At 74.5% G+C, this 109,656-nt stretch carries 109 protein-coding genes and 1 tRNA gene (1 of these 110 cut by a window edge); 44 read left to right on the forward strand and 66 right to left on the reverse strand.

What is annotated here, in order from left to right; genetic code table 11:
* Positions 1 to 266: the 3' end of a transglycosylase domain-containing protein gene (locus GCU56_RS17940; protein ID WP_163483112.1), read on the forward strand. The gene continues 1,801 nt to the left of window position 1, outside the view; only the last 266 of its 2,067 coding nucleotides appear in the window; the start codon falls outside the window, past its left edge; the stop codon is at positions 264 to 266.
* 15 nt (positions 267 to 281) lie between these two features.
* On the opposite strand, the gene mftG is transcribed toward GCU56_RS17940, so the two are convergent.
* The 3 genes from mftG to GCU56_RS17955 are packed head-to-tail and all read right to left on the reverse strand — an operon-like array spanning position 282 to position 4,109.
* Positions 282 to 1,901, reverse strand: a complete 1,620-nt coding sequence (gene mftG, locus GCU56_RS17945; protein WP_163483113.1) for a mycofactocin dehydrogenase MftG — start codon at positions 1,899 to 1,901, stop codon at positions 282 to 284.
* Entirely contained in the window at positions 1,894 to 3,243 is a 1,350-nt protein-coding gene (locus GCU56_RS17950) for an AMP-binding protein (protein WP_163483114.1), read from the reverse strand. The genes mftG and GCU56_RS17950 overlap by 8 nt, the downstream gene beginning before the upstream one ends.
* Positions 3,240 to 4,109 (reverse strand): MBL fold metallo-hydrolase, encoded by an 870-nt coding sequence (locus GCU56_RS17955; RefSeq protein WP_163483115.1) that lies wholly within the window; start codon positions 4,107 to 4,109, stop codon positions 3,240 to 3,242. The genes GCU56_RS17950 and GCU56_RS17955 overlap by 4 nt, the downstream gene beginning before the upstream one ends.
* Positions 4,110 to 4,168: 59 nt before the next feature.
* On the opposite strand from GCU56_RS17955, the gene GCU56_RS17960 reads away from it, so the two are divergent.
* Positions 4,169 to 4,693 (forward strand): hypothetical protein, encoded by a 525-nt coding sequence (locus tag GCU56_RS17960; protein ID WP_163483116.1) that lies wholly within the window; start codon positions 4,169 to 4,171, stop codon positions 4,691 to 4,693.
* A gap of 63 nt (positions 4,694 to 4,756) precedes the next feature.
* On the opposite strand, the gene GCU56_RS17965 is transcribed toward GCU56_RS17960, so the two are convergent.
* From GCU56_RS17965 to GCU56_RS17980, 4 genes are all read right to left on the reverse strand, one after another.
* Positions 4,757 to 6,121, reverse strand: coding sequence for a M23 family metallopeptidase (locus GCU56_RS17965; protein ID WP_163483117.1), 1,365 nt, complete (start codon positions 6,119 to 6,121; stop codon positions 4,757 to 4,759).
* A 168-nt stretch (positions 6,122 to 6,289) separates the two neighbouring features.
* Complete coding sequence (locus GCU56_RS17970) at positions 6,290 to 7,105, reverse strand: ATP-binding cassette domain-containing protein (RefSeq protein WP_163483118.1); 816 nt, start codon at positions 7,103 to 7,105, stop codon at positions 6,290 to 6,292.
* On the reverse strand, positions 7,102 to 8,043 hold the full coding sequence (locus GCU56_RS17975; RefSeq protein WP_345771919.1) for an ABC transporter permease: 942 nt from the start codon (positions 8,041 to 8,043) through the stop codon (positions 7,102 to 7,104). The genes GCU56_RS17970 and GCU56_RS17975 overlap by 4 nt, the downstream gene beginning before the upstream one ends.
* A gap of 104 nt (positions 8,044 to 8,147) precedes the next feature.
* Positions 8,148 to 9,131, reverse strand: coding sequence for a sugar ABC transporter substrate-binding protein (locus GCU56_RS17980; protein ID WP_163483119.1), 984 nt, complete (start codon positions 9,129 to 9,131; stop codon positions 8,148 to 8,150).
* A gap of 135 nt (positions 9,132 to 9,266) precedes the next feature.
* On the opposite strand from GCU56_RS17980, the gene GCU56_RS24755 reads away from it, so the two are divergent.
* The 3 genes from GCU56_RS24755 (at position 9,267) to GCU56_RS17995 (ending at position 12,581) form a co-directional block, all read left to right on the forward strand.
* On the forward strand, positions 9,267 to 10,331 hold the full coding sequence (locus GCU56_RS24755; protein WP_163483120.1) for a Glu/Leu/Phe/Val dehydrogenase dimerization domain-containing protein: 1,065 nt from the start codon (positions 9,267 to 9,269) through the stop codon (positions 10,329 to 10,331).
* Positions 10,332 to 10,869: 538 nt separating this feature from the next.
* Positions 10,870 to 11,529, forward strand: coding sequence for a hypothetical protein (locus GCU56_RS17990; RefSeq protein ID WP_163483121.1), 660 nt, complete (start codon positions 10,870 to 10,872; stop codon positions 11,527 to 11,529).
* 830 nt (positions 11,530 to 12,359) lie between these two features.
* Positions 12,360 to 12,581, forward strand: coding sequence for a DUF3073 domain-containing protein (locus GCU56_RS17995; RefSeq protein ID WP_163483122.1), 222 nt, complete (start codon positions 12,360 to 12,362; stop codon positions 12,579 to 12,581).
* A gap of 136 nt (positions 12,582 to 12,717) precedes the next feature.
* Here GCU56_RS17995 and purM read toward each other — a convergent pair whose 3' ends face one another.
* From purM to GCU56_RS18015, 4 genes are read right to left on the reverse strand one after another with little or no spacing between them, the layout of a single operon-like run.
* Entirely contained in the window at positions 12,718 to 13,776 is a 1,059-nt protein-coding gene (gene purM, locus GCU56_RS18000) for a phosphoribosylformylglycinamidine cyclo-ligase (protein WP_163483123.1), read from the reverse strand.
* Positions 13,773 to 15,311, reverse strand: a complete 1,539-nt coding sequence (gene purF, locus GCU56_RS18005) for an amidophosphoribosyltransferase (protein ID WP_163483124.1) — start codon at positions 15,309 to 15,311, stop codon at positions 13,773 to 13,775. Before purF ends, purM begins: the two co-directional genes overlap by 4 nt.
* Positions 15,312 to 15,367: 56 nt before the next feature.
* Complete coding sequence (locus GCU56_RS18010; RefSeq protein ID WP_163483125.1) at positions 15,368 to 15,997, reverse strand: MBL fold metallo-hydrolase; 630 nt, start codon at positions 15,995 to 15,997, stop codon at positions 15,368 to 15,370.
* Positions 15,997 to 17,082 (reverse strand): S-(hydroxymethyl)mycothiol dehydrogenase, encoded by a 1,086-nt coding sequence (locus tag GCU56_RS18015; protein WP_163483126.1) that lies wholly within the window; start codon positions 17,080 to 17,082, stop codon positions 15,997 to 15,999. The genes GCU56_RS18010 and GCU56_RS18015 overlap by 1 nt, the downstream gene beginning before the upstream one ends.
* Before the next feature lie 185 nt (positions 17,083 to 17,267).
* Between GCU56_RS18015 and GCU56_RS18020 the strand changes: the two genes are divergently transcribed.
* Together GCU56_RS18020 and GCU56_RS23515 are read left to right on the forward strand one after the other, a co-directional pair.
* Positions 17,268 to 18,686: an MFS transporter gene (locus GCU56_RS18020; RefSeq protein WP_163483127.1), complete on the forward strand. Its 1,419-nt coding sequence runs from the start codon at positions 17,268 to 17,270 to the stop codon at positions 18,684 to 18,686.
* Entirely contained in the window at positions 18,683 to 18,835 is a 153-nt protein-coding gene (locus GCU56_RS23515) for an MFS transporter small subunit (RefSeq protein WP_204332358.1), read from the forward strand. The genes GCU56_RS18020 and GCU56_RS23515 overlap by 4 nt, the downstream gene beginning before the upstream one ends.
* Before the next feature lie 103 nt (positions 18,836 to 18,938).
* On the opposite strand, the gene GCU56_RS18025 is transcribed toward GCU56_RS23515, so the two are convergent.
* The 7 genes from GCU56_RS18025 to purB form a co-directional block, all read right to left on the reverse strand.
* Positions 18,939 to 19,319 (reverse strand): sterol carrier family protein, encoded by a 381-nt coding sequence (locus tag GCU56_RS18025; protein WP_163483128.1) that lies wholly within the window; start codon positions 19,317 to 19,319, stop codon positions 18,939 to 18,941.
* Positions 19,319 to 21,685, reverse strand: a complete 2,367-nt coding sequence (gene purL / locus GCU56_RS18030; RefSeq protein WP_345771920.1) for a phosphoribosylformylglycinamidine synthase subunit PurL — start codon at positions 21,683 to 21,685, stop codon at positions 19,319 to 19,321. Before purL ends, GCU56_RS18025 begins: the two co-directional genes overlap by 1 nt.
* The gene (purQ, locus tag GCU56_RS18035) at positions 21,682 to 22,353 is read right to left on the reverse strand and encodes a phosphoribosylformylglycinamidine synthase subunit PurQ (RefSeq protein WP_163483129.1); all 672 of its coding nucleotides are present in this window, start codon (positions 22,351 to 22,353) and stop codon (positions 21,682 to 21,684) included. Before purQ ends, purL begins: the two co-directional genes overlap by 4 nt.
* Before the next feature lie 10 nt (positions 22,354 to 22,363).
* Positions 22,364 to 22,603 (reverse strand): phosphoribosylformylglycinamidine synthase subunit PurS, encoded by a 240-nt coding sequence (gene purS / locus GCU56_RS18040; RefSeq protein ID WP_163483130.1) that lies wholly within the window; start codon positions 22,601 to 22,603, stop codon positions 22,364 to 22,366.
* A gap of 141 nt (positions 22,604 to 22,744) precedes the next feature.
* A complete protein-coding gene (locus GCU56_RS18045) occupies positions 22,745 to 23,614 on the reverse strand; it encodes an endonuclease domain-containing protein (protein WP_163483131.1) in 870 nt (289 codons plus the stop codon).
* A gap of 127 nt (positions 23,615 to 23,741) precedes the next feature.
* Complete coding sequence (locus GCU56_RS18050; protein ID WP_239522482.1) at positions 23,742 to 24,599, reverse strand: phosphoribosylaminoimidazolesuccinocarboxamide synthase; 858 nt, start codon at positions 24,597 to 24,599, stop codon at positions 23,742 to 23,744.
* Complete coding sequence (purB, locus tag GCU56_RS18055) at positions 24,599 to 25,906, reverse strand: adenylosuccinate lyase (protein ID WP_163483132.1); 1,308 nt, start codon at positions 25,904 to 25,906, stop codon at positions 24,599 to 24,601. The genes GCU56_RS18050 and purB overlap by 1 nt, the downstream gene beginning before the upstream one ends.
* A 103-nt stretch (positions 25,907 to 26,009) precedes the next feature.
* Between purB and GCU56_RS18060 the strand changes: the two genes are divergently transcribed.
* Entirely contained in the window at positions 26,010 to 27,437 is a 1,428-nt protein-coding gene (locus GCU56_RS18060; RefSeq protein WP_163483133.1) for an AI-2E family transporter, read from the forward strand.
* Positions 27,438 to 27,460: 23 nt separating this feature from the next.
* Here GCU56_RS18060 and GCU56_RS18065 read toward each other — a convergent pair whose 3' ends face one another.
* From GCU56_RS18065 to rsgA, 3 genes are all read right to left on the reverse strand, one after another.
* Positions 27,461 to 28,561 (reverse strand): ABC transporter substrate-binding protein, encoded by a 1,101-nt coding sequence (locus GCU56_RS18065; protein WP_163483134.1) that lies wholly within the window; start codon positions 28,559 to 28,561, stop codon positions 27,461 to 27,463.
* Between the two features lie 78 nt (positions 28,562 to 28,639).
* Positions 28,640 to 29,911: a phosphoribosylamine--glycine ligase gene (gene purD, locus GCU56_RS18070; protein ID WP_163483135.1), complete on the reverse strand. Its 1,272-nt coding sequence runs from the start codon at positions 29,909 to 29,911 to the stop codon at positions 28,640 to 28,642.
* Positions 29,912 to 29,946: 35 nt separating this feature from the next.
* Positions 29,947 to 30,966, reverse strand: coding sequence for a ribosome small subunit-dependent GTPase A (gene rsgA, locus GCU56_RS18075; RefSeq protein WP_163483136.1), 1,020 nt, complete (start codon positions 30,964 to 30,966; stop codon positions 29,947 to 29,949).
* A gap of 104 nt (positions 30,967 to 31,070) precedes the next feature.
* Between rsgA and GCU56_RS18080 the strand changes: the two genes are divergently transcribed.
* Positions 31,071 to 32,117: a glycerophosphodiester phosphodiesterase family protein gene (locus GCU56_RS18080; RefSeq protein WP_163483137.1), complete on the forward strand. Its 1,047-nt coding sequence runs from the start codon at positions 31,071 to 31,073 to the stop codon at positions 32,115 to 32,117.
* 57 nt (positions 32,118 to 32,174) lie between these two features.
* Here GCU56_RS18080 and GCU56_RS18085 read toward each other — a convergent pair whose 3' ends face one another.
* The gene (locus GCU56_RS18085; protein ID WP_163483138.1) at positions 32,175 to 33,464 is read right to left on the reverse strand and encodes an adenylosuccinate synthase; all 1,290 of its coding nucleotides are present in this window, start codon (positions 33,462 to 33,464) and stop codon (positions 32,175 to 32,177) included.
* A gap of 67 nt (positions 33,465 to 33,531) precedes the next feature.
* Here GCU56_RS18085 and GCU56_RS18090 point away from each other — a divergent pair, with 67 nt between their 5' ends.
* A complete protein-coding gene (locus GCU56_RS18090) occupies positions 33,532 to 34,146 on the forward strand; it encodes a hypothetical protein (RefSeq protein WP_163483139.1) in 615 nt (204 codons plus the stop codon).
* On the opposite strand, the gene GCU56_RS18095 is transcribed toward GCU56_RS18090, so the two are convergent.
* Positions 34,091 to 35,356 (reverse strand): MFS transporter, encoded by a 1,266-nt coding sequence (locus tag GCU56_RS18095; protein WP_163483140.1) that lies wholly within the window; start codon positions 35,354 to 35,356, stop codon positions 34,091 to 34,093. The two genes, GCU56_RS18090 and GCU56_RS18095, sit on opposite strands and share 56 nt — an antisense overlap.
* A 96-nt stretch (positions 35,357 to 35,452) precedes the next feature.
* Here GCU56_RS18095 and GCU56_RS18100 point away from each other — a divergent pair, with 96 nt between their 5' ends.
* Positions 35,453 to 36,523 (forward strand): ABC transporter permease subunit, encoded by a 1,071-nt coding sequence (locus GCU56_RS18100; RefSeq protein ID WP_163483141.1) that lies wholly within the window; start codon positions 35,453 to 35,455, stop codon positions 36,521 to 36,523.
* Positions 36,520 to 37,335 carry an ATP-binding cassette domain-containing protein gene (locus GCU56_RS18105; RefSeq protein ID WP_163483142.1) on the forward strand — a complete coding sequence of 272 codons (816 nt, stop codon included), beginning with the start codon at positions 36,520 to 36,522 and terminating at the stop codon, positions 37,333 to 37,335. Before GCU56_RS18100 ends, GCU56_RS18105 begins: the two co-directional genes overlap by 4 nt.
* Before the next feature lie 30 nt (positions 37,336 to 37,365).
* Here the strand turns inward: GCU56_RS18105 and GCU56_RS24760 are convergent, their stop codons facing one another.
* The 11 genes from GCU56_RS24760 to clpB all read right to left on the reverse strand — a co-directional run bounded on the left by GCU56_RS24760 (position 37,366) and on the right by clpB (position 49,409).
* Complete coding sequence (locus GCU56_RS24760; RefSeq protein ID WP_345771921.1) at positions 37,366 to 37,509, reverse strand: GPGG-motif small membrane protein; 144 nt, start codon at positions 37,507 to 37,509, stop codon at positions 37,366 to 37,368.
* Between the two features lie 124 nt (positions 37,510 to 37,633).
* On the reverse strand, positions 37,634 to 38,056 hold the full coding sequence (locus tag GCU56_RS18110; protein WP_163483143.1) for a DUF3151 family protein: 423 nt from the start codon (positions 38,054 to 38,056) through the stop codon (positions 37,634 to 37,636).
* Between the two features lies 1 nt (position 38,057).
* Positions 38,058 to 39,092 carry a class II fructose-bisphosphate aldolase gene (gene fbaA / locus GCU56_RS18115; RefSeq protein ID WP_163483144.1) on the reverse strand — a complete coding sequence of 345 codons (1,035 nt, stop codon included), beginning with the start codon at positions 39,090 to 39,092 and terminating at the stop codon, positions 38,058 to 38,060.
* Positions 39,073 to 39,768, reverse strand: coding sequence for a pentapeptide repeat-containing protein (locus GCU56_RS18120; RefSeq protein WP_163483145.1), 696 nt, complete (start codon positions 39,766 to 39,768; stop codon positions 39,073 to 39,075). Before GCU56_RS18120 ends, fbaA begins: the two co-directional genes overlap by 20 nt.
* Positions 39,769 to 41,121 (reverse strand): FAD-dependent oxidoreductase, encoded by a 1,353-nt coding sequence (locus GCU56_RS18125; protein WP_163483146.1) that lies wholly within the window; start codon positions 41,119 to 41,121, stop codon positions 39,769 to 39,771.
* Between the two features lie 76 nt (positions 41,122 to 41,197).
* Complete coding sequence (locus GCU56_RS18130; protein WP_345771922.1) at positions 41,198 to 42,613, reverse strand: FAD-binding oxidoreductase; 1,416 nt, start codon at positions 42,611 to 42,613, stop codon at positions 41,198 to 41,200.
* A 107-nt stretch (positions 42,614 to 42,720) separates the two neighbouring features.
* Positions 42,721 to 43,335, reverse strand: coding sequence for an orotate phosphoribosyltransferase (gene pyrE, locus GCU56_RS18135; RefSeq protein WP_239522483.1), 615 nt, complete (start codon positions 43,333 to 43,335; stop codon positions 42,721 to 42,723).
* A gap of 70 nt (positions 43,336 to 43,405) precedes the next feature.
* Positions 43,406 to 44,089: a fasciclin domain-containing protein gene (locus tag GCU56_RS18140; RefSeq protein WP_345771923.1), complete on the reverse strand. Its 684-nt coding sequence runs from the start codon at positions 44,087 to 44,089 to the stop codon at positions 43,406 to 43,408.
* Positions 44,090 to 44,217: 128 nt separating this feature from the next.
* A complete protein-coding gene (locus GCU56_RS18145; protein WP_163483148.1) occupies positions 44,218 to 45,870 on the reverse strand; it encodes a molybdopterin-dependent oxidoreductase in 1,653 nt (550 codons plus the stop codon).
* A gap of 62 nt (positions 45,871 to 45,932) precedes the next feature.
* Positions 45,933 to 46,568, reverse strand: coding sequence for a hypothetical protein (locus GCU56_RS18150; RefSeq protein ID WP_163483149.1), 636 nt, complete (start codon positions 46,566 to 46,568; stop codon positions 45,933 to 45,935).
* A gap of 255 nt (positions 46,569 to 46,823) precedes the next feature.
* The gene (gene clpB / locus GCU56_RS18155) at positions 46,824 to 49,409 is read right to left on the reverse strand and encodes an ATP-dependent chaperone ClpB (protein WP_163483150.1); all 2,586 of its coding nucleotides are present in this window, start codon (positions 49,407 to 49,409) and stop codon (positions 46,824 to 46,826) included.
* Between the two features lie 199 nt (positions 49,410 to 49,608).
* Here clpB and GCU56_RS18160 point away from each other — a divergent pair, with 199 nt between their 5' ends.
* Together GCU56_RS18160 and GCU56_RS18165 are read left to right on the forward strand one after the other, a co-directional pair.
* On the forward strand, positions 49,609 to 50,052 hold the full coding sequence (locus tag GCU56_RS18160; RefSeq protein WP_163483151.1) for a MarR family winged helix-turn-helix transcriptional regulator: 444 nt from the start codon (positions 49,609 to 49,611) through the stop codon (positions 50,050 to 50,052).
* A 76-nt stretch (positions 50,053 to 50,128) separates the two neighbouring features.
* Complete coding sequence (locus tag GCU56_RS18165; RefSeq protein WP_163483152.1) at positions 50,129 to 50,563, forward strand: OsmC family protein; 435 nt, start codon at positions 50,129 to 50,131, stop codon at positions 50,561 to 50,563.
* A 75-nt stretch (positions 50,564 to 50,638) separates the two neighbouring features.
* Here GCU56_RS18165 and GCU56_RS18170 read toward each other — a convergent pair whose 3' ends face one another.
* The 7 genes from GCU56_RS18170 to dnaK form a co-directional block, all read right to left on the reverse strand.
* On the reverse strand, positions 50,639 to 52,240 hold the full coding sequence (locus GCU56_RS18170; protein ID WP_163483153.1) for an MDR family MFS transporter: 1,602 nt from the start codon (positions 52,238 to 52,240) through the stop codon (positions 50,639 to 50,641).
* A 47-nt stretch (positions 52,241 to 52,287) separates the two neighbouring features.
* Positions 52,288 to 52,764 carry a MarR family transcriptional regulator gene (locus tag GCU56_RS18175; protein WP_163483154.1) on the reverse strand — a complete coding sequence of 159 codons (477 nt, stop codon included), beginning with the start codon at positions 52,762 to 52,764 and terminating at the stop codon, positions 52,288 to 52,290.
* Positions 52,765 to 52,857: 93 nt separating this feature from the next.
* Positions 52,858 to 53,343 (reverse strand): MarR family transcriptional regulator, encoded by a 486-nt coding sequence (locus tag GCU56_RS18180; RefSeq protein ID WP_163483155.1) that lies wholly within the window; start codon positions 53,341 to 53,343, stop codon positions 52,858 to 52,860.
* The gene (locus GCU56_RS18185; protein WP_163483156.1) at positions 53,340 to 53,795 is read right to left on the reverse strand and encodes a heat shock protein transcriptional repressor HspR; all 456 of its coding nucleotides are present in this window, start codon (positions 53,793 to 53,795) and stop codon (positions 53,340 to 53,342) included. Before GCU56_RS18185 ends, GCU56_RS18180 begins: the two co-directional genes overlap by 4 nt.
* Positions 53,792 to 54,997 (reverse strand): molecular chaperone DnaJ, encoded by a 1,206-nt coding sequence (dnaJ, locus tag GCU56_RS18190; RefSeq protein ID WP_163483157.1) that lies wholly within the window; start codon positions 54,995 to 54,997, stop codon positions 53,792 to 53,794. Before dnaJ ends, GCU56_RS18185 begins: the two co-directional genes overlap by 4 nt.
* A 19-nt stretch (positions 54,998 to 55,016) precedes the next feature.
* Positions 55,017 to 55,706 (reverse strand): nucleotide exchange factor GrpE, encoded by a 690-nt coding sequence (gene grpE, locus GCU56_RS18195; RefSeq protein ID WP_163483158.1) that lies wholly within the window; start codon positions 55,704 to 55,706, stop codon positions 55,017 to 55,019.
* Positions 55,703 to 57,577: a molecular chaperone DnaK gene (gene dnaK, locus GCU56_RS18200; RefSeq protein ID WP_163483159.1), complete on the reverse strand. Its 1,875-nt coding sequence runs from the start codon at positions 57,575 to 57,577 to the stop codon at positions 55,703 to 55,705. Before dnaK ends, grpE begins: the two co-directional genes overlap by 4 nt.
* Positions 57,578 to 57,999: 422 nt before the next feature.
* Here dnaK and GCU56_RS18205 point away from each other — a divergent pair, with 422 nt between their 5' ends.
* From GCU56_RS18205 to GCU56_RS18215, 3 genes are all read left to right on the forward strand, one after another.
* Positions 58,000 to 60,288 carry a (Fe-S)-binding protein gene (locus tag GCU56_RS18205; RefSeq protein ID WP_163483160.1) on the forward strand — a complete coding sequence of 763 codons (2,289 nt, stop codon included), beginning with the start codon at positions 58,000 to 58,002 and terminating at the stop codon, positions 60,286 to 60,288.
* A gap of 134 nt (positions 60,289 to 60,422) precedes the next feature.
* A complete protein-coding gene (locus GCU56_RS18210; protein ID WP_163483161.1) occupies positions 60,423 to 61,730 on the forward strand; it encodes an MFS transporter in 1,308 nt (435 codons plus the stop codon).
* Positions 61,727 to 63,046, forward strand: a complete 1,320-nt coding sequence (locus GCU56_RS18215) for an MFS transporter (protein WP_163483162.1) — start codon at positions 61,727 to 61,729, stop codon at positions 63,044 to 63,046. The genes GCU56_RS18210 and GCU56_RS18215 overlap by 4 nt, the downstream gene beginning before the upstream one ends.
* Here the strand turns inward: GCU56_RS18215 and dcd are convergent.
* Positions 63,015 to 63,602 (reverse strand): dCTP deaminase, encoded by a 588-nt coding sequence (gene dcd / locus GCU56_RS18220; protein ID WP_163483163.1) that lies wholly within the window; start codon positions 63,600 to 63,602, stop codon positions 63,015 to 63,017. The two genes, GCU56_RS18215 and dcd, sit on opposite strands and share 32 nt — an antisense overlap.
* Before the next feature lie 190 nt (positions 63,603 to 63,792).
* Here dcd and GCU56_RS18225 point away from each other — a divergent pair, with 190 nt between their 5' ends.
* On the forward strand, positions 63,793 to 66,471 hold the full coding sequence (locus GCU56_RS18225; RefSeq protein WP_345771924.1) for an ATP-binding protein: 2,679 nt from the start codon (positions 63,793 to 63,795) through the stop codon (positions 66,469 to 66,471).
* Positions 66,472 to 66,503: 32 nt separating this feature from the next.
* On the opposite strand, the gene GCU56_RS18230 is transcribed toward GCU56_RS18225, so the two are convergent.
* The 3 genes from GCU56_RS18230 to GCU56_RS18240 all read right to left on the reverse strand — a co-directional run bounded on the left by GCU56_RS18230 (position 66,504) and on the right by GCU56_RS18240 (position 69,897).
* Positions 66,504 to 68,897 (reverse strand): ATP-binding cassette domain-containing protein, encoded by a 2,394-nt coding sequence (locus GCU56_RS18230; protein WP_163483164.1) that lies wholly within the window; start codon positions 68,895 to 68,897, stop codon positions 66,504 to 66,506.
* Between the two features lie 134 nt (positions 68,898 to 69,031).
* Positions 69,032 to 69,442, reverse strand: coding sequence for a VOC family protein (locus tag GCU56_RS18235; protein WP_163483165.1), 411 nt, complete (start codon positions 69,440 to 69,442; stop codon positions 69,032 to 69,034).
* Positions 69,443 to 69,447: 5 nt separating this feature from the next.
* Positions 69,448 to 69,897 carry a helix-turn-helix domain-containing protein gene (locus tag GCU56_RS18240; RefSeq protein WP_163483166.1) on the reverse strand — a complete coding sequence of 150 codons (450 nt, stop codon included), beginning with the start codon at positions 69,895 to 69,897 and terminating at the stop codon, positions 69,448 to 69,450.
* Positions 69,898 to 69,996: 99 nt separating this feature from the next.
* Between GCU56_RS18240 and GCU56_RS18245 the strand changes: the two genes are divergently transcribed.
* The gene (locus tag GCU56_RS18245) at positions 69,997 to 70,176 is read left to right on the forward strand and encodes a hypothetical protein (protein WP_163483167.1); all 180 of its coding nucleotides are present in this window, start codon (positions 69,997 to 69,999) and stop codon (positions 70,174 to 70,176) included.
* On the opposite strand, the gene GCU56_RS18250 is transcribed toward GCU56_RS18245, so the two are convergent.
* Both GCU56_RS18250 and GCU56_RS18255 read right to left on the reverse strand, forming a co-directional pair.
* A complete protein-coding gene (locus tag GCU56_RS18250; protein ID WP_163483168.1) occupies positions 70,154 to 71,299 on the reverse strand; it encodes a DUF6596 domain-containing protein in 1,146 nt (381 codons plus the stop codon). The genes GCU56_RS18245 and GCU56_RS18250 overlap by 23 nt on opposite strands.
* Before the next feature lie 6 nt (positions 71,300 to 71,305).
* Positions 71,306 to 71,713 carry a YciI family protein gene (locus GCU56_RS18255; protein WP_163483169.1) on the reverse strand — a complete coding sequence of 136 codons (408 nt, stop codon included), beginning with the start codon at positions 71,711 to 71,713 and terminating at the stop codon, positions 71,306 to 71,308.
* A gap of 185 nt (positions 71,714 to 71,898) precedes the next feature.
* On the opposite strand from GCU56_RS18255, the gene GCU56_RS18260 reads away from it, so the two are divergent.
* Positions 71,899 to 71,972: transfer RNA gene (locus GCU56_RS18260), tRNA-Gly, on the forward strand.
* A 26-nt stretch (positions 71,973 to 71,998) separates the two neighbouring features.
* Here the strand turns inward: GCU56_RS18260 and GCU56_RS18265 are convergent.
* Together GCU56_RS18265 and GCU56_RS18270 are read right to left on the reverse strand one after the other, a co-directional pair.
* Positions 71,999 to 72,460 (reverse strand): DUF5313 family protein, encoded by a 462-nt coding sequence (locus GCU56_RS18265; RefSeq protein WP_345771925.1) that lies wholly within the window; start codon positions 72,458 to 72,460, stop codon positions 71,999 to 72,001.
* 61 nt (positions 72,461 to 72,521) lie between these two features.
* On the reverse strand, positions 72,522 to 73,022 hold the full coding sequence (locus tag GCU56_RS18270; protein WP_163483171.1) for a MarR family winged helix-turn-helix transcriptional regulator: 501 nt from the start codon (positions 73,020 to 73,022) through the stop codon (positions 72,522 to 72,524).
* Positions 73,023 to 73,136: 114 nt separating this feature from the next.
* Here GCU56_RS18270 and GCU56_RS18275 point away from each other — a divergent pair, with 114 nt between their 5' ends.
* The 3 genes from GCU56_RS18275 to GCU56_RS18285 all read left to right on the forward strand — a co-directional run bounded on the left by GCU56_RS18275 (position 73,137) and on the right by GCU56_RS18285 (position 76,348).
* Positions 73,137 to 73,934 carry a putative protein N(5)-glutamine methyltransferase gene (locus GCU56_RS18275; protein WP_204332406.1) on the forward strand — a complete coding sequence of 266 codons (798 nt, stop codon included), beginning with the start codon at positions 73,137 to 73,139 and terminating at the stop codon, positions 73,932 to 73,934.
* A gap of 149 nt (positions 73,935 to 74,083) precedes the next feature.
* Positions 74,084 to 74,623, forward strand: a complete 540-nt coding sequence (locus tag GCU56_RS18280) for a universal stress protein (RefSeq protein ID WP_163483173.1) — start codon at positions 74,084 to 74,086, stop codon at positions 74,621 to 74,623.
* Between the two features lie 60 nt (positions 74,624 to 74,683).
* A complete protein-coding gene (locus GCU56_RS18285) occupies positions 74,684 to 76,348 on the forward strand; it encodes a sensor histidine kinase (RefSeq protein ID WP_345771926.1) in 1,665 nt (554 codons plus the stop codon).
* 6 nt (positions 76,349 to 76,354) lie between these two features.
* Here GCU56_RS18285 and GCU56_RS18290 read toward each other — a convergent pair whose 3' ends face one another.
* The 4 genes from GCU56_RS18290 to GCU56_RS18305 form a co-directional block, all read right to left on the reverse strand.
* Entirely contained in the window at positions 76,355 to 77,017 is a 663-nt protein-coding gene (locus GCU56_RS18290) for a response regulator (protein WP_163483174.1), read from the reverse strand.
* 120 nt (positions 77,018 to 77,137) lie between these two features.
* Positions 77,138 to 78,166, reverse strand: coding sequence for a 3-oxoacyl-[acyl-carrier-protein] synthase III C-terminal domain-containing protein (locus GCU56_RS18295; RefSeq protein ID WP_163483175.1), 1,029 nt, complete (start codon positions 78,164 to 78,166; stop codon positions 77,138 to 77,140).
* 60 nt (positions 78,167 to 78,226) lie between these two features.
* Positions 78,227 to 78,934, reverse strand: a complete 708-nt coding sequence (locus tag GCU56_RS18300) for a methyltransferase domain-containing protein (protein WP_163483176.1) — start codon at positions 78,932 to 78,934, stop codon at positions 78,227 to 78,229.
* On the reverse strand, positions 78,934 to 79,272 hold the full coding sequence (locus GCU56_RS18305; RefSeq protein WP_163483177.1) for a DUF3140 domain-containing protein: 339 nt from the start codon (positions 79,270 to 79,272) through the stop codon (positions 78,934 to 78,936). The genes GCU56_RS18300 and GCU56_RS18305 overlap by 1 nt, the downstream gene beginning before the upstream one ends.
* Before the next feature lie 107 nt (positions 79,273 to 79,379).
* Between GCU56_RS18305 and GCU56_RS18310 the strand changes: the two genes are divergently transcribed.
* The 11 genes from GCU56_RS18310 to GCU56_RS18355 all read left to right on the forward strand — a co-directional run bounded on the left by GCU56_RS18310 (position 79,380) and on the right by GCU56_RS18355 (position 86,350).
* Positions 79,380 to 80,303: a PfkB family carbohydrate kinase gene (locus GCU56_RS18310; protein ID WP_163483178.1), complete on the forward strand. Its 924-nt coding sequence runs from the start codon at positions 79,380 to 79,382 to the stop codon at positions 80,301 to 80,303.
* A gap of 62 nt (positions 80,304 to 80,365) precedes the next feature.
* Entirely contained in the window at positions 80,366 to 80,512 is a 147-nt protein-coding gene (locus tag GCU56_RS18315) for a hypothetical protein (protein ID WP_163483179.1), read from the forward strand.
* 44 nt (positions 80,513 to 80,556) lie between these two features.
* Positions 80,557 to 81,546, forward strand: a complete 990-nt coding sequence (locus tag GCU56_RS18320) for a TIGR03617 family F420-dependent LLM class oxidoreductase (protein WP_163483180.1) — start codon at positions 80,557 to 80,559, stop codon at positions 81,544 to 81,546.
* A gap of 104 nt (positions 81,547 to 81,650) precedes the next feature.
* Positions 81,651 to 81,791, forward strand: a complete 141-nt coding sequence (locus tag GCU56_RS18325) for a hypothetical protein (protein WP_163483181.1) — start codon at positions 81,651 to 81,653, stop codon at positions 81,789 to 81,791.
* Positions 81,792 to 82,003: 212 nt separating this feature from the next.
* Positions 82,004 to 82,630 carry a TetR family transcriptional regulator gene (locus GCU56_RS18330; RefSeq protein WP_163483182.1) on the forward strand — a complete coding sequence of 209 codons (627 nt, stop codon included), beginning with the start codon at positions 82,004 to 82,006 and terminating at the stop codon, positions 82,628 to 82,630.
* Positions 82,631 to 82,645: 15 nt separating this feature from the next.
* On the forward strand, positions 82,646 to 83,071 hold the full coding sequence (locus GCU56_RS18335; protein ID WP_163483183.1) for a hypothetical protein: 426 nt from the start codon (positions 82,646 to 82,648) through the stop codon (positions 83,069 to 83,071).
* Between the two features lie 181 nt (positions 83,072 to 83,252).
* Positions 83,253 to 83,423: a hypothetical protein gene (locus tag GCU56_RS23525; RefSeq protein ID WP_204332360.1), complete on the forward strand. Its 171-nt coding sequence runs from the start codon at positions 83,253 to 83,255 to the stop codon at positions 83,421 to 83,423.
* Positions 83,424 to 83,460: 37 nt separating this feature from the next.
* The gene (locus GCU56_RS18340; RefSeq protein WP_163483184.1) at positions 83,461 to 83,823 is read left to right on the forward strand and encodes a lipopolysaccharide assembly protein LapA domain-containing protein; all 363 of its coding nucleotides are present in this window, start codon (positions 83,461 to 83,463) and stop codon (positions 83,821 to 83,823) included.
* 150 nt (positions 83,824 to 83,973) lie between these two features.
* Positions 83,974 to 85,818 carry an acyl-CoA dehydrogenase gene (locus GCU56_RS18345; RefSeq protein WP_163483185.1) on the forward strand — a complete coding sequence of 615 codons (1,845 nt, stop codon included), beginning with the start codon at positions 83,974 to 83,976 and terminating at the stop codon, positions 85,816 to 85,818.
* 101 nt (positions 85,819 to 85,919) lie between these two features.
* Positions 85,920 to 86,168: a hypothetical protein gene (locus GCU56_RS18350; protein WP_163483186.1), complete on the forward strand. Its 249-nt coding sequence runs from the start codon at positions 85,920 to 85,922 to the stop codon at positions 86,166 to 86,168.
* Positions 86,165 to 86,350, forward strand: coding sequence for a hypothetical protein (locus GCU56_RS18355; RefSeq protein WP_163483187.1), 186 nt, complete (start codon positions 86,165 to 86,167; stop codon positions 86,348 to 86,350). Before GCU56_RS18350 ends, GCU56_RS18355 begins: the two co-directional genes overlap by 4 nt.
* A 10-nt stretch (positions 86,351 to 86,360) precedes the next feature.
* On the opposite strand, the gene GCU56_RS18360 is transcribed toward GCU56_RS18355, so the two are convergent.
* The 5 genes from GCU56_RS18360 to GCU56_RS18380 all read right to left on the reverse strand — a co-directional run bounded on the left by GCU56_RS18360 (position 86,361) and on the right by GCU56_RS18380 (position 91,551).
* On the reverse strand, positions 86,361 to 86,966 hold the full coding sequence (locus tag GCU56_RS18360; RefSeq protein WP_163483188.1) for a response regulator: 606 nt from the start codon (positions 86,964 to 86,966) through the stop codon (positions 86,361 to 86,363).
* Entirely contained in the window at positions 86,963 to 88,168 is a 1,206-nt protein-coding gene (locus GCU56_RS25300) for a histidine kinase (protein ID WP_163483189.1), read from the reverse strand. The genes GCU56_RS18360 and GCU56_RS25300 overlap by 4 nt, the downstream gene beginning before the upstream one ends.
* 46 nt (positions 88,169 to 88,214) lie before the next feature.
* A complete protein-coding gene (locus GCU56_RS18370) occupies positions 88,215 to 89,021 on the reverse strand; it encodes an ABC transporter permease (RefSeq protein WP_163483190.1) in 807 nt (268 codons plus the stop codon).
* A gap of 38 nt (positions 89,022 to 89,059) precedes the next feature.
* Positions 89,060 to 90,019 (reverse strand): ATP-binding cassette domain-containing protein, encoded by a 960-nt coding sequence (locus GCU56_RS18375; RefSeq protein ID WP_163483191.1) that lies wholly within the window; start codon positions 90,017 to 90,019, stop codon positions 89,060 to 89,062.
* 170 nt (positions 90,020 to 90,189) lie between these two features.
* Positions 90,190 to 91,551, reverse strand: coding sequence for an MFS transporter (locus tag GCU56_RS18380; protein ID WP_163483192.1), 1,362 nt, complete (start codon positions 91,549 to 91,551; stop codon positions 90,190 to 90,192).
* Positions 91,552 to 91,642: 91 nt separating this feature from the next.
* On the opposite strand from GCU56_RS18380, the gene GCU56_RS18385 reads away from it, so the two are divergent.
* The 3 genes from GCU56_RS18385 (at position 91,643) to GCU56_RS18395 (ending at position 94,203) form a co-directional block, all read left to right on the forward strand.
* Positions 91,643 to 92,398 carry a 3-hydroxybutyrate dehydrogenase gene (locus tag GCU56_RS18385; RefSeq protein ID WP_163483193.1) on the forward strand — a complete coding sequence of 252 codons (756 nt, stop codon included), beginning with the start codon at positions 91,643 to 91,645 and terminating at the stop codon, positions 92,396 to 92,398.
* A gap of 63 nt (positions 92,399 to 92,461) precedes the next feature.
* Positions 92,462 to 93,376: a 3-methyladenine DNA glycosylase gene (locus tag GCU56_RS18390; protein ID WP_163483194.1), complete on the forward strand. Its 915-nt coding sequence runs from the start codon at positions 92,462 to 92,464 to the stop codon at positions 93,374 to 93,376.
* Positions 93,373 to 94,203 carry a tyrosine-protein phosphatase gene (locus tag GCU56_RS18395; protein WP_163483195.1) on the forward strand — a complete coding sequence of 277 codons (831 nt, stop codon included), beginning with the start codon at positions 93,373 to 93,375 and terminating at the stop codon, positions 94,201 to 94,203. Before GCU56_RS18390 ends, GCU56_RS18395 begins: the two co-directional genes overlap by 4 nt.
* Before the next feature lie 20 nt (positions 94,204 to 94,223).
* On the opposite strand, the gene GCU56_RS24170 is transcribed toward GCU56_RS18395, so the two are convergent.
* Entirely contained in the window at positions 94,224 to 95,723 is a 1,500-nt protein-coding gene (locus GCU56_RS24170; RefSeq protein ID WP_345771927.1) for a diguanylate cyclase domain-containing protein, read from the reverse strand.
* A 147-nt stretch (positions 95,724 to 95,870) separates the two neighbouring features.
* Here GCU56_RS24170 and GCU56_RS18405 point away from each other — a divergent pair, with 147 nt between their 5' ends.
* On the forward strand, positions 95,871 to 96,353 hold the full coding sequence (locus GCU56_RS18405; RefSeq protein WP_163483197.1) for a DUF4396 domain-containing protein: 483 nt from the start codon (positions 95,871 to 95,873) through the stop codon (positions 96,351 to 96,353).
* Positions 96,354 to 96,462: 109 nt separating this feature from the next.
* On the opposite strand, the gene GCU56_RS18410 is transcribed toward GCU56_RS18405, so the two are convergent.
* Together GCU56_RS18410 and GCU56_RS18415 are read right to left on the reverse strand one after the other, a co-directional pair.
* Complete coding sequence (locus tag GCU56_RS18410; protein ID WP_163483198.1) at positions 96,463 to 96,612, reverse strand: hypothetical protein; 150 nt, start codon at positions 96,610 to 96,612, stop codon at positions 96,463 to 96,465.
* A gap of 133 nt (positions 96,613 to 96,745) precedes the next feature.
* Entirely contained in the window at positions 96,746 to 98,458 is a 1,713-nt protein-coding gene (locus tag GCU56_RS18415) for a phosphoenolpyruvate--protein phosphotransferase (protein WP_163483199.1), read from the reverse strand.
* Positions 98,459 to 98,616: 158 nt separating this feature from the next.
* Here GCU56_RS18415 and GCU56_RS18420 point away from each other — a divergent pair, with 158 nt between their 5' ends.
* The 4 genes from GCU56_RS18420 to GCU56_RS18435 are packed head-to-tail and all read left to right on the forward strand — an operon-like array spanning position 98,617 to position 102,887.
* Complete coding sequence (locus GCU56_RS18420) at positions 98,617 to 99,384, forward strand: DeoR family transcriptional regulator (RefSeq protein ID WP_163483200.1); 768 nt, start codon at positions 98,617 to 98,619, stop codon at positions 99,382 to 99,384.
* Positions 99,381 to 100,430, forward strand: coding sequence for a hexose kinase (locus GCU56_RS18425; RefSeq protein WP_163483201.1), 1,050 nt, complete (start codon positions 99,381 to 99,383; stop codon positions 100,428 to 100,430). Before GCU56_RS18420 ends, GCU56_RS18425 begins: the two co-directional genes overlap by 4 nt.
* Positions 100,431 to 100,452: 22 nt before the next feature.
* Complete coding sequence (locus GCU56_RS18430; RefSeq protein ID WP_163483202.1) at positions 100,453 to 102,579, forward strand: PTS fructose transporter subunit IIABC; 2,127 nt, start codon at positions 100,453 to 100,455, stop codon at positions 102,577 to 102,579.
* A 47-nt stretch (positions 102,580 to 102,626) separates the two neighbouring features.
* Complete coding sequence (locus GCU56_RS18435; protein WP_163483203.1) at positions 102,627 to 102,887, forward strand: HPr family phosphocarrier protein; 261 nt, start codon at positions 102,627 to 102,629, stop codon at positions 102,885 to 102,887.
* Positions 102,888 to 103,008: 121 nt separating this feature from the next.
* Here GCU56_RS18435 and GCU56_RS18440 read toward each other — a convergent pair whose 3' ends face one another.
* The 5 genes from GCU56_RS18440 to pdhA all read right to left on the reverse strand — a co-directional run bounded on the left by GCU56_RS18440 (position 103,009) and on the right by pdhA (position 108,510).
* Entirely contained in the window at positions 103,009 to 103,476 is a 468-nt protein-coding gene (locus GCU56_RS18440; RefSeq protein WP_163483204.1) for an SRPBCC family protein, read from the reverse strand.
* Between the two features lie 80 nt (positions 103,477 to 103,556).
* The gene (locus GCU56_RS18445; RefSeq protein ID WP_163483205.1) at positions 103,557 to 104,738 is read right to left on the reverse strand and encodes an AGE family epimerase/isomerase; all 1,182 of its coding nucleotides are present in this window, start codon (positions 104,736 to 104,738) and stop codon (positions 103,557 to 103,559) included.
* On the reverse strand, positions 104,738 to 106,228 hold the full coding sequence (locus GCU56_RS18450) for a dihydrolipoamide acetyltransferase family protein (RefSeq protein WP_163483206.1): 1,491 nt from the start codon (positions 106,226 to 106,228) through the stop codon (positions 104,738 to 104,740). The genes GCU56_RS18445 and GCU56_RS18450 overlap by 1 nt, the downstream gene beginning before the upstream one ends.
* A complete protein-coding gene (locus GCU56_RS18455) occupies positions 106,228 to 107,205 on the reverse strand; it encodes an alpha-ketoacid dehydrogenase subunit beta (RefSeq protein ID WP_163483207.1) in 978 nt (325 codons plus the stop codon). The genes GCU56_RS18450 and GCU56_RS18455 overlap by 1 nt, the downstream gene beginning before the upstream one ends.
* A gap of 162 nt (positions 107,206 to 107,367) precedes the next feature.
* Positions 107,368 to 108,510, reverse strand: a complete 1,143-nt coding sequence (pdhA, locus tag GCU56_RS18460; protein WP_345771928.1) for a pyruvate dehydrogenase (acetyl-transferring) E1 component subunit alpha — start codon at positions 108,508 to 108,510, stop codon at positions 107,368 to 107,370.
* 212 nt (positions 108,511 to 108,722) lie between these two features.
* Here pdhA and GCU56_RS18465 point away from each other — a divergent pair, with 212 nt between their 5' ends.
* Both GCU56_RS18465 and GCU56_RS18470 read left to right on the forward strand, forming a co-directional pair.
* The gene (locus tag GCU56_RS18465; protein WP_345771929.1) at positions 108,723 to 109,196 is read left to right on the forward strand and encodes an Lrp/AsnC family transcriptional regulator; all 474 of its coding nucleotides are present in this window, start codon (positions 108,723 to 108,725) and stop codon (positions 109,194 to 109,196) included.
* 115 nt (positions 109,197 to 109,311) lie between these two features.
* On the forward strand, positions 109,312 to 109,656 hold a 345-nt coding region (locus tag GCU56_RS18470), incomplete at its 3' end, for a DUF222 domain-containing protein (RefSeq protein ID WP_345771930.1).

Consider the following 109,656-nt stretch of genomic DNA (forward strand, 5'->3'; position numbering starts at 1 on the left):
CCAAGACCGGGACCGCCCAGGACCGGTTCTCCGTCGCCTTCGTCGGCTACACCCCGCGCTACGCCGGCAGCGTGATGCTGTTCAACCCGACGGCGAACGAGGACATCGGCGGGTTCGGCGGGGGCCTCGCCGCGCCCATCTGGCGGAACGCCATGTTCCCCGTCGTGACCGCGGAGCCGCCCGCGTTCTTCCCGCCGCCGGGGATCCCGCTGCAGCCGCCACCGCCCGGGCCGTCCGGGGGTCTGGGCGCCTCGGGCCCCGGCTGACCGGGCACCGGGGACTCAGCCCGCCGTCATCAGCTCCGCGGCCCGCTCGCCGATCATGACCGCGGTCGCCGCCGGCCCGCGGGAGGTCACCCGCGGCATGACGGAGGTGTCCACCACCCGCAGGCCCTCGACGCCGCGCACCCGCAGGTGCTGGTCGACGACGGCGCCGGGGTCCGAGGCCGGGCCCATCCGCGCGGTCCCGGCGAGGTGCACGGCGGTGGCCAGGTGCCGGCGGATCCAGCGGTCCAGCTCCCGGTCCGCGGCCAGGACGTCGTCGGGCAGGCCGGTGCGTGCGGCCACCAGGCCCGCCAGCGGCGGGGTCCGCAGCAGCTCGGCCGCCAGCCGCACGACCTCCCGCATCCGCCGCCGGTCGGACTCCTCGGTCAGGTAGCGGTACTCGATCCGCGGCTGGACGGCGGGATCGGCCGAGGCCAGGCTGAGCCGGCCGCGGCTGTCCTCCCGCTGCAGGGCCACGCCGAGGAACAGGTCGTCCCGGCGGCGGGCGGTGTCCAGCAGCCGGTGCAGCGAGGCGCCGCGGAGCGCCCGGAGCGTCGCTGCCGGCCGGCCCAGCGCACCGGCCAGCCCGGCGGTGGTGCGGTCCACCATCACCCGGCTGAAGGGCTTGAGCCACGGCAGGACCTCCAGGTCGCCGGCCACCGCCGACCCCTCGGAGGTCAGGTTGAGGGCGGTGTGCAGCGGGAGCAGCCCGGGTGGCATCGGCAGCCGCCGGGCCGGCTGCCAGGTGACGTAGAGGTCCGGGTGGTCGGTGAACTCCGCGCCCACCCCCGGCAGGTCGGCCACCACGTCGATGCCGACCGCGCGCAGATCCGCGGCCGGACCGATGCCCGACAGCAGGAGGAGCTGGGGTGACCCCACGGCCCCGGCGCTGAGCACGACCTCGCCGGCGCGCAGGACGCCGCCATCGGTCGCCACGCCGACGACCCGGCCGCCCTCCACGACCACCCGTCGGACGGCCACGCCCCCGCGCACGGTGAGCCCCGGCCGGTCCCGGCGGGGTGAGAGGTAGGCCATCGCGGTGTTGACGCGCATCCCGCCCGCCACGTTGAACGGGATCGGTCCCACCCCCGGCGGCCCGTCGGCGTTCTTGTCCGGCTCGTCCGGGAAGCCCAGCGCCGTGGCCGCACCGGTGAAGGCCTCGACCAGCGGGTGGCCTCCGGGCCGGCGGGTCACCGGCACCGGCCCCGCGCTGCCGTGCCCGGGGCGGGCGCCGTACTGGGCGTCGGCCTCCAGCCGCACGAACGCCGGCAGCACCGAGTCGTAGCCCCACAGGTCGTTGCCGTCGGCGGCCCAGCCGTCGAGGTCGGCGCGGGTGCCCCGGACGAAGTAGCCGCCGTTGAGCGCGCTCGACCCGCCCGCCACCCGGCCCCGCGGCACCGGGAAGGTGAGTTCCCCGGTGAGCTCCCCGGTGAGGTTCCAGTTGGCCGGGTGACCGGGCACCGCGGCGCCCATCGTCGCGGCGTCGGTGAGCACCGCCGGGAAGTCCGCGATGCCCGGGTGGTCGGCTCCGGCCTCCAGGAGCAGCACCCGCCGGCCGGCGTCGGCCAGCCGGGCGGCCAGCGGCGCGCCGGACGTGCCGGCCCCCACCACGACGACGTCCCAGTGGTCGTCAGGCATGTCCCCCTCCGCCCGACCCCGCGCGTCGAGGATCGGCCAGGCCGAGCACCGCGGGCAGGTCGAGGCGGCGCACCTTGCCGGTCGAGGTGCGCGGCAGCTCCTGCACGGGATGCAGGCTCTTGGGGCGCTTGGCCGGGGCCAGCCGCTCCCGGGCCCAGCCGGCCAGCTCCGCGGGGTCCGCCGTCCCCACGTAGGCGGCGACCACCCGCTGGCCCCACTCCGCGTCGGGCATCCCGACGACGGCGCTCTCCGCGACCCCGGGATGGGCGTCGAGCACCGCCTCCACCTCGGCCGGGTAGACGTTCACCCCGCCGGAGATGACGAGGTCCTCCCGGCGTCCGTCCAGCCAGACCACGCCGTCGTCGTCGACCCGGCCGAGGTCGCCCACGGTGACCCGGTCCTCGCGCCAGGCGGCGGCGGTCTTCTCCGGCGCCCGCCAGTACTCGAACCGCGCCCAGGGCGGCAGCGCACACCACAGCTGGCCGCGGTCGTCGGTCTCCAGGCGCCGGCCCGGGCGGGCGCGGCCGACGCTGCCGGGGTGCGCCAGCCACTCCCCGGGCGGGCAGACGGTGAACTGCGCCTCGGTGGAGCCGTAGAACTCCCAGACGCTGCCGGGCGGGAGCGCGGCGAGGACGGCGCGCTTGAGCGGCTCGGGGCAGGGCGCGCCGGCGTGCACCAGGCGGCGGAAGGAGGACCAGTCGACGTCGGCGCGGGCGACGAGCCGCTGCAGGTGGGTGGGCACGCAGAAGGTCGTGGTCGGGTGCAGCGTGGAGATGGCGGCCGCGGCCCGCGCAGCGTCGAAGGGGCCGGGCAGCAGCACCTCGCCGCCGGCCAGCAGCGTGTGGACGGCGAACCGCAGCGGCGCCGAGTGGTGCAGCTGCGACAGCACCAGGTGGCGGTCGGCCGGCCCGAAGCCCCACAGGTCGATCTCCTCGGCGGCGAGCGCCCGGGCGTCGTCCTCGGCCAGGAGGCCGGACCACACGCCCTTGCGCCGGCCGGTGGTCCCCGACGTGTAGTGCATCGGCCGGGCCAGCGGCACGTCGGCCAGCGCGGCCTCGTCGCGGCCGGCCAGCAGCGAGGCCGGGTCGTCGTGCAGGTCCAGGCCGGGGTCGGCGTCCTCGGCCAGCGCCGCCCGCTCGGCCGCCGGCAACGCGGGGTCGAGCAGCACCGGGACGACGCCGGTGCGCAGCGCGCCGAGGACGACGGCCAGCAGCGCGGGCGAGGACGCCGCCGAGACCAGCACGCGGTCGCCGGGGCGCAGGCCCGCATCCCGCAGCGCGGCCGCCGCCCGCCGCTGGTCGCGCTCGCTGTCGGCCGCCCGGACGACCGCGGTGCCGCTCACGCCAGTCGCACCGCGCCCTCGAGCCGTCCCTCGACGGCGCCCTCGGCGAGCAGCTTGACGAGCGTCGCCCGGGTCGACTGGGCGGCGGCCGGCCAGACCGCCCGGGGCACCTCCGCGTACACGGCCGCGACCAGCTCGTCGACGGTGGCCGGCCCCTCCCGCAGGACGGCGAGCAGCTGCTGCTCGCGGGCCGCGCGGTGCGCCAGGTAGTAGTCGAGGACCGCACCCGGGTCCTCGGTCAGCTCCGGCCCGTGGCCGCAGTAGAGGGCGCTGGGGCCGAGCTCGTGCACCCGGCGCAGTGACTCCAGGTAGGCCAGCACGTCGCCCTCGGGGTGGGTGACGACCGACGTCCCCCGGCCGAGCACGTGGTCGCCGACCAGCACCGCGCCGGACTCGAGGCGGAAGGCCAGGTGGTCGGCGCAGTGCCCCGGCGTGGGGACGACGTCGAGCGCCGTGCCGGCCAGCGTCAGCCGCTCCCCCGGGGTCAGCACCCGTCCGCCGGGCCCGGCGACCCGCGGGTCGGCCGCGGCGACCTGCGCCTCGAACCGCCGTCCCCAGGGCAGGGCCGCCTCGGCGTGGTCGCCGTGGTGGTGGGTGACCAGGACGGCGACGCAGCGGGCTCCCCGCCCGGCCAGCGCCGCCTCGACCGCGGCCAGGTGTGCCGGGTCGTCGGGGCCGGGGTCGACGAGCACCGCCTGCCCGCTGTCCGGGGCGCCGACGACGTAGGTGTTGGTGCCGTCCAGCGTCATCGGCGACGGATTGGGCGCCAGAACCCGGGTCACCAGCTGCTCGAGCTCCGCCGTCCGGGGCATCGTCCCGGGCGCCGGGAGGTCCCACGGGAGGCGGGGGTCGGCGGGGGTCTGCACGTCGGGGACGGTAGCCGCGCCGCTCCGTCCGGGTGCGGGCGGCGGCTACCGTGCCGCACATGCGCTCGCCTGTCCGCCTGTTCCGCTCGGCCGTCGCCGGAGCCGCAGCCGTCGTCGTGCTCACCGCCTGCGGCGGCTCCGGGGACGAGGACCCCGCCGCGTCGTCCAGCGCCTCCTCGTCGGGCTCGTCGAGCGCCTCGTCGTCCGCGCCCAGCTCGACGCCGGCCCCCGACCCCGCCGCGGCCGAGTTCTGCACCCAGGTGAGCGCGGCGTTCCAGGAGCTCTCCACGACGCTGGGCACCGCCACCCCGACGGAGGTCGCCGGCCGGCTGCCCGAGGTCGTGGCCACTCTCGAGTCGGTCCAGGCCCCGGCCGACATCGCGCCGGACTGGAACGCGCTGATCGACGGCCTCCGCCAGCTGGCCACCACCGCCGGGTCCCTGGACCTGACCACCCCGGAGGGCCAGCAGCAGTTCAGCGACGCCGAGGCCCAGCTGACCGCCCAGCTCGGCACGGCCCAGACCAACCTCACCAGCTACGTGGTGGCCAACTGCTCCCTGGCCGTCCCCACGCCCACCGGCTAGACGAAGGACCCCCCTGCCCCCACCGCTCGCGAGCTCGCAGCGGGTCCCTGCAGGGGGCCGCGCTCAGCAGCCGCTGAACGCCACCCCGCGGGCCCGGAGCCACGGGGCCGGGTCGATCTGGCTGCCGTACATGGAGCCGCCGGGGTGGACCTCGAAGTGCAGGTGCGGGCCGGTGGACTGGCCGCGGTTGCCGACCTCGGCGATCTCCTCGCCGGCGACGACCCGCTCGCCGGCCTCGACGTAGTAGCTGTTGACGTGGCCGTAGACGGTGATCGCGCCGTCGTCGCCGCGGATGTAGACGGCGTAGCCGAAGCCGGTCGCCGTGCCGGCGCGCTGGACGACGCCGGAGTGAGCCGCGTAGACGGGGGTGCCGATCGGTGCGGCGATGTCGACGCCGCCGTGCAGGGCGCCCCAGCGCCAGCCGAAGCAGCTCGACGTCCGGCCCGACGTCGGCTTGACGTAGGGCCCCGAGCCACCCGAGCCGCCGGAGCCGGCCGACGAGCCGGAGCTGCGGGACCCGCCCGACGCGGCCGAGCGGGCCGCGGCGGCCGCGGCGGCGGCCTCCTGCGCGGCGCGACGAGCGGCCTCCGCCGCGGCGGCCTCCTCGGCGGCCTTCTGGGCCTGCCACTGCTGGTAGGCGTCGCGGGCACCCTGCAGCTCCAGCAACCGGATCTGCGCGGCCTGGAGCTGCTCGTCGTAGGCGGCCTTCTGCGCCGTCACCTGCTCGTAGGCGCTCCGCTGGGCGGCCAGCTGGCCGTCAGCGGCGGCCTTGGCCTCCGCGGCGGCCGTCTCCGCCGCGGCCATCTGGTCCCGGGCCGCGCGGGCGGCCGAGTCGGCGTTGGCCTGCTGGACGCGGGCGACCTCCAGCTGGCCCAGGACGTCGAGCTGGTTGTCCGAGACGTACTCGAGCATGGCGGCCCGCTGGATCAGCTCGGCCGGACCCTCCGCGTCGAGCAGCACCGCGGCGGTGGACAGCGTGCTGCCGCCCATGTAGCTGTCCCGGGAGAAGCCCGCGATGCGGGCCGTGGCCGCGGCGACGGCGTCGGCGGCCGCCTGCAGCTGACCCGCGGTGCGGTCGGCCTCGGCCTGCGCCTGGGTCAGGGCCTCCTCGGCGGCGAGGTAGGCCGCACCCGCGGCCTCGGCCTGGACACCGAAGCGCTCCAGCTCGCCCTCGGCGGCGGCCACCAGCGCGGCGATCCGGCCGACCTCGGCGGCGACGGCCTCCTGCGTCGTCTGCGCCTCCCCGAGCTGGGAGTCGGTCGGGTTGGGCGGCGGCGCCGGCGCGGCGCCGGCGGGGGCGATGGTGCCCAGGAGCACGGCGCCGGTGACGGCGCCGGCCAGGGTGATCCGCAGCGCCCGCGTCCGCGGACGGCGTCCCGGGCCCCCGGTGGGGTCGGACGCGCGCCGGTGGGGACGGCTGAGCAGCATGACGCTCCCTGGGGAAGAGGGGAGTGGAGTCGGCGCAGCGTCGCATCGTCACGCCAGGTGACAAAGCCAACACGCGGCACAGTGGTCACACTGCGCTCGTCAGCCCGCCCGGTCCACTTCTGTCCCTCTTGTTGTCGTCACCCGTCGGGGTGACCTTGAGGGCTGCCGTCAGCTTTCTGGAGAAGGCGACCGTTCCAGTTCCGTCGTCAGCTCCGCGAGCTCCGCACCGCCGGCCATCAACCGGGTGATCTCCTCGACGCTGACCTCGCCCTTCGCGAAGTCGCCGAGACTGCGCCCCCGGCCGAGCAGGAGGAAACGGTCCCCCACGGGGTGCGCGTGGTGGGGGTTGTGCGTGATGAAGACCACACCCACCCCCCGGTCGCGCGCCTGGCTGATGTAGCGCAGCACGATGCCGGCCTGCTTCACCCCCAGCGCCGACGTCGGCTCGTCCAGGATCAGCACCCGCGCACCGAAGTGGACGGCGCGGGCGATGGCCACCGACTGCCGCTCCCCGCCGGAGAGGGTGCCCACGGGCTGGTCGGGATCGCGGATGTCGATGCCCATGGCCAGCAACTCCCGGCGCGTCGTCTCCTTGGCCGTCGCGGAGTCGAACCGGCGGAACGGGCCGCGGCCGCGCGTGGGCTCGGCGCCCAGGAAGAAGTTCCGCCAGATGGCCATCAGCGGGATCATCGCCAGGTCCTGGTAGACGGTGGCGATCCCGGCGTCGAGGGCGTCCCGGGGAGCACCGAAGGACACCGGCGCCCCGTCGAGCAGCACCTCGCCGCGGTCGGGCGGGTGCACCCCGGCGAGGACCTTGATCAGCGTGGACTTGCCCGCCCCGTTGTCCCCGAGCACGCAGGTCACCTCGCCCGCGCGGACGGTGGTGCTGATGCCGTCGAGGGCGATGACCGAGCCGAAGTCCTTGCCGACGCCCCGGAGCTCCAGGAGCGGTGCCGCGCCGCTCCCCCGCACCGCGTCGGTCACCGCCGGGCCGCCTCGGCGTAGCGCCGGACCAGCCGGTTGGCGAGGACGGCGAGCAGCAGCATGACGCCGAGGAAGAAGTAGAACCAGTCCGCGTCCCACCGCAGGTAGACGATGCCCAGCTGCGTCATCCCGAAGATCAGCGCACCGAGGGACGCCCCGACGGCCGAGCCGAACCCGCCGGTCAGCAGGCAGCCGCCGATGACCGCCGCGACGATGTAGATCAGCTCCTGGCCGATGCCGGTGTTGGCCTGCACGGAGGTCAGCCGGACGGCGAGGGTGACGCCGACGAACCAGGCCGCGGTCGCCGTGGTCATGAACAGGGTGATCGTCGTCCGCCGGGCCGGGACGCCGACGTTGCGGGCGGCCACCTCGTCCCCGCCGGTGGCGAACACCCAGTTGCCGAACCGGGTGCGCAGCAGCACCCAGGTGGCCAGGGCGGTGGCCAGCACCCACCACAGGACAGCCACCCGGAACTCCACGCCGGCGATCTCCAGGCGGGAGGCGAACACCCACTCCGCGCTGCCGTAGCCCGCCGCCCCGGCGATCCCGGCCGCGGTGACCGTGCCGGTGAACAGCTTGGTCAGGCCCAGGTTGAGGCCCTGCAGCATGAGGAAGGTGCCCAGCGTGATGATGAAGCTGGGCAACCCGGTGCGGGTCACCAGCCAGCCGTTGAGGAACCCGATGGCCAGCGCCACCACGAGGGCGACGGCGATCGCCAGCCAGATGTGCTGCTCGAACTCGACGGCGACGATGCCGACCGTCAGCGCCGTCGTGCCGGTCATGACGCCGGCGGACAGGTCGAAGTGGCCGCCGATCATCAGCAGCGCGACCGCGACGGCCATGATGCCCAGCGTCGAGGCGGGGTCCAGCCAGTTCGCCACCCCGGACAGCGACCGGAACACCGACGACTGCAGGGCGAAGAACGCGAAGATCACCACCGCGCCGATGAGGGCGCCGAGTTCCGGCTTGACCAGCAGCCGGCGCAGCGGGCCGACGGCGGCCAGGCGCTCGTCGGCCCGCCGCGGAGCCTCCGTCGTGGCGCTCAGCGGGTGCCGGCCGAGGCCAGGTCGGCGATGGCGTCGACGTTCTGCGCGTCGACGATGCCGGGGCCGGTGAGCACCGGCTGCCCGCCCCCGACGGTGTTCAGGTTCTCCGCGTACAGCTGGAGCATCACGATCGGCAGGTAGCCCTGCTCGTACTGCTGCTGGTCGACGGCGAAGGAGATGTCGCCGCCCTGGATGCCGGTGATGACGTCCTGGTTGAGGTCGAAGGTGGCCACCTGCGCGTCGGAGCCGGCGTCGGAGACGGCGGCGACCGCCACCGCGGCCACCGCGGAGTTCAGGGTGAGCACCCCGTCGATGGTCGGGTCGCTCTGCAGCTGCGAGGTGATCGTCGACTGCGCGGACTGCAGGTCGTTGATGTCCACCTGCAGCGGGGTCAGCTGACGGCCCAGCCCCTCGGCGGCGCCGCCGCAGCGCTGCTCGTGGCCGATGTTGCCGGCCTCGTGGATGACGCAGAGGACGTTCTGCGCGCCGTCGGCGGCGAGCCGCCGGCCGGCGCCCTGACCGGCGATCACCTCGTCCTGGCCGACGTGGCCGATGGCGCCGAACTCCGCCGACCGGTCGCCGCCGGAGTTGATCGTGACCACCGGGATGCCGGCGTCGACGGCCGCCTGGATCGAGTCCTGGAGCGCGTCGGGGTTGGCCATGGAGACGACGATGCCGTCGACGTCCTGGTTCACCGCGGCGTCGATCAGCTGGGACTGGCGCTGCGGGTCGCCGTCGCTCTGGTAGTCCACCGACACCCCGAGGTCCTCCCCCGCCGCCTCGGCGCCGTTCTGCACGACGTCCCAGAAGGCGTCGCCGGCCGAGCCGTGGGTCACCACGGAGAAGGACAGGTCCCCGCCGTCCCCGCCGCCCGAGCCATCCCCGCTGTCGGCGGTGGCACTGCCGCCGTCGGTGGTGCAGGCGGAGAGCAGCAACGGCGCCGCGACCGCGAGAGCCAGCAGTCGCCTGGGTGCAGCCATGGGTCCTCCGTGGGCCAGCGGGGGTGTGCGATCCAGGATCATGCCCGCCCGCCCGGTCGGCCGGACGACGGACCCGCGTCCTGCCCGCCATCGAGCACCCGGTCGGGCGATCCTGGACCGTCCTACGCTCGGACCGTGGACGTTCTCGGCTCGGGTCACGAACAGGTCGTCTTCTGCTCCGACCCCGGCTCCGGCCTCCGGGCGGTCATCGCGATCTACTCGACGGCGCTGGGCCCGGCGCTGGGCGGCACGCGGTTCCACCCCTACCCGACCGAGGAGGCGGCGGTCGCCGACGCCCTCGCGCTGTCGAAGGCGATGGCCTACAAGAACAGCCTGGCCGGCCTCGACCTCGGCGGCGGCAAGGCGGTCATCATCGGCGATCCGCACACCGACAAGACCGAGGCGCTGCTGCGCGCCTACGGCCGGTTCGTCGAGTCCCTGGGTGGCCGGTACCTGACCGCCTGCGACGTCGGCACCCACAACGCCGACCTCGACGTCGTGGCCCGCGAGACCCGGTACGCGCACGGCCGGTCGGAGGCCTACGGCGGCTGCGGGGACTCCTCGGTGCTGACCGCCTACGGCGTCTTCCAGGGCATGCGGGCCGCCGCCGAGCACCGCTGGGGCAAGCCCTCGCTGGCCGGGCGCACCGTCGCGGTGGCCGGCGTCGGCAAGGTGGGCAGCTGGCTGGTCGACCGGTTGGTCGAGGACGGCGCCGACGTGGTGGTCACCGACGTCGACGCGGCCGCGGTGGAGCGGGTCCTCGCCCGCCACCCCGCCGTGGACGCCGTGGACGACACCGCGACGCTGGTGCGGACGCCGTCCGACGTCTACGCCCCCTGCGCCCTGGGCGGCGCACTGGACGACGAGACGGTCGCCGCCCTGGAGGCGGAGATCGTCTGCGGTGGCGCGAACAACCAGCTGGCGCACGAGGGCACCGCGGAGGCGCTGCTGCGGCGCGGCGTCCTCTACGCCCCGGACTACCTGGTCAACGCCGGCGGGGTGATCCAGGTGGAGGACGAGCGGCACGGGTTCTCCTTCGCCCGGGCCGAGGCCCGGGCCGCGGGCATCTTCGACGTGGCGCTGAGGGTCTTCCGCGCGGCCGACGAGCAGGGGACCTCACCGGCCGCCGCCGCCGACCGGCTGGCCGAGGAGCGCATGGCTGCGGTCGGCCGGCTGGCCACCATCCGCCTGCCGCGCTGAACCCCCGGCGCCGGGACGCCCACCGTCTCGTTCCTCCGCGGCGCCGTGGATGCAGGTCGCAGTCAGCGCCATTCCCCACTGCGGGCAGTGCGGAATGACGCCAGCCGCCCGTCCCGGCCCCGGTGGTATCGAGTCCCGGGATCGTGCACACGCAGTGGAGACGCGCCCACCGAGAGTCGAGAAATGGCGTCGCCCGATGCTGTCCGCGAGTAATGAGACCCACCCGCGATCACGCGCAGGAATTCGTCGATCGCGGGGTGCAATTGCCGACGGGGGCCGAGGTCGCGCCGGTCCCACATCGGGCCCGACATGCGGCACCGCCCACCAGTGGGAGCGTCGCGGCGGCCGCGTCCGCCCCGACCACCGTGGTGCTCCGAGGCCGCGCGCCCACTCGGTCGCAGGTCGCCGGTCCGACCATTGTCCGGGTCGAGGGTCGGGTGAGGGAATGTCGGGAAATGTATTCTTCCGTTACTGCACGGTATCGGTGACAGTTGTCGCGCCATGCTCCATCCCCACACAGTCACCCCGAGGAAAGCTCATGCGACGTAGCTTCACGGTCTCGGCCGTAGCCGCCACCATCATCGGGCTCGGCACCACGCCCGCGCTGGCGCACGACGGGAACGGAGACGAGGACAGGCACGGGCGCGGCGGGTTCGTACCGGTCGAGGAGATCGTCCCGGACTACTACGCGCCGGTCACGTTCGACGCATGCGGCGACACGATCACCATGGAGACCGGGGACGTGCGCCAGGTGGTGGCACGTCAGACCGTGTCGGCGGACAGCGTCTTCACGGAGTTCAGGGGCGGTTGGACGGTCGACCTCGTCCGCCACTCCGACCACGCCAGGATCGACGAGCTGGACATCTCGGGCGCGGGCTCGGACGAGACCCGCCCCGACGGGATCTCCATCTACCTGGAGGGGCCGTCCATCCTCTTCCCGATGGACGACCTCCAGCGCCAGGCGATGAGGGACGCCGGGATCGAGACCGACCTCGCTTACTACGAGCGCGGCGTGGTCGAGATCGAGGTCGCGCTGGACGCCGCGGGTGTGCCCGTCTCGGAGGAGTGGACCCGGGTCGACGCCCGTATCCGGGACCTGTGCACGCAGTTCGACAGGGACGACGACCACCGTGACGACCGGCACCACCGCGACCACGCGCGCACGCACCACGAGGGCAAGACGCACCACCGCGGCTGACCCGCTGACGGACCGCAGCGCCGGACCACGCCGGGGGTCCGGCGCTGTGCCGCGTACAGAGGGGGCGCGGGCGTCGGGCCCGGGGGCCCCGCAGCCGAGGAGCGCATGAGGGCGGTCGGCCGGCCGGCCACCATCCACCTGCCGCCGACCCGCGGTGCTGGGACCAAGGACCCCTCCCAACGGGCCCGCGAGGGCGCACTCTCGTACCACCCGAGCAGCGGGGATCCTCTCCTCGGGACGACGGGGTGTCCACATGAACGATCTGATGACCACTGCCCGTTGCCCCCGGTGCGGAGACGTCGCGGCAGTCGGCTGGACCTGGTGGGAGGACCCGCCAGGCGCCCGTGCCGTCGAGTACGTGTGCCCCGGCTCCTGTGACCTGACGGCGGAGGAGCTCGTCGTCAGGTTCCCCGAGATGCACCGCTGGGACTTCTGACCCCTCCCCGCGCCGGACGTCGCCGAGGGGTCGTTCGTCACTGTGACGCACCGACCGGAGCCGACCCTGGGCCCGGACCACCGCAGGCGCGGGCCCGGTCGGGACGCGCCGTCCCGCGGTGGTACCGGTCCACGGCTTCTCCGACGACCGAGGGCGGCAGGAGAGCAGGCGACGAGGGCCCCGGCCCGCTGACCGGCAGCGGTCCGGAGGCCGTGTCCGGAGCCGCACGTGCCCTGGGAGCGACCCCGGTCGGGCGACAGCAGGGGGAGACCCGTGCCCGCCCTCCGTCCGTGTCGTAAGCTCGGTCGAGACACAGTCACTCAGTCGGGGTCGCCAGGCGGGCCGTCCAGCCCGGAGCTGGACTCCCGGACTCCGTAACGAGGGGGTCGAGCCGATGGGGCGCGGCCGAGCGAAGGCCAAGCAGACACGCGTGGCCCGTGAGCTCAAGTACAGCTCACCGAACACCGATCTCTCTGCGCTGCAGAAGGAGCTCGCCGGATCCACGCCGTCCTACACCGCCCCTCCCCGGGCGACGGACGACGACGAGGACGACGACGAGTTCGTCGACCGCTGGGCGGACGACGACACGGACGACGACTGGGCAGCCAGCCGTTGACCACCACCTGAACAGCACGGTCTGACCACGAGGACACCGCGGCCCCCGGGGCCGCGGTGTCCTCGTCATGGCCAGACCCCGTGCGCTCGGCGGTCCAGCGACCGGGCACATCCGCGGATGTGCCCGGCCGGACCCGTCAGCGGTAGTCGCCGACCAGCTCCGCGGCGGCGCCCTCGGCCGGCCGCGGACGCACCGTGCCGGCGACCCAGGCCGGCACACCGCGGGAGCTCAACGTCCCCACGACGGCGTCGGCCACGTCCGGGGCGATCGCGGCGACCATCCCGACGCCGCAGTTGAACGCCCGCTCGGACTCCGCGCGCGGCACCCCGTGCTCCTCGAGCAGGCCGACCGCGGCCGGCAGGGCCCAGGTGCTCCGGTCCAGCACGGCCGCCAGCCCGTCGGGGACGACGCGGGCGGTGTTGCCGGCCAGCCCGCCCCCGGTGATGTGCGCGAACGCGTGCACGGCGTCGACGCCGAACTCAGCCACGAGGGCCAGGCAGTCCAGCGCGTAGATGCGGGTGGGCTCCAGCAGGACGTCGCCCAGGGGGCGGTCCAGCCCGGCCGGGGTGGCGGCGAGGTCCAGGCCCGCGGCGGCCACGACCCGGCGGACCAGGCTGTAGCCGTTGGAGTGGAAGCCGGAGGAGGCCATCGCCACCACGACGTCACCCTCCCGGACCCGCTCGGGGCCGAGCACCGCGTCGGCCTCGACGACCCCGACGGCGGTCGCGGCCAGGTCGTAGTCGTCGGGTGCCATCAGGTCCCCGTGCTCGGCGGTCTCCCCGCCGACGAGCGCCGCGCCGGCCAGCGTGCAGCCGGTCGCGATGCCGGTGACGATCGCGGCGATGCGCTCGGGCACCACCCGACCGCAGGCCACGTAGTCCTGGAGGAACAGGGGCTCGGCGCCGCAGGCCACCAGGTCGTCGACGACCATGGCGACCAGGTCGATCCCGACGGTTTCGTGCCGGTCCAGCTGGCGGGCCAGGGCGATCTTCGTGCCGACGCCGTCGGTGGAGGAGGCGAGCAGCGGCGCCCGGTACTTCGCGGTGTCCAGCGCGAAGAGACCGGCGAACCCGCCGAGCCCACCGACGACCTCCGGCCGGTTCGTCCGCTCCACCGCCGACCGCATGAGGGTGACGGCCCGCTCACCGGCATCGATGTCGACGCCGGACGCGGCGTAGGTGAACGGCTGGCTCACGGCCGGGCGAGGGCGTCGTCCGCACCGCCGGGGACGGCGGCGCTGCCGGCCTGCCGGCCGGTCCACCCGCTCACCGCGCGGCGCTCGATGCCCTCAAGGACGTGCTTGCCCAGGACCTCGGTCTCCCCGAGCGGGATCGGGTAGTGGCCGGTGAAGCAGGCCGTGCACAGCCGGTTGACCGGCTGCTCGGTGGCGGCGATCAACCCCTGCTCGGAGACGTAGGCCAGCGAGTCGGCGTTGATGGAGGCGCGCACGCCGTCGACGTCCAGGCCGTTGGCGATCAGCTCGGCCCGGCTGGCGAAGTCGATGCCGTAGAAGCACGGCCACTTGACCGGCGGCGAGGAGATCCGCACGTGCACCTCGACCGCCCCGGCCTCGCGCAGCATCCGGATCAGTGCCCGCTGCGTGTTGCCGCGCACGATGGAGTCGTCCACGACCACCAACCGCTTGCCGCGGATGACGTCGCGCAGCGGGTTGAGCTTCAGCCGGATGCCCAGCTGCCGGATGGTCTGGCTGGGCTGGATGAAGGTGCGGCCGACGTAGGAGTTCTTGACCAGGCCGAGCCCGTAGGGGATGCCGCTCGCCTCGGCGTACCCGACGGCGGCCGGGGTGCCCGACTCCGGGACCGGGATCACCAGGTCGGCGTCGGCCGGGTGCTCCCTGGCCAGCCGCCGGCCGATCTCCACGCGCGCCGCGTGCACGCCACGGCCGGAGATCGTGGTGTCGGGTCGGGCCAGGTAGACGTACTCGAAGACGCAGCCCTTCGGTTCGGCCGGGGCGAAGTGCTGGCTGCGCAGCCCGTCCTCGTCGATGGCGATGAGCTCGCCGGGCTCGACCTCCCGGACCACCGAGGCGCCGACGATGTCCAGCGCCGCGGTCTCGCTGGCCACCACCCAGCCCCGCTCGAGCCGGCCCAGCACCAGCGGCCGCACGCCCTGCGGGTCCCGGGCGGCGTAGAGGGTGGTCTCGTCCATGAAGGTGAAGCTGAACGCGCCGCGCAGCTTCGGCAGCACCTCCATCGCGGCGGCCTCGACCGGCAGGTCCGGATGGGCGGCGATGAGGGCGGTGACCAGGTCGGAGTCGGTGGTGGCCGTGAACACCCCGGAGACGCCGGCGTCGGCGGCCTGCACGGCCAGCTCCGCGGTGTTGACCAGGTTGCCGTTGTGGCACAGCGCCAGGCCCGTGCCGGCGACGGTGGTGCGGAACGTCGGCTGGGCGTTCTCCCACGTCGACGCGCCGGTGGTCGAGTACCGGGTGTGCCCGACGGCGAGGTGGCCGCGCAGGCTGCCCAGCGTCGGCTCGTCGAAGACCTGGCTGACCAGCCCGAGGTCCTTGTAGACGACGACCGAGGCACCGTCGGAGACGGCGATCCCGGCGGCCTCCTGACCGCGGTGCTGGAGGGCGTACAGACCGAAGTAGGCCAGCTTGGCGACCTCCTCCCCCGGCGCCCAGACCCCGAAGACGCCACAGGCGTCCTGGGGACCGGGAGACTGGGGATCGAGGTCGTGCGTCAGCCGTCCATCACCGCGAGGCACTTCCCGAGCCTACCCGGGTCCGGGCCCCGCCCCGGACCCGGCGAGGGGGATCACGGTCACTCCACGTTGCGCGTCTCGGCGGCGACCGTCGTGTCGTCGCCGTGGCCGGTCCGGACCACGGTGTCGCCGTGAAGGGTGAGCAGCCGCGACCGGATGGACGCGACGATCGTGGGGTGGTCGCTGTAGGAGCGGCCGGTCGCGCCGGGGCCGCCGCAGAACAGCGTGTCGCCGGTGAACACCGTCGTGAGGTCGGGCGCGTGCAGGCAGGTGCTGCCCGGCGAGTGCCCGGGTGTGTGCAGCGCCGTCAGCGTCGTCCCGGCGACGGTGAACCGGGTGCCGTCGACCAGGTCGGCGTCCGGGGCGGCCACCACTCCGGCCCGCCCGCCATCCCCGTACACGACGTCCCAGAGCATCCGGTCCTCGGGGTTGAACCAGATCGGCGCGCCGGTCGCCTCGCGCAGCGCCACCGCGGCGGTGATGTGGTCGTTGTGCCCGTGGGTGAGCACGATCGCGGTCACCGTCCGGCCGCCGATCGCCTCGAGGATCGGTTCCGCGCGGTGCGGAGCGTCGATGACGAGCACCTCGTCGTCGTCCCCGACCAGCCAGACGTTGTTGTCGACGTCGAAGTCCTGCCCGTCGAGGGAGAAGACCCCGGACACGACGGTCTTGTCGATCCGAGCGGCCATCAGAAGACGACCACCGAGCGCAGGACCTCGCCCTCGTGCATCTTCTCGAACGCCGTCTCGACGTCGTCGATGCCGATCGTCTCGGAGACGAAGGCGTCGAGGTCGAAGCGGCCCTGCAGGTACAGGTCGATCAGCATCGGGAAGTCCCGGGAGGGCAGGCAGTCGCCGTACCAGGAGGACTTCACCGCCCCGCCCCGCCCGAAGACCTCGATCAGCGGCAGGGTCAGCTGCATGTCCGGCGTCGGGACGCCGACCAGCACCACCCGGCCGGCCAGGTCGCGGGCGTAGAAGGCCTGCTCGAACACCTTCGGGTGGCCCACGGCGTCGATGGCGACGTCCACCCCGAAGCCGCCGGTGTGGGCCTTGATCGCCTCGACCGGGTCGGTCTCCCTGGAGTTGACCGTGTGGGTGGCGCCCATCCCGCGCGCCCACTCCAGCTTCCGGTCGTCGATGTCCACGGCGATGATCGTCGACGCGCCGGCCAGCTTCGCCCCGGCGATCGCGGCGTCCCCGACCCCGCCGCAGCCGAAGACGGCCACGCTCTCCCCGCGCTGGACCGCGCCGGTGTTCATGGCCGCACCGACGCCGGCCATGACGCCGCAGCCGAGCAGTCCGGCGGCGGTCGCCGGCGCGGCCGGGTCGACCTTGGTGCACTGACCGGAGTGGACCAGCGTCTTCTCCACGAACGCGCCGATGCCCAGCGCCGGGGACAGCTCGGTGCCGTCGGCCAGCGTCATCTTCTGCGTGGCGTTGTGGGTGTTGAAGCAGTACTGCAGCTGACCCTTGCGGCAGGCCCGGCACTCACCGCACACCGCCCGCCAGTTCAGGATCACGAAGTCGCCGACGGCGACGTTCGTGACCCCCTCCCCGACCGCGGCCACGACGCCGGCGGCCTCGTGACCGAGCAGGAACGGGTACTCGTCGTTGATGCCGCCCTCGCGGTAGTGCAGGTCGGTGTGGCACACCCCGCACGCCTGGACGTCGACGACCGCCTCACCCGGACCGGGATCGGGGACGATGATCGTCTCGACGGTGACCGGTGCACCCTTGCTGCGGGCGACGACGCCCTTCACCTCGTAGGCCATGCCGGGAGCCTATGCCGGGCCACGGACGGGTGACCCGGCGCGGCCCGCTGGTTGAGTTCGCAACGATCCGGTCTCGTTCGCCGCGCGGGCCCGGGAGGCCGGACGTACCGTTCGCGCGGGTCTGTGACCGTGCGCACGGCCTGTTCGCCGGGGGAACCCGGCTCCCCTCGACCGGAGGTCCGTCCGTGGCAGTACCGAGCTTCCTGGCCCGCGAGCGCATCGTGGCCCGTCCCGGCTTCAACCGGTGGTTGATCCCCCCGGCCGCCCTGGCGGTCCACCTGTGCATCGGCCAGGCCTACGCGACGAGCGTCTACAAGAGCGCGCTCGTCGAGCACTTCGACTCGAGCCTGACGGCGATCGGCATCATCTTCTCGATCGCGATCGTCATGCTCGGCATCTCCGCGGCGCTGTTCGGCACGTGGGTCGACCGGAACGGTCCCCGGGCAGCCATGTTCACCTCTGCCTGCTTCTGGGTGTCGGGCTTCCTCGTCGGCTCCCTCGGCATCGCGACCGAGCAGCTGTGGTTGCTCTACCTCGGCTACGGCGTCCTGGGCGGCATCGGCCTGGGCATCGGGTACATCTCGCCGGTCTCGACGCTGATCAAGTGGTTCCCCGACCGCCCGGGCCTGGCCACCGGCATGGCGATCATGGGCTTCGGAGGTGGCGCGCTCATCGCCTCGCCGCTCTCCCGCCAGCTGATGGACTTCTACGACCCCGAGTACGACGGCACGGCCGGGACGGTCCCGAGCGGCGGCGCGGTGGCCGCGCTCTTCCTCACCCTGGGCCTGCTCTACCTGCTCTTCATGATGTTCGGGGCGTTCATCGTCCGGGTCCCCGCCGACGACTGGAAGCCCGACGGCTTCGACCCGTCGACGGTCAAGCAGAAGGCCCTGGTCACCACCGAGAGCGTCTCGGCGAGCAACGCGATCAAGACGCCGCAGTTCTGGCTGCTCTGGACCGTGCTCTTCTGCAACGTCACCGCGGGGATCGGCATCCTCGAGCAGGCCAGCCCGATGATCCAGGACTTCTTCCGGGAGGGCGGGACGTCGACGGTCGCCGTCACCGCCGCCGCCGGCTTCGTCGGCTTGCTGTCGCTGTTCAACATGGGCGGCCGGTTCGTCTGGTCCTCGACGTCGGACTACATCGGGCGCAAGCCGATCTACATGGTGTACCTGGGGGTCGGTCTCGTGCTCTACGTGCTGCTGGCCACCGTCGGCAGCAGCGCCACCTGGGTCTTCGTGATCCTCGCCGCGATCATCATCTCGTTCTACGGCGGCGGTTTCGCGACCATCCCGGCCTACCTGCGCGACCTGTTCGGCACCTACCAGGTCGGCGCCATCCACGGCCGGCTCCTGACCGCCTGGGCGGCCGCCGGTGTGGCCGGTCCGCTGATCGTCAACGGCGTCCTGGACACCCAGGGCACGCCGGGCGAGCTGGTGGCGGCCAACTACCGGCCGGCGCTGTTCATCATGGTCGGCCTGCTCGCCGTCGGGTTCATCGCGAACCTGCTGGTCAAGCCGGTCGCCAGCAAGTGGCACGAGCCGAAGTCCGCCACCTCCGGCGCCGCGGGCGCCCCGACCCACGAGCGGAGCGCCGCCCGATGAGCACCACCATGTCGAAGGACCCGGCCGGTCAGCAGCCCACGCACACGCCCACCGGGCTGATCGCGCTGGCCTGGACGCTGGTCGGCGTCCCGCTGGTCTACGGGCTGTACCAGACGGTCAAGACGGCCAGCTCGCTGTTCGGCGGCTGAGCCGCCACTGCCGCACTCCGCCGCGCCCCGGCCGTCCACCCGGACGACCGGGGCGCGGTGCTGTGTCGCGGGGGGCGCTGCCCACGGGCTGCCGCCCCCCGGGTCACTGGCGCAGCGGGGGGAGGGGCAGGTGCGGCGACAGGTCGGCCCGGTTGCCGCTGGCGCTGATGCTCCCGGCCGCGACGGCGTCGTCCCACGTCAGGCGGCCGCTGGCCAGCCGCAGCCAGGTGGCGGCGTCGGTCTCCACGACGTTGGGCGGCGTCCCCCGGGTGTGCCGCGGCCCCGGCACGCACTGGACGGCGACGTGCGGTGGCACCCGCAGCTCGACCGAGCGGCCGGGCACGTGCTGGGCCAGCCAGCGGGCCGACGTCTTGACCGCGGCACCGACCACCGCACGGGGTGGCCGGTCGCCCGCGCCGGTCAGCCACGGCAGGGTGGGGGCGACGGCGGCCCGCAGCTCCTCGGCGGAGATGGGGGCCGCCATCAGCTGGTCGGGACGGTCCCCGCGGGGACGGTGCCGACGGCCGCCTCAGGGCTGCCGAACAGGGCAGGGAGGGTCGCGGTCCAGGCGGCGCGCAGCTCGGCGAGGGGCAGCTCGGGCAGCCCGCCGACCACGAGGGCATCGCCTCCGGTGGTGCCGAGCTCGGTCACCGGCACGCCGGCGAAGTCCGCGGTGTCCTTGACCGCCTTGGGGTCGGACGTCGTGACCAGCGCCCGCGCCGTCGACTCGCTGAAGAGGGCGGTGAACGGGTCGCCGTCCAGGTGCAGGCGCGCGCCGACGCCGTACCGCAGCGCCGACTCGGTGAGCGCCTGCGCCAGGCCGCCGTCGGCGAGGTCGTGCGCCGAGCTGACCAGCCCCTCCCGGCCCAGCGCCGCGAGCAGCTCGCCGAGGGACCGCTCGGCCGCCAGGTCGACCGCGGGCGGCCGCCCGCCGAGGTGGCCGTGGACGACCGACGCCCAGGCCGATCCACCGAACTCCGGCCTGGTCGCACCGAGCAGCAGGACCGTCTCCCCCGCCGTCCGCCAGCCGGTGGGCACCCGCTTCCGGACGTCCTCGTGCACGCCGAGCACGCCGATGACCGGCGTCGGGTTGATCGCGACGTCCCCGGTCTGGTTGTAGAGACTGACGTTCCCACCGGTCACCGGCAGGCCGAGCTCGCGGCAGCCGTCGGCCAGACCGCGCACGGCCTCGGCGAACTGCCACATCACCTCCGGCTCCTCCGGGGAGCCGAAGTTCAGGCAGTTGGTGACCGCCAGCGGGCGGGCGCCGGAGACCGCGACGTTGCGGTAGGCCTCGGCCAGGTTCAGCTGGGTGCCGGTGTAGGGGTCCAGCCGGGCGTGGCGGCCGTTGCCGTCGAGGGACAGCGCGATGCCGCGGTGGCTGTCCTCGTCGATCCGGAGCACGCCGGCGTCGTCGGGCTGGGCGAGCACGGTGTTGCCGCGCACGTAGCGGTCGTACTGCTCGGTGACCCAGGTCTTGTCGGCGCCGTCGGGGCTGCTGACGACGGCGAGCCAGTGGGCCTGCAGCTCGGCGCCGGTCGTGGGGCGCGGGAGCCGGGCGGGGTCGTCGGCCTGGAGCGCGTCGAGGTCGGCCGGGCGCTGCATCGGCCGCTCGTACACCGGGCCCTCGTGCGCGACGGTGCGCGGCGGGACGTCGACGATCCGCTCGCCGTGCCAGTCGACGGTGAGCCGGTCGCCGTCGGTGACCTCACCGATGACGGTGGCCAGCACGTCCCACTTCGCGCAGACGGCGAGGAAGTCGGCCACCTTGGCGGGCTCGACGATCGCGCACATGCGCTCCTGCGACTCGCTCATCAGGATCTCGGCGGGCGTGAGGGTGCTGTCGCGCAGCGGGACGGTGTCGAGGTCGACGTGCATGCCGCCGGTGCCGGCGCTGGCCAGCTCGGACGTGGCGCAGGACAGGCCCGCGCCGCCGAGGTCCTGGATGCCGGTGACGAGGTCCTGCTGGAAGATCTCGAGGCACGCCTCGATGAGCAGCTTCTCGGTGAACGGGTCGCCGACCTGGACGCTGGGGCGCTTGGCCGGGCCCTCGGCGTCGAACGTCTCGCTGGCGAGCACGCTCACGCCGCCGATGCCGTCGCCGCCGGTGCGGGCGCCGAACAGGATCACCTTGTTGCCCACGCCCTCGGCCTTGGCCAGCCGCACGTCCTCGTGCTTCATCACGCCGACGCACAGCGCGTTGACCAGCGGGTTGCCCGCGTAGCAGTCGTCGAAGAGCAGCTCCCCGCCGATGTTGGGCAGGCCCAGGCAGTTGCCGTAGCCGCCCACGCCGGAGACGACGCCGGGCAGCACGCGGGCGGTGTCGGGCGCGTCGGCCCGGCCGAAGCGGAGCGAGTCCATGACGGCGATCGGCCGCGCGCCCATGGTCAGGATGTCGCGCACGATGCCGCCCACACCGGTCGCCGCGCCCTGGTAGGGCTCGACGTAGCTCGGGTGGTTGTGCGACTCGACCTTGAACGTCACCGCGTAGCCGTCGCCGACGTCGACCACCCCCGCGTTCTCACCGATGCCCACCAGCAGGGCGTCGCTGGGCGGCAGGTCCCCGAACTGGCGGAGGTGGACCTTGGAGCTCTTGTACGAACAGTGCTCGCTCCACATGACGCTGTACATCGCCAGCTCGGCGGTGGTGGGGCGGCGGCCGAGGATGTCCTTGATGCGGGCGTACTCGTCGGCCTTCAGACCCAGTTCGGCGAACGGCTGCTCGTCGTCGGGGGTGCTGGCGGCGAGGGCGACCGTGTCGAGCTGGTGCCGCAGCCGGCCCGGGCCGGTGTCGAGGTCGGAGAGCCCCGCGGTCGCGCTGGCCTGCCCCGCCGTCTGGTCCGCGCTCACGCGTCGACGACCGCCTTCAGGATGCTGGTGAAGAACCCCAGGCCGTCCGTGCTCGGGCCGGTGAGGTCCTCGACCGCGTGCTCCGGGTGCGGCATCAGGCCCACGACCCGGCCGTCCTCACTGGTCACCCCGGCGATGTCGCGGCTGGAGCCGTTCGGGTTGCCGTCGACGTAGCGGAACGCCACCCGCCCCTCGCCCTCGAGGCGGTCCAGGTCGTCCGGCGACCCGACGTAGCGCCCCTCGCCGTTCTTGACCGGGATGACGATGCGCTGGCCGGTCGAGTAGGCGGACGTCCAGGCGGTGTCGGCCCGCTCGACGGCCAGCACCTGGTCGCGGTTGCGGAAGTGCAGGTGGCTGTTGCGGGTCAGCGCGCCGGGCAGCAGGCCGGCCTCGCAGAGCACCTGGAAGCCGTTGCAGATGCCGAGCACCGGCATGCCGGCGCGGGCCCGGTCGATGACGTCGCGCATCATCGGCGCCCGCGCGGCGATCGCGCCGGCCCGCAGGTAGTCGCCGTAGGAGAAGCCACCGGGGAGGACGACGGCCTCGACGTCCCGGAGGTCGTGGTCGGCGTGCCACAGCGCGACCGGGTCGGCTCCGGCCAGACGGATCGCGCGCGCGGCGTCGACGTCGTCCAGGGAGCCCGGGAAGGTGATGACACCGATGCGCACGATTGCTCTCTCAGTCGGTGGTGAGGTGCAGCTCGACGTCCTCGATGACGGGGTTGGCCAGCAGCGTCTCGGCGATCTGCTGGAGCTCGGCCTCGTCGGGGGTGCCGTCGACCTCGAGGACGAAGTGCTTGCCCTGCCGGACGCTCGTGATGCCGTCGTGCCCGAGCCGGCCCAGGGCTCCGAGCACCGCCTGACCCTGGGGGTCGGAGATCTCCGGCTTGAGGACGACGTCGACGACCACCCTGGACACGGCTCCCGAGGGTACCCGGGCGCCCGCGCCGCCTTCCCGCCCGCCGACGGTGTGCGCCGATGCGCGCGCCGGACCATGCGACGTCGTGGCCATCAGCTGTGGATCGCCACGAGTGCGCAGGGTTCACCGGGCCTCGGCGGCTCACAGGCCGAGCGCGGCCCGGATGGCCGCCAGCACCTGGTCCGGACGACCCAGCACGTCGGCGGAGGTGAACCGGAGGACCGTCCATCCCGCCAGCACCAGACCGTTCTGCCGGCGGAGGTCGTCCACGAAGACCTTCCGCTCCCGGTGGCCGTCGCCGTCGAACTCCACGAGCACCAAGCGGTCCGGCCACGCGAGGTCCACCCGGCCGACGAACCGCCCGGCGATCCGGATCTCGTGCTGGAGGACGGGCCGGGGCAGGCCGGCGTCGTGGATCGACCAGCGCAGCACGGACTCCATCGGCGAGCCCGCCAGCGCGTCCGCGCACGGCGCCACCCGCCGGGCGGTCGCCACTCCGCGCCGGCCGGCCGCACGGCGCAGGATCGCGGGGAACTCGTCCTCCGGGAACCCCCGGGCCAGCATCTGGTCGCTCACCGCGAGCAGCGCGCCAGCGGGCACGACGGCGGCGAGCTCGATCCACGTGCGGCTCGGTGAACTCACCAGGACGCCGTGCCGACGTCGGGTCTCCGCAGCGGGCACTGCCGAGTAGTGGATGCGGCGGTCACGGCGGTGGCGGAGGCGAGCCTCCGGCCGGACCGTGAGGTGCACCCGCCGGTCGTCCCGCACCAGGGGGACCTCGAAGCCCCAGAGCCGCGCCGCCGTGAGGTGGCTGACCACGGCGTCGTCCGGGGCGCCGAGCAGCACCGCACGCACCCGGTCGAGCTCGTCGGCCAGCCGCGGCAGGTAGGTGTCCCGGGAGAGGCGGACGACGTCACGGTGTCTGAGCTGCCAGTCGGTGATGCCCCTCGCGCGGGCCCCCGACCGGTCGAGCGGTCCGGTGACGCGCGGCGGCACGGGTGGGGTCGGCATGGCCAGGAGCGTGCCGACCCAGGGGCCCACCGCCGGGCGTCGTCCACAGGCCGCCGGCGGACCATGCGGACTCGTGGCCGTCAGCGCGTGATGGCCACGAGTCCGCATGGATCGGCACGCCGGCGCCTCAGGTGAACGGGGTGCCGGTGAGCCGTTCGTAGGCCGTGACGTAGCGCTCGCGGGTCGCCTCGACCACGTCGGCGGGCAGTTCCGGCGGCGGGGAGACGCGGTCCCAGCCGGACGACGTCAGCCAGTCGCGGAGGTACTGCTTGTCGAACGAGGGCTGCGCCGCCCCCGGCGACCACAGGGTCGCCGGCCAGAACCGGGACGAGTCAGGGGTGAGCACCTCGTCGCCCAGCACCAGGTCCGGTCCGTCGAGGCCGAACTCGAACTTGGTGTCGGCCAGCACGATGCCGGCGTCGAGCGCGATCTCCGCGCCGCGGCGGTACAGGGCGAGGGTCAGCTCGCGCAGTTCCTCGGCCCGCGGGGCGCCGACGGCGGCGGCGACCGCCGCGAAGTCGATCGCCTCGTCGTGCTCCCCCACCTCGGCCTTGGTGGACGGCGTGAACACCGGCTCGGGCAGCCGCGACCCCTCGACCAGGCCGGCGGGCAGCGGGACGTCGCGGATGGAGCCGGTGCGCTGGTACTCCACGGTGCCCGACCCGGACAGGTAGCCCCGGGCCACGCACTCGACCGGCAGCATCGTCAGCCGTCGCACGAGCATGGCCCGCCCGGCGACCGACGGCGGCACGTCGGTGGCGCTGACCAGGTGGTGCGACGCCCCGAACGAGGCGAGCACCGGCGTCAGCTGCCCGAACCACCACACCGACAGCGCGGTCAGCACCCGCCCCTTGTCGGGGATCGGCGTGGGCAGCACGGAGTCGTAGGCCGAGATGCGGTCGGAGGCCACCAGGAGCAGCCGGTCGGCGCCCGCGTCGTAGACCTCCCGGACCTTCCCCCGGGCGACCAGCGGCAGGTCGAGCATCAGGACAGCGCCGCCAGCCGGTCGAACAGCGGGCCCAGCCGCTGCACGTACCGCTCGGGCCGGCAGATCTCGTCCAGCCGCGCCTCGTCCAGGGCGACGCCCGAGGCGGCCGCCCGTGCCCGGAGCGTCTCGCGGAACGGCGTCCCGGTGTTCCAGGTCTCCATGGCCGAGGACTGCACCAGCGCGTAGGCGTCCTCGCGGGACAGGCCGCGCTCCACGACCTCGAGCAGCACCGACGAGGTGTAGATCAGCCCGCCGGTGGACTCCAGGTTGTCCCGCATCCGCTGGACGTCGACCACCAGGTTCTCGACCAGTCCCGTGGTCAGGTGCAGCAGGTAGTCGGTGGTGATGGCCGCATCGGGGAGGAAGACCCGCTCGGTGGAGGAGTGCGAGATGTCCCGCTCGTGCCACAGCGGGATGCCCTCCATCACCGGGACGACGGCGGCGCGCACCACCCGGGCGAGGCCCGCGATCCGCTCCGAGCGGATCGGGTTCTTCTTGTGCGGCATCGCGCTCGAGCCCTTCTGGCCCGAGCCGAACGCCTCCGACAGCTCCCGCACCTCCGTGCGCTGACCGTGCCGCACCTCCAGCGCGACCGTCTCGCAGACCGTCGCGATGATCGCCAGCGCGGCGACCCACTCGCTGACGGAGTCCCGGAGCACCACCTGGGTGGAGGCGTCGGCCGGGCGCAGGTCCAGCGCCCGGGCCACGTCGACCTCCACCGAGGGGTCGATCAGCGAGTACGTGCCGACGGCGCCGGAGATGGCCACCACGCCGACCCGCTCGCGGGCCGCCCGCAGCCGGTCGCGGGAGCGGGCCGCCGCGAAGGCGATGTCGGCGACGCGGTGACCCCAGACGTCGGGCTCGGCGTGCACGCCGTGGGTGCGGCCGACCTTGATGGTGTCGCGGTGGGCCAGCGCGTGGTCGCGCAGCACCGCCACGAGCCGGTCCATGCGGGCCAGCAGCAGGTCGGTGGCCTCGGTCAGCTGGACGGCCAGGGCGGTGTCGAGCAGGTCCGAGGACGTCATGCCGTGGTGGACGTAGGCGGCCGCCGAGCGCGGCGACGTGTTGTCGGCCCAGGCGGTGAGGAACGCGATGACGTCGTGCTGGGTCGTCTCCTCGATCTCCGCCACCCGCTCGGGCGTCGGCGGGGGCGCGGCGCGCACCGGCTCGACGACGTCGGCGGGGACCCGCCCGGCGGCCGCGTGCGCCTCCAGGACCAGGGTCTCCACCCGGCACCACAACTCGTACTTGTGCTGGTCGCTCCAGACCCGGCCCATCTCGGGGAGCGTGTAGCGCTCGATCATCGGGGTACCGCCTCGGACTGTTCAGCTCGTCGCAGCACGGGACCATCCTCCCGCAGGGCTAACGTGATCATGGACGGCCCCTACTGCCCGGCGGAGGTGCGCAATGCTGCAGCGGGCCAATCACCTGGCCGCGCGGGCCCGCGAGCGGATCCGCGCCGCCCGGGAGCACGACCCGCACGGCTGGCCGGAGCGCGACGACGATCGCGCGATCCTCGTGCACGACGACGTCCCCGCCGACCTCGCGGCCGACGCAGCGGACTCCGGGGACGACGGCGCCGACCGGCCGCCGCTGGGCAGCCCCGAGCCCGGCGCTCCGGACCTGGACGGCCCGATCGGCCCGGGGGGTGTCAGCGGTCCGCCCTCCGGGGGCCGCCCGCACCGTGGGGGCCAGCACGCCCGCCGGCTCACCGGCGGCGACCGCCGCACCCCCGACGACGTCGCGGTCGTCCCCACCGGGCTGCGGGTCGCGGCGGCCTGGTCGTGGCGGGTCATCGCGGTGATCGCCGGCCTGTACGTGCTGCTCTACGCCGCCGCCTACGTCGCCGTCGTCGTCGTCCCGGTGTTCGTGGCGCTGCTGCTCGCCGCGCTGCTGCAGCCCGGGGCGGCCTCCCTGGTGCGGCACGGCTGGCCGCGGTCCCTGGCCGCCTTCGCCATGCTGGTCGTCGGCCTCGGCGTCGTGGCCGGGATCATCACGCTGGTCATCGAGCGGTTCACCGCCGGCTTCTCCGACCTCGCCGACCAGGTCAGCCAGGGCCTCACCCAGATCCGCGACTTCGCCGTCGACACCTTCCCGATCAGCCAGCGGCAGATCGACGAGGCGGTCACCGCCGCCCAGGACGCGCTGGTCGCCAACCAGGACACCCTGACCTCCGGGGCCATCACCACCGCCGCGACCGTCGGCGAGGTGTTCACCGGCATCGTCCTCGCGCTGTTCACGCTCTTCTTCTTCCTCAAGGACGGCCGCTCCATCTGGCTCTGGCTGGTCGGCCTGTGCCCCGCCGACGCCCGGGCCTACATCGACGAGGCCGCCCGCCGGTCCTGGCGCACGCTCATCTCCTACGTGCGGGCCACGGTCGCGGTGGCCCTGGTCGACGCGGTCGGCATCGGCATCGGGCTGGCGATCCTGCAGGTGCCCCTGGTGATCCCGCTGGCCGCGCTGGTCTTCCTGGGTGCGTTCATCCCGATCATCGGGTCGTTCCTCGCCGGCTCGGTGGCCGTGCTGGTGGCGCTGGTGGCCAAGGGCCCGATCACCGCCCTGATCGCGCTGGCCGTCGTCGTGCTCGTCATGCAACTGGAGGGGCACGTCCTCCAGCCGCTGCTGCTGGGCCGGGCGGTGCGGGTGCACCCGCTGGCCATCGTGCTGGCGATCGCCGCCGGCCTGCTCATCGCCGGCATCTTCGGTGCGCTGATCGCCGTGCCCACGGTCGCCTGCGTCAACGTCGCCGGCACGTACCTCTCCCGCCGGCACGACGGGCCCCGCCCGCCCGAGCCGCGACCGGACCGGGCCCGGCCGGCGGTCACCGCGGAGTAGGAGGAGGCCCGACCGCGCCGCGGTCAGGAGCCGTCGGGGGCGAACTCGTCGGTGATCCAGTCGCTGGGGTCCTCCCCCGCCGCGACGATGCCGGCGTCGACGAGCTCGTCGTAGGTCGCCTGCCAGGTGTCGGGGTTGGTCTCGACCACCCGGTCGAGTCCGTCGGCGGTCCAGGCGTCCACGAAGAAGGTGAGCGCCTCCGCGGCCACCTCCCGGTCGGCGAACGAGGGCACGTCGTAGGCGGAGGAGATGGAGTCGATCGTCTCGGTGAAGCCGTTCGCCTCGTCCTCGACCATGAAGGCGATGGCCTGCTCGATGGCCCGCGTGAAGCGGCGCAGCTGGTCGGCCTTGGCCTCGTCCGCCGCCTGGTCCCGGGAGGTCATGTACAGCTGGTTGCCCGACTCGATGAAGTCGCTCGGCGCGAAGGCGACCGCCTCGGGCTGCTGCTTCTCCAGCGTCAGCGCGGTGTCCAGGGAGACGACGAAGCCGTCGATGCGACCGCTGAGGACGAGCTCGAACACACCCGGCGCGAGCCCGACGGCCTGGCGCTCCACCGAGTCGCGGGGGACGTCGGCGGAGGCGAGGACCAGGTCCAGGGTCTTCTCGCTGGTCCCGCCGATGGACGGCAGGCCCATCGTCGTCCCCTCGAGGTCCTCGGGGGTCTCGATCGGCTGGCGCGAACTGGAGATGAAGCGCAGCAGCCCGCCACCCTTCTCCACCGAGCCGATGTTGAGCAGCGGCGCGTCGCGGGTCACGATCGCGTCGATCGTCTCGATGTCGCCGACCCGGGTGAGCAGCGCGCCCTCGGCGATGACCGTGTTGATCGCGGGCGCCGAGCCCTGCGTCTCCTCGAAGGTGACGTCGAGCCCCTGCTCCTCGAAGAAGCCCATGGTGTCGGCGAGCAGCTCGGCCGAATTGGAGATGCTCCCGACCGGGATCACGTTCAGGAAGGTGATCTCCTGCAGCTCGGCGGCCGCGCCACTGCCGTCGCCCCCACCCTCCTCAGCCGGGTCGTCGCTGCCGCAGGCGGCGACCAGGGCGACGCACAGACCGGCCGAGGCGAGGCGGGCGCGGCGGCGCAGTGCACCGCCCGGTCGGCCGTGCGTGGACGTGGCACCGGACACGGGCACTCCCTCTCCTCGCGTGACGCCGCGCACCGCGCGACACCGGGAGGGTAACGGGGGTCACACCGGCCACTCGGGTCAGTCGACGGCGATCCGGCCCTCGACGGCGGCCAGCGCGATGTCGGTGCGCCACTGGGCGTCGGCGAGCCGGACGCCGGCGACCCGCTCGTAGGCCAGCTGCCGGGCGGCGGGCAGGTCGTCCCCGACCGCGGTCACCGCCAGCACCCGGCCGCCGGCGGACCGGACCGTCCCGTCGGGACCGATCGTCGTGCCCGCGTGCAGCACGCCCTCGCCGTCGGCGCCGGTGACCGGGTCACCGGTGCGCGGCCGCTCGGGGTAGCCGGGGGCGGCCACCACGACGGTGACGGCCGCCCCGTCCCGCCAGCGCAGCGGCGGATGGGCGGCCAGCGTGCCGGTGGCGGCCGCGTGCAGCAGCCGTCCCAGCGGCGTCTCCAGCAGCGGCAGGACGACCTGCGTCTCCGGGTCGCCGAAGCGGGCGTTGAACTCCACCACCCGGACGCCGCGCGAGGTGAGCGCCAGACCGGCGTAGAGCAGCCCGGAGAAGGGCTCGCCGCGACGGGCCAGCTCGTCGACGGTCGGCTGCAGCACGGTGGCCAGCACCTCCTCGACCAGGCCCGGCGGCGCCCACGGCAGCGGCGCGTAGGCGCCCATCCCGCCGGTGTTGGGGCCGGTGTCGCCGTCGTCCCGGCGCTTGGCGTCCTGGGCCGGCAGCAACGGGAGCACCGTCGTCCCGTCGGTGACGGCGAACAGCGACACCTCGGGTCCGTCGAGGAACTCCTCGACCAGGACGGCGCCGCCCGCGTCGAGCACCCGCAGGCCGTGGGCGAGCGCGGCGTCCCGGTCAGGGGTGACGACGACGCCCTTGCCGGCGGCCAGCCCGTCGTCCTTCACCACGTACGGCGCCCCCTGGCCCGCCGCCGACGCCTCGTCCAGCGCCGTCTCCAGCTCGGCCGGCCCGCCCACCGGCCAGGAGCGCGCGGTCGGCACCCCCGCGGCGGCCATCACGTGCTTGGCGAAGGCCTTGCTGCCCTCGAGCTGCGCGGCCTGCGCCGAGGGACCGAAACAGGCGATGCCGGCGTCCCGGACCGCATCGGCGGCTCCGGCCACCAGGGGGACCTCGGGGCCGACGACCACGAGGTCCGCGTGCCAGGAGCCGGCCAGCGCGGAGACGGCGACGGGGTCGGAGACGTCGAGGGGCATGGCCTCGGCCACCGACCGCGTGCCGGCGTTCCCTGGCGCGCAGGCCAGGGCGCTCACCGCCGGGTCGTTCTGCAGAGCGACGCACAGGGCGTGCTCCCGGGCTCCGGAGCCGATCACGAGCACGCGCACGGTCGGCGACCCTACCCATCGGCGGCGGGGGCGACCTACCGCAGCCGATTGGGCTGTGACCGCACGGCCCGGGCGAAGGCGCGGACGCGGGCGTGCTCGGCGGCCCGGGCCCGCGCGTCGGCCCGCAGCTCCTGCCGCCGGGCCTCGGTCTGCAACTTGCGCCAGGCGGTGTAGCGAGCCGGATCCAGCCGGCCGTCGCTGATGGCGGCGGCGACGGCGCAGCCGGGCTCGGTGCGGTGCGCGCAGTCGCGGAACCGGCAGCGCGCGGCGAGCTCGGCCACGTCGGCGTAGGTCGCGTCGATCCCCTCGTCGTCCACCAGGCCGAGCTCCCGCATGCCGGGGGTGTCCACCAGCAGGCCGCCGCCGGGCAGCAGGTGCAGCTCGCGGGCGGTCGTGGTGTGGCGGCCGCGCCGGTCCTCCCGGACCTCGCGGGTCGCCGCGACCGCGGTCCCGGCCAGCGCGTTGGCCAGGCTCGACTTGCCGACCCCCGACGGTCCGACCATCGCCGCCGTCCGGCCCGGGCCCACCACGGCCCGGACCGCCTCGATCCCGGCGCCCGTGACGGCGCTCACGGCGAGCACGTCGACGCCCAGGGCGTCCTCGGCCACCTGGCTCACGGCGGCGGGGACGTCGTCGCACAGGTCGGCCTTGGTGAGGACGACGACGGGCGTGGCACCGCTGCCCCAGGCGACGGCCAGGTAGCGCTCGACCCGCCGCAGCCGGGCCGGGCCGCCGAGCGCCTCGACGACCAGCACGGCGTCGAGGTTGGCGGCCACCACCTGGGCGTCCGAGGTGCGGCCGGCCATCACGCGGGTGAACGCGGTGCGGCGGGGCAGCACCGCGACCGCCAGTTCACCGCGCAGCGCCACCCAGTCGCCCACCGCCGGCCCGGTGCCGGCCAGCAGCGCCGAACCCGGAGCCGCCCGCAGCTCGCCGTCCCCGGTGAGGACGGTCAGCCGCCCGCGGTCGACCCGGGCGACCCGGCCGGGCGCGCAGCCGGCCGGCAGCTCGGCGGCACGCTCGGGCGTCCAGCCCAGGGATGAGAGTTCCGTCACGCCGACATGGTGGCGCGCAGGTCAGCGGCCTGTCCTCCCAATTGTGCCGCACGCGACCCGGCGCGTTCGCGTTCTGTTCAGGTGGCTGCGGTGTCCTCTAGGTCATGCACGCGAGCGAGTCGCTGGCAGTCCGCCCGGCGACCGGCCTTCCCCGTCCCGTCATCGTGGGTCACCGCGGCGCGTCCGCGTACCGGCCCGAGCACACCCGCGCCAGCTTCGAGCTGGCCATCGACCTGGGCGCCGACCTCGTCGAGCCCGACGTCGTGGTCAGCCGCGACGGGGTCCTGGTGGTCCGGCACGAGAACGAGCTGTCCCGGTCCACCGACGTCGCCGGCCGGCCCGAGTTCGCCGACCGGCGGACCACCCGTCTGGTCGGCGACCGGCAGCGGGAGGGGTGGTTCACCGAGGACTTCACCCTGGCCGAGCTGCGCACCCTGCGGGCCGTCGAGCGGATGCCCGGCCTGCGACCGCTGAACACCACCTACGACGGCCGGTTCGGCATCCTGACCCTCGCCGAGGTCGTCGAGGTGGCCCGTCGCCGCTCCACCCCCGAGCGCCCGGTGCGCGTCCTCGCCGAGCTGAAGAAGCCGACCTGGTTCGGCGCGCACGACCTCCCCATGACCGAGCTCGTCGCCGCCGAGCTGCGCCGGCTGGGCGCCGACACCGCCGACGGGTCGGTCGTGCTGCAGTCGTTCGACGCGGCGGCGCTGCGGCAGCTCCGGGCCACCCTGGGACCGGCCGGCCCGACGATGCTGCAGCTGGTCGACGACGGCGCCGGGGACGACGCCCTGATCACCCCGGCCGGCCTGCGCGAGGTCAGCACCTACGCCCAGGGGATCGCGCCGAGCCGCCACCGGATCCTGCTGCGCGACGCGGAGCAGGCGCTGACCGGCGTGTCCGACCTGATCTCCCGGGCGCACCGGGCGGGCCTGCTCGTGACGCCGTGGACGCTGCGCCCGGAGAACGCCTTCCTCCCCGTGCACCTGCGCCGCGGGGAGGACCCGATCGGGCCCGGCGACATGCAGACCGAGGCCCGGCTGCTGCTGGCGCTGGGCGTCGACGGGCTCATCACCGACGCTCCCGACGTGGCCGCCCTGGCCCGCGCGGAGCTCTACGACACCGCGGCCGAGGTCCCCGCCGTCCGGAGCTGAGGTGGGCCGCTGCCGCGGCGCCGCTGTCGGGGCGCCGCTGTCGGGGCAGCGGCGCCCTCAGCCGATGAGGTCGTGGACGACGACGTTCTCCTCGCGCCCAGGACCGACGCCGATCACGCTGACCCGGGCCCCCGAGAGCTCCTCCAGGCGGCGGACGTAGGCCTGCGCGTTGGCCGGCAGCTCGTCGAAGGAGCGGCAGGCCCGGATGTCCTCGAACCAGCCCGGCATCTCCTCGTACACCGGGGTGGCGTGGTGGAACTCGGTCTGCGTCATCGGCATCTCCTCGTGCCGGACGCCGTCCACGTCGTAGGCCACGCAGATCGGCACCGTCTCCAGGCCCGAGAGGACGTCGAGCTTGGTGAGGAAGTAGTCGGTGATGCCGTTGACCCGGCTGGCGTAGCGCGCGACGACGGCGTCGAACCAGCCGCAGCGCCGGTCGCGGCCGGTGGTGACGCCGACCTCCCCGCCCTGCTTGCGCAGGTACTCGCCCCACTGGTCGTGCAGCTCGGTGGGGAAGGGCCCCGAGCCCACCCGGGTCGTGTACGCCTTGAGGATGCCGACGACCCGCTCGATGCGGGTGGGGCCGACCCCGGCGCCGACGGCGGCCCCGCCGGCCGTCGGGTTGGACGACGTCACGAACGGATACGTGCCGTGGTCGACGTCGAGCAGGGTGCCCTGTGAGCCCTCCAGCAGCACCCACTCGCCGGCGTCCAGGGCCCTGCCCAGCAGCAGCCGGGTGTCGGCGATGCGGTGCTTGAGCTGCTCGGCGTAGCCGGCGTACTCCTCGACCACCTCGTCGACGTCGATGGCCTTGCGGTTGTAGACCTTCACCAGGACCTGGTTCTTCTCCTGCAGCGTGCCCTCGAGCTTCTGCCGCAGGATCGAGAGGTCCAGCAGGTCCTGCACCCGGATGCCGGTGCGGGCCACCTTGTCGCCGTAGGCCGGCCCGATCCCCCGCCCGGTGGTGCCGATCTTCCGCTTGCCGAGGAACCGCTCGGTGACGCGGTCCAGCGCCCGGTGGTGCGGCATGATCAGGTGCGCGTCCGAGGAGATCACCAGCCGGGACGTGTCGACGCCGCGCTCCTCCAGGCCGGCGAGTTCGCCGATGAGCACCTCGGGGTCGATGACCACGCCGTTGCCGATCACCGGCGTGCAGCCCGGCGTGAGGATGCCGGACGGGATCAGGTGCAGCGCGTACCGCTCACCGTCGGGGGTGATCACCGTGTGCCCGGCGTTGTTGCCGCCCTGGTAGCGGACCACGTACGGGACGCGGCCACCGAGCAGGTCGGTGGCCTTCCCCTTGCCCTCGTCGCCCCACTGGGCGCCGATCAGCACGACTGCCGGCATCGCTCGCTCAGATCCCCTCGGCCTCGACACCGGCGGATGACCGGCTGGCAGGTGGCAGGGTATCCGCATGCCGCCCGTCGAGTTCGACCTGCGCGGGCTCCCGCCCGGCCAGGCCCCTCCCCGGGACGCCGTCGCGCCCGCCGCCGGCGCCGACGCGGTGCTCGTCCGCGGGCCGGTGCCGGCGCTGTCCGCGGTGCTCGCGGCCCTGCACGCGGCCGGCCGGACGGCCGACGTCCCCGTGTCCTGGGAGCCCGCCGACGACTCCGCCTCGGGCGGGCTGGCGCGGGCGCTGGGCGTCGGCACCGGCACCGAGCGGGAGCTGGGCCTCGTGCGCGACGACCACGGCGGGGTGCTCCTGCACCACGGCCGGGTGGAGGCGGCGGGCGACCGGCCCCGCCCGATCCTGGCCCGCCGGTTCGGCGCCCGGGCCTACCACGACGACCAGAAGGTGGCCGAGGGGCCGATCACCCGGATCGACGTCCGGCCCGACTGGCGGGCGGTGGACACCATCGGCGTCGTGGTGATGACGCTGCCACTGCGGTCCCGGCGGACCACCGGGCGGGCCGTGCAGCTCGCCTGCGACCCCGCCCACGTCGTGCGCGACGGAGTCCCCTACCCGCGGCCGGTCAGCCGCTGGACCTGGTACGCCGACGACCGGGTGCGCTGGCGACTGCGGCCGTAGCCGCCGCGGGGTCCGCCGGGACGGCCGGCGTCCCGGGGCCGTCGGCGCCGACCGCCCGCAGCGCGCGCCGGCCCGGCCCCGCCGCCAGCCCGCCCAGCGCCAGCCCGATCGCGCCCAGGACGAGGATCGGCACGCCCGTCCGCAGCGCGTCCCCGCTGGTGAGGGCCAGCACCGTGGGGACGACGAACCCCGCGTAGACCGGCAGGTAGAACGCCGAGAGCAGGGCGCCCCGCCGGTCGGGCGGGGCCACCCGGTCGCAGACCGAGACGCCGGCGGCCATGGCCAGGCCCTCGGCCACCCCGATGACCAGGCAGGCGGGGAGCACCCACGGCCAGCCCCCGGGCTGCACCGCGAGGAAGCCGAGGACGCAGCCGCCCGCGGCCAGCCCCGCCGACAGCGGACCGGCCCGGCCCGGACCCACGCGGGCCGCCCACGGCGACACGAGTGCCGCGCTGCCCTGCACCAGCAGCGCCGAGACGCCGACCAGCACGAAGACCGCACCGAACCCGGCCTCGGCGACCAGCAGCGGGAAGACGGTGAGCGACAGCACCGCGTACGTGTAGACCAGCAGCCCGACCGGCAGCAGGTAGAGCCAGTACGCCCGCCGGGCCACCGCGGGCACGCCGAGGGCCAGCCGGCCGGGCCGCCGCTCGGTCACCGTCTCGGGCAGCCCGGCCAGCGCCAGCAGGCCCAGCAGCAGCAGGACGACGACCGGCACCAGCGCGGACACCCCCGGCACCGGCGCCCACTGCACGAGCGCCCCGGACACCAGCGGGCCCAGGGCGAACCCGGTCGTCATCGCCGCGCTCGCCCGCCCGGCGGACCGGCGTACCTCCTCGTCGTCCCGGGCGAGCTCCCGGAGCCACACCGTGCCCACGGTGAAGACCGCGCCGGAGGCCAGCCCCTGCGCGATCCGGCCGACGACGAGGGGCAGCACACCCCACCAGTGCGCCGAGACGAGCACGCCCGTGCACAGCAGCGCCGCCGCGACCCCGCCCAGCACGACCGGCCGCCGGCCGTCCCGGTCCGACCACGGCCCGCCGAGCAGCAGGGAGGGCACCAGGCCGAGGGCGTAGGCGGCGAAGAACAACGTGAGCACGAGCGCCCCGAGCCCCAGGTCGTCGGCGTAGCGCAGCAGCAACGGCGACGGCGCCTGGGTGCTGCAGGCCGTCGCGAACAAGGCGAAGGTCAGTCGCCCGCGGCCCCCCACGCCGCGCACCTTAGGGGTCCCCCGCCGGGAGTGCCCGGGTCGTGGACACTGAGCACATCCCCTCCCCGAGGAGGCCCCGCTGCCGACGTCCTGCCCGTGCCCGTGACCGCCGACGGGCTGCCCTCGTTCGGCCCCCAGCCGGCCGCGCTGGCCCCTGCCCGCGGACGGCGGGTGCTCGACCGGGCACTGGCCCGCCCCAGCCTGGCGGCCATCGTCGGCCTGGTCGTCGTCCTGCTGTTCTTCGGCCCCCAGGCGCCCGGGCTGTTCAGCAGCGGCGGGCTGGCCAGCGTGCTGGACTCCGCCGCGCTGCTGGGCATCGGCGGGGTCGCGGTGGCACTGCTGCTGGTCTCCGGGCAGTTCGACCTGTCCATCGGCATGGTGGCCGTGGGCAGCGCACTGCTCACCGGGGTGCTGGTCGTCGAGGCGGGGTGGGGCGCGTGGCCGGCGCTGCTGGCCTCCCTCGTCGCCGCGCTGCTGGTGGGGCTGGTCAACGGCTGGCTCGTGGTCGCCACCGGACTGCCCAGCTTCCTGGTCACCCTGGCGACGTTCCTGGTGCTGCAGGGGGCGGCGCTGGCCGGCGTCCGGTCACTCACCCGGTCGGTCCGCGTGGACGGCGTCGACGCCGCCGCGGGGTGGTCGTCGGTGACCACCGTCTTCGGCTCCACCGTGCAGGTGGGGGACGGACGGTTCCGCATCGCGCTGCTCTGGTGGCTGACGCTGACGCTGTGGGCGACCTGGGTGCTGTGGCGCACCCGCTTCGGCAACGCCGTCTTCGCCGTCGGCGGCGCACCGCGCGCGGCCCGGGAGCTCGGTGTTGCCGACCGGCGGACGACGATCGTCCTCTTCTGCTGCACCGCCGCCGCGGGCTGGCTGATCGGCACCCTGGGGGTGGTCCGGATCGGTGGGGTCCAGGGCACCACGGGCCTCGGGACGGCGATCGAGTTCGTCGTCGTGGCCGTCATCGGCGGGTGCCTGCTCACCGGCGGCTACGGCTCGGCGATCGGCGCCGCCATCGGCGCGCTGGTCTACGCCACCGCCCGTCAGGGGGTCGCGCTGGCCGGCTGGGACCCGCGCTGGTTCGAGGCCTTCCTCGGCGTCCTGCTGCTCGTCGCGCTGCTGACCAACGGCGTGGTGCGCGGGCGGCTGCGGGCGGTGCCACGGTCGTGACCGAGGCGGAGACGCTCCCGGCACCGGTGCTCGAGCTGCGCGGGCTGAGCGTCCACCACGGCAGCGTCGCCGCGCTGGCCCGGGCGAGCGCCGCCTTCCGCGCCGGTCAGATCACCTGCGTCCTCGGGGAGAACGGCTCGGGCAAGTCGACACTGGTCTCGGTCCTCTCCGGCCTGTGCCGGCACGACGAGGGCAGCCTGCTGCTGGACGGCCGGCCGGTCCGCTTCCGGTCGCCCCGCGCCGCCCGCGCAGCCGGGATCGCCACCGTCTGGCAGGACCTCGCGGTGGCCCCGCTGCTGTCGGTGTGGCGCAACTTCTTCCTCGGTGCCGAACCGACGCGCGGGGCGTGGCCGCTGCGCCGGCTGGACGTCGCCCTGGCGCGCGAGACGACGGTGCGGGCCCTGGCCCGGGTCGGCGTCCCCGGGATCGACCCCGACCAGCCGGCGGCCGCACTGCGGGCCGGCGAGCGACAGACCCTGGCCGTCGCCCGTGCGCTGCACTTCGGCGCCCGTGCGCTGCTCATCGACGAGCCGATCGCCCCGATGACCATCGCGCAGCACACCCTCGTCGGGCAGGCCGTGCTGTCGGCCCGGGCGCAGGGGCTGGCGATCGTCGCGGTGACCAACAACCCGCGCTACGCGCACCTCGTCGGGGACCGGTTCCTGCTGCTCGCGCACGGCGCGGTGGCCGGCAACCTGACGCGTGAGGACGTCGATGCCGACGTCCTCACGCGCCTGATGGCAGGGGGCGAGGAGCTGACCGCGCTCACCACCCGGTTGCGGCAACTGCACCCGGAGCTCGACGACCGCTGACAGCGGGCTCCGACTGCGAGGCCGCCTGCGTCAGGTGAAGACGCTGACCCCGCCCGGCCCGACGAGCAGGCCGACCACGATCAGCACGATCCCCCACAACATCTGCTTTCGGACGATCGCCAGGATGCCGGCGATGACCAGGACGACGGCGATGATCCAGAGCACGGTCTCCACGACGGACCTCCGGTGCCAGGCGCCCGGGCCGGGCGCGGGCCACAGAGCGTAGCCGCCATCGGGTAAAACCGCACGTCAGCCGCTCACGGACCGTGAATGCTCGATGCGGGAGGGTGTGCCGGCCTCAGGCCGCGAGCGTCGGGTCGCAGTCGCGCAGCAGCTGGGTGCAGCGTGCCTGCTCGTCGTGCTCGCCGATCGCCTCGGCCGCCCGGGCCAGCGCCGTGACACACCGCAGGAAGCCCCGGTTCGGCTCGTGCGACCACGGCACGGGACCGAAGCCCTTCCAGCCGTTGCGACGCAGCGCGTCCAGGCCGCGGTGGTACCCGGTGCGCGCGTAGGCGTAGGCCGCGATCGTGTCCTCCAGCGCCCGCTCGGGCCGGTCGAGGGCCTGCTCGGCCAGCGCCGCCCAGGCCGCGCTGACCGTCGGGTGGTGGGACGCGACCTCGGCCGGCGGGTTCCCGGCGGCCAGCTCCGCGTCCGCCTCGGGGTTGGGCGGCAGCAACGTGGCCGGTGGCTCGCCCAGCAGGTTGTGGTGTCCGTGCGTCACGTCAGCCGCCCTGGGACTGGCCGGCCGACAGCAGGTCCTCGCAGGCCTGCACGATGCGGGCGGCCATGCCCGTCTCGGCGGCCTTGAGGTAGCTGCGGGGGTCGTAGGCCTTCTTGTTGCCGACCTCGCCGTCGATCTTCAGCACGCCGTCGTAGTTGGCGAACATGTGGCCGGCGATCGGCCGGGTGAAGGCGTACTGGGTGTCGGTGTCGACGTTCATCTTGACCACGCCGTAGGACAGCGCCTCGCGGATCTCCTCCGGCGCCGAGCCCGAGCCGCCGTGGAAGACCAGGTTGAACGGCTTGGCGCCGTCCCCGAGGTTGAACTCCTTGGCCACGATGGCCTGGCCGCGCTCCAGCACGTCGGGCCGCAGCTTGACGTTGCCCGGCTTGTAGACGCCGTGCACGTTGCCGAAGGTCGCCGCGAGCAGGTAGACGCCGCGCTCGCCGAGGCCGAGCTGCTGGGCGGTGCGCAGGAAGTCGCCGTCGGCGGTGTACAGCTTCTCGTTGATCTCGGCGACGACGCCGTCCTCCTCGCCGCCGACGATGCCGATCTCCAGCTCGAGCACGATCTTGGCGGCCGCCGACCTCTCCATCAGCTCCTCGGCGATCTGGAGGTTCTCGGTGAGCTCGATCGCCGAGCCGTCCCACATGTGCGACTGGAACAGCGGGTCCTGGCCGGCGTCCACCCGGTCCCTGGACAGCGCGATCAGCGGGCGGACGTAGCCGTCCAGCTTGTCCTTGGGGCAGTGGTCGGTGTGCAGCGCCACCTGCACCGGGTACCGCTCGGCGACCACGTGCGCGAACTCGGCCAGCGCGACCGCGCCGGTGACCATGTCCTTCACCTTGGTGCCGGACGCGAACTCCGCACCGCCGGTGGAGAACTGGATGATGCCGTCACTGCCCGCGTCGGCGAACCCGCGGAGCGCGGCGTTGACCGTCTCCGAGGAGGTGCAGTTGATCGCCGGGTACGCGAAGCCGCCCTCCTTGGCCCGGCTGATCATGTCGGCGTAGACCTCAGGGGTCGCGATGGGCATCCGGGGCACTCCTGTCGTCGCGGTTCGGCGCGTGCTCGGCGGCCAGTATCCCGCCGGGCCCGCGGACGGCGACACCCGCCGTCCGGTGCCGCTGTCCGACGCGCAGGCCGAGCGCGGTCACCAGCGCGACCGCCTGGGCCACGTCGACCTGCGCGCCGGCCAGCACGACCTCCCGCGGGTCGAGGCCGCCGAGGTCCGAGCCGCGCAGGTCGGCGCCGGACAGGTCGGCGCCGGTCAGGACGGCGGCCGACAGGTCCAGGTCGGTGAGGACGGCCCGGGTGAGGACGGCGTCGGCAAGGTCGACCTCCCGCATCCGGACGCCGGTCAGCGTGGCGCGGTGCAGGTCCGCGGCGGCCAGCGAGACGAACGACCAGTCGCCGCCGTCCACGGTGAGCAGGTCGAACGTGCAGCGGTCGAACCGGCTGCCGACGAGCTTGCACCCGGTGAACGTCGCCTGGGCGAAGGAGCAGCCGGTGAAGGTGCAGGTCACGAAGGCGGCCTCGGTGTGCCGCGAGAGGGTGAAGCGGCAGTCGCGGAACACGCAGTCGGTGAAGACGGCGCCGTCGTCGGTGGTCTCGGACAGGTCGACGCCGCTGAAGAGCGTCCCGCTGTACTCCCGGCCGGAGAGGTCCTCGCCGTACCAGTCCTCTCCGCGGACGTCCGCTGCGGTCGCCACTCAGCCCTGCTCGACGCGGCTGGCCACCCGGGCGGCGACGATCACCGGGTCGTAGGTCGGTGAGAACGGCGGGGCGTAGGACAGGTCCGACCCGGCGAACTCCTCGGCGGTCATCCCGGCCCAGATGGCGGTGGCGAGGACGTCGATCCGCTTGCCGCTGCCCGGCCCTCCGACGATCTGCCCGCCGAGCAGCTGACCCGAACCCACGTCGCTCACCAGCTTCACCGCGATCGGGTCCGCGCCGGGGTAGTAGCCGGCGCGCGTGGTGCCCTCGATCGTCTCGGTCCGGAACTCGTACCCGGCCCGCTCGGCCTCGGCGGTGGACAGGCCGGTGCGGGCGATCTCCAGCTCGCCCACCTTGGTGAGCGCGGTGCCGAGGACGCCGGCGAAGCGAGCCGCCCGCCCCCCGATCACCGAGCCGGCCACGCGGCCCTGCTTGTTGGCGTGCGTGCCGAGCGCGATGTGCGCGGCCTCGCCGGTGAGCCGGTGGTGCGTCTGGGCGCAGTCGCCGGCCGCGAACACCTCCGGGTGCGACCGGCTGCGCTGCGTGCGGTCGACGTCGACGGCCCCGGTCACCCCGAGCTGCAGCCCCGCCGCCTCCGCCAGCGCCACCTCCGGGCCCATGCCCAGCCCGAGGACGACGAGATCGCAGGGGTAGCTGCCGGCGTCGGTGCGGACGGCGCGCACCACGCCGTCGGCGTCGGTCTCGATCTCGCGCACCGGCTGGTCGGTCTGCATCTCGATGCCCATGTCGCCCATGGCCTTGCAGACCCGCTCGCCCATGTCCGGGTCCAGCTGCGTCATCGGCAGCGGATCGGCGAGCACCACGGTGACCTGCAGGCCGCGGGCGTGCAGCACGTCGGCCATCTCCAGCCCGATGTAGCCGCCGCCCAGGACGACCGCGCGGCGGGCGCCCGCAGCCACCGCGGCCCGGATGTCCGCGCCGTCGGCGAGCCGGTGCACCCCGTGCACGCCGCCGGCGTCCAGGCCGGGCACGGGCGGCCGCAGCGGCCGGCCGCCGGTGGCCACCACGAGTGCGTCGTAGCCGAGGACCTCGCCCGCCCCGGTCGTGACCGTGCCGGCGTCGAGGTCGATCGCCTCGGCCCGGGTGCCGGTCCGGACGCCGATGTCCTGCGCGGCGAACTGGCCCGGCGTGCGGGCGATCAACGCGTCGCGGTCGGACACCACGTCGCCGACCCAGTAGGGGATGCCGCACGCGGAGAAGGAGACGTCGGGGCCCTGCTCGAGGACCGTGATGGCCAGGTCACCGGCCGGCCGCAGCCGCCGGGCCTGTGCCGCCGCGGACATGCCCGCCGCGTCGCCGCCGATGACGAGCAGCCGTTCTGCGCTCATGGGTGCAGCGTGTCACCCCCCGCCGACGGGCCGCGTGCCCACGCGCAGCAGGTCCACCGGGCGGGTGGCGGCACGGTCAGGCCCGGTCCGGCGCTCCGTCGCCGGCCCGCCGCAGGACCTTGCCGGGGTTGAGCAGTCCGGCGGGGTCGAGCGCGGTCTTGATCGAGCGGTGCACGTCGAGTGACACGGGGCCGATCTCGCGCTCCAGCCAGCCCACCTTCAGGTTGCCGACCCCGTGCTCGCCGGTGATCGTGCCGCCGAGGGAGAGGCCCAGTTCCAGGATGTCGTCGAAGGCGGCGAAGGCCCGGTCGCGCTGGTCGGCATCGGCCGGGTCGAAGCAGATGGTCGGGTGCATGTTGCCGTCGCCGGCGTGGCCGACGACGCCGATCGTGAGGTCACGCGTGACCGCGATGGCGTCGCAGCCGTCGAGGAAGGCGGCGATCCGCGAGCGCGGTACGGCGACGTCGTCGATCAGCGTGCTGCCCAGCTGCTCCAGCGCCGGGAGGACCATGCGCCGGGCGGCCAGCAGCAGGTCGCCCTCGGCGGGGTCGTCGGTGGTGTGCACCAGGTCGGCGCCGGCCTCCCGGCACAGCTGCGCCAGCGCCTCGATCTCGCGGGCGGCGGCCTCGCCGCCGCTGTCGGACTGGGCGACCAGCAGCGCGTGGGCGCCCCGGTCGAGGTCGGCGCGCAGCAGGTCGTCGACCGCGCAGATGCAGGTGTTGTCCATGACCTCGAGCAGGCTCGGCACCAGGCCCGTCGTCACCACCCGCTCCACGACCTCACCGGTCTGCGCGGTGGTGGCGAAGGTGGCCACGAGGGTCACCGGCCGCTGCGGCGCCGGACGCAGCGCCAGGGTCGCCTCGGTGATCACGCCGAGGGTGCCCTCCGAGCCGACGAACAGCCGGGCGAGGTCGTAGCCCGCGACGCCCTTGACCGTGCGCCGTCCGGTGCGCAGCACCCGCCCGTCGGCGAGCACCACCTCCAGGCCCAGCACGTAGTCGGTGGTGACGCCGTACTTCACGCAGCACAGGCCGCCGGAGTTGGTGGAGAGGTTGCCGCCGATCGTGCACCAGTCGTAGCTGGAGGGGTCGGGCGGGTAGAACAGCCCCGAACCGGCGACGGCGTCCCGCAGGGCCTTGTTCACCACCCCGGGCTGGACCACCGCCAGCCGGTCGGCCGGGGAGACCTCCAGGACGGCGTCCATCCGGGTCATCACCAGCGTGATCGCGCCGTCCACCGCGTTGCTGGAGCCGGCCAGCCCCGACCCGGCGCCGCGCGGCACCACCGGGATGCCGTGCCGGGAGGCGATCTGCATGACCGCGACCACGTCGGCCGTGCGACGGGGCAGGACCACCGCGGCGGGGGTGCCGGCCTCGGCGAGCATGGCCTGGTCACGGGCGTAGGACGCCGTGACGTCGGGGTCGGTCAGGACGCTGTCGTCACCGAGCGCGTCGACCAGCTCGGCCGCCCACGCCGTCGTCACGGTGGTCACCGTCACACCGTACGTCGCCGCCCCCGATGATCAGGTCACCTGATCATCCCGGCCGCGACCTCAGCACTGCCCCGTCCGGAGAGGGGTGGGGAGGACGGGGTCCTTCCTCAGTCGAGGCCGAGGTCGGCGAGGGTGAACGCGGCGCGGTACTCCAGCCCGGCCTGCTCCACCGCGGCCCGCCCGCCCCTGTCGACGATGACCGCGACCGCGACCGGCTCGGCGCCGGCCTCCCGCAGCGCCTCGACCGCGGTCAGGGGGCTGGACCCGGTCGTGGAGACGTCCTCGACCACGAGCACGGCGCGGCCTGCGACGTCCGGGCCCTCGATCCGCCGCTGCAGGCCGTGCGCCTTGCCGGCCTTGCGCACGACACAGGCGTCGAGGAACCCCTCCCCGGACGCCGCGGCGTGCAGCATCGCCGTGGCGACCGGGTCGGCACCGAGGGTGAGCCCGCCGACGACGTCGTAGCGCAGGTCACCGGTCAGCTGCCGCATCACCCGGCCGACCAGCGGGGCGCCCTCGTGGTGGAGGGTCAGCCGGCGCATGTCGATGTACCAGTCGGCCTCGCGCCCCGAGGAGAGCGTCACCCGCCCGTGCACCACGGCCAGCTCGACGATGAGCTCGAGCAACCGGTCGCGGTCGGGCAGCGAAGCCCCGCCCCAGGGCCCCGCCCCGGCCCCCGCCCCGAGGGACGAGGGGTGGGGAGCGAGGGGGTCCTTGTCCATGGGCCGACCCTACTGAGGCCGCCGGCCGCCGTCCGCCCCGTGGTCGGACGGCGGCCCGGGGGCCGGCGGATCAGGAGGCGGCCGGGGCCAGCACCTGGTCGATGATGTAGACCGTCGCGTTCGCCGTCTGGACGTTCCCGCAGATCACCGACGCCGGGGCAGCGCCGACGACGGTCTGGTCGGCGGCCAGGGTGAAGGCCTCACCCGAGCCCTCGACGGTGACCTCGTCGTTGTTCAGCGTGGTGTGCGTGCCGGCCAGCTGGTCCGGGGTGAGCCGGCCCGCGATGACGTGGTGGGTGAGCACCGCGGTCAGCTGCGGGGTGTCGGCCAGCAGGGCGTCGAGCGCGTCGGCGGGTACCGCCTCGAAGGCCGGGTTGGCCGGGGCCAGCACGGTGATGTCCTCGGTCGTGTTGAGGGTGTCGACCAGGTTGGCCGCCTGCACCGCGGTGACCAGCGTGGACAGCACCGGGTTGTTGCTGGCGGCGGTGGCCACCGGGTCGTCGGTCATGCCGGTGAAGCTGCCCTCGCCGTCGGCGGGGACGGCGGAGCAGGCAGCGCCGAACGGCTCGTCGGAGGCCGCCGGGGTGGCGCTGCCGTCCATGCTGCTCTCCGGCGCGGACGACGAGCTGGTCGAACCGCCTTCAGCGGCGGCGACGGTGTCCGAGCCGGTGTCGTCGGATCCACAGGCGCTCAGGCCGAGGGCGAGGGTGGCGGCGGTGGCCAGCAGGACGCCGCGGGTCAGGGTGTTCGTCACGGTGGGTCTCCTTGATCGACGTGCGTGCGACATCGTCCCCGACCCCTGGCTGAGGGGTCGGCGACCACGCCTGCGGCCGGCGGCCGAGACGGGGTTGAGGGGGTGGCCGGATGCGCGTCCGGCCGGATTCAGGTGGCGGTCACCAGGATCGAGTGCAGTCCGGTGGCCCCGGAGGGGAACGGGCTGGCGCGCTCGGCGGTCTGCACCTCGCCGTCGGCCGTGGTGGCCCGGACGGTGAGCTGGTAGGAGCCGGGGGCGAAGTCGTAGGGCAGCATCCACTGTCGCCAGAGGTCGGCGTCCACCTCGGGCGACAACTGCGCGGGCAGCCAGTCGCCGTCCTCCACCCGGACCTCCACGGCGGCGATGCCACGGGTCTGCGCCCAGGCGACCCCCGCGATGGCCCGTCGTCCGGCGGGGAACCGGCGGAGCGGAGCCGGGGTGTCGATGCGTGCGGCCACCCGGATCGGCCCCTCGGCGGCCCAGTCGCGCTGGACCCAGTAGGCGTCGACGGCGTCGAAGGTGGTGGCCTCGATGCCGACCAGCCACTTGCACGCCGACACGTAGCCGTAGAGGCCCGGGACGAGCATCCGCAGCGGGAAGCCGTGCTCGACCGGCAGCGGCTCGCCGTTCATGCCGACGGCCAACATGGCGTCCTCGACCTGCAGGGCCGAGCGGGTCGGCGCGCCGATCGTCATGCCGTCGCTGGACCGGCACAGCAACTGGTCGGACTGCGGCCACACGCCGTGCTCGCGGAGGAACGGGCCGAGCGGGACGCCCAGCCAGCGCGCGGTGCCGGCCAGTCCGCCCCCGACCTCGTTCGACACGCAGGTCAAGGTGATGTCGCGCTCGATCAGGTCGCCGCGACCGAGCAGGTCGTCGAGGGTGAGCGTCCGCGGCGCATCGAACATCCCGGTCAGGGTCAGCCGGTGGTCTGCCGGCCGCAGCTGCGGCACGGTGATCGCGGTGTCGACGCGGTAGAAGTCGCGGTTGGCGGTGAACAGCGGGGTGAGCCCGTCGACGCCGGGGGCGAGGTCCGCGCCGGCCGGCAGCGGCGCGGCGGGCGAGGCGGGGGCCGGGAGCACGAGGTCCGACCGTGCACCGCCGACGTCGAAGCGGCGCAGCAGCAGCCGGCCTCCCCCGCCGGTGACGACGGCGGCGCCGAGCGCGGCCCCGCCGGCGAGGAAGAAGCGGCGCCGGTCCAGCCCCGCGCCCTTGCGGTCGCCGGCGCCCAGGGCGTCGCGCAGCCGCACCAGCAGCGGGACGCCGTCGTCGGCCGGTACGCCACGTCCGGGCGGGAGAGCGGTCAGGGGCTCGAGCAGGAGCAGCAGGGCGACCACCCCGGCGCCCGCCCCGGCCAGCGAGGGCAGCGCGTCCAGCGGTCCGCCGGCCGGTCCGGTGACGGCGGCGAGTGCGCCCAGAACGCCGAAGAGCGCGATGCCGGCGACGCCCACCCAGCGCCGCCGCAGTGCGACGACGCCGAGCACCGCCGCGGCCACCGCGACGAGCACCAGGGTGCCGACGACGAGGGCGACCTTGTCCTTGTCACCGAAGGTGGCGATCGCGAACTGCTTGACCGGCTCGGGGGTCAGGGTGATGACGGTGTCGCCCACCGCCACCACCGGCGAGGACTGCGGGCCGATCAGCGCGGCCACCAGCTCGCCGACGCCCAGCGCCACCGCCGCGGCGAGCAGCCCGGCCAGCGCCGCCAGCGGCCGGCGGCCACCGTTCGGCGGTGTCCGGGGGCCGACGGCGGGCGCCGGAGCCCGCTCCGTGGTGGTCATGACAGGTCTTCGTGCTCAGCGGCCGTTCGGGTTCAGCCGCCGGGTGACGATTCGATGACGGCTCAGCGCACCCCGGCTGCCCGGCGCCACCCCATGGCCTTGTACCACTCGGTGGACGGCCGCCGGGCCAGCAGCACGACACCCGCGATCGCCAGGACCATCTGGAACAGCGAGAGGCCGGTGAGGAAGCCGGTGCTCGGCTGCGCCAGTGCGGACAGACCGCCGACGACGCTCAGGCCGCCCAGCACGAACAGCACGATCCGGGCCCAGTTGCGGCCGTTCCAGGCGAACCAGATGAACAGGGCCTCGAGCGCCACGAAGAGCAGCCCGATCACGGCGCTGGCGACCAGCACGGCCTGGACGGCGTCCTCCGACACCGACACCCCGGACCGCGCGAGCTCGGCGTCGATGATCGCGTCGAAGCTGGCGAAGGTCACCACCGCCCCGATCAGCCCGAGGACCAGGTTGGCGATGAAGGCGCCGACGCCGAAGCGCACGGTGTCCGGCCGCGGCGGGGCCTCCTGGGGAGCGTGTCCCGGAGCCGAGGGGGCGGGACCGTAGCCGTACTGCCCGGGTGGCGGCGGGGCCTGCCAGTTCTGCTGCGGCGGCTGCCAGCCCTGCGGCGGAGGCGGTTGCCACCCCGGCGGCGGGGCCTGCCAGCCCTGCTGTGGGTCGTGCCCGCCCTGCCCTGACGTCATGTCCGCTCCCTGTCCAGCCCGTTCCGTGTCGGCGCGATGGTCACCCAGCACGCGACCCCGGGCCAGCACCTCACCCGGATCGAAACCGGATCGTGCCGTGGGGCCGGCGGCCACCGGCCGGCCCCCGCAGCCCTGCCGGGAGCCTGGCGGCCCCCTGCAGGGCCCCACCGCGAGCGTGCGAGCGGTAGGAGCAGGGAGGCCCCGTCCCGGGTCCCGCCCTGAGCCTGCGAAGGGTGGGGAGGACGGGGTCCTCCGTCAGCCGCGGGAGACGGTCAGCCCCTCCTCGGCCAGGTCGTCGGGGGCGTCCACCAGGACCGGGTCGCCGTCCCGGATGTCCCCGCTCAGCAGCCCCTTGGCCAGCTGGTCACCGATCGCGGACTGCACGAGCCGGCGCAGCGGCCGGGCCCCGTAGACCGGGTCGAACCCGTTGAGCGCCAGCCACTCCCGCGCCGCGTCGGTCACCTGCAGGGTCAGCCGGCGGGCGGCCAGGCGGCGGGCCAGCACGCCGACCTGGATGTCGACGATGCCGGCCAGCTCCTCGCTGCCCAGGGCGCGGAAGACGACGACGTCGTCGAGCCGGTTGAGGAACTCCGGCTTGAAGTGCGTCCGGACGACGTCCATCACCGCCTGCCGGCGGCGCTCCTCGGGCACCGACTGGTCGGCGATGATCTGCGAGCCGAGGTTGGAGGTCAGGATCAGGATGGTGTTCCGGAAGTCGACCGTCCGCCCCTGCCCGTCGGTGAGCCGGCCGTCGTCGAGCACCTGCAGGAGGACGTCGAAGACGTCCGGGTGCGCCTTCTCCACCTCGTCGAGCAGCACGACGGTGTACGGGCGCCGCCGTACCGCCTCGGTGAGCTGGCCGCCGGCCTCGTAGCCGACGTAACCGGGCGGGGCGCCGACCAGGCGGGCCACCGAGTGCTTCTCCGAGTACTCGCTCATGTCGACGCGGACCATCGCCCGCTCGTCGTCGAAGAGGAACTCCGCCAGCGCCTTGGCCAGCTCGGTCTTGCCGACGCCTGTCGGGCCGAGGAACAGGAACGACCCGGTCGGCCGGTCGGGGTCGGCCACCCCCGACCGGGCCCGCCGGACGGCGTCGGCCACCGCCCGGACGGCGTCGGGCTGCCCGACGACCCGGTTGGCGAGCTCCTCCTCCATCCGCAGCAGCTTCTGGGTCTCGCCCTCGAGCAGCCGGCCGGCGGGGATGCCGGTCCAGGCCTGGACGACCTCGGCGATGTCGTCGGGGCCGACCTCCTCCTTGAGCATGGAGTCCCCACCGGCGACCGACGCCTCGGCCTCGGCCAGCGCCTTCTCCAGCTGGGGGAGCCGGCCGTATCGGAGTTCGGCCACCGTGGCGAGCTCGCCGTCCCGCTCGGCCCGCTCGGCGTCGCTCCGCGCCCGCTCCAGTTCCTCCTTGATCTGCTGGATGCGGACGATCGCGCCCTTGTCCTGCTGCCAGCGGGCGGTCAGCTCGTCGAGCTGCTGCCGCTTGTCGGCCAGGTCCGCGCGCAGGGCGTCGAGCCGCTGCGCGGAGGCGGGGTCGCCCTCCTTAGCCAGCGCCATCTCCTCGATCTCCAGCCGGCGGACGGCCCGCTCCACCTCGTCGACCTCGACCGGCCGGCTGTCGATCTCCATCCGCAGCCGGCTGGCCGCCTCGTCGACGAGGTCGATGGCCTTGTCCGGCAGGAAGCGGGCGGTGACGTACCGGTCGGACAGGGTGGCCGCGGCGACGATCGCCGCGTCGGTGATGCGGACGCCGTGGTGCACCTCGTAGCGCTCCTTGAGCCCGCGCAGGATGCCGATCGTGTCCTCGACCGAGGGCTCGCCGACGTAGACCTGCTGGAATCGGCGCTCCAGGGCCGGGTCCTTCTCGATGTGCTCGCGGTACTCGTCGAGGGTGGTCGCGCCGACCATCCGCAGCTCGCCGCGGGCCAGCATGGGCTTGATCATGTTGCCGGCGTCCATCGCCGAGTCCCCGGAGGCCCCGGCGCCGACGATGGTGTGCAGCTCGTCGATGAAGGTGATGACCTCACCCTCGGCCTCGGTGATCTCCTGCAGGACGGCCTTGAGCCGCTCCTCGAACTCGCCGCGGTACTTGGCGCCGGCGACCATCGAGGCGAGGTCGAGCGCCATCAGCCGCTTGCCCTTGAGGCTCTCGGGGACGTCACCGGCGATGATCCGCTGGGCCAGTCCCTCGACGATCGCGGTCTTGCCGACGCCGGGCTCGCCGATCAGCACCGGGTTGTTCTTGGTGCGCCGGGAGAGCACCTGGACGACGCGACGGATCTCGGTGTCCCGCCCGACGACCGGGTCGATCTTGCCCTCGCGGGCCCGCTCGGTGAGGTCGACGGCGTACTTCTGCAGCGCCTGGAAGGTGCTCTCCGGGTCGGCGTTGGTGACCTTGCGGTTGCCGCGCACGGTGCGGAAGGCGGCCAGCAGGGCGTCGCGGGTGGCGCCGGAGCTGGTGAGCACCGCGCCGGCCTCGCCGTCGGCGCCGGCGAGACCCACGAGCAGGTGCTCGGTGGAGATGAACTCGTCGCCCAGCGCGCTGGCCTGCTCGCCCGCCGCGTTGAGCACCCGCAGCAGCTCGCGCGAGGGCGCGGGTGCCGGGACGGTGGCTCCGCTGACGCTGGGCAGCCGCCGCAACGCCGCCTCGGTCTTGGCGCGGATGTCGGCGGTGTCGGCCCCCACGGCCTTGAGCAGGGGACCGGCGATGCCGTCGGTCTGCTCGAGCAGGGCGGCGAGCAGGTGCAGGGGCTCCAGGGACGCCTGGCCCCGGTCGACCGCGAGCCGCTGGCCCGCGGCGATCGCTTCCTGCGAACGGGTGGTGAGCTTGCTCTGCATGGTCGGTCGTGACGCCTCTCCGGGAAGTGGGCCGGGGACCCGGCCGGGGTTGTCGCCAGATCCAACGGGTCCGAGGTTGAGTCTGTTCCACTCAACCTCGGGCGGCACGCTGTGTTCGTGACGCCCGGCGCGTCCCCCGTCCGTGTCACCGGCGCACCACCGGGGCTCTCGGGGTGGCCCGCCGTCCTAGACTCCGAGGATGACCCGACTGCCGGCTCCGAGTGCAGTCCTCGAGGACCAGCTGTGCTTCGCGCTCTACGCCGCCTCGCGGGCGATGACGGCGCGCTACCGGCCCATGCTCGACGCCATCGGGCTCACGTACCCGCAGTACCTCGTGATGATGCTGCTGTGGGAGAAGGACGACCAGACCGTCGGACAGCTCGGCGCGCGGCTCTCGCTCGACAGCGGCACGCTCTCCCCTCTCCTCAAGCGGCTCACCGCCGCGGGCCTGGTGACCCGCCAGCGCCGGCTCGAGGACGAACGCTCCGTGGCCATCTCGCTCACCGACGCCGGCCGGGCCCTGCGCGACCACGCGGAGGCGATCTCCGGCGAGATGATCTGCGCGATCGACCTCGATCGCGAGGAGTTCGCCGACCTCCGGTCCAAGCTGAACCTGGTCACCGATCGGATCAGCCAGGCCTGACCTCCGCCCCGAGAGGTTGCGGACGACCGACCGGGGTAGCCGGACGGGGACCAACCCATCGCCGGAAGGAGCTCGCATGCCCACCCGCACCGCCCGCACCGCCTGGAACGGCACCCTGCAGGAGGGGTCCGGCCAGGTCGAACTCAGCAGCTCCAAGGTCGGCACCTACGAGGTCTCGTTCCCCAAGCGCGCGGCCGACGAGGCCGACGGGACGACCAGCCCCGAGGAGCTGATCGCCGCTGCGCACTCCGCCTGCTACGCGATGGCCCTGTCCGCCGAGATCGGCAAGGCCGGGGGCACCCCTCAGGCGCTCGAGGTGTCCGCCGACGTGACCCTGGGCCAGAAGGACGGCGCCCCGACGATCACCGGGATCACCCTCACCGTCCGCGGTGAGGTCGAGGGCCTCGACGCCGCCGGCTTCGACGAGGCCGCGCAGGCAGCCAAGGTCGGCTGCCCGGTCAGCAAGGCCCTCGCCGGCGTGGACATCACCCTGGACGCCTCGCTCGACTGAGAGAGGACCACCCCCTGCCGCAGGGGGCCGACGGCCCGCCCCTGGGTCAGGGGCGGGCCGTCGTCGTCGGTGGGGTCAGCGGCTGCGGGCCATCCGCTCGTCACCGCTCTCGGTGCGCAGGGCGATCTCCCGGATGAACACGATTGCAGCCACCGCGACCACGCCGAGGACGGCGGAGATCAGGAAGATCCGCCCGGTCGCGTCGCCGTAGGAGACCTGGATCAGGTTGCGGATCGGCGCCGGCGCGTCGGCGAGGTCGGCCAGCCCCAGGTCCCCGGACCCGGCCGCCTGAGCCGCACCCGGCGTCCCGGCCAGGCCCTGGGCGATGAGGTCACCCACCCGGCTGCTGAGCACCGCGCCGAGCACCGAGACGCCGATCGTGCCACCCAGCGAGCGGAAGAACGCGACGGCGGAGCTCGCGGCCCCGAGGTCGCGGGCCGCCACGGTGTTCTGCACCGCCAGGACCAGGTTCTGCATGGTCATGCCGATGCCGACGCCGAGCACGAAGAGGAAGACGCCGAGCAGCACGAGGTTCGTCTCGTGGTCGATCGTGGACAGCAGCCCGAAACCGGCGACGACCAGCAGCGAGCCCGCGACCAGGAACCGCTTCCACCGTCCGGACCGGGTGATCAGGATGCCCGAGACGGTCGAGGAGAGCAGCAGGCCGGCCACCATCGGGATGGTCAGCAGCCCCGCCGCCGTCGGCGAGTAGCCGCGCGAGATCTGCAGGTACTGGCCGAGGAAGACCGACGAGCCGAACATCGCCACGCCGATCGCCATGCTGGCGAGGATGGCCAGCGTCGTCGTCCGGTCGCGGAACAGCCGCAGCGGGACGATCGGCTCGGAAGCCCGCGTCTCGGTGACGAGGAAGGCCACGACGGCCAGCAGGCCGCCACCGACCATCAGGGCCGTCTCCAGCGACCACCAGGGGAAGGTGCCGCCGGCGAGGGTGACCCAGATGAGCAGCGCCGAGACGCCGGCGGTGAGGAACGTGGCGCCGAGGTAGTCGATGTGCACCTCGCGCTTGGTCACCGGCAGGTGCAGCGTGCGCTGCAGCAGGACCAGCGCGACGACGGCGAAGGGCACGCCCACGTAGAACACCGACCGCCAGCCCAGCCAGCTGGTGTCGACCAGGACGCCGCCGATGAGCGGGCCACCGACCGTGGCCACGGCCATGACCGCGCCGATCAGGCCGGAGTACCGGCCGCGCTCGCGGGGGCTGATCATCGCGGCCATCGCGATCTGCACGAGCGCCTGGATGCCGCCCAGTCCCAGGCCCTGGAGCACCCGCCAGGCGATCAGCGTCTCCACCGACTGCGCCAGGCCGGCCAACATCGATCCGACGATGAAGACGACGATCGAGATCTGGATCAGCAGCTTCTTGCTGAACAGGTCGGCGAGCTTGCCCCAGATCGGCGTCGAGGCGGTCGAGGCCAGCAGCGTCGCCGTGACGACCCAGGTGTACTGGCTCTGGCTGCCGCGCAGCTCGGTGATGATCGTCGGCAGCGCGTTCGAGACGACGGTCGAGGACAGGAACGCCACGAACATCGCCAGCAACATCCCGGACAGCGCCGAGAGGATCTGCCGGTGGGTCATCCGGCCCTGCTGCTCGGCGGGCGCGACGTCCGGCGCGGGAGCCGGTGCGGCCGCGGCGCGGGCGTCGATGGTGCTGGTCATGGTGCTCCTGAGCGGTTGAGAGGGTTCAGCGGTGCGCGGACGCGCGGTCACGACGCGACGCGGGAGAGGGCGGGGGCGGGCGCGGCGCGGTCCAGGTCCCCGGCGAGCCGGTCGAGCAGCTCACCGAGCAGCCGGGCGTCGTCCTCGCTCCAGTCGGCCAGGGCCGCGGTGGCCCAGTCCGAGCGGAGCGCCCGGGCGTCGGCGAGGGCGGCGGCGCCCGCGCCGGTGAGGTGCAGCAGGCTGGCCCGCCCGTCGCGGGGGTCGGGACGGCGCTCGATGTGGCCGGAGCGCTCGAGGACGGCCAGCTGACGGCTGGCCACCGACACGTCCACGCCGGCGCGGGCAGCCAGCGCGCTGCACCGCTGCTCGCCGTCCGTCTCGAGGGGGACCAGCAGCGACCAGCCGTACGAGGGCAGGTCGCCGTTGACGGCGTCGGCAGCCCGGACGCTCAGGAGCCGGCCGGTGCGCAGGATGCGCGCCACGCCGGCGGTGAGCCGTTCGCAGGTCTCGCGGGTGATCGGCACGGGTCTTCCTCGCCACAGGGGTACTTGCAGACCGCAACCATACATCCGTTTGGTTGTGGTCTACAACTGTTGTGACGGAGGAGACTCCTGTGGTCAGCGGCGCGCGGCGTCCTGGGGGTCCTGGCGCTCGGCGCCCTCCCGGGCCTCGCCCATCCGGTTGAGCCGGCCCAGCAGCTCACCGAGGACGACGACGTCCTGAGCCGGCCAGTCGGCCAGGTCGGCCTCCCAGCGGGCGCGACGGGCCTCGCGGATCCCGGCCAGGCGGGCGGAGCCCTCCGCGGAGGTGCGCAGCACCTGCGCGCGCCCGTCGGCGGGGTCGGGCTCACGGGTGACCAGGCCGAGGTCGACCAGCGTGGCGACCTGCCGGCTCACCGTGCTCTTGTCCAGCCCGAGTCGACCCACCAGGTCGCTCGCCCGCAGCGGGCCGGCGTCCTGGAGGAGGGCGAGCAGCCCGTAGGCGGCGCCGTCGAGGTCCGGGTGCAGCTCCCGCGACAGGCGCGCCGAGATCGCCCGCGACCGGCGCAGCAGCAGCCCGATCTCCCGCTCGACGCGGACGAAGGCCTCGTGCTCGGCGGTCACCGGTCGTCCCGCGGCCGCCAGACGACCAGCGCGGACGTCGACGGGCGCAGCGGCACCAGGTCGCGGCCGAAACCGGCGCGGACGGCGGACTCGGCGGCCATGGTCCGGGTCTCGGCGAGCTCCAGCGCGGCGAGCAGCTCGTGCACCCGCTGCTGCAGCGCCTCGACCTGCGACTCGAGGTCGATGATCCGCTTGATGCCGGCGAGGTTGACGCCGTCCTCCTGGGACAGCCGCTGCACCTCGCGCAGCAGCTCGACGTCCCGCGGGCTGTACCGGCGGCCGCCGCCCGCCGTCCGGCCCGGGCTGACCAGCCCGAGCCGGTCGTACTGGCGCAGCGTCTGGGCGTGCATGCCGGCCAGTTCCGCGGCGACCGAGATGACGAAGACCGGCGCGTCCTCGGCGACCGACCGCCCGACCTCGCGGCGCGGGCGGTCGGGGTCGGCGGCGGTCACCGCGCGTTCCCCTGGACGGCGGCGGTGATCGCCGGCCGCGGGTCGCCCAGCTCGGCCTCGAGCACCTTGACCGCCTCCTCGGCGGCCGCGGACAGCCGCTTGGGCACGGCCACCTCCACCGTCACCAGCAGGTCGCCGGAGCGACCCTTGCCGGGCACGCCCCGGCCGCGGACCCGCAACGTCTGGCCGCTCGCCGTCCCCGGCGGCACCTTGAGGCTGACGTTGCCGTCCAGCGTCGGCACGGTCAGCGTCGCCCCGAGGGTGGCCTCGGCGAAGGTGATCGGCACGGTGAGGGTCAGGTCGCTGCCCCGGCGGCCGAACAGGTCGTGCCCGGAGACGTGCACGACGACGAACAGGTCGCCGGCCGGTCCTCCGCGGCGGCCCGGCGCACCCTTGCCGGCCAGCCGGATCCGCTGCCCGTCCTTGACGCCGGCCGGGATCCGCACCGTGATGGTGCGGGTCTGCGTGGTGACGCCGTTGCCGGCGCAGGTCGGGCACGGGTCGTCGACCACCTGGCCGGTGCCCCGGCAGTTGCGGCACGGCTCGGAGAAGGCGAACGCGCCCTGGCTGCGGCTGGTGACGCCGGCCCCCTGGCACACCGGGCAGGTGTGCGGGCTGGTCCCGGGCTTGGCTCCGCTGCCGGCACAGGTCGGGCAGGTGCCGGGGCTCTGCATCCGCAGCGGCACGGTCACCCCGAGGACGGCCTCGTCGAAGGAGAGGGTCGCTTCGGTCTCGACGTCCTGACCGCGTGCCGGGCCGGACGCCGCCTGGCTGCGCGCCCGCGCGGAGCCGGCACCGCCGCTCCCGAACAGGCCGCCGAACAGGTCGCCCAGCCCGCCGGCCCCGGCCCGGCCCGCGCCGCCGCCGCCCGCGGCCCCGAACAGGTCGCCGAGGTCGAAGGGCTGCCCGCCGCCTCCGCCGGGGAAGCCCCCGGGGAACCCGGCCCGGGCACCGGCGCCGCCGGCGCCGAAGAGCCGGCGGGCCTCGTCGTACTCGGCCCGCCGCTTGGTGTCCGAGAGCACGTCGTAGGCCTCGGAGACCTCCTTGAACTTGGCCTCGGCGTCGGCGTTGCCCGGGTTCTTGTCCGGGTGCAGGTCCCGGGCCAGCTGCCGGTAGGCCTTCTTGATCGCCGCGGCGTCGGCGTCCTGGGCGACGCCCAGAGCGGCGTAGTAGTCCTTCTCGATGAAGTCCCGGGTGCTCATCGGGCGCCCCCTCCCTGGTTCAGTCGGACGCCGGTGCGGCGTCGCCCGGCTGCGCCGGCGCCGCCTCGGGGGCTCCGCCGTCGCCCGCCGCCGGGGACTCCGGATCGGTGACCGCCACCATCGCCGTCCGCAGCACGCGGTCGCCGCGACGGAAACCCTGCCGCAGCACCGTCGTCGCGGTGGGGACGTCGACGTCGGCCGAGGTGTCGTGCATGACGGCCTCGTGCAGCGCGGGGTCGAACGGGTCACCGGCCACGCCGAAGCCCTCGACGCCCAGCCCGTCGAGCAGGCCCAGGACGCGGTCGGCGACGACCTTGAAGGCGCCGGTCAGGTCGCCGTGGTCGCGGGCCCGCTCGATGTCGTCGACGATCGGGAACAGCTGGGCGGCGAACCGCTCGGCGGCCTGGTCGACCACCAGCGTGCGGTCCCGGTCGATCCGCCGGCGGTAGTTGGCGTACTCGGCCGTGACCCGCTGGAGGTCCTCGGTGCGCTCCGCCAGCTGGCGCGACAGGTCGTCGTCGGCCGCCACCGGCGCCGGGCCGGCTGCGGTCTCGTGCTCGGTCATCTGCTCCCCTGGGAGTTCGGTGCCCGGGCGGGCGCCGGCCGGCTGGTCGCCGGCCGGCACCCGCACGGTGCCGCTGGTCGGATCGATGCGTCGCTTGTCGCGGATCACGACCCGCGGCGTCTCCTCGCCCTGCGGTCCGGTCATCGGCGGTCGGTGCCCTCGTCGTCGACGATCTCGGCGTCGACCACGTCGTCGTCCGCCGCCGTACCCGACGCACCGGCGTCACCGGGCGTTCCCGCGTCGGCACCGGTCGCACCGGGTGCGCCCGCCTCGGCCTGCTGGGCGTAGAGCGCCCCGCCGACCTCCTGGCTCACGCGGGCGACCTTCTCCTGCGCGGCCTTGATCGCGGCGATGTCAGAGCCGCCGAGAGCGCTGCGGAGCTCCGTCAGCGCCTCGCCGAGCTCCTCCTTCTTGTCGGCGGGGATTTTGTCGCCGTTCTCCGCCAGGAACTTCTCGGTCTGGTACTGCAGCGACTCGGCCAGGTTGCGGGTCTCGGCCTCCTCGCGGCGCTTCTTGTCCTCCTCGGCGTGCGCCTCGGCGTCCTTCATCATCCGCTCGATGTCGTCCTTGGGCAGGGCCGAGCCGCCGGTGATCGTCATCGACTGCTCCTTGCCCGTCCCGAGGTCCTTGGCGGTGACGTGCACGATGCCGTTGGCGTCGATGTCGAAGGCGACCTCGATCTGCGGGACGCCGCGCGGCGCCGGGGGCAGTCCGGTCAGCTCGAACATGCCGAGCTTCTTGTTGTAGGCGGCCATCTCGCGCTCGCCCTGGAAGACCTGGATCTGCACGGACGGCTGGTTGTCGTCGGCCGTCGTGAAGATCTCGGAGCGCTTGGTCGGGATCGTGGTGTTGCGCTCGATGAGCTTGGTCATGATCCCGCCCTTGGTCTCGATGCCCAGGGACAGCGGGGTGACGTCGAGCAGCAGGACGTCCTTGACCTCACCGCGGAGGACGCCGGCCTGCAGCGCGGCACCGATGGCCACGACCTCGTCCGGGTTGACGCCCTTGTTGGGCTCCTTGCCGCCGGTCAGCTCCCGGACCAGGTCGCTGACCGCGGGCATCCGGGTGGACCCACCGACGAGGACGACGTGGTCGATCTGGCCGACCGAGATGCCGGCGTCCCGCACGACCTGGTTGAACGGCGCGCGGGCGCGCTCGAGCAGGTCCTGCGTCATCCGCTGGAACTCGGCGCGGGTGATCGTGACGTCCAGGTGCAGCGGCCCCTCGGCGCCGGCGGTGATGTAGGGCAGGTTGACGTTGGTCGACTGCGCGCCCGACAGCTCGATCTTGGCCTTCTCGGCGGCCTCGCGGAGCCGCTGCATGGCCAGCTTGTCCTTGGACAGGTCGATGCCGTTGGAGGCGTTGAAGGTCTTGACCAGGTGGGTCATGACCTTCTCGTCCCAGTCGTCGCCGCCGAGGTGGTTGTCACCGGCGGTGGCCTTGACCTCGATGACGCCCTCGCCGATCTCCAGCAGGGACACGTCGAACGTGCCGCCGCCGAGGTCGAAGACGAGGATCGTCTGCTCGGTCTCGCCCTTGTCCAGGCCGTAGGCCAGCGCGGCCGCGGTGGGCTCGTTGACGATGCGCAGGACGTTGAGGCCCGCGATCTCGCCGGCCTCCTTGGTGGCCTGCCGCTGGGCGTCCTCGAAGTAGGCCGGGACGGTGATGACGGCGTCGGTGACCGGCTCGCCCAGGTAGGTCTCGGCGTCCCGCTTGAGCTTCTGCAGGATGCGGGCCGAGATCTCCTGCGGCGTGTACTTCTTGCCGTCGATCTCGTTGGTCGACCAGTCGGTGCCCATGTGCCGCTTGACGCTGCGGATGGTCCGGTCGACGTTGGTGACCGCCTGGTTCTTCGCCGACTGGCCGACGAGGACTTCGCCGTTCTTGGCGAAGGCGACGACCGACGGCGTGGTGCGCGAGCCCTCGGAGTTCGCGATGACCGTCGGCTCGCCGCCCTCCAGGACGGTGACGACGGAGTTGGTGGTGCCGAGGTCGATACCGACCGCTCGAGCCATGGAGATGGCCTCTCTTCCGTGTGCCGTGGGGTGGTACTGGTCCGTCTCAGGAGCTGAGGGACGTCGCCTTGCGCGTGGTCCGCTCAACTTTCCTGCCCACCCTAACGGCAGCCCCCGGAGAACTGTTCCCGGGGCCGAGACCCCGGCCCTCCTCGCGCGGCTTCCGATGACCAGGGGACCGATCATCGGCGACCGGGCCCGCGGGGTGGGCGGGCCGTGGCGGGGTGGCCGCGCCCTGCCCACATCGTGGTTACCGGCGAGTAGCCTCTCGGTCCGGGCAGCTATCGTGCGAGCGCGGGCACCGGTGTCCGCGGCGGTCCGCCGCCGGCTCCCGGGCCGGTCACGACGACGGCGAGCGCGCTCCCGCCGTCCCGGCGGGTGGGGGATCAACCGACGCCGACAGGCGTCCGGGAGGGAAATCGATGGGCCCCTTGCAGGTCGTCCTGGGGACGGTCAGCGTCCTGTTCCTGGTGGTGGCCTCGGTGATGGCCTACCGGGCGGTGCGCGCGATGGTGCGGATCATCCGGATCGGCCAGCCCGACGACACCCGCTTCGGCCCGGTGCGGTCCCGGCTGAAGACGCTGCTGGTCGAGTCGCTCGGGCACACCCGGATGCTCAAGTGGTCGACCATCGGCGTGGCCCACTGGTTCGTCTTCGTCGGCTTCTACGGCCTGTTCCTCACCCTGGTCGAGGCGTTCGGCGAGGTGTGGGACCCCTCCTTCCACCTGCCGCTGATCGGCGAGTGGTTCCTCTGGAACCTGTTCGCCGACGTCATCGGCACCGGCACGGTGCTCGGGATCGTCTACCTGATCTACCGGCGCCAGCGGGACCACCCCCGCCGTCAGGGCCGCGCGAGCCGCTTCGCCGGCACGAACGAGGGGCGCGGCTACTTCGTCGAGGCCGTCGTCCTCACCGTCGGCGTCTGCATCCTGCTGATCCGGGCGCTCAAGGTCTCCTCCGACCTGACCGACGCGCCGGCCTGGTCGCACCCGATCTCCGGCGCGCTGGCCACCGTGCTGCCCGACAGCCCCGACCTGCTGTCGGTCGTCGCGTTCGTCAAGATCGTCGTCTCGCTGGTCTGGCTGGTCGTCATCAGCCGGATCCTGAACATGGGCGTCGCCTGGCACCGGTTCAGCGCCTTCTTCAACATCTACTTCAAGCGCGAGGACGACGGCAGCGTCGCGCTGGGCCCGCTGCAGCCGATGACCAGCGGCGGCAAGGCGATCGACTTCGAGGACCCCGACGAGGACGCCGTCTTCGGTCGCGGCAAGATCGAGGACTTCACCTGGAAAGGCCTGCTGGACTTCACCACCTGCACCGAGTGCGGGCGGTGCCAGAGCCAGTGCCCGGCGTGGAACACGGGCAAGCCGCTCAGCCCGAAGATGGTGGTGATGGACCTCCGCGACCACCTGTACGCGAAGGCCCCCTACCTGCTGGGCGAGAAGACCGCCTCTGAGACCGCACCGGACTACGACGTCCTCGAGCCCTCCGACGAGCAGGTCTGGGCATCGGGGTACGCCCGCATCGAGGGCACCAACGACGCCCAGGCGCACCGCCCCCTCGTCGGCACCCTCGAGGAGGGCGGGGTCATCGACCCCGACGTCCTCTGGAGCTGCACCAACTGCGGCGCCTGCGTCGAGCAGTGCCCGGTCGACATCGAGCACGTCGACCACATCGAGGACATGCGCCGCTACCAGGTGCTGATCGAGTCCAACTTCCCCTCCGAGGCCGGCGTGATGCTGCGCAACCTGGAGAACCGCGGCAACCCCTGGGGCGTCCAGGCCAGCACCCGCGACGAGTGGATGCGCGACCTGGACTTCGAGGTGCAGGTCGCCGACGGCCCGCTGGACTACGACATCGAGTACCTGTTCTGGGTCGGCTGCGCCGGCGCCATCGACGACCGCGCCAAGAAGGTCACCAAGGCCGTCGCCGAACTGCTGCACACCGCGGGCGTCGAGTTCGCCGTCCTCGGGTCGGGGGAGACCTGCTCCGGTGACCCCGCGCGCCGCCTGGGCAACGAGTTCGTCTTCCAGATGCTGGCCCAGGAGAACGTGGCCACCCTCGACGGCGTCTTCGAGGGCCGGGTGCCGGGGATGCGCAAGATCGTGGCCACCTGCCCGCACTGCTTCAACTCGCTGAGCAAGGAGTACCCGCAGGTGGGCGGCCACTACGAGGTCGTGCACCACACCCAGCTGCTCGGCCAGCTGGTGGCGGAGGGCCGGCTCACGCCGGTCACGCCGGTCGACCGCAAGGTCACCTACCACGACCCGTGCTTCCTCGGCCGGCACAACAAGGTCTACACCCCGCCGCGGGAGATCCTCGACTCCGTCCAGGGCCTCACCACCCAGGAGATGCACCGGTGCAAGGACCGCGGCTTCTGCTGCGGAGCCGGCGGTGCGCGGATGTGGATGGAGGAGAAGATCGGCAAGCGGATCAACGTGGAGCGCACCGAGGAGGCGCTCGAGCTCGATCCCGACGTCATCTCCACCGCGTGCCCGTTCTGCATCACGATGCTCAGCGACGCACTCACCACCAAGAAGCAGAACGGTGAGGCCGGCGAGCACGTCGAGGTGCTCGACGTCAGCCAGATCCTGCTCCGCTCGCTCGCTCCCGTCGGCGCGCCCGGCACCGAGGCGGGGGCCGACGTCGGCAGGCTGGCCGACGACGTGGCGGGCACCGGCTCCGCGGCCACGGAGCACGGCCCGCAGTAGGAGGACCGCGGGGCCGCCGATGGTTGCGCCGCGGCAGAAGGACCTCCTCGCCCCCCACCGCTCGCCAGCTCGCGGCGGGCCCCTGCGAGGAGGCCGACCACGACGGGGCCCGGGTGGCGAGGGACCATCGTCGGGTGTCCTCCGCCGCCGACGCGCCACCGGCCCCGACCGGCAGCCGGGAGCTCGCGCTGATCGGCGCGGCGATCGTGCTGACCGCATTGAACCTGCGGACCGCGGTCACGAGCGTGGGCCCGGTGCTGGAGGAGCTGCAGGACGGTCTCGGGCTCTCCAGCGGCCTGGTCGGTGTCGTGACGACGCTGCCGGTGCTCTGCTTCGCCGGCATCGGCTTCGCCGGCCCACTCCTCACCGCTCGGTTCCGCGACGCGCACGTCCTGGGCGCCGCCCTGGGCGCCATGGCGGCCGGCCTGGTGCTGCGTGCGGTCACCGACTCCTTCGGCGGGTTCGTGGCGGGCACGGTCGTGGCCATGACCGGGGGAGCGCTGGGGAACGTGCTCCTCCCGGGCCTGGTGAAGCGGTACTTCCCCACTCGGACCGGCCTGCTGGTCGGCGCCTACAGCACGGCCATGACGGTGGGCGGCGCCGCCGCCGCGGTGGTGACCCAGCCGATCGCGGATGCGGCGGGCCCGGGTGGGTGGCGCTGGGCCCTGGGCATCTGGTCGGCCCTCGCGCTGGTCGCCGCCCTCTCGTGGCTGGCGGTGCGAGCCCGGCCGGGGGCGCGCGGCCGCGCGGTGCGCGCCGTCCGGATGCGCTCGCTCGCCCGCAGCCGGCTCGCGGTCTGCTTCTCGCTGTTCTTCGGCTCGCTGACGACGCTCGCCTACATCGTCATGGGCTGGTCGGCCCAGTACCTGCGGGACGCCGGGCTGAGCCCCGCGACGGCCGGGCTGATGCTCGGCATCAACTCCCTCGCGGTCATCCCGCTCAACGCCACCATCCCCTCGCTGGTGGTGCGCCCCGGCCTGCAGCGCCCGCTGCTCCTGGTCCTGATGGCGGGCTACACCACCGGCTTCGCCGGGCTGATGGCCGCACCGCTGGTGGTGCCCTGGCTGTGGATGGTCCTGATCGCGGTCGGGATGGGCACGTTCCCCATGGTGCTCACCCTGCTCGGGCTGCGCGCCCGCACGCCGGAGACCACCGCCGCCCTGGCCACCGTCGCCCAGGGGGTCGGGTACCTGCTGGCGGCTGCCGGTCCGCTGCTGGTCGGGCTGCTGCGGGGATCCGCCGGCGGCTACACCGGGATGTTCGTCGTGGTCGCCGTCGCGCTGGTCGGCGCCCTGGCCAGCGGCTGGGTGGTCACGCGGCAGACGTACGTGGACGACGAGGTGCCCGGCTGGTCACCGGCGTCCACGGGCGGCCGGGTCGTTGCCCGAGGAAACGACCCGCTCGTCCCCGGCGCCGAGCACGGGGGGACGATCGTCGGGTGACCCGCACCGCCGACAGCCCGCCCGCGCCCCCCGACGCCCGCCGCGGGCTGCTGCTCATCGGGACGGCGATCGTGCTCACCGGGTTCAACCTGCGGACGGCGGTCAACAGCATCGGCCCGGTGCTCGAGGAGATCGAGACGGGGCTGGGCATCTCCAGCAGCGCCGCCGGGCTCATCACGACCATGCCGGTGCTGTGCTTCGCCGCGATCGGCTTCGCCGGACCACCGCTGGCGGCCCGCTACCGCGACGGGCACGTGCTCGCCGGCGCGCTGCTGGCGATGGCCCTGGGCCTGGTCGTGCGCGGGCTGGCCGGTCCGTTCTGGCTCTTCCTGGTGGGCACCGTGCTGGCGATGGTCGGCGGAGCCCTGGGCAACGTGCTGCTGCCCAGCCTGGTCAAGCGCTACTTCCCCCATCGGACCGGCCTCCTGGTCGGGGCCTACAGCACGGCCATGGCCGCCGGCGGAGCGGTCGCCTCCATCACCGCCGCCCCGATCGCCGCCGCCGCCGGTGCCGACGGCTGGCGCTGGGCGCTGGGCTGGTGGGCGGTGCTGGCGCTGCTGGCGGCCCTGCCGTGGCTCGCGGTGCCCGCCCGGCCGGGCGCGTCCCGCGACTCGCACGTGACCGTGCGGATGCGGTCCCTCGTGCGCAGCCCGATGGCGCTCGCGCTCGCCGTCTTCTTCGCCATGCAGTCCATGCAGGCCTACGTGCTGATCGGCTGGACGCCGCAGTACCTGCGTGACGAGGGGCTGTCGGCGGCCACCGCGGGGCTGCTGCTGGGGATCAACACGATCGTCGTGATCCCGCTGAACGCGGTGGTGCCGGCGCTGTCGGTCCGCCCGCACCTGCAGCGGCCCATGCTGGCCGGCTTCGGCGTCTGCTACGTCGTCGGGTGGCTGGGGCTGCTGCTGGCCCCGACCACCCTCCCCTGGCTCTGGATGAGCATCCTCGCCATCGGCCTGGGCACCTTCGCGATGGTGCTCACCCTCATCGGTCTGCGCGCCCGCACCCCGGAGACCACGGCCGCGCTGTCGACCGTCGTCCAGGGCTGGGGGTACCTGCTGGCCGGCGCGGGCCCGCTGCTGGTCGGCGTCCTGCGCGGGGCCACGGGGAGCTACGCCGGGATGTTCGTCATCGTCCTCACGGGCGTCGCCGTGCTCATGGTGACCGGCTGGTTCGTCACCCGGCCACGGTTCGTCGACGACGAGGTGCCCGGCTGGTCGTCGGCCGGGCGGCACGGTGACGTCATCGAGGTGGCCGGCACCGAACCGCCGGTCACCGTGCACGTCAGGGAGCCCGGCGGGTCTCCGCGCGGGTGAAGTTGCGGAACGAGCGGGACGGCGTGGGGCCGCGCTGGTCCTGGTACCGGGACCCGTACACCGCCGAGCCGTAGGGGTTCTCGGCCGGGCTGGTGAGCCGGAACAGGCACAGCTGGCCGATCTTCATCCCCGGCCAGAGGGTGATCGGGAGGTTCGCCACGTTCGACAGCTCCAGCGTGATGTGGCCGGAGAACCCCGGGTCGACGAACCCGGCGGTCGAGTGGGTCAGCAGCCCGAGCCGGCCCAGGGAGCTCTTCCCCTCGAGTCGCGCCGCCAGGTCGTCGGGGATGCGCACCACCTCGAGCGTGGAGCCCAGCACGAACTCGCCGGGGTGCAGCACGAACGGCTCGTCCCCCTGCGGCTCCACCAGCGCGGTGAGGTCGTCCTGCTGCGCCGCCGGGTCGATGTGGGTGTAGCGCGCGTTGTTGAAGACCCGGAAGTACCGGTCCAGCCGCACGTCGATGCTCGAGGGCTGCAGCAACGCCTGGTCGTAGGGGTCGATGCCGAGCCGCCCCTCGGCGAGCGCAGCCGTGATGTCGCGGTCGGACAGCAGCATGCCGCGGAGTCTAGGGAGGCAGGGCCGACGCCCGGCCCCGGGCGAGTGTCTGAGGTGGGCGGCGGTGGGTTCCTGGCGGCCGGGCGGCGCCGGCCGCGGGGTACCGTCCCCTCCGGTGCCCGGCCCCCGGCCGGGCGATCGGGCGTCGCCGCGTGCCGGGACGGCCCGGCCGTCCAGGAGCCGAGCGGAGGTGGCGCAGGTCGTGAGCGCGGGCCCCGACGGAGCACCGTCCCCCGCCGACGGGGGGCTGTTCCGGGACGGCGGCGAGAACGGCCGGCTGATGGCCGCGTTCGACTGGGCCGGCTCGCCGGTGGGCCCGGTCGCCGGGTGGCCGGCCAGCCTGCGGCACGCCGTCCGGACGGTGCTGGCCTCGCGCTTCCCGATGATCCTGGCGTGGGGAGCCGGCTACACCCAGTTCTACAACGACGCCTACGCCACGCTCATCGGCGCGAAGCACCCCGCGGCCATCGGCGCGGACCTCCGGGTCACCCTCGCCGAGGGCTGGGCCGCCCTCCAGGGGCCGGTCGAGCACGCCATGACCGCCCGCGAGGCGTCGTGGATCCCGCAGCTGCTGCTCCTCCTCGAGCGGGCCGGCTACCGCGAGGAGACCTACTTCACCGTCTCCCACGCCCCCGCCTACGGGGACGACGGCCGGGTCGCCGGGATGCACGCGGTGTGCACCGAGGTGACCCGGCAGGTGCTGGCCGAGCGGCGGCAGCGGTTGCTGCACGACGTGGCGACGGCCGCGGGGCAGCAGCTCGGCGACGAGGCGGCCACGGTGAGGGAGATGACGGCCGCGCTGGCCGGGGACCCGCTGGACGTGCCGGTGGCCGCGGTCTACCTCAACACCCCCGACGAGCCCGGGCTCCGGCGCGCGGCCGCGATCGGCTGCGATCCGCAGGCGCTGCCCGAGAGCCTCTCCGGCGACGGTCGGCTGGCAGCCGCCGTGGCGGGCCTGGGTCTCCCGGGGGGCCCGTGGGGCGACCCGGTCACCGAGGCCGTCGTCCTCCCGCTGTCCGGCGGCGCAGGGGCCGACCGGGTCGGCGTGCTCCTGGTCGGCGTCAACCCGAACCGGGCGCTGGACGCCGAGTACCGCACCTTCCACGAGCTGCTCGCCGGGCAGTTCGCCGGCGCGGTGGGCAATGCCCGGGCCTACGCCGCGCAGCGGTCGCGGGCCGAGGCGCTGGCCGAGCTGGACCGGGCCAAGACGACGTTCTTCGCCAACGTCAGCCACGAGCTGCGCACCCCGCTGACCCTGCTCATGGCCCCGATCGCCGACGCCCTCGCCGACGCCGGACCCGGGCTGCCGGCCGGCGTCCGGGACCAGCTCACCCTCGCCCTGCGCAACGGCCACCGGCTGCAGCGGCTGGTGAACGACCTGCTCGAGTTCGTCAGCATCGAGGCCGGCCGCGCGTCGGCGGTGCGCGTGGAGACCGATCTGGCCGCGTTCACCGCCGAGCTGGCCGGGGTGCTCCGGGCCGCCACGGAACGGGCGGGGCTGCGGCTCACCGTCGAGTGCCCGCCGCTGGGCCGGCCGGCGTTCGTGGATCCGCGGATGTGGGAGAAGATCGTCCTCAACCTGGTCGCCAACGCGGTGAAGTACACGTTCGTCGGCGGCATCGACGTCTCGCTGCGCGCCGCCGGTGACGCCGTCGTCCTGGAGGTGGCCGACACCGGGGTCGGCATCCCCGCCGCCGAGCTGCCGCAGCTGTTCGAGCGGTTCCACCGGGTCGCCGGCTCGCCCGCCCGCAGCCGCGAGGGCACCGGCCTGGGGCTGGCCCTGGTGCGCGAGCTGGTCACGCTGCACGGCGGCTCGGTGCGGGTGGACAGCGAGCCCGGCGTGGGCAGCACCTTCACCGTGACCGTGCCGCTCGGCGCCCCCGACGCGCCCGCGGAGGGCCCGGCCACACCGTCGGACGCCGCGCGGGGAGCCGCGGTCACCCCGTGGGACGACGAGCTGGACTGGTCCGCGGCACCGCCGGGACCGCCGGCCGGCGCCCCGCGTCCGGTCGTCCTGGTCGTCGACGACAACGCCGACATGCGCGCCTACCTGCGCCGCCTGCTGTCCCCCGAGTGGACGGTGCGGACGGCGGACGACGGCGTACCGGCGCTGGCCAGCATCGCCGAGATGCGCCCGGACGTCGTCCTGACCGACGTGATGATGCCGGGGCTGGACGGCTTCGGCCTGCTGCGTGCCCTGCGCACCGACCCGGCGACCCGGGAGATCCCGGTGGTCATGCTGACCGCCCGGGCCGGCCAGGAGGCCGCGGTCGAGGGCTTCGACGCGGGGGTGGACGACTACCTGGCCAAGCCGTTCCAGTCCGCGGAGCTCGTCGCACGGCTGCGCTCGGTGCTCGGTCGAGGTACCCGGCGGGCGCCCGGCGTCCCGTTGCCGCCGCCCGCGCCGCCGGCCGGCCCGGCCTCCGGACCGGTGGCCACGCCGCCACGCCCCCGCGCCCCGGTGACGGTCGGGGAGCCACCCGCGCCGTCCGCACCGCCCCGGACCGTCACCGGTCACTGGCGCCTGCCGTCGGCGGGCTCGTCGGTCCCGGCGCTGCGCCGCCGGCTGCGGGCCCTGTTCGCCGACGCCGGACTGGACGATGACCGCGCCTACGACCTGGTGCTCGCCACCTGCGAGGCGGCGACCAACGCGATCGAGCACGCCCAGGACCCGACCGAGCCGTTCATCGACGTCGCCGCCGAGGTGGTCGGCGGGCGGGTGGAGATCGCCGTCCGGGACTACGGCCGCTGGCGGGAGCGGGTGGCGAGCATGGACCGCGGCCGCGGCTCGATGCTGATGAGCGCGATCGGTGACATCACCGCCACGCCGAGCCCCGCCGGTACCACGGTGGTCATCCGCAGCCGCTGACGCCGGCCGTGGTACCGGGCGGGGTGCGGCGCCTACGCCCCGACGTAGGCCGCGAGGTGCTCGCCGGTGAGGGTCGAGCGGGCGGCGACGAGGTCGGCGGGCGTGCCCTCGAAGACGATCCGGCCGCCGTCGTGCCCGGCGCCGGGGCCGAGGTCGATGATCCAGTCGGCGTGCGCCATGACCGCCTGGTGGTGCTCGATGACGAGGACCGACTTCCCGGCATCGACCAGCCGGTCGAGCAGGCCGAGGAGGTTCTCCACGTCGGCGAGGTGCAGGCCGGTGGTCGGCTCGTCGAGGACGTAGACGTCGCCCTTCTCCGCCATCTGGGCAGCCAGCTTCAACCGCTGCCGCTCGCCGCCGGACAGCGTGGTGAGCGGTTGCCCGAGGGTGAGGTAGCCCAGGCCGACGTCGGCGAGCCGGTCGAGGATCGTGTGCGCGGCCGGGGTGCGCGCGTCGCCGTCCCCGAAGAACGCCTCGGCCTCGGTCACCGACATGGCGAGCACCTCGGCGATGTTGCGCCCACCGAAGGTGTACTCGAGGACCGACGCCTGGAACCGCTTGCCCTCGCACTCCTCGCACGGCGACTCGACGGTGGCCATGACGCCCAGCTCCGTGTAGATGACGCCGGCGCCGTTGCAGGTGGGGCAGGCGCCCTCGGAGTTGGAGCTGAACAGCGCCGGCTTCACGCCGTTGGCCTTCGCGAACGCCTTGCGGATCGGCTCGAGCAGGCCGGTGTAGGTCGCGGGGTTGCTGCGCCGGGACCCGCGGATGGCCCCCTGGTCGACGACCACGACGCCGTCGCGGCCCGCGACCGAGCCGTTGACCAGCGAGCTCTTGCCCGAGCCGGCCACGCCGGTGAGCACGCAGAGGACGCCGAGCGGGATGTCGACGTCGACGTCCTGGAGGTTGTGCGTGGACGCGCCGCGGACCTCCAGGGCACCGGACGACGACCGGACCGAGTCCTTGACCTCCGCCCGGTCGTCGAGGTGCCGGCCGGTGACGGTGTCGCTCTCCCGCAGCCCGTCGACGGTGCCCTCGAAGCAGACGGTGCCGCCCCCCGTCCCCGCGCCGGGACCGAGGTCGACGACGTGGTCGGCGATCGCGATCGTCTCGGGCTTGTGCTCCACGACGAGCACCGTGTTGCCCTTGTCCCGCAGCTGCAGCAGCAGCCGGTTCATCCGCTCGATGTCGTGCGGGTGCAGCCCGATCGTCGGCTCGTCGAAGACGTAGGTGACGTCGGTGAGCGAGGAACCCAGGTGGCGGATCATCTTGGTCCGCTGCGCCTCTCCGCCGGAGAGCGTGCCCGCCGGCCGGTCGAGGGAGAGATAGCCCAGCCCGATCTCCGCGAACGAGTCGAGGAGGTGGCGCAGCCCGGTGAGCAGGGGGGCCACCGACGGCTCGTCGAGCGCGCGGACCCAGCCGGCGAGGTCGCTGATCTGCATCTCGCACAGGTCGGCGATGTTCTTGCCCCGGATCGTCGACGACCTGGCCTCGGGGGTGAGCCGGGTGCCGTCGCACTCGGGACAGCGCTGGAACGTGATCGCGCGCTCCACGAAGGCGCGGATGTGCGGCTGCATGGCGTCGACGTCCTTGGCGAGCATCGACTTCTGGATCTTCGGGATGACGCCCTCGTAGGTGAGGTTGATCCCCTCCACCTTGATCTTCGTCGGCTCCTTGTAGAGGAGGTCGTGCAGCTCCTTCTTGGTGTACTCCGCGATGGGCTTGTCCATGTCGAAGCCGGCGCCGCTGAAGATCCGGCCGTACCAGCCGTCCATGCTGTAGCCGGGGATCGTCAGCGCACCCTCGCCCAGCGACTTGGTCTCGTCGTAGAGCGCCGTGAGGTCGAAGTCGGAGACCGAGCCCATGCCCTCGCAGCGCGGGCACATCCCGCCCAGGTAGACGACGTCGCGCACCACGGCCTTCTCGACCCGGCCGCCGGACTTCTCCGTGCTCATCACCCCGCTCGCCTTCCGCGTCGGGACGTTGAACGAGAACGCGGTGGGGGGACCGATGTGCGGCGTGCCCAGCCGGCTGAAGAGGATCCGGAGCATCGCGTTGGCGTCGGTGGCGGTGCCGACGGTGGAGCGCGGGTTGGCGCCCATGCGCTCCTGGTCGACGATGATCGCCGTCGTCAGACCCTCCAGCAGGTCGACCTCCGGGCGGGCCAGCGTCGGCATGAACCCCTGCACGAAGGCGCTGTAGGTCTCGTTGATCAGCCGCTGCGACTCCGCGGCGATGGTGCCGAACACCAGCGAGCTCTTGCCCGAGCCGGAGACGCCGGTGAACACGGTGAGCCGGCGCTTCGGGATCTCGACGCTGACGTCCTTGAGGTTGTTCACCCGCGCTCCCAGCACGCGGATCAGGTCGTGGCGGTCGGCGGCGGGCAGCGCGGGCGACTGCGCGTCCGTGCTCGTGGCCGTGCTCATCGGATCTCCATCTGTCCGGAGGTGCGCCGTGGCGGTCGGGCGCCATCGGCGTGGTGGCGGCGACGCACTGCTGTCTACCGGATGGGGGTGTCAGCCGGGTGGCACTACGCCCGTCCGGATGACCGCCGGAGCGCTCAGCGCAGCTCCTGGATGCGGATCATGTTCCCGGCCGGGTCGCGGACGGCGCAGTCGCGGACGCCGTAGTCCTGGTCGGTCGGCTCCTGGACGACCTCGGCACCGCCGGCCTCGAGCTCGGCGAAGGTCCGGTCGAGGTCCGGGGTGGCCAGGTTGACGCCGAAGTAGCTGCCCTTGGCCATCAGCTCGAGGAGGGTGCGCTTCTCGTCGTCGGTGAGGCCCGGGGTGGCGGTGGGCGGGTGCAGGACGATGGCCGTGTCGGGCTGGCCGGCGGGGCCGACGGTGATCCACCGCATGCCGCCGTACCCGACGTCGAGGCGGACCTCGAAGCCGAGCGTGTCGCGGAAGAAGGCGAGGGACGCGTCGGGGTCGCTGTGCGGGAGGAAGCTGGAGTGGATGGTGACGTCCATGTCGATCACGCTAGAGAGGGCGCCGTGACCTGCGCTTCTCGATTCCTGACCGGTCTGGTCACCTGCTTGGCCACGCACGCCGGCAGCCCCGCCGTCGCCGCGGTCGCCGCGCGCCGGTAGACGCTGGGCGGCACGCCGACCAGCTCGGTGAACCGGGTGCTGAAGGTGCCCAGCGACCCGCAGCCGACCGCGAAGCAGACCTCGGTGACGGTCAGGTCGCCCCGCCGCAGCAACGTCATCGCCCGCTCGACCCGCCGCGTCATCAGGTAGGCGTACGGCGACTCCCCGTAGGCGCGGCGGAACTCGCGGCTGAGGTGGCCGGCCGACATGTGCGCGCCGCGGGCGAGGGCCTCGACGTCCAGCGGCTGCGCGTACTCGCGGTCGATCCGGTCGCGGACGCGGCGCAGCCGGGCGAGGTCGCGCAGCTGCACCGCCGCCGGGTCGCCGCTGGTCACGTGCCGGATCGTGCCACGTCCAGCCGCCCCGCCCCCCGCCGAACAGCGCCCCGCAGGTCGGGCGCGGCCACGGGCCGGCCGGGTGGGCCGGTGCGACGCGTGACCCACTCCGTCGCCTCGTCGCTGGACGGGTACCACACCGACGCCCAGGGCGGCTGCGCCCGGGCCGGTCCGGACGAGGAGGTCGTCGCGGCGTCGACCGCCGACGCCGCCGGGGCGAGCACCGTCCGGGGCCGGCGGCGCGACGAGCGGTGGCTCAACCCCGCACCTGCGCGTTGAGCCGCGCGGCCTGCCGCGTCAGGTGGTCACGCTCGGGCAGGTCGTGCGCCGACCGGGCGGCCTCGGCGTAGAGGCGAGCCGCGGTGACCGGATCGCCGTCGCGTTCGTGCAGGTAGGCCGCGACGGCGGTGTGGCGGGGCAGGGAGGGGTCGAGTTCGGCCAGGGCGGCCAATCCGGCCCGTGGGCCGTCGGCCTCCCCCACCGCCACGGCCCGGTTGAGGCGCGCGACCGGGCTGCCGGTGAGCCGCACCAGCTCGTCGTACCACTCGACGATCTGCACCCAGTCGGTCTCCTCCGCCGTCCGGGCGTCGGCGTGCAGCGCGGCGACGGCGGCCTGGGCCTGGAACTCGCCCAGCCGGTCCCGGGCGAGTGCTGCCTGGAGCACCTCGACGCCCTCGGCGACCAGCTCGGTGTCCCACCGGCTGCGGTCCTGCTCGGCGAGGGGGACGAGGCTGCCGTCCGGGCGGGTCCGTGCCGGGCGCCGCGCGTGGTGCAGCAGCATGAGCGCGAGCAGTCCCGCCACCTCCGCGTGCTCGACACTGGCTGCGAGCTGACGGGTGAGCCGGATCGCCTCGGCGGCGAGGTCGACGTCACCGGAGTAGCCCTCGTTGAAGACCAGGTAGAGCACCCGCAGCACGGTGGCGACGTCCCCGTGCTGGGTGAACCGGACGTCGGAGACCGTCCGCTTGGCGCGGCTGATGCGCTGGGCCATCGTCGCCTCGGGCACGAGGTAGGCCTGTGCGATCTGCCGCGTGGTCAGTCCGCCGACCGCGCGCAGGGTGAGCGCGACGGCGGACGCGGGGGACAGCGACGGGTGGGCGCACAGGAAGTACAGCTCCAACGTGTCGTCGGTCTCGGTGCCGGGCCCGGGCGCCGGCTCCTCCTGCACGAGCTCCTCCCGACGCCGCCGGGAGGTGTCGGCGCGGGAGCCGTCGAGGAACTTGCGCCAGGCCACGGTGACCAGCCAGGCCCTGGGGTCCCGCGGCGGGTCGTCCGGCCACACGCGCACGGCCTCGACCAGCGCCTCCTGCACCGCGTCCTCGGCCGCCGCGAAGTCAGCTCCGCGGCGGCCGAGGATCCCGATCACGGTGGGGGTGAGGCTGCGCAGCAGCGCCTCGTCCACCGCCGGTCACTCCGTGATGGTCTGCGGCGCCCCCAGGAAGGGGCGCACCTCGAGCCACTCGTGGATCGGCTCCCCACGCGCGCCCGGAGCCGCGGACAGCTCGCCGGCCAGCTCGAGCGCCCGGTCGTGCGACTCGACGTCGATCACCATCCAGCCGGCGATCAGGTCCTTGGTCTCCGCGAACGGGCCGTCGGTGACCGGCGGCCGGCCCGGGCCGTCGTAGCGGACGAAGGTGCCCCTCGGGGACAGCGCCTGCTCGTCGACGAACTCGCCGGTCTCCTGGAGCCGGGCGGCGAAGTCGTTCATGTACCGCACGTGGGCCAGGACCTCGTCCGGCGTCCACTGGTCCATCGGCACGTCGTTGACCGCCGCCGGGGCGCCCCGGTAGTGCTTGAGCAGCAGGTACTTGGCCATGTGGTCTCCCTGGTCGGGTGCGGCCCATCCTGGCCGCGTGCACCCGGGGGACGGAGCCGCGCGCGGGTTCTCGACATCGGCCAGCACGTCGGGTGGGGGCCGCGGCCGGGAACGCCCCGTGTACAATTCCCAGGACTGCTCACCGGGCGGCGGGGCTCCGCAGCCGCGCAGGCCAGGGCAGCAGTGCGGGTGTAGTTCAATGGTAGAACATCAGCTTCCCAAGCTGACAGTGCGAGTTCGATTCTCGTCACCCGCTCCACACGAGACGTGCGCCGGCCCGCCGGCTCACCCGTCGCGGCGCCCCTGGTACCGCGCCGCCCGTCGCGCCGCTGCCGCGCGCCGCCGCTGGGAGTCCTGCTGATCCCGCTCGCGGGCCGCCCGGTCCCGCACGCGGGCCGCCGTGCCCGCGGGGTAGCCGGCCTTCTTGACCCGGCCCTCCAGCGTCTCCGTCATGTAGGCGATGGAGAAGAAGAGCCCCAGCGCGACCCCGCCCAGGGCGGCCATCGCGCGGATCCAGAGTGGGCCGGGCACCAGCAGCACCACCAGGGCGATGGGGACGGCCAGCTGGATCATCGCGCGGGCCATGTGCCGGAGCGCCCACGTCCGGGTCGTCGTGTCGTGCAGCACCCAGGACCGGTGGCGGGCGGGCAGACCCGCGCCCAGGGCGTAGCCGATCCACCGCAGGACGCCGGGCCGACGGACCTGCTCTGCCGATCCGCCCGGGTCCACCGACGCCTGTCCGCTCACCGTCACGACTCCCTGTGTACGCCCCATCCGGTGAGTACACCAATGATTGGGGCCCCAATCATCATGGTGTCGCGGAGGTCACCGGTGCGTCGTCACCCTTGTGCAGCACCTGGGATGCGGCGATGACCTCGGTCAGCACCTCGTGCAGCAGAGCGAGCCGGGCCGGGTCCATGCCGAGCCGGGACACGATGCCGGCGGGGATTGCCTCGGCCTGCTCGCGCAGCGCCCGGCCGCGATCGGTCAGCGCGATGGCCAGGGCCCGTTCGTCCCGCCGGTCCCGGTCACGGCGGACCAGTCCGCCCACCTCCAGGCGCTTGACCAGCGGTGAGAGGGTCCCGGGGTCCAGCTGCAGGAGCCGGCTGAGGTCCTTGACCGAGAGCGGCCCGTGCTGCCAGAGCGCCAGCATCACCAGGTACTGGGGATGGGTGAGCCCCATCGGCTCCAGCCACGGCCGGTACACCGCGACGACGTTGCGCGCGGCGACCGACAGGGCGAAGCAGACCTGCCTCTCCAGAGCGAGCGCCTCGTCCCCGGCCGGCGTCGCGGCGGCGGTCTCCTCCATGCGACCCATGGTAGGGACGGCGGCCGCACCGCTCGGGCCCGACGAGCGGCCGCCGTAGCCTGGCTCGGCCCCGCGCACCCGGCGCGGCGGCGCCACACCTGCCGGGAGGCGCCCGTGCCCGCCGTCCCCGAAGCGCTGGTGGCCCGGCTGCGCGCCGCCGGCTGCGTGTTCGCCGAGGAGGAGGCCGCCGCGCTGACCGCGGCGGACGGCGGACCGGAGCAGCTCGAGGACCGCGTGGCCCGGCGGGTCGCCGGCGAGCCGCTCGAACTGGTCCTCGGTTGGGCGGAGTTCTGCGGGCTGCGGATCGCCGTCGCCCCGGGGGTCTTCGTCCCGCGCCGCCGCACCGGTCTCCTGGTCGACCGGGCCGTCGAGGCGCTGCACGGCCGGCCCGGGGTGGTGGTCGACCTGTGCTGCGGGACCGGGGCGGTGGGCGCGGCCGTGGCCGCGGCCGTCGGCCCGATCGAGCTGCACGCCGCCGACGTCGACCCGACCGCCGTGCGCTGCGCCGAGCGGAACCTCGCCCCGGTCGGCGGCCGGGTCCACCGCGGCGACCTCTACGCCGCGCTGCCACCGGACCTGCGGGGCCGGGTGGCCGTGATCGCGGCGAACGCCCCCTACGTGCCCACCACCGAGATCGCGCTCATGCCGCCCGAGGCGCGCGACCACGAGCCGCACTCCGCCTTGGACGGCGGGGCCGACGGCGTGGACCTGCACCGCCGGGTCGCCGCCGGCGCGCTGGGGTGGCTGGCGCCCGGCGGCACCCTCCTGGTGGAGACCAGCCGCCGGCAGGCGCCGCTCACGGCGGCCGCCGTGGTCGCCGGCGGGCTGGCCGCGGCGGTGGTCCGCGACGACGACCGCGACGCCACGGTCGTCGTCGGCACGGCGCCGGACCGGTGGCCCGTCCGCGCGTGAGGTGCACGAGAACGGTGTGCTCGGCTCGTCACACCCTGCTATGACACGCTCGGCGTTGATTCGGAACGGCTCCGTCACCACGTGACCTGCGGCGATGCCGGGCCCTTGGGCCCTGCCGCCTCTTCCGGGCGCAGACCACGATCATGGACATGACGGACGCGCACCCGGTCCCCAGCGGGCCGGACGAGCAGGCTCCGTCGGCTCCCCCGGTCCTGGACGGCGCCGGCGACCCGGCTCCCGAGGGGAGGCCGCGCGTCGAGCCGATGCGGCTCAGCCCGCTGCTGCCCCGCCGGCAGAGCCCGTGGCTGGTCGTCGACGTCGACGGCTCACCCAGCAGCTACCGGGGGCTGGTCTGGGCGTTGCGCGAGGCGGCTCGCCGTGAGGCCACGGTCGTGGCCGTCTGCGTGCTCGACGACGCCCACGACGACCTGTTCGGCGGGTTGGGCCGGCCGAGCCGCCGGGACGCGGCCGCGGCCCAGGACCGGCTGGAGGCGCAGGTGCTCCGCGCCATCGGCGAGACCGGGGTGGTCGGGCGCAGCCGCACCACCGTCCTGGACCGGCCGGTGTTCGAGGCGCTGATCGGGGCCGCGCGCGGTGCCGACCTGGTGGTCGTCAGCTCCCACGGCAAGACCCTGCTGCGCCCCGCGGTCCCCCGCCCGCCGGCCCGCCGCCTGGCTCGCGGCGCCTGACAGGGGGCCCGCATCTCCCGTCGTCCCGAGCGCTCCTCCCACTCCCCCGGCGGCCGGGCCGTGACCCCGCCCGACGCCGAGGTCCCCGATCTGCCCGCGGTCGCGGTCCCCGTGCTCGCGGCCGGCGTGGAGGCCGCGGCGCGCAGCGACCATCTCGAGGCCACCCTGCAGGGCCTCGTCCGTGCGGCGGTCGAGCACTCCGGCGCCACCTTCGGCGCTCTCGGCGTGCTGGACGGCGAGGGCACCCGCATCGAGCGGTTCGTCGTCGTCGGCATGGGCGCCGACGATCGCGGACGCATCGGCCGCCTGCCCAGCGGCGAGGGCGTGCTCGGGCTGCTCATCGACGACCCCGCCGCCGTCCGCCTCGACGACCTCACCGCCCATCCGGGCGCCGTCGGGTTCCCCCCCGGTCACCCGCCCATGCACAGCTTCCTCGGCGTTCCGGTCCGCGTCGGCGACGCGGTCTTCGCCAACCTCTACCTCACGGCCAAGCGCACCGGTGGACCGTTCACCGCCGCCGACGAGCAGGCCGTGACGGCGCTCGCCGCGGCCGCCGGGCTGGCCATCCACAACGCGCGCCTGGTCGAGCGGGCCGAGCACCGGCGGGCCTGGGCCCAGGCGGGCAGCGACATCGCGACCGCACTGCTCTCCGGTGCCGATCCCGACAGCGTGCTGCGCTCGATCGCGCAGCGGGTGGCGGCCCTGGCCTCGGCCGACGCCGCCGGCGTGCTGCTCCCGGTGCCGGACGACGAGGACGCGCTGGCCATCGTGGTGGCCGTGGGCGTCGACGGGGACGACGTGGAGGGCGTGCGGATACCGCTGGCCGGCACCCGCCTGGGCGAGGCGCACCGGTCCGGCGTCCCCGTGCTCGTCGACGACGTGCGGGTGCAGGCCACCACCGGTGCGCACGCCGCCGTGGTCGACGAACTGGCGCTGCAGTTCGGGCCCATGCTGACCGTGCCGCTGCCCGGCAGGCCGGCACCGGGCACCGTCGTGGCCCTGCGGTCGCGCGGGCGGGAGCCGTTCGAGCCGGCCACGCTGGATCTCGCCTCGGTCTTCGCGGCGCAGGCCGCGGTCGCCCTGGGGCTGGCCCGCAGCCAGCAGCGCGAGCGCCGGCTGCAGGTGGAGGCGGACCGCGACCGGATCGCCCGCGACCTGCACGACCACGTGGTGCAGCGGATCTTCGCCACCGGGCTGGCACTGGACCGGATCAGCCGGTCGCTCCAGGACACCGCCCCGGAGGCGGCCGCTCGGATCGCCGAGCGGGTCGACGAGCTGGACGGGACGATCGCGCGCATCCGGTCGGCGATCTTCGAGCTGCACGAGGGCGACGACGCCTCGCCGGACGCGGTCCGCAGTCGGATCGCCGACGTCGTCCGCTCGATCACCGGTGGCCACGGGCTGCGACCGGACGTGCGGGTGCGCGGGGACGTCGACGAGCTGCCCCCGGCGCTCGTGCCCGACGTGGTCGCCGTCGTCCGTGAGCTGGTCACCAACGTGGTCCGGCACGCGCGGGCGACCCGGGTGACGGTGACGGTGACCGTCGACGGGGAGGTGCGCGTCGTCGTCACCGACAACGGCACGGGGCTGCCCGCCGTCACGGTGCGCAGCGGGCTGACCAACCTCGCCGACCGCGCGGAGCGCCACGGTGGACGGCTGACCACCTCCGCAGGCCCGGCCGGCACGCAGATCCGCTGGACGGTGCCCCTCCCCGATCCGACCTGAGCGCCGTCAGTCGGCCCGGGGCCGGTCGCGGAGCTCGGTGGCCAGGATCGCCGCCTGGGTGCGGCGCTCGAGGCCGAGCTTGGCGAGCAGGTGGCTGGTGTAGTTCTTGACGGTCTTCTCCGCGAGCCCCATCCGGACGCCGATCTGACGGTTGGTCAACCCCTCGCCGATCAGCCGCAGCACGATCCGTTCCTGCTCGGTGAGCACCGCCAGCCGACGCTCCCGTTCGGCCGGCGGGCGCGGTGGCGGCACGGCCGACGGGGCGACGACGTCCTGGCCGAACAACGTGCCGCCCTCGGCGACCGTGCGCACCGCCGACACCAGCGCCGAGCCGCGGACCTGCTTGAGCAGGTACCCGGACGCACCGGCGGCGACGGCGGCGGTCACGGCCTCGTCGTCGGAGTAGCTGGTCAGCACCAGGCAGCGCAGGCCCGGTACCCGCTCCCGCAACCGCCGGCAGACCTCGGCCCCGTCGCCGTCGGGCAGCCGCATGTCCACCACCGTGACGTCCGGCCGCACCGCCGGCACGCGGGCCAGCGCCTCGGCGACCGAGCCGGCCTCACCGACGACGGTGATCTGCGGGTCCTCCTCGAGCAGGTCGGCGACCCCCCGCCGGACGACCTCGTGGTCGTCGACCAGGAACACCCGTACCCCCGCCTCCGGCTCCACCCCGTGCCCCCTCCGGAGAGTGACGTAGCTCACCCACCGTAGCGGTCGGTGATCGTCAGGGAAATGCCCCGGCGGGCGGGACCGCCCCGGGCCGGCGAGGGGGCGGGACCGGGTGCTCGCTCAGGCGGGCAGCAGGAGGACCGCGTAGAGGGTCAGGCCCGGGCCGAACGCCATGGCGACGATCGGGCCGTCGACGTCCCCCAGCTCCTCGAGCACCAGCAGCACCGTCGCCGACGAGCAGTTGCCGTGCTCGGCGAGCACGTGCCGCGACGCGGCCAGCTGGCTCTCGGCGAGACCCAGCTCGTCGCGGACGACGTCGAGGATGCGCGGGCCGCCGGGGTGCACCGCCCAGCCGGCGACGTCCCCGGTCCGCAGGCCCGCACCGGCCAGCAGCTCGTCGACGACGTCGCCGACGTGCCGCGACAGCACGTCGGGCACCCGCGGCGACAACCCCATGCGGAACCCGAGGTCGGTGACGTCCCACGTCATGTGGTCCGCGGTGGACGCGTCGGTGCGCGCCACCACGCCGGCCACCCGGTGCCCGCGCCCCGCGCCGGGCTCGACGACGACGGCGGCCGCGGCGTCGGAGAACAGTGCGTGCGCGACGACCTGCTCGAGGTCGGGCTGGGCCGGCTGGACGTGCAGGCTGGTCAGCTCGCAGCAGAGCAGGACGGCCGGGCGGGACCGGGCCGTCACGAAGTCCGCGACCGCGGCCAGCCCCGGGATGGCGGCGTAGCAGCCCATGTGGCCCACGAGCAGCCGCTGCAACCCGGTCGGCATGCCGAGGTCGGCAGCCAGCCGGATGTCCAGCCCGGGGGTGGCGTAGCCGGTGCAGGTGGCGACGGCGAACAGCCCGACCTCACCGGGGGCCAGGCCCGCGGCGTCCAGCGCGCCGGCGACCGCCTGCTTGCCCAGCGGCAGCGCCTCCTGCACGTACCGCTGCATGCGGGCCGCGGTGCCCCAGCCGCTGAGGTCCTCGTCGAGCGGGTTGGCCACCGCGTGCCGGCGGCGCACTCCCGCGGAGGCGAAGATCCGCCGGGCCGCACGCACGCCCTCGTAGTGGCCGGCGAAGAACCCGTCCCAGGCGGCGTCCTGGTCCAGCGTCGCGGGGAGGGCCGAGCCCGCCCCGGTCACGACGGCGCTGCTCACGCAGACCTCTCACCAGCAGTCATCGCTCGACGGTACGTGCGCCGTGCACGCGGCGCCGCCTCACCGCTTGTGCCCGTAGCCGGCGAAGAGCACGGCCGTGATCGGCAGCGGGCGCATCCGCACCGTCCTCCGCCGCCCCCGGCGCCAGGCGACGACGTCCCGCACGGACGGCCGCAGCCCCACCAGACGCAGTTCCAGGCCGAGCCGGTCGGCGGCGGCCAGCAGGCGCCGGCGGTCGACGAACAGGGCGGGGTCGTGGATCCCCGGCGGCGGGCCTCCGGGGATCCGCTCGAAGATGCGGACGGCGATCAGCTCCGCCAGCCGGGTCCTGGCGATGGCGTCGATCACCAGGACGCCGCCGGGCCGCAGCAGCCGGGCGGCCTCGGCGAGGACCGCGACGTCGTCCTCGACGTGCTCGAGGATCTCCCCCGCGACCACGACGTCGGCGCAGCCGTCCACGAGGGGCACCGCCAGCACCGACCCGCGGACCACCCCCACGCCGTGCTCTCGGGCGAGCTGCAGCCCGCGGGCACCCAGGTCGACGCCGACGTGCCGGTAGCCGAGCCGGGCGGCGTGGGGGGCCATGAGCCCCGCTCCGCAGGCGAGGTCCACGAGCAGCGCACCGGGGCCCGCGGCGGGCGGGATGTGCTCGGCCCGCGACTCGGCGAGCCAGTGCAGCATCGCGAACCCGCCGCTGGGCTCCCACCACTGGTCGGCGAGCTCCTCGTACTGCGCGGGGTCGTTGCGCCGGGGGTCGTCGCGCCGCATCACTTCTTCAGCGGGTCGTGGCCCCAGTTCATCAGGGAGTACCGCCACCGCGAGGCCTCGACGTCCTCCCCTGACGGCTCCTGGGCCAGGTGGCGGGCCACGTAGCCGTGCACCTTCCGCATGTGCGCGAGGTCGTCGTCGGTGAGGTCCGCCTTCTTCGTGCGCAGCAGCTCGACGATGCGCCGTCCGGACGCGTGGCCGGTCGACTCGGCGTCGCCGTCCTTCTGCCCGACCGCCTCGGACTCCTCGGTGCCCAGCCACTCCTCCAGCTCGCCCGCGGTCATGTTCACCGCCTCGCCGAACTCGCGACGGATCGTGTCGGGGTCGTCGGTCGCCATGGGGTTCCTCCCGGGTCGGGCGTCAGGGAACGGGTACCGCGCCGCCCGGCCGGGGAAACGGCGGGTCTGCTGTGCTGGTCCCCCACCCGTCGGCTCCCGGAGGTCCCGTGTCGGTCACCGTCGTCGGCAGCCTGAACGAGGACGTCCTGGTCCGGGTGCGCCGGCTCCCCGGCCGCGGCGAGACCGTCGTCGGCCTCGACGCCGCCCTGGCGCCGGGAGGGAAGGGCGCCAACCAGGCCGCGGCCGCCGGCCGGCTGGGCACAGGCGTCGCGATGGTGGGCCGGGTCGGCGCGGACCCCGCCGGTGACCGGCAGCTCGCCGCCCTCACCGCGGCCGGGGTGGACGTCGCCGCCGTCCGCCGGACCCCCGGGACGCCGACCGGGAGTGCCACCATCCCGGTCGAGGAGGGCACCGGGGAGAACCTGATCGTCGTCGTCCCGGGCGCCAACGCCGAGCTGACGCCGGGCGACGCCGACGTCGAGCCGGTCCGCTCCGCGCGGGTGGTGCTGCTCCAGCTCGAGGTGCCGCTGGCGACCGTGCTGGCCGCGGCCCGCTCGGCCACGGGCACGGTGGTGCTGACCCCGGCACCGCCCCAGCCGCTGCCGGCGGACCTCCTCGACCGGGTGGACGTGCTGGTGCCCAACGAGCACGAACTGCTGCAGCTGAGCGGCGCGGCTCCCGGGGACAGCTCGCCGGCCGGACTCGCCGCACTGGCCCGCACGCTGGGCGTCGGCACGGTCGTGGTCACCCTCGGCGCGCGGGGCGCCCTCCTGGTCCACCGGGCGGGCGGGGCGCTGCTCCAGGCGCCACCCCCGGTCGACGCCGTGGACACCACCGGGGCCGGCGACTGCTTCTGCGGCGCGCTCGCCGTCGCGCTGGCCGCCGGGGCGGCGCCCGATGCCGCGGTCGGTGCCGCGGTCACGGCGGCCGCGCTGTCGACCACCGGCCCCGGCGCCCGGGGGGCCCTGCCCGGCGCGGCGGAGGTCGCGGCCCTGCGGAGCCGGCTCCCGGCCGCCGTCCCGGTCGGTTGAGGGGTTGGCCGCGCGACCGCCCGGGCACTGGCCCGGCGAGACCACGACCGAGGAGGACGACGATGACCGAACCGGCCCGACCGCCCCGCTCCCCCGACCGCGCCGAGGGCGACCCCGACGGCGAGGAGCCCGACGCCGGCCGCACCCCGCACCCCGACCAGCCCGCCGAGGGCGAGGACACCGAGGGGGGTGGCGCGCAGACCCCCTGAGGGGCCTGGCGCCGAGGTCGGCGCGTGCGGCAGGCTCCGGGGCCGTGCTGCTGGATGCGGGCCTGCCGGCCGACCTCGACGACGTGCCCGCGTTCGTCCAGGACCTGGAGCAGCGGGGGTACACCGGAGTCTGGACGTCGGAGACCGCGCACGACCCCTTCCTGCCGCTGCTCGTCGCCGGTCGGTCGACCAGCCGGCTGCAGGTGGGGACGGCGATCGCGGTCGCCTTCGCGCGCTCCCCGATGACGGTGGCCACGACGGCGCACGACCTGCAGCGGCACACCCGTGGGCGGTTCGTGCTGGGCCTGGGCACGCAGGTGCGGGCGCACGTGGAGCGCCGGTTCTCCATGCCGTGGAGCGCGCCGGCGCCGCGGATGCGCGAGTACGTCGCCGCGCTGCGGGCCATCTGGGCGGCCTGGCAGGAGAGCGCCCCGCTGCGGTTCCGGGGCGAGCACTACCGGCACACCCTGATGACGCCGGTGTTCGCGCCCGACCCGCACGAGTGGGGTGCGCCGCCCGTGCACCTGGCGGCGGTCGGACCGGCGATGACCCGGCTGGCGGGAGAGGTGGGCGACGGCCTGCTCGCGCACTCGTTCACCACCGTCCGCTACCTGCGCGAGCGCACCCTGCCGGCGCTGGGCGAGGGCCTGGCCGCCGGCGGGCGGACCCGCGAGCAGGTCAGCGTCAGCCTCCCGGGCTTCGTCGTCACCGGTGGCACGGAGCCCGAGAGGGCGGAGTCGGCCGCGGCCGCGCGGTCCTCGATCGCCTTCTACGGCAGCACCCCGGCCTACCGCCCGGTCCTGGAGCTGCACGGCTGGGGCGCGCTCGCCGACGAGCTGCACGCGCTGTCGACCGGCCGCCGCGAGGACCGCTGGACGGTGATGCGGGACCTGGTGGACGACGAGGTGCTGAGCACCTTCGCCGTGGTCGCGGACCCCGCGGACGTCGTCCGGGAGGTCCGCGCGCGGTTCACCGGACTGGTCGACCGGTTCACCGTCGCGGCGGCGGTCGCACCCCTGCTGGACCCGGCCTGACCCCCGCGGCAACTGCGCACAGTGACCGATCTCTCAGCGTTCCGGCTCCAACTCACCGTTACGGGTCTGTTTCCGGACCGCCCCGTGGGGGGACCCTGGCTGCCATGGAGGACACCCAGCACGAACCCCGAGTAGGCGACCACACCTCGAGCGAGCGACAGGCCGACGAGTCCGGCGCGCGAGAGGCCTCGGCCGCCCCCCTGGCCCGACTGCTGGCCAACCCCCGCCGGGTGCGCCGGGCCTGAGAGAGGACCCCTGGGCCCCGTCCCTCGCGACCCCGCGGCGGGACCCCGCGGGGCCGGCGGGGATCGGTCGGATGCACAGCGATCACCCATCGTCACAGCCGTCCCACCGATCCCCGGGGTCCCGGCACACCCGGGCGCCTCTCGTCACTCACCGCAACCACCCCCGGCGTGCCGCGAACTGATCCGTCACGGGCTGGGGCAGCATCCCCGGCGTGACCGCAGCCGCCCTCCCCCTCGCCGCCGACGATGCCGCGGCTCCCATCCGCCGGAGCCGGGCCGAGCGGCAGGCCATAGTCCTGGACACCGCCGAGCGGCTGTTCGCCACCCGCAGCTCCCGCAGCGTCGGCATGGACGAGCTCGTCCGGGAGACCGGCCTGGGCAAGATGACGGTGTACCGGCTCTTCAAGAGCAAGGACGACCTGGTGGGCGCCTACCTGGCGCGCAAGGCGGCGACGGTCCTGGCCTTCATCGACGCCGAGCTCATCCGCCTGGAGAGCGACCCGCGGGCGGCGCTGCTGTCGGTCGTCGACGCCGTCCAGCGCGACGTCACCCGCAGCGGTTTCCGCGGCTGCCCCTTCACGAACGTGAGCAGCGAGTACGACGATCCGCAGCACCCCGCCCGCAGCGCCGCCGCCGACTACAAGTTCGAGCTGCACGCGCGGCTGGAGCGGCTGGCCGACCAGATCGCTCCGGGCAGCGGTGAGGACCTCGCCGCCCAGGTGCACCTGATCATCGACGGCATGTACCTCTCCGGCGGGCTCCTGGGTCCCGACGGCCCCGCCTCGCACGGCCGTCAGCTGGCCGAGCGGCTGATCGACATCGCGGTCGCCCGGGGCTGACCCCAGGATGGGCCGGTGAGCAACGACCGCAGCCGACCCGACCTCGACGACACGACCGTGGAGGGCCTGGGCAAGCTCTCCGAGGCCCTCGAGACCATCGAACAGGCCCGCGGCCAGCTCTACGGCTTCCACCAGCACTCCGGCAAGGCCGACCTCCTCCTGCAGGACGCCGTCGACCTCTTCCGCGAGGCGGGCCACACCGAGCTCGCGGACGACCTCGACCGCGACCTCGTGGGTCGCAACGTGATCGCCGACCGCTGGACCTTCCAGATCGTCGAGGACTACGACGCGACGTACTGGTCGGTCTTCCGCTCGTTCGACGAGCGTGCCCGCACGGAGCTGGCCGGCGGCGACCGGCACGTCTACGAGGCCCGCATGAAGCAGCGCGAGCGGACGGCGGACCACCCGCACCACGAGGCCGGCCCCGCGCTGGACGACTGACGTCGGAGGGACTGCGTCGCCCCGGCATCGGGGGAGTCGCGGCCCGGCGAGCCGTCCAGGCCGCTGCCACCCCGGAGTCGCTGCCGCGCCGCCCGTCGCGAGCCGGCAGCGGCCGCGGGACGTGCCGGTGGCGGGGGACGGCACCTGGCCGCGGTGTCCCCCGGAGGCGGACGATGTCACCGTGACGACGCCCGACGAGGACGACCCCGGCTCCGACCGGGACGCGCAGCCCCTCGGCAGCGAGGTGGCGCCGCCCGCCGACCCCGGGTCCCAGGGCGGCGAGGCCGGACCGGCCGGCGGGGTCGCGGGCCCGAGCTGGCCACCCGCGGAGACCGAGCCGGACGCGCAGTGACCGTGCACTCGGCGCCGGAGCCCACCAGACTCGACCCGTGACCGCTCCTGGATCCCCCGTCGACCCCCTGAGCACCCCACCCGGCACGACCGGACCGGCCGGCACCGGCGGCTTCGGCACGGCCGGCGGCTACGGCACCCCCGCGACGGCCGGCCGGACGACGTCCACGTCGAACGCCGGGCGCACCATCGGCCGCACCCTCGCCCTCGCCCTGCTGCTCGTCGTCACCGTGCTCTTGGTGCTCTTCGTCGTGTTCAACACCCAGACCGTCGACATCAGCCTGGTCTTCGTCAACGTCGAGGCCCCGCTGGTGGTGGCGCTGCTGATCGCCGCCGTGCTCGGGGCGCTCATCGGCTGGCTGGCCAGCCTGGTGATGCGCGTTCGGCGGCGCAGCCGCTGACCCACCGCCCCGGCCCACACCCCTGACGCGTCCCTCGTCGGGGGTGTGCCGGTGGGGCGGCTTGCTCTGGTTACCCGTCGGTAATACCGTTTGTTACCAGCGGGTAAGAACTCGCCGCACCGCCGGCACGGAGCACCGGGAGCCACGCGCATGAGCCACTACACCGCGAACCTGCGGGACCTCGAGTTCAACCTGTTCGAGTTCCTCGACACGAAGGACCGCTTCGGCACCGGACCCTTCGAGCAGATGGACGCCGAGACCGCGCGCGGGGTGCTGGCCGAGGTCCGGAAGCTGGCGGAGGGCCCGCTCGCGGCGTCCTTCACCGACGCCGACCGCAACCCGCCGGTGTTCGACCCGGCCACCCACTCGGTGACGCTCCCGGAGTCGTTCAAGAAGTCGGTCAAGGCGATCGAGGACGGCGAGTGGTACCGCCTCGACCTGCCCGAGCACCTCGGCGGGTTCGGCGCACCACACGTGCTCACCTGGGGCGCCTTCGAGATGATCCTGGGCGCCAACCCGGCCGTGTTCATGTACGGCTCGGGCGCCGCGTTCGCCGCGATCCTCGACGAGCTGGGCACCCCCGACCAGAAGCGCCTGGCCGAGCTCATGCTCGAGCACCACTGGGGCGCCACGATGGTGCTCACCGAACCCGACGCGGGCTCCGATGTCGGCGCCGGCACCACGAAGGCCGTGCAGCAGCCCGACGGCACCTGGCACATCACCGGCGTGAAGCGGTTCATCACCTCCGCCGAGCACGACCTCAGCGACAACATCGTCCACCTGGTCCTGGCCCGCCCGGAGGGCGCGAGGGCCGGCACCAAGGGGCTCTCGCTCTTCGTCGTCCCCAAGTTCCACGTGGACCTGGAGACCGGGGCGCTCGGCGAGCGCAACGGCGCCTACGTGACCAACGTCGAGAAGAAGATGGGCCTCAAGGTCTCCACGACCTGCGAGGTGACCTTCGGCGACGGGCCGGTGCCGGCGCAGGGCTGGCTGGTCGGCGACGTGCACGACGGCATCGCCCAGATGTTCAAGGTCATCGAGCACGCCCGCATGTTCGTGGGCGCCAAGGCGATCGCCACCCTGTCGGCCGGCTACCAGGTCGCGCTCGACTACGCCAAGACGCGCGTGCAGGGCGCGGACCTCACGGCGACGTCCAAGGACGCCCCGCGGGTGACCATCACCCACCACCCGGACGTCCGCCGCTCGCTGATGCTGCAGAAGTCCTACGCCGAGGGCATGCGGGCGCTCTACCTCTACGCGGCGAGCTTCCGCGACCAGGTCACCGAGGCCGAGGCCGCGGGCGAGGGGGACGGCGCGCAGGCGGAGCTGGCCGAGCGGGTCAACGACCTGCTGCTGCCGATCGTGAAGGGCTTCGGCTCCGAGCGCGCCACCCAGCTGCTGACCGCCGAGTCGCTGCAGACCCTCGGCGGCTCCGGTTACCTGCAGGACTACCCGGTCGAGCAGTACATCCGCGACTCCAAGATCGACACCCTCTACGAGGGCACCACGGCCATCCAGGGTCAGGACTTCTTCTTCCGGAAGATCGTCAAGGACGGCGGCGTGGCCCTGACCTGGCTGGCCGAGCAGATCCAGGCCACGGTGGACGGCGAGGTCGGCAACGGCCGGCTCAAGGAGGAGCGCGCGCTCCTGGGCACCGCGCTCTCCGACGTCCAGGGGATGCTGGCATCGATGTTCGGGCACCTGGCCGCGGCGCAGACGGACGTGACCTCGCTGTACAAGGTCGCGCAGAACACCAGCCGGCTGCTGCTGGCCGCCGGTGACCTGATCACCGGGTGGCTGCTGGTCCGCCAGTCCGAGGTGGCGCTGACCGCGCTGGCCGGGGAGGTCAGCGAGCCAGACCGGCACTTCTACGAGGGCAAGCTCGCCGCCACCCGGTTCTTCGCCACCCAGGTGCTGCCACGGCTGTCGTCCGAGCGGGCCATCGTCGAGAACACCGACAACGCCCTCATGGAGGTCGACGAGGCCGCGTTCTGACAGCGGACCCCCTGCCGAGGGTCGCCGGCGGCCGTCGGTGCATGGGGGCGGCTGATCGCGGGCATGCCCACCGGGACGCCGCCGGACCCAGAGGAGCAGCGATGACCGACCCGCAGGGCAGCGACCGCATCCAGCAGGACGTCCCGACGGCCTCGGGCACCGGCGACGACAGCAGCACCGGCACCGGCTTCGACGACGTCCCCCTCACCCGCGAGGAGGCCGTCGAGCGGGACGCCGCGCAGGACGACGAGCAGCCGGCCCGGCCCGGCAGCGACGTCTCCCTGTCGCAGCGTGCGCAGCCCCCGGGCGGGGCACAGGCCAGCGATCCACGACGCGAAGGAGCCCCATGAGCGAGTCCGACAGCACCGGCTACGGCGAGTCCGCCGACACCGCCGACGCGAAGGAGAACCTGATCGACGGCCAGACCGGGGACAACGCCAGCGACCGTGGCGCGCGGGACACCACCCTCACCACCGACGACGAGGCCCAGCGGGACGACGAGACCTCGCGTCCGGGCAACACGAGCGGCTGAGGACCGGCGGCTAGATCCAGCCGTGCCGGCGCGCCACCTCGACGGCGGCGTGCCGGTTCGGCGCACCCAGCTTGGTCGCGGCGGCCGACAGGTGGTTGCGCACCGTCCCCGGTGACAGGTGGGCGCGCGCGGCGATCTCCTCGACCGGGGCGCCCCCGGCGGCGAGCTCCAGGACGTCGGCCTCCCGGGGCGTGAGCGGGCTGTCCCCCGCGCTGATCGCCTCCGCGGCCAGCTCCGGGTCGACGTAGCGGCCGCCCCGTTGCACCGTGCGGACGACGTCGGTGAGCACCCCCGCGCTCACCGTCTTGGGGAGGAAGCCCCGCACGCCCGCCTCCAGCGCCCGCTTCAGGTGTCCCGCCCGCCCGTGACCGGTGACGATCACGACCGCACAGCCGGGCACCGCCGACGCCAGGTCGCCGGCCACCGCGATCCCGTCCCGGTCGGGCATCTGCAGGTCCAGGACGGCGACGTCGGGCGTGTGCGCCCGGGCCATGGCCAGCGCCTCGGCCCCGGAGGCGGCCTGGGCGACGACGTCGAGGTCGTCCTCCAGGGCGAGCAGCGCGGCCAGCGCCGAGCGGATGAGGTTCTCGTCGTCGGCCAGCAGCACCCGGATCACGCGGGGACCCTCACCGGCACGGTCGCGGTGAGCACGAACCGGTCCTCCACGGCGTCCGCGGTCAGTCGCCCGCCGGTGGCCGCCAGCCGCTCGGCCAGGCCGGTCAGCCCGTTGCCCCAGTCCACCGGCGTGCCCGCCACCCCGTCGTTGCTCACCCGCAGCTCCGCCTCCCCGCCGTCGGTCCGCAGCGCCACGGTGCACGCCGTCGCCCGGCTGTGCCGCAGCACGTTGGTCACCGCCTCGCGCACCACCCAGCCCAGTGCCGTCTGCACCGGCTCGGGCAGCGCCGCCCCGTCGTCCTCACCCTCCACCGTGCAGCCGACCCCCGCGGCGCGCAGCACCGAGCGGGCCCCGGCCAGCTCGCCCGGCAGGTCGCTGCGCCGGTAACCGCGGACCACGTCGCGCACCTCGCGCAGCGACTCCTCCGCCACCCGGCTGATGTCGGCCAGCTCCTCGACGGCGCCCTCCCGGCCGCGGCGCACCAGCTCGGCGGCCAGCTGGCTCTTGACCGCGATGGCCGAGAGGTTGCGGCCCATCACGTCGTGCAGGTCCCGGGCGAAGCGCAGCCGCTCCTCGGCGACCGCCAGCTGCAGCTGCACCCCGCGGGTGCGGTCCATCTCCCGGACGACGTCGAGCACCCAGACCGAGAACCGGAACGCCAGCGCGAGGAAGGTCAGCGTCGCACCGAAGACGACGGCCAGGACCGCCGCCGTCCCGATCGGGACGCCCGCCGCCGTGACGACGATCCCCGTGGCCCCGCCGATGCCGAACCCCCAGCGGCCGAGCACGCGAGAGGACGAGACCGTGGCGGCCGCGGTGAGCGCCATGGCCGGGGGCATCGCCAGGCCCCACGCGAGTGCACCGGTCGCCGGGACGTCGGGCGCGAAGGCGACCGCCGCCGCCCCGGCGGCAGCCAGGGCGGCGGCGGCCGCGGCCAGGACGGGTCCGCGCGGCAGTCCGCGGCCCTCGCGGTGCGCCACGAGTCCGGCGCGGGCCAGCAGCACCGCGGTGACGGCGACCGCGACCGACGCCACGACGAACAGCTCTCCGGCCGGCGCCACCGGTGGCGCCTCGGCCGCCCCGTACACCCCGACGGCGAGCAGCGGGGTCATCGCCAGCCAGACGTAGAAGGACCACCGGGTGTAGAGGTCGAGGCGCTGGGGGTCCGAGCGGCTCTGCCACCAGCGGGCGACGGTCGGCACGGCGGTCATGCTGCCGTACCGACCGTTCCCGAGCGGGCTGCCCTGCTCACCTGCGCGGCGCCCAGCGGAACACCCGGGCCGCGACGAGACCACCGACGAGCGTCCAGCCGGCCAGCACCGCCAGGGGCACCAGTCCCGCGGACCACGCACCGGCCAGGTCCACCGTCTGCCCGTCGAGGGTCTCCCCGAGCAGCCCCAGCCGGGCCAGCTCGACCACCGGGCTCAGCGGCAGGAAGCGCAGCACACCGGCCACCTCCGCCGGGAAGGCCGACAGCGGGAAGAACAGCCCGGACACCGACGTCGCGACCAGGACGAGGGGCAGCGTGGTGATCTGCGCGCTCTCCGCCGTGCGGGTGAAGGAGGTGCTGGCCGCGGCCAGGACCACCATGAGCGCGGCCCCGACGACCAGGGCGAGCAGCGGGAGGACGACGTCCACCGGAGCCGTCCACTCCCCGAGGACGGCGACCCCGAGCGCCACCAGCGCCACCTGCACGACGGTGACCAGCAGCGTGGGCACCGCCGTGCCCAGCAGGATCTCCGGGCCGGTCAGCTCGCCGGTGCGCATCCGCTGCAGCACCAGCTCCTCGCGGCGGGCCACGAAGGTCGTGACCAGGTTGTAGTAGGTCAGGAAGACGAGCGTGACGCCGAGCGCGGTCACGACCAGCGCCGGGCCGCCGGCGGTGGGCAGGCCGATCATCCGGACGGCCGCGACCAGCAGCAGCGGCATGAGCAGCGAGTTGACCACCGCGGTGCGGTTGCGCAGGAGCAACCGGGTCTCGGCGGAGGCGAGGGCGAGCACCCGGCGACGGGCGCCGGGGGCCGGGCGGGCGGGGGCGGCGAGGGTCGTGGTCATGGCGGGACTCCAGGGGGCGATCGGCGGCGTGAGGGGGGTCAGGCGGCGGCCGGGTCGCCGTCGGCGACGGCGACGGCGAGGAAAGCCTGTTCGAGGGAGGCGGAGCGGGCCTGCAGGCCGCCCAGGACCACCCGGTGCTCGGCCGCCCAGGTCAGCAGCGCGGTCAGGGCCGGCTGCAGGGCGCGGGTGTGCAGCTCCACCGCCGGGCGCTGGGCGCTGACCTGCACGGTGGGGATGGCGGGCAGCGGCGGCGCGTCGTCGGCGAGGGTGAAGCGGATGGTGGCCGGCTGGGTCTCCGCGATCTCCTCCCGGGTGCCGGCGAGCACGATCTCCCCGGCCCGCATGACCGCGATCCGGTCGGCCAGCTCCTCGGCCTCCTCCAGGTGGTGCGTGGTCAGCACGACCGCGGCGCCGTCGTCCACCAGGCCGCGGACCAGCGTCCACACGGTGCGCCGGCTCTCCGGGTCGAGCCCGGTGGTCGGCTCGTCGAGGACGAGCACCCGCGGCCGGCCGAGCAGGGCCAGGGTGAGGTCGAGCCGGCGCCGCTCCCCGCCGGAGAGGCTGCGCACCCGGACGTCGGCGCGCCCGGTGAGGCCGACCTGGGCCAGCGCCTCGTCGACCGGGCGCGGGTCGGTGAGGGTGCGCGCCCAGGTGGTCACGGTCTCGGCGACGGTCAGGTCCCCGGGCAGGCCGCTGTGCTGCAGCAGCACCCCGAGGTGACGGCGGACGTCGGCGCGGTCGTGCTGCGGGTCGCGGCCGAGGACCCGCACGGATCCGCCGGACGGTGACGCCAGGCCCTCGAGCACCTCCAGGGCGGAGGTCTTGCCGGCACCGTTGACACCCAGCAGGGCGAGGACCTCGCCCGGGTGCACCTCGAAGGAGATGCCGCGGACGGCCTCGAACGCGCCGTAGCGGCGACGCAGGTCCACGACCTCGACGGCGGGCGGCTCGGGTGCGGGCGGCACCGCGGGTCGGGCGGGTGCGTGGGACGGGTGCACGGGGTCCTCCTCGGGTGCGCCCGCCGGCCGGGGTCGGCCGGTGCTCCCGGGCGCACCACCGACCCTGCCGCCGTCCCCCGCCCCGCACAGGTGCCATGCCTCACGACCTGCGCCGACATCGCCACGGGCGGCCCATGACAGGTGTCACGGGCCGCCCGTGGGGTGTGCGGTCAGACGGAGGCGCTGGTCCGGTCGCTGCGGGTGACGACCGCCTTGTCCTCGGCGAGGTCGCGCTTGGCCGTCTCGCCGTAGACGGCCACCGCGATGAGCGTGACCACCGCGCAGACGACGAGGTAGATGCCGACGGCGGCGACGTTCGGCTCGTCGAAGCTGCCCAGCAGGGCCAGGGCGATGAGGGGGGCTGGTGCGCCCGCCACCAGCGAGGCGAGCTGGGCACCGACCGAGACGCCGGTGTACCGGGCCTTGGTCCCGAACAGCTCGGAGAAGAACGCCGCCTGCGGCCCGTACATGGCCCCGTGGAACAGCAGCCCGACGGTGATCCCGACGACGCACAGGAAGAAGCTGCCGGTGTCGAGCAGGCCGAAGAAGGCGAACGACCACGCGCCGATGCCCGCGGCCCCGAACAGGTAGACCGGCTTGCGTCCGATCCGGTCCGAGAGGTGGCCCCACAGCGGGATGGTGACCAGGTGCACCGCGGAGGCGATCAGCACCGCGTTGAGCGCGAACGAGGAGTCCAGGCCGCCGACCTCGGTCAGGTACGTCAGGCTGAACGCCGTCAGCAGGTAGAACGACACGTTCTCGGCGATCCGCGCGCCCATCGCGGTGAGCACCTCCCGCTTGTAGCGGGTGAGCACGGTGATGATCGGCGCCTTCTCGACCTCACCGGCGGCGGCCTTGGCCTCCGCCTCGCGCTGCGCCTCCAGGAAGATCGGCGACTCGCTCACCGACAGCCGCACCCAGAGCCCGACCAGGATCAGCACCGCCGACAGCAGGAACGGGATCCGCCAGCCCCAGGCCTCGAACGCCTCGTCGGACTGGAACGCGGCGAGCAGGGCGAGGACGCCGGTGGCCAGCAGGTTGCCCGCGGGGGCGCCGGCCTGCGGCCAGGAGGCCCAGAAGCCGCGGTGCTCGGGCTTGCCGTGCTCGGAGACGATGAGCACCGCGCCGCCCCACTCACCGCCCAGCGCGAAGCCCTGGATGAGGCGCAGCACGATGAGCAGGATCGGGGCGAGCAGGCCGACGGAGCCGTAGGTGGGCAGCAGGCCGATGCAGAACGTGGCCCCGCCCATCATCAGCAGCGAGATCACCAGGAGCTTCTTGCGGCCGATCCGGTCGCCGAAGTGCCCGAAGACCAGCGCGCCGACCGGACGGGCGAAGAAGCCCACGGCGTAGGTGGCGAAGGCGGCCAGCGTGCCGACGAAGTCGTCCGCCTCGGGGAAGAAGAGCTTGTTGAACACCAGTGCGGCGGCCGAGCCGTAGAGGAAGAAGTCGTACCACTCGACCGTGGTGCCGATGATGCTCGCGCCGACCACGCGGCCGAACCGCGTGCCGGACTGTGCTGGTGCGGACATGGCTCCCCTGTCTGGATCTCGACGCGTCGGCCCAGACGCTAGGTGGAGGTGACGTGGCCCACCATCCGGGCGGTGTGCGACGGTGACGGACATGGGCGACGAGGGCACGCTGGCGGGACGACGGGCACTGGTCACCGGAGGCGCGTCGGGCATCGGCCGCGCCTGCGTCGAGCGGCTGGCTCGGGCCGGTGCCGCCGTCGTGGTCGTCGACCGGGACGCGGGGCCGGCGCAGGCACTGGCCGAGGCGGTCGGGGGGACGGCGGTCGCGCTCGACCTGACCGACCTGGACGCCATCGACCGCCTGGACCTCGACGTCGACATCCTGGTGAACAACGCCGGCCTGCAGCACGTGGCGCCGCTGCACGAGTTCCCGGTCGACCGCTTCTCGCTGATCCTCCGCCTGATGCTCGAGTCCCCGTTCCGGCTGGTCCGGGGCGCGCTGCCGCACATGTACGGGCGCGGCTGGGGGCGGGTGGTGAACGTCAGCTCCGTCCACGGGCTGCGCGCCTCGCCGTACAAGAGCGCGTACGTCACCGCCAAGCACGGGCTCGAGGGACTGTCCAAGGTGATCGCCCTGGAGGGGGCCCCGCACGGGGTCACCTCGAACTGCGTCAACCCCGCCTACGTCCGGACGCCGCTGGTCGAGGGGCAGATCGCCGACCAGGCCCGCACCCACGGCCTGTCCGAGGACGACGTGGTGGAGCAGGTGATGCTGGCGCCGGCCGCGATCAAGCGGCTGATCGAGCCCGAGGAGGTCGCCGAGGCGGTGGCCTACCTGTGCTCGCCCGCCGCCGCCTCGGTCACCGGCAGCTCGTTCGTGATGGACGGCGGGTGGAGCGCGCACTGAGCTGACCCCGCCGGCCCCGCGGGGCCACCGAGCCGGGGGGCGCCGCCGCCTACCCTGGGTGCCGTGTCCGGCCCGGTCCCCGTCCTGCCCGCCGAGGTCTGGACCGCCCGGGCCGCGGCACACGCCGAGCGCGCCGACGCCCTGACCGCCGGGCACCGGGCCCGCCGCACGGCCGGGCAACGCCACCCCGTCGAGGACTTCCTCTACGAGTACTACTCGACCCGCCCCGCGGTGCTGCGCCGATGGCACCCCGGCGCCGGGACGGCGCTGGCGCCCCCGGCTCCGCACGCCGACCGGCGCTGGTACTGCACGACCGGCGACGGTGTGGTCGCCCTGGACGCCGGCGCGTACCTCGCCGACCGCGGTCCCACCGTCGGCTTCGTCCACCGACTGCTCACCGCGACCGCGTCCCGGCCGGCCGCGTTCGGCTGCTTCGGGCTGCACGAGTGGGCGATGGTCTACCGCCAGGACGAGCACCGGCACCCGCTGCCCCTGCGGCTGGGCCGGGCCGGCACCGACGCGGTGGTGGAGGCGCACCCCATCCGGTGCACGCACTTCGACGCCTTCCGGTTCTTCACCCCCGCCGCCGTCGGCCTCAACCGCGTGCAGCCCACCCGCGCGACGCAGCCCGACCTGGAGCAGCCCGGCTGCCTGCACGCGACGATGGACCTGTTCAAGTGGGCGTCCAAGCTCGGGCCCGCGGTGCCCGGTGAGCTGCTGCTGGACTGCTTCGAGCTGGCCCGCGACGTCCGGGAGCTGGACATGCGGGCCTCGCCCTACGACCTGCGGGAGCACGGCCGACAACCGGTCCGCATCGAGACGCCCGCGGGGCGCGCGGAGTACGCAGCGGCCCAGCGCGGGTTCACCGCGCGCGGCGCTGACCTCCGCGACCGGCTGCTGTCCGTCACCGGCGCGTTGCTCCCCGGCACCGGAGCGGACGCCGGGACGTCGCCGGCTGGTCGTACCGTCGACGGGTGACCTCCACACGCACCGACCGCTGGCTGCGGCTCGACGGGACGACCAACACCCGCGACCTCGGAGGGCTGCCGACGCTCGACGGCGGCACGACGGTGCCCGGCCGGATCCTGCGCAGCGACAACCTGCAGACGCTCAGCGACGCCGACGTCCACCGGCTGGTCACGGACGTGCGGCTGCGGGAGGTCATCGACCTGCGGACCACCGCCGAGGTGCTGCTCGAGGGCCGCGGTCCGCTGCGCGCCCTGGCCGAGGTCACCCACCGGCACTTCAGCCTGCTCCCCGAACGCGGGCACCACACCGACGTGTTCGCCGTCGAGGAGTCCGAGGTCACCGACCTCCCCGCGGACTGGGCGGAGTCGATCCTGCCCCGGCAGGTCGCCGACACCGACGCCGGCGAGCCACCCGCGGTCCGGTCCTACCTGGGCTACCTCGAGCACCGCCCGGACAACGTGCTCGGCGCGCTGCGCGCCCTGGCGGCGGGCACCGACGGCGCGGCGGTCGTCCACTGCGCGGCCGGCAAGGACCGGACGGGCGTGGTCGTCGCCTTCTCCCTGGCGGTGGCCGGGGTGCCGCACGAGGAGATCGTCGCGGACTACGCCCTGACCGCCGAGGTGATCGACGCGCTGGTGGCCAAGCTCGCCGCCTCGCCGACGTATGCCGAGGACATGGTCACCCGCGACGTGGCCAGCCACACGCCGCGCGCGGAGACCATGGACCGGCTGCTGCGTCTCCTCGACGAGCGGCACGGCGGGCCGCAGGGCTGGCTGACCGGGCACGGCTTCGGCGCGGAGGAGCAGGCGGCGCTGCGCGCCCGCCTCCGCGACTGAGGGCGGACCCCGGGAGGGGCTCAGTCGCCGGCGGCGTCGAGGCCGTCGAGGCCGTCGCGGCTGACGTGCTTGTGCCGGTCCATCGCCGCGTGCGCGGCGCTCAGCAGCACGTCGGCCACGCCACCCTCTCCGGTGTGCACGGCGACCCCGATGCTGGTGCCGACGGCCACCTCGGCGCCGTCGAGCCGGAAGGTCCGCTCGAAGCAGCCGAGCACGCGTCCGACGACGCGGTCGGCGTCCTCCGGCCGGGTGAGCCCGGTCAGCAGGACGGCGAACTCGTCGCCCCCGAGCCGGCCGACGGTGTCGCCGGGCCGCACCGCGGCCCGCAGCCGTGCGGCGACCCGGCGCAGCAGCTCGTCGCCGGCGGCGTGCCCGCGGGAGGCGTTGACCGAGGTGAACCGGTCCAGGTCGCAGAAGAGCACCCCCGCGTGCTGGTCCGGGCCGGTGGTGGCCAGCACGCTGCCCAGCCGGTCGAGGAACAGCACCCGGTTCGGCAGCCCGGTCAGTGCGTCGTGCGTGGCCTGGTGGGCGACGGTCTCCACGAGGCGGGACTTCTCCAGGGCCGTGGACGCCTGGTCCACGACCCCGCGCAGCAGGGCCAGCACGTCGCCGTCCAGGCGGGCCGGCGCACTGCCCGCCGTCCAGCTCGCGGTGGCGACCCCGAGGAGCGTCCGGCCGGCCAGCAGCGGGACGGCGACGACGTGGGTGAGGCCGAGGGTCTCCAGCAGCGCGGCCACCCGGGGGCTGCACGTGGCCGCGTCGAGGACACGGGCCTCGTGATCGGTGAGCAGGCCGACCAGCTCGGGGGTGTCCTCGGCCCGGAGGGAGCCCTGCTGCGTGAGCTCGCGACTGCCGCCGGGACGTCCTGCGACGGCCGCCGTGACCAGGGCTCCGGCCGCCGGCTCCCAGAGCAGCAGCGCGCCGTGGTCGGCCCCGACGACGCGGGGCACCGCCTCGGCGACGGCGGTGCACACCGCGGCGGCGTCCGTGGCCCGGGCGAGTTCCGCCGCCAGGGCGAGCAGCGCCCCGGTCCGTGCCGTCTCCCGGCGGACGTCCGCCGTGGCCACGAGCAGGTCGAGGGTGGCCGCCGCGTGCCCGGCGTGGACGGCGAGCACGTCGCGGTCGAGCTCGAGCGCACCCTCCCCGGGCCGGCGGACCGCGGCCAGCCGGCCGTGGCTGCGGCGGGCGGAGGCCACGTCGACCACGATCACGTCCGGGCCGGGGTCCACGCCGGCGAGGAGGGAGGCGACCAGCGCGTGGGCCTGGGGGGCGGGGAGTCCGGCGCTGTGCACCAGCGGGGCGCCACCGTCGGGGGCGGCGACGACGAGCAGGTGACCGGCGGCCGACCCGGCCGCACCGACGCGGGCGACGATGCGGCGCAGGACGGTGTGGACGTCGTCACCGGCGGCCACCTCGACGGGGGCCGCTCGGAGCGTCCCGAGCCGGTCGAGCAGTTCGGATGGGGTGGCCGGAGCCGTCCTGCGCCGGCGCAGCCGCCCGCGGGGGCCCGATGTGGTCACGTCCCTGCGATCGGCAGCCGGCCGTGCACGGTTGAGCGGAACACCCCCGACGAGGGACCCGTCACGGGTCGGGCCGCGCCGTCGGACGGGGTGCTGGACGCGGATACCCCCTGGGGGTACTATGCCGAGGCGGAGAGAGGAGGTCCCATGGAGAGCACCACGGACCACCAGCGGACGCACGGGTCGGCGACCGGGCGCGTGTCGTGGGCGACGGCCGCGTCGGCGACCCTGCACTGCCTCACCGGGTGCGCGATCGGCGAGGTGCTGGGCATGGTCATCGGCACCTCGGCGGGGCTGCCCGACGGGGTCACCGTCGCGCTGTCGATCACCCTGGCCTTCGTGTTCGGCTACGCGCTCACCATGCGCGGAGTGCTGCGCGCCGGGCTGCCGTTCCGGCGGGCCCTGAGGGTGACCCTGGCTGCCGACACCGTGTCCATCGCCGTCATGGAGCTCGTCGACAACGTGGTCATCGTCTCGGTTCCCGGCGCCATGGACGCCGGGATCGGCGGCGCACTCTTCTGGCTGGCGCTGGCCGGCGCGCTCGCGGTCGCCTTCGTCGTCACCCTGCCGCTCAACCGCTGGCTCATGGGCCGCGGCCAGGGCCACGCCGTCGTCCACGCGCTGCACTGACCCGCCGCGGACAGCAGACGACCCCGGTCTCCGAGACGGAGGCCGGGGTCGCGCGTCGTGGCCCCGTCCAGCGCACCGCCCCGAGGGGGCAGGAGGACCGGGGCGTCCTTCAGCGGAGGAAGGACCCGTGACTGTTCGCCATGGTCAGCAGCTCGTCGCGCATCGCCGGGCTGCTGCTGCGCGCGAGGGCGCGGTCGAGCGCTCGCCGGGTGCGCGCCGCCTGCCGACGCTGCCGCCAGGTGCTGGTGACGCTGTTCATCTCGTGATGCCTTCTCTCCGTCTCGGTGGTCGACACCCGTAGTAAGCCAGGCGCAGCCCCGAGTATTCCGAAGAAACCCAGGCTAAGAGCTAGGCGCGGCGACGGTTGTTCACTCCGAGGGGTGAGTTGCGCCTCAGTCGACGCCCAGGACGCCCCGCACCGCCGTTCGGGCGGCATGCGGCTCCTCGGCCGCCAGCGCCGCGTCGGCCGCGCGTCGGCAGGTGTCGGCGTCGACGGCGGCGAGCCGGGCGCCGACCCCTGCGACCGAGGACGCCGCACAGGACAGCGAGGTGACCCCGAGCCCGACGAGCACGCAGGCCAGCAGCGGGTCGGCCGCAGCCTCGCCGCAGACACCCACCGGCCGGTCGGCTCGGCGTCCCGCCTCCGCGGTGGCCTGCACGAGGGCGAGCAGCGCCGGCTGCCACGGGTCGGTGAGGTCGGCGAGGTCGGCGGAGAGCCGGTCCGCGGCGAGGGTGTACTGCGACAGGTCGTTGGTGCCGATCGACAGGAAGTCGACGTGCTGCAGCAGCCGGTCGGCCAGCAGCGCCGCCGACGGCACCTCGACCATCACCCCGGGGACCAGACCCCGGTCGCGCACCAGAGCGGCGAAGCCGGCCGCCTCGGGAACGGTCGCCACCATCGGCGCCATCACCCACGGCTGCGAGCCGGTCCGCCGCGCCGCCTCGGCCACCGCGTCCAGCTGGCGCTCGAGCAGGCCGGGGTCGCGACGGGCCACGCGCAGGCCCCGGACGCCCAGCGCCGGATTGGCCTCGTCAGGGGCGGTCGCGAAGGCCAGCGGCTTGTCCGAGCCGGCGTCCAGGGTGCGGACGACGACCCGGCGACCCTCGAACGCGGTGAACACCTCGGCGTAGCCCCGCGCCTGCTCCTCGACCGAGGGCTCCTCGGCCCGGCCGAGGAAGGCCAGTTCCGTCCGCAGCAGCCCGACCCCCTCCGCGTGGACCGCTGCGGCGGCGCGCGCCCCCGCGCCGTCCTGCACGTTGGCGAGGATCTTGACCGCCACGCCGTCCCGGGTGCGCCCCGGCCCGCGGTACCCCGCGAGCGCGGCGGCTGCCCGGCGGGCGGCGTCCACCCGGGCCCGCGCCTCGACCGGGTCCGGATCGACCTCCACCGTGCCGCGCTCGCCGTCGAGCAGCACGGTCACCCCCTCGGGGACCTCGTCGAGACCACCCACCGCGACGACGCACGGCAGCCCCAGCTGCCGGGCGATGATGGCCGTGTGGCTCGTCGTGCCGCCCAGCCGGGTGGCCAGGCCGATCACCCGAGCGGGATCCAGGCCCGCGGTGTCGGCCGGCGCGAGGTCGTCGGCCAGCAGCACGGACGGGACCGCCGGGCTGGGCACGCCGGGCTCGCCCTGCCCGGTGAGCTGGGCGACGATCCGGTCCCGGATGTCGCGGACGTCGGTGACCCGCTCGGCCATCAACCCGCCGAGGCTGGTGAACAGGTCGACGAACTGCTGGGCCGCCTGGACGGTGGCGATGGCGGCCGGCGCGCCGGCGTCGATCCGCTGCTCCACCGCCGAGAGCAGACCGCGGTCGCGAGCCAGCCCCGCGGTGGTCGCCAGCACCTCGGCGCTGACGCCCGTCGCTGCGCCGGCGCGCTCGGCGAGGCGGTCGGCGACCACCCCGGCAGCGGCGGCGAACCGCTCCTTCTCCACCGGCCGGTCGGCCTCTGGCACCACGACACCGTCGTCGCCGGGCAGGACCACGGCGCCGGACGGGCGGATCACCGGGCCGTACGCGACACCGGGGACGACCGGGGTGCCGGGGAAGACCGCGGGGCCGGCGGGGCCGGGCTGGAGGACGGTGCCGGGGGCGGTGATGGCCATGGGTACCTCGCGGAGTCGTCGGGGTGCGGGGGCTGGATCGCCGTCGTCCGCCGGTGACCAGAGTCACCAATGGGTGTTGACTTGTCAATGTTTCGGACGTAGAACAACACCATCACAACCGCGAAACAACATGGTCGGGCATCGGAGGGAGGCGGTCCGTGTACGCCGAGGAACGTCAGCAGACGATCGCCGGTCTGGTCGCCGACCGCGGCCGGGTCGCGGTGACCGCGCTCGCGGACGAGTTCGGGGTGACGACGGAGACCGTGCGCCGCGACCTCGCCCTCCTGGAGCGGGCCGGGACCCTCCGCCGGGTGCACGGCGGTGCCGTGCCGGCCGGCGCCCTCACCTTCGTGGAGACCGCGCTGGCCGAACGGCACGGCACGCGCTCCGAGCAGAAGCGGAAGATCGCCACCGCGGCGCTCGACCTCGTCCCGGGCGCCGGCGGCAGCCTGCTGCTCGACGGCGGGAGCACGACGGCGGCCCTCGCCGAGCTGCTGCCCGGCGACCGGCGGCTGCTGGTCATCACCTCCTCCGTGCCGATCGCCGCCCGGCTGGCCGCCGCCCCGGGCCTGGACCTGCACGTCCTCGGCGGCCGTGTCCGCGGCATCACCCAGTGCGCGGTCGGCGAGCAGGCCGTGGCCGCGCTCGCCGACCTCCGCGTCGACGTGGCGTTCCTCGGCACGAACGGCATCACCCCCGCCCACGGGTTCACCACGCCCGACGAGGCCGAGGCCTCGGTGAAGCGGGCCATGACCCGCGCCGGGCAGCGGGTGGTCGTGCTGGCCGACAGCAGCAAGCTCGGCCGTGAGCACCTGATCCGGTTCGCCACGCCGGCCGACGTCGACGTCCTGGTCACCGACGCGGACGCCGACGCCACCGACGTCGCCCGCCTCGAGGACGCGGGCGTCGAGGTCGTGGTCGCGTGACCAGCGGCCCCGCCGGCGCCGGCCGCGTCGTCACCCTCACCGCGAACCCCAGCCTCGACCGCACGCTGTCGCTGCCCGGCGTCCTGGCGCGCGGCGGCGTCGTCCGGCTGGCTCCCAGCTCGACCGAGCCCGGCGGCAAGGGGGTCAACGTCGCCCGGGCGGTCGCCGCGGCCGGCGGGGACGTGGTCACCGTGCTCCCCGCGGCCGCGGACGACCCCATCGTCGGCGCGCTGCACCGGCTGGGGCTGCCGCTCGCGACGGTGCCGGTGCCGACGCCCGTCCGCACCAACTACACGCTGGCCGAGCCCGACGGCACCACCACCAAGCTCAACGAGCCCGGCGCCCCGCTGGACGAGGCGACCCGCGGCGCGCTGGCCGACCTGCTGCACCGGCACGCCGAGGGCGCGCGCTGGGTCGCCCTCTCCGGCTCGCTGCCACCGGGTGCGCCGCCGGACTGGTACGCCGAGCTGGTCCGGTCGCTGCGGGACACCGGCGCACGGATCGCGGTCGACACGTCCGAGGCGCCGCTGCTGGCCCTGCTGGCCGCCGGGCCGGACGCCGCGCCGGACCTGCTCAAGCCCAACGCGGAGGAGCTCGCCCAGCTGACCGGGGTGCCGGAGGAGGCACTGGCCACCGATCGGGACGCCGTCCTCACCGCCGTCGGCACGCTGCACGAGCGCGGCGTGGCCGAGGTGCTGCTGACCCTCGGAGCCGACGGCGCCCTGCTCTCCCGCGCCGACGGCGGCGTCTGGTCGGCGGCGCCGCCGCGGGTCGCGGTCCGCAGCACGGTCGGGGCGGGCGACTGCAGCCTGGCCGGTCTCCTGCTCGCCGACCTGGCCGGCGCCGCACCGGCCGACCGTCTGCGCAGCGCGGTCGCGTACGGCTCCGCCAGTGCGGCGCTGCCCGGCTCCGCCGTCCCCACCCCGGCCCAGGTGGCCGCCCTCCCCGTCGAGGTCTCCGCCGTCCGCTCGCCGGCCGGCACCGCCTCACCACCGTCGTCCCCCCGCACCACCCCCGTCCCGGCCGCCGGCCGCGACGTCCGCTGACGCCCTCCCGGAGAGGTCCGCCATGCCTGCCCTGATCACCCCCGGCCTGGTCGCGCTCGATGCCGACCTCGGCACCGACAAGACCGCGGTCGTGCACCGATTGGCCTCGCTCGTCGCCGGCGCCGGCCGGGCGACCACCGGCGAGGCCCTCGCCGCGGACGCGCTGGCCCGCGAGGCCCAGGCCGCCACCGGGCTGCCCGGCGGCATCGCCATCCCGCACTGCCGGTCCGAGGCGGTGACCGAGGCGTCCCTGGCCTTCGCCCGGCTGTCCCCGAAGGTGGACTTCGGCGCCCCCGACGGGCCGGCCGACCTGGTCTTCCTCATCGCCGCACCGGCGCACGGGGACGCCGACCACCTGACCCTGCTCACCGCGCTGGCCCGGGCGCTGGTCCGGCCGGAGTTCGTGGCGTCGCTGCGGGCGGCCGGGTCCGACGACGAGATCGTCCGGCTCGTGGCGGAGGTGGTCTCCCCCGAGCCGGTCGCCCCGGCAGCCACCTCGGCCGCCACCGGCGCCTCGACCGCGGGCGCCGCCCCGGCGGCGAGCCCGGCCCCTGCCGCCGCGGCCTCCGCCCGGCGCAGCGTCGTCGTGGTCAGCGCCTGCCCGACCGGCATCGCGCACACCTACATGGCCGCCGACAAGCTGGTCGCCGCCGGGCGCACCGAGGGCGTCGACATCCACGTGGAGACCCAGGGCTCCTCGGGGTCCACGCCGCTGGACCCGGCGGTGATCCGCGATGCCGACGCCGTCATCTTCGCCGTCGACGTGGGCGTCAAGGACCGCGACCGGTTCGCCGGCAAGCCGCTCGTGCAGTCGGGCACCAAGCGCGCGATCAACGAACCCGAGGTCATGATCCGTGAGGCGCTGGCCGCCGCCGACGACCCGAACGGCCGGCGGGTGCCGGGTGCCGGTGCCGCCGGCGAGACGGCCGCCGCGGCGTCAGGGGGTGGACCGAGCACCGGCTCGGAGGTGCGCCGCTGGCTGCTGACCGGGGTCAGCTACATGATCCCGTTCGTCGCCGCCGGCGGTCTGCTCATCGCGCTGGGCTTCCTGTTCGGCGGGTACCAGATCGTCAACCCGAACCCGGACGTCGAGGGCCAGAGCTACGCCCTCAGCTGGGTGCTCAACAACTCGTTCTTCGACCTGCCCAGCGCAGCACCGACCGAGGGACTCAACGACGGGTTCCTCGGCTACCTCGGCGCGATCTGCACCGTCCTCGGCCAGGCCGCCTTCGGCTTCCTCGTCCCCGCGCTGGCCGGTTACATCGCCTACGCGATCGCCGACCGCCCCGGCATCGTCCCCGGCTTCGTCGTCGGGGCCGTGTCCGTCACCGTGGGCGCCGGCTTCATCGGGGGCCTGATCGGTGGCATCATCGCCGGCTTCGCGGCCCTGTGGATCAGCCGTTGGAAGCTCCCCGCCGGCGTCCGCGGGCTGCAGCCGGTCGTGATCATCCCGCTGCTGGCCACCCTCATCGCCAGCGGCCTCATGGCCGTCGTCCTGGGCCGGCCCCTGGCCGCCGCGCTGACCGGTCTGGGCAACTGGCTCAACGGCCTGACCGGGACCTCGGCCGCCCTGCTCGGGATCATCCTCGGCCTGATGATGTGCTTCGACCTCGGTGGGCCGGTGAACAAGGCGGCCTACGTCTTCGCCACCACCGGGCTGGCCGCCGGCAGCGGTGCCCCGTTGATCATCATGGCGACCGTCATGGCCGCCGGCATGGTGCCGCCGCTGGCGATGGCGCTCAGCACCGCCGTCCGGCCCAAGCTCTACACCCCCGCCGAGCGGGACAACGGCAAGGCCGCCTGGCTGCTGGGCGCCTCGTTCATCTCCGAGGGCGCCATCCCGTTCGCCGCGGCCGACCCGCTGCGGGTCATCCCGTCGATGATGCTGGGCGGCGCCACCACGGGGGCGATCGTCGCGGCCAGCGGGGTGGAGCTCCGCGCTCCGCACGGCGGCATCTTCGTGTTCTTCGCGATCACCGGGCTGCTGTGGTTCGTGATCGGGATCCTCGCCGGCATGATCGTCGGCGCCGTCGCGGTCACCGTCGCCAAGAGCATCGGCCGGCCGAAGGGCGAGGACGTCCCGGAGGACGCCGTCGACCTGGCGCACGCCCACGTGGCGGCCCCCGTCACCCAGCCGGCCCGGGCCTGACCCGGCAGGCTGGTCCCGCACCCGTCCCAGCAGCGAGGAGACTCCCCATGCCCAGTCAGACCGTGTCCGTCGGCTCCCGCGTCGGGCTGCACGCCCGGCCCGCCGCGCTGATCGCCGAGGCCGTCGGCAAGGCCGGCGTGCCGGTCACGCTCGCCACCGCCGGTGGCATCCCGGTGGACGCCGGATCACCCCTGATGATCATGACGCTCGGCGCCAAGATGGGGGTGGAGGTCGTGGTCACCAGCGACGACCCCGCGGTGGTCGAGCAGATCGCCGGCCTGGTCGCCCAGGACCTCGACGCCGAGTAGCGGGAGGCCCCTCCTCCCCCCGCCTCGCGCGCTCGGCGCGGGACCCTGCAGGTGGCCGGACGACGGCGCCCGCCCCTCCGCACGGAGGGGTGGGCGCCGTCGGCGTTCCGGGGTGGTCAGCTCACGGCTGGTCGGGGCGGGAGACGTCTCCTCGCCAGGCGCCGGTCTCGCTGCCGCGGCTCTCGATGAACTCCTTGAACTTCTTGGCGTCGGCCTTCACCTGGCGGTCGTCGAAGCCGAGGGCCGCGCCGGCCTTCTCCACCACGCCCTTCGGCTCCCAGTCGATCTGGATCATGACGCGGGTCTTGGCGTCGTCGAGCCGGTGGAAGGTGACGACACCGGCGTGCTTGGCGTCGCCGCTGGTGCTGGTCCAGGCGACCCGCTCCTCGGGGTGCTGCTCGGTGATCTCGGCGTCGAACTCGCGCTTCACGCCGTCGATGTTGGTGACCCAGTGGGTGTGGGTGTCGTCGAGCTGGGTGATCCGCTCGACCCCGCCCATGAACTGGGGAAAGGACTCGAACTGCGTCCACTGGTCGTAGGCGACCCGGATCGGCACGTCGACGTCGATGGCTTCCTGCACGCTGGCCACTGCTGGCTCCTTCGCTCGGCGGTCGGGTTCGGTCCTCCGCCTACCCCGATGAGCCGGGCCGGACACGCCGGACCTGCCGGTCAGCGCAGCGCCGCCGCCACGCTGCCCCGCACCGGGCGGCCGGCGAGCAGCAGCATCTGGACCAGGTGGTAGGCGTCGGGCTGACCGTCCCAGGTGCCCGTCGCGATCTCCCCGGACGGCGTCAGCTCGTGGTGCCAGCTGCCGGTGACGGGGTCCGCGAACCGGGCCTCACCGTGCGCCCGCCACCGGTCGGCCAGCTCCCGGTAGTGCTCCTGCCCGGTCACCTCGGCCAGCACCGTGGCCGCGGCGATCGCCTCGCAGACCACCCAGTGCATGCGGGCGCCCACGACGGGGCGGTCGTCCCAGTCCAGGGTGTACGGGAAGCCGTCGTGCCCGTCGGCGGCCCACCCCCGGGTGGCCGCCGCGTCGAACAGCGCGACGGCGTCCTCCCGCAACCAGTCGGGGCCGCCGTGGCCACTCCGGCCGGTCAGTGCGGCGGAGAGGTGCAGGCACAGGCGGGCCCACTCGAACTGGTGCCCGGGGGTCACGCCGTACGGGCGGAAGGGGTGCGCGGGCTCGTCCCGGTTGTGCTCGGGCAGCGGCGTCCAGTCGGGGGCGAAGTGCTCGGGCAGCCGCCAGCCGCGCTCGCGGGCCCAGCCGTGCACCACCCGCTCGATGCTGCGCAGCGCCTGCGCGCGCAGCCGGGCCGCGCGCGGGTCGTCGTCGCCGAGGGCGTCGGCGGCGGCCAGGGACGCCTCGACCCCGTGCATGTTCGCGTTGGCCCCACGGTAGCTCGACAGGCGCGTCCAGCCGGCGTCCCACTCCTCGACCGCCAGTCCCGCGGCCTCGTCCCAGAACCGGGACTGCCAGACGTCGAGCGCCGCGTCGAGCAGCTCCGGGCCGCCCTCGGCGCCGACCGTCGTCGCGGTCGCGCCGGCCAGGATGACGAAGGCGTGCGCGTAGGCGGACTTCGTGTCGTCGTCCGCCGTCGACCGCCAGCCGCCGTGGACGTCGTCCCGAAGCGGCCCGTCGGTCAGCGCCCGCACCCCGTGACCGACCAGCTCGTCCGCCCGCGGCCGGCCCAGCAGCTGGGCCAGTCCGAAGACGTGCGTCTTGCGCGCGGTGATGAAGGTCATCAGCGGCCGGTCGGGGATGACCTGGCCATCGCCGCCGAGGAAGCCGAACCCACCGGGGACGGCCGAGCGCTCGGCGAAGTCGAGCAGCCGGTCGAGATCGGTCATCAGAACGCCAGCGCCGTCCCGGGGTCGGAGAGCAGCGCGCCGACGTCGGCCAGGAACCGGCTGCCCAGCTCCCCGTCGATGATCCGGTGGTCGAACGACAGCGCCAGCTGGGTCACCTGCCGCGGCTTGACCTTGCCCTTGTGCACCCACGGCATGTCGCGGACCGCGCCGAAGGCGAGGATCGCCGACTCGCCGGGGTTGAGGATCGGCGTCCCGGTGTCGACGCCGAACACCCCGACGTTGGTGATGGTGATCGTGCCGCCGGACATGTCGGCCGGAGTGGTCCGGCCCGCCCGTGCGGTCTCGGTCAGCTCGCCCAGCGCGCCGGCCAGCTCGCCCAGTGAGAGCCGGGCGGCGTCCTTCACGTTGGGGACGACGAGCCCGCGGGGGGTCGCCGCCGCGATGCCCAGGTTGACCTGGCCGTGCACGACGATCTCCTGCGCGGCCTCGTCCCAGGAGCTGTTGACCATCGGATGCCGCCCGACGGCCAGCAGCAGCGCCTTGGCCACGAACAGCAGCGGGCTCACCTTGACCCCGGCGAACTCCGGGCGCGCCGCGAGCCGGGTGCGCAGCTTCATCATGCGGGTGACGTCGACGGTCAGGAACTCGGTGACGTGCGGAGCGGTGAACGCGCTGGCCACCATCGCCGCCGCGGTCAGCTTGCGCACCCCCTTCACCGGGATCCGCTGCTCCCCGGGCGGGGTCTCGGCGCCGGACGCCCCCCGGAGGAGGGTGCCGCCGGTGTCCGCACCGTGCGCGGCGGCCACCTGCGCGGCGGCTCCGACGTCGGCGCGGGTGATGACGCCGCCCGGTCCGCTGCCGGTCAGCGTGGTCAGGTCCACGCCGAGGTCGCGCGCCAGCTTGCGGACCGGTGGCTTGGCCAGGGGACGCGGCCGGCCCGAGCCCGGGGCGACCGCGGCGGACCCCGCCGACGCCTCCTCCGCCGCGGCGTGCGCCTCGGCCGCGCGGCCGACCTCCAGGCCGCCGTGCCGCACCGGCTTGGTGGTCAGGTCGGGGGCGGTCGCCAGCAACGGGACCCTGGGGCTCGCCGCCGTCTCCGGGGAGCGGTCGGCCTCCGGTCGCGCCGCGGGCGCGTGCCCGGCCCGGCGGGGACGGCGGCGGGCCTCGGTCGTGCGCGGGCCGTAGCCGACCAGCACCGCGGTCCGGCCCCCGGGCGCGGCGCCGCCGATCAGCCCGGCTGCGGGCTCCCCGCCGTCCCTTGCGGCTGCCGCCTCGGGCGAGCCGCCGCCGGTGTCGATCGTGATGATCGGCGCCCCGACGTCGACCATCGTCCCGGCCTCGTACAGCAGCGCGGTGACCGTCCCGGCCCACGGGGAGGGCAGCTCGACGGCGGCCTTCGCCGTCTCCACCTCGCACAGCGGTTGGTTCACCGTGACCGTGTCGCCGACGGCCACCAGCCACTGCAGGATCTCGCCCTCCGTCAGGCCCTCGCCGACGTCGGGCAGCGCGAACTGGCGCAGCTCGCCCATCAGAAGCCCATCGCCCGGTCGACGGCATCGAGCACCCGGTCGAGGTCGGGGAGGTACTCCTCCTCGAGCTTGGACGGCGGGTACGGGGTGTCGTAGCCGCCCACCCGGAGCACCGGTGCCTCCAGCGAGTGGAAGCAGGTCTCGCTGACCCGCGCGGCGATCTCCGCTCCGAGCCCGAGCGTCACCTGCGCCTCGTGGACGACGACGCAGCGACCGGTCCGGCGCACGCTCTCGAACACCGGGTCGAGATCGAGCGGGGACAGCGAACGCAGGTCGACCACCTCGATCGAACGCCCCTCGTCGGCGGCGGCCTGGGCCGCCTGCAGCGCCGTCTTCACCATCGGCCCGTAGGCGAGCAGCGTGACGTCGTCCCCGCCGCGGACGACGCGGGAGGCGAACAGCGGGCCGGGCGGAGCGCCGGTGTCGACCTCCGCCTTCTCCCAGTACCGCCGCTTCGGCTCCAGGAAGACGATCGGGTCGGGGTGCGCGATGGCCTGCTGGATGCCCCAGTAGGCGTCCACCGGGTTGCTGACCGCGACGACCTTCAGGCCCGGCGTGTGCGCGAAGTAGGCCTCGGGGCTCTCGCTGTGGTGCTCCACCGCGCCGATGCCGCCACCGAAGGGGATGCGGATGACGATGGGCATCGCGAGCTTCCCCCGCGATCGGGCGTGGATCTTGGCCACCTGGGTGACGATCTGGTTGTAGGCCGGGAAGACGAAGCCGTCGAACTGGATCTCGCAGACCGGCCGGTAGCCGCGCATCGCCAGGCCGACGGCGGTGCCCAGGATGCCGGCCTCGGCCAGCGGGGTGTCGACGACGCGGTCGTCGCCGAAGTCCTTCTGCAGGCCGTCGGTCACCCGGAAGACCCCGCCGAGGCGGCCGATGTCCTCCCCCATGAGCACGACCTTCGGGTCGTCCTCCATCGCCCGGCGCAGGCCGAGGTTGAGCGCCTTGCCGATGGTGAGCGTCTGCGTCATCGCTCGACTCCCCCCTCGTTCCGCTCCTCGGTCGCTGGCGCTCCCTGCGATGCTCGCTCGGGCGTCGTCTCCGGGTGCGTCATCGCTCGACTCCGCCCTCGTTCCGCTCCTCGGTCGCTGGCGCTCCCTGCGATGCTCGCTCGGGCGTCGTCTCCGGGTGCGTCATCGCTCGACTCCCCCCTCGAAGCTCGCCTGGTACGCCTCGAACTCGGCCCGCTGCCGGGCCAGGTGCGGGGTCTGCTCGGCGTAGACGGAGTCGAACATCGCCGTCCCCGGTGGATCGGGCATCTCCACCGTGCCCCGGCGGATCCGCACGGCCAGCTCGTCGGCCTCGGCCTCGACCGCGTCGAAGAAGTCGTGGTCGGCGATGCCGCTGCGCGACAGGTACGCCTTGAGCCGCGCGATGGGGTCCCGCAGCTTCCACTCCTCGAGCTCGCTGGCCAGCCGGTAGCGGGTCGGGTCGTCGGAGGTGGTGTGCGCGCCCATCCGGTAGGTGAACGCCTCGATGAAGGTGGGGCCCTGCCCGTCGTGGGCGGCGGCGAGCGCCGCCCGGGTCACCGCGAGGACGGCCAGGACGTCGTTGCCGTCGACGCGGACGCCGGGGAACCCGAACCCGGCGGCCCGCTGGTACAGCGGCACCCGCGACTGGCGCTCCAGGGGCACGCTGATCGCGTACTGGTTGTTCTGGCAGAAGAAGACGACGGGGGCGCTGAAGCTGGCCGCCCAGATCATCGCCTCGTTGACCTCGCCCTGGCTGGTGGCACCGTCACCGAGGAAGGCCAGGGCAGCGCTCTCCGCGCCGTCGCGCTGCAGGCCCATCGCGTAGCCGGTGGCGTGCAGGGTCTGCGCCCCGATGACGACGGTGTAGAGGTTGAAGTGGGTGGCGACCGGGTCCCAGCCACCGTTGTCGACGCCGCGGAACAGGCTGATGACGTGCAGGGGGTCGACCCCGCGGGTCCAGGCGACGCCGTGCTCCCGGTAGGTGGGGAAGGCCATGTCGTCCGGCGCCATCGCACGGCCGGCACCGATCTGCGCCGCCTCCTGTCCGAGCAGCGAGGCCCAGATGCCGAGCTCACCCTGCCGCTGCAGCGCGGTGGCCTCGACGTCCCACCGGCGGACCAGGGCCAGGTCGCGGTAGAGGTCGCGCAGCTCCTCGGGCGAGACGTCGACGGAGTACTCCGGGTGCTCGACGCGCTCGCCTTCGGGGGTCAGCAGCTGGACGAGGTCGGGCTGGTGCGGCAGATGGGGCGCCTCGGCCCCCGGGACGGGGTCGACCACCTCGGTGGCCACGCTGGACACGCTCACGGCAACTCCTCGCCATCGGCCGCAGGGACGGGGTCGCCGGCGCTGCGGTGCTGGACGTCTCGCGGCACCGGGGTGTGGCGCCACTCACACATCGTGGCACGACCGGGCCCGCAGTGGAGCAGACACTGTGACTGCGATCTGCGCAAGGTCCCCTGATCGGGTTGCGCACGATGACCGGTACTAGGACGTCCTCGCATGTCAGACTGAGCAACGTGCCGGCCCTCGACGCCACCGACGCCCGCCTGCTTCAGGCGCTGACCCAGGACCCGCGGGCCAGCGTGATGGCGCTGTCGCAGAAGCTCGGACTGGCCCGGAACACCGTGCAGGCCCGGCTGGCGCGACTGGAGGGCAACGGCGCGCTCGCCCCCTTCGACGCCCGGCTGCGCCCCGAGGCGCTGGGCTACCGGTTGGGCGCCTACGTCACCGTCCAGGTGGTGCAGCGCAGCCTCGTGGACGTCGGCGAGGCACTCGCGGACATCCCGGAGGTGGTCGAGGTGACCGCGCTGTCCGGCGTGGCCGACCTGCTGGTGCGGGTGGTGGCCATCGACGCCGACGACCTGTGGCGGATCACCGAGCAGGTGCTGAGCATCCCGGGCGTGCAGCGGACCGACACCGCCCTGGCGCTGCGCCGCCTCGTCGAGCACCGGGTCGCACCCCTGCTGGACCGCGCCGCCGGCACCGACTGACCCTGCCCAGCACGCTGCGGGAGCGCCGGTGAGGGCTCCCGTGGATCTGTGGACAGCCCTGTGAGCTGGGGATTCACCACTTGAATGCGCCTCGGTTCCGGTAGGCTTCGAACAGGTGATCGAGCCGGTGGGAGGTGTCGTGGACGAGCTGCACGCGGCGCTGGACGCCCTGGCCGGTCACGATCTGCACGACCTGTCCGACGGCGCCCTGCTGGAGCGGACCGCGGCCCTGGTCGCGGTGCGCAACCGGCTCGACGCCGAACTGACCCGCACCGTCCGGGCCGCCGACACCCGGCAGGCCGCCGAGCACGACGGGCTGAAGACGATGCAGTCCTGGCTGCGCGGGCACGCCCGACTCTCCACCGCCGAGGCCGGCCGGATCGTCCGCGCCGGGCGCGCGCTGGAGCACCTGCCCGCGGTGGCGGCCGCCTTCGCCGCCGGCACCATCACCGCCGAGCAG

Origin of the sequence: Geodermatophilus sabuli (assembly GCF_010686765.1) — a bacterium.
Taxonomy (GTDB): Bacteria; Actinomycetota; Actinomycetes; order Mycobacteriales; family Geodermatophilaceae; genus Geodermatophilus; species Geodermatophilus sabuli_A.

What these genes read in the sequence shown, in the direction of transcription:
- mftG (WP_163483113.1), bottom strand. Translation starts at nt 1,901, where the DNA reads ATGCCTGACGACCACTGGGACGTCGTCGTGGTGGGGGCCGGCACGTCC.
- GCU56_RS17960 (WP_163483116.1), top strand. Translation starts at nt 4,169, where the DNA reads ATGCGCTCGCCTGTCCGCCTGTTCCGCTCGGCCGTCGCCGGAGCCGCA.
- GCU56_RS17965 (WP_163483117.1), bottom strand. Translation starts at nt 6,121, where the DNA reads ATGCTGCTCAGCCGTCCCCACCGGCGCGCGTCCGACCCCACCGGGGGC.
- GCU56_RS17980 (WP_163483119.1), bottom strand. Translation starts at nt 9,131, where the DNA reads ATGGCTGCACCCAGGCGACTGCTGGCTCTCGCGGTCGCGGCGCCGTTG.
- GCU56_RS17990 (WP_163483121.1), top strand. Translation starts at nt 10,870, where the DNA reads ATGCGACGTAGCTTCACGGTCTCGGCCGTAGCCGCCACCATCATCGGG.
- GCU56_RS17995 (WP_163483122.1), top strand. Translation starts at nt 12,360, where the DNA reads ATGGGGCGCGGCCGAGCGAAGGCCAAGCAGACACGCGTGGCCCGTGAG.
- GCU56_RS18010 (WP_163483125.1), bottom strand. Translation starts at nt 15,997, where the DNA reads ATGGCCGCTCGGATCGACAAGACCGTCGTGTCCGGGGTCTTCTCCCTC.
- GCU56_RS18015 (WP_163483126.1), bottom strand. Translation starts at nt 17,082, where the DNA reads ATGGCCTACGAGGTGAAGGGCGTCGTCGCCCGCAGCAAGGGTGCACCG.
- GCU56_RS23515 (WP_204332358.1), top strand. Translation starts at nt 18,683, where the DNA reads ATGAGCACCACCATGTCGAAGGACCCGGCCGGTCAGCAGCCCACGCAC.
- GCU56_RS18025 (WP_163483128.1), bottom strand. Translation starts at nt 19,319, where the DNA reads ATGGCGGCCCCCATCTCCGCCGAGGAGCTGCGGGCCGCCGTCGCCCCC.
- GCU56_RS18045 (WP_163483131.1), bottom strand. Translation starts at nt 23,614, where the DNA reads ATGCCGACCCCACCCGTGCCGCCGCGCGTCACCGGACCGCTCGACCGG.
- GCU56_RS18050 (WP_239522482.1), bottom strand. Translation starts at nt 24,599, where the DNA reads ATGCTCGACCTGCCGCTGGTCGCCCGGGGGAAGGTCCGGGAGGTCTAC.
- purB (WP_163483132.1), bottom strand. Translation starts at nt 25,906, where the DNA reads ATGATCGAGCGCTACACGCTCCCCGAGATGGGCCGGGTCTGGAGCGAC.
- GCU56_RS18060 (WP_163483133.1), top strand. Translation starts at nt 26,010, where the DNA reads ATGCTGCAGCGGGCCAATCACCTGGCCGCGCGGGCCCGCGAGCGGATC.
- GCU56_RS18080 (WP_163483137.1), top strand. Translation starts at nt 31,071, where the DNA reads ATGCACGCGAGCGAGTCGCTGGCAGTCCGCCCGGCGACCGGCCTTCCC.
- GCU56_RS18085 (WP_163483138.1), bottom strand. Translation starts at nt 33,464, where the DNA reads ATGCCGGCAGTCGTGCTGATCGGCGCCCAGTGGGGCGACGAGGGCAAG.
- GCU56_RS18090 (WP_163483139.1), top strand. Translation starts at nt 33,532, where the DNA reads ATGCCGCCCGTCGAGTTCGACCTGCGCGGGCTCCCGCCCGGCCAGGCC.
- fbaA (WP_163483144.1), bottom strand. Translation starts at nt 39,092, where the DNA reads ATGCCCATCGCGACCCCTGAGGTCTACGCCGACATGATCAGCCGGGCC.
- GCU56_RS18125 (WP_163483146.1), bottom strand. Translation starts at nt 41,121, where the DNA reads ATGAGCGCAGAACGGCTGCTCGTCATCGGCGGCGACGCGGCGGGCATG.
- pyrE (WP_239522483.1), bottom strand. Translation starts at nt 43,335, where the DNA reads ATGGACAAGGACCCCCTCGCTCCCCACCCCTCGTCCCTCGGGGCGGGG.
- GCU56_RS18145 (WP_163483148.1), bottom strand. Translation starts at nt 45,870, where the DNA reads ATGACCACCACGGAGCGGGCTCCGGCGCCCGCCGTCGGCCCCCGGACA.
- GCU56_RS18150 (WP_163483149.1), bottom strand. Translation starts at nt 46,568, where the DNA reads ATGACGTCAGGGCAGGGCGGGCACGACCCACAGCAGGGCTGGCAGGCC.
- clpB (WP_163483150.1), bottom strand. Translation starts at nt 49,409, where the DNA reads ATGCAGAGCAAGCTCACCACCCGTTCGCAGGAAGCGATCGCCGCGGGC.
- GCU56_RS18160 (WP_163483151.1), top strand. Translation starts at nt 49,609, where the DNA reads ATGACCCGACTGCCGGCTCCGAGTGCAGTCCTCGAGGACCAGCTGTGC.
- GCU56_RS18165 (WP_163483152.1), top strand. Translation starts at nt 50,129, where the DNA reads ATGCCCACCCGCACCGCCCGCACCGCCTGGAACGGCACCCTGCAGGAG.
- GCU56_RS18170 (WP_163483153.1), bottom strand. Translation starts at nt 52,240, where the DNA reads ATGACCAGCACCATCGACGCCCGCGCCGCGGCCGCACCGGCTCCCGCG.
- dnaJ (WP_163483157.1), bottom strand. Translation starts at nt 54,997, where the DNA reads ATGAGCACCCGGGACTTCATCGAGAAGGACTACTACGCCGCTCTGGGC.
- grpE (WP_163483158.1), bottom strand. Translation starts at nt 55,706, where the DNA reads ATGACCGGACCGCAGGGCGAGGAGACGCCGCGGGTCGTGATCCGCGAC.
- dnaK (WP_163483159.1), bottom strand. Translation starts at nt 57,577, where the DNA reads ATGGCTCGAGCGGTCGGTATCGACCTCGGCACCACCAACTCCGTCGTC.
- GCU56_RS18205 (WP_163483160.1), top strand. Translation starts at nt 58,000, where the DNA reads ATGGGCCCCTTGCAGGTCGTCCTGGGGACGGTCAGCGTCCTGTTCCTG.
- dcd (WP_163483163.1), bottom strand. Translation starts at nt 63,602, where the DNA reads ATGCTGCTGTCCGACCGCGACATCACGGCTGCGCTCGCCGAGGGGCGG.
- GCU56_RS18230 (WP_163483164.1), bottom strand. Translation starts at nt 68,897, where the DNA reads ATGAGCACGGCCACGAGCACGGACGCGCAGTCGCCCGCGCTGCCCGCC.
- GCU56_RS18235 (WP_163483165.1), bottom strand. Translation starts at nt 69,442, where the DNA reads ATGGACGTCACCATCCACTCCAGCTTCCTCCCGCACAGCGACCCCGAC.
- GCU56_RS18255 (WP_163483169.1), bottom strand. Translation starts at nt 71,713, where the DNA reads ATGGCCAAGTACCTGCTGCTCAAGCACTACCGGGGCGCCCCGGCGGCG.
- GCU56_RS18270 (WP_163483171.1), bottom strand. Translation starts at nt 73,022, where the DNA reads ATGGAGGAGACCGCCGCCGCGACGCCGGCCGGGGACGAGGCGCTCGCT.
- GCU56_RS18280 (WP_163483173.1), top strand. Translation starts at nt 74,084, where the DNA reads ATGACGGACGCGCACCCGGTCCCCAGCGGGCCGGACGAGCAGGCTCCG.
- GCU56_RS18300 (WP_163483176.1), bottom strand. Translation starts at nt 78,934, where the DNA reads ATGCGGCGCGACGACCCCCGGCGCAACGACCCCGCGCAGTACGAGGAG.
- GCU56_RS18305 (WP_163483177.1), bottom strand. Translation starts at nt 79,272, where the DNA reads ATGGCGACCGACGACCCCGACACGATCCGTCGCGAGTTCGGCGAGGCG.
- GCU56_RS18315 (WP_163483179.1), top strand. Translation starts at nt 80,366, where the DNA reads ATGACCGAACCGGCCCGACCGCCCCGCTCCCCCGACCGCGCCGAGGGC.
- GCU56_RS18325 (WP_163483181.1), top strand. Translation starts at nt 81,651, where the DNA reads ATGGAGGACACCCAGCACGAACCCCGAGTAGGCGACCACACCTCGAGC.
- GCU56_RS18345 (WP_163483185.1), top strand. Translation starts at nt 83,974, where the DNA reads ATGAGCCACTACACCGCGAACCTGCGGGACCTCGAGTTCAACCTGTTC.
- GCU56_RS18350 (WP_163483186.1), top strand. Translation starts at nt 85,920, where the DNA reads ATGACCGACCCGCAGGGCAGCGACCGCATCCAGCAGGACGTCCCGACG.
- GCU56_RS18355 (WP_163483187.1), top strand. Translation starts at nt 86,165, where the DNA reads ATGAGCGAGTCCGACAGCACCGGCTACGGCGAGTCCGCCGACACCGCC.
- GCU56_RS18370 (WP_163483190.1), bottom strand. Translation starts at nt 89,021, where the DNA reads ATGACCACGACCCTCGCCGCCCCCGCCCGCCCGGCCCCCGGCGCCCGT.
- GCU56_RS18380 (WP_163483192.1), bottom strand. Translation starts at nt 91,551, where the DNA reads ATGTCCGCACCAGCACAGTCCGGCACGCGGTTCGGCCGCGTGGTCGGC.
- GCU56_RS18385 (WP_163483193.1), top strand. Translation starts at nt 91,643, where the DNA reads ATGGGCGACGAGGGCACGCTGGCGGGACGACGGGCACTGGTCACCGGA.
- GCU56_RS18405 (WP_163483197.1), top strand. Translation starts at nt 95,871, where the DNA reads ATGGAGAGCACCACGGACCACCAGCGGACGCACGGGTCGGCGACCGGG.
- GCU56_RS18410 (WP_163483198.1), bottom strand. Translation starts at nt 96,612, where the DNA reads ATGAACAGCGTCACCAGCACCTGGCGGCAGCGTCGGCAGGCGGCGCGC.
- GCU56_RS18415 (WP_163483199.1), bottom strand. Translation starts at nt 98,458, where the DNA reads ATGGCCATCACCGCCCCCGGCACCGTCCTCCAGCCCGGCCCCGCCGGC.
- GCU56_RS18430 (WP_163483202.1), top strand. Translation starts at nt 100,453, where the DNA reads ATGCCTGCCCTGATCACCCCCGGCCTGGTCGCGCTCGATGCCGACCTC.
- GCU56_RS18435 (WP_163483203.1), top strand. Translation starts at nt 102,627, where the DNA reads ATGCCCAGTCAGACCGTGTCCGTCGGCTCCCGCGTCGGGCTGCACGCC.
- GCU56_RS18445 (WP_163483205.1), bottom strand. Translation starts at nt 104,738, where the DNA reads ATGACCGATCTCGACCGGCTGCTCGACTTCGCCGAGCGCTCGGCCGTC.
- GCU56_RS18450 (WP_163483206.1), bottom strand. Translation starts at nt 106,228, where the DNA reads ATGGGCGAGCTGCGCCAGTTCGCGCTGCCCGACGTCGGCGAGGGCCTG.
- GCU56_RS18455 (WP_163483207.1), bottom strand. Translation starts at nt 107,205, where the DNA reads ATGACGCAGACGCTCACCATCGGCAAGGCGCTCAACCTCGGCCTGCGC.